Raw genomic sequence first — 112,897 nt, 5'->3', positions numbered from 1 at the left:
GACGCAGGAACGGGTCCGGATAGATTAGATAGCGCGCCAGCTTCTGCACATTGGCGGCATCGGTCAGGCTGAGGCCCATATGGCGGGTCTGCACCTGGCTGCGCGTCCAGGCAAGCATGGCCTGGCGGGCAAAGCTCTCCGGGTGGTCGAGGCGGGCGATGGCCTCGTCCAGCTCAGTGCGGCCGGCGCCGACAACGGTCCAGAAGGTCAGCGATATCTTCTTGTTGGCCGGCACGCGCACCTGCCGGCGCAGCGAGGCGACGGGATCGAGCGTGAAGCCTGAATGGCCGCCAAGCCTGGCGCCCGGGTCGAAGGCCGCCGCGTCGACAATGGTTCGGCCGCGGCCGATGAAGGCGCGCCTGTCGGTCTCGGCTTCGGCATCGCGCGCCGATCCGGACGGATCGGTGACGAAATGCACCATGGCGATATCGGGCTCGCTGGTCTCGCGCTTGCGCCGCGTGGCGAAGATCGCCGCGTTGTTCGACGCGATTTCGGTTTCGACGAACATCTTCGAGAAGGCGGGATGCGCGTTGTCGGACGCTTCCAGGCCGAGCACCAGTTCGGCAAAGGAGGTCACTTCGATGTGACGGTCGGATGGGCCATCATTGTAGAGCGTGACCCGACGGCCCTCGCCATTGCCTTCCGAAATGACGATACATTCGACCTCGGAGCGCAACGTGCCCACCGATTTGACGAAGCTCGCCTTGTCGTCGGAGAACAAGGTCTGCGCCTTTTCATCAGCCGCATGCTTCGGCTCAGCCGTCGCCGACCACCAGTCGCCGGTGCCGGCGTCTCGCAGGAAGATGTAGGAGCCGAGCCGGTCCTCGGTCGGATCCGGCTGCCAGCGGGTGACGGAGAGCTCGCCCCAGCGGCTGTAGCCCGAGCCGGTCGCGGTGACCATCACCGAATAGCGACCGTTCGACATGACGCTGGTCGATCGCAGCGACTGCAGCGGGTTGAGCACGATGCGGGTGTCGGGGCTGTCGACTTCGGTCTCGTCCTTGGCACGTTCGTCGGCCTCGGTCCTGACGGTCGCGGTCGGGATGTCGCGGGGTGCCCTCTCCTGCAGCAAAAGTTCGGCCGATTCGATGACCGGATCGCTGTGGAAGCGGTCGCGCATGCGGCCTTCGAAGATGGCGTCGGCAACCGCCACGATCGACATGCCCGAATGGTGCGCCATGTAGTTCTGCACGACGACATGGTCAGTGCCTTCCGGCACCCGCTGCGGCGTGAAGTCGACGGCGTCATAGTAACCGTGGCGGCCCAGTGCGCCGATCTCTCTGAGCCGGGCGAGGTTCTGCACAGCTTCGCGCGGGTTGAACTGGGCCGCCAATATGGTGGCGTAAGGCGCGATCACGGTGTTCTGGCCAAGGCCGCGCTTCAGCCCGAGCCCAGGCACGCCGAAATTGGTGTACTGGTAGGTCAATTCACGGTCGCGGGCGTTGTATGCCGCTTCCGAAATGCCCCACGGCACGTTCTTCTGGCGGCCATACTGGATCTGGCGCTTGATGATCAGCTTGCTGGTCTGGTTGAGGATCGAGCCCTGCGGCTCCTTCATCACCAGCGGCGGCATCAGATATTCGAACATCGATCCGGACCAGGACATCAGCGCGCCCTTAAAACCGATCTCGACGATCGGCCGGCCCAGCCGGAACCAGTGCTCGGTCGGCAGGTCACCCTTGGCGATGGCGAACAGGCTGGTCAGCCGCGCCTCGGACGCCAGAAGGTCGTAGCAGCTTTCATCGAGCTGATGTTCCTCGACCCGGTAGCCGATCGACAGCAGCTTGCGCTCCGGCCGCATCAGGAAGGAAAAATCCATCTCGAAGGCGAAGCGGCGCGTGCGCTCGCGCAAGGTGAGCAGCTTGGCGCGCAACGCCTCGACGGCATTGTCGTCGCTGTGCGCGTCATGCACATGCGCCTCGCAGGTGGCTTCGAGCCTTGCCGCCCAGTCGACAATCACGTCGCTCTGGGCCGATACCGCCTCGGTGTGGATGGCGGTGGCAAGCTTGCGGATCTCGCCGGCCAGAACGGCCAGATTGATGGTGCGGATCGACGCCATTTCGGGCTGCGCCTTGATGGTGTCGACCGCACGCCGCATGCCGTCGAGGCGGTCGGCGAGGCGCTGGCGCAGGGGGCGCAGCTGGCGGCGGTCATCGGGCAGCTCATCAAGGCTTTCGCTGAGGATAGTGACGGTGTCGAGAATGCCTTCGAAATCGCCCTGGAGGTGGACAGAGGGCGCCTCCGCCCATTCGGCGCAAGCTGCCGCCACCGCCACCAGATGGCCGGCGAGATTGCCGCTGTCGACAGCCGAGATGTAGAGGGGATAGAGCGGCTTCAGCGTCGTCGTGTCATACCAGTTGAAGAGGTGACCGCGATCACGCGGCATGCCCTCGATCGTCGACATGGTGGCGTCGATGCGGGTGATGGCATCGGACAGGCTGATCCAGCCGAAATCGCGGGCAGAGACGACGGACAGCAGGTAGACGCCGATATTGGTCGGCGAGGTGCGTGGGGCGACGACCGGCGCTGGGCTTTCCTGGAAATTGTCCGGCGGCAGATTGTGATGCTCTGATGTCACGAAGCTTTCGAAATAGTGCCATGTGCGCCGCGCCACGGTGCGCAACGTATGGATATCAGCTTGCGATATGCGCAAGCGATCCTCGGTTTCAGCCGAACGGCTGATCCAGCTGGCGATGGCGGGCGAGCCAATCCAGAACAGGGCGAAGAAGAAGGCAACGAAGGCGCCGGTCGAATCGGCCAGCACTGGTATGGCGAGGCCGACGAAGCCGATGATCACGGCGCCATACATCATGCCGTAATAGGAACCGACATCGTTGTCGCCCGCTTTGTGCGCCTGCGAGGCGGTGCGCCATTCCAAAAGGTTCTGGCGGCTGACGAACAGCCGGTAGAGCGTGCGGACGATGGCGTCGCCCATCATCCAGGCGTTGTGTGCCATTAGGACGATCTTCAGCGCCACCATGGCGGTGCCGAAGGCAACGTCGCGCGCCAGGGCTGAGAAATGGCCGCGCGGCGTCTGGTCGCCGCTCTTGGGCAGGATGGCGTTCACGATGTCGAATGTCGGCGCCATGAACAGGCTGAGGATCAGCAGAGCCTGCCATTGCGCGGCCTGCGTGAAGGGCAGCAGCGTCCAGCCGGCGATCGCCGCCATCACCCAGAAGATCGGAGTCAGCGAGCGGCGCAGATTGTCGACCATCTTCCAGCGCGACAGGGCCGGCACGCCGGAGCGCGGATCGAGCATGAAGCCGAGCAGCTGCCAGTCGCCGCGCGCCCAGCGATGGTGGCGCGAGGCGTCGACCGAGTAGCGCGTCGGATAATCCTCGACCAGTTCGACGTCGGTGACCAGCGCCGAGCGCGCCAGCGCGCCCTCCAGCAGATCGTGGCTGAGGATGGTGTTTTCCTCGATGCGGCCCTGAAGCGCGGCCTCGAAGGCGTCGACGTGATAGAGGCCCTTGCCGGTGAAGGACCCATCGCCGAAGACGTCCTGATAGAGATCGGACACGGCAAAGACGTAAGGGTCAAGGCCGCGATTGGCCGAGAAGACCCGCTGGAAAAACGACGCATCGTCGCCGCTGGTCAACGACGCGGTGATGCGCGGCTGCAGGATCGCATAGCCGGCGGTGACGACGCGCCTGGTGGCATCGAAATGCGGACGGTTGAGCGGGTGGCAAAGCTTGCCGACGAGGGTCGCGACCGCGTCACGGGTGGTGCGCGTGTCGGCATCGAGCGTCATCACATGGACGACGTTCTCCGGCAGCGGCACGTCGAGCGGCAGGAATGTGGTGTCGCTGTCGCCGTGCAGCAGAAGGTCGAGTTCATGCAGCTTGCCGCGCTTGCGCTCCCAGCCCATCCACGACCCCTGCGCCGCATTGAACAGTCGGCGCCGGTGCAGGATGTAGAAACGCGGCGCGCCTTCGGAGGGATAGCGGGCGTTGAGGCGAGCGATCTCGGCGCGGGCGAATTCGAGGATTTCGGTATCCGCCGCGTCGATCTCGGTCTTGCTGTCGGGCCAGTCCGACAGCAGCGCGAAATGGATTTCATCGGCCGTGTTGGCGAGATGATGCACCTCGATGTTGCGGATGTTCTCCTCGACGTCGTCGCGCGAGCCGATCAGCGACGGCACCACCACCAGCGTGCGAGCCTCGGGCGGTACGCCGTGCCTGTAATCGTAGCCGACGAGGCGTGTCGGCTTCAGGAACAGCGATACGACCGTGTTGAAGAAAGCGAGCGCACCCTCGCTGGCCGGCACGGCAAACAGCGCCAACATCAGGACAATCGAGGGCACCGACAGGCCGAGATTGGCCAGTGCATTGCCGGAGAGGACGAGAAGCAGGGCCGTCAGCGCAAACACCGGCACAACGATGCCAAGCCATCCGGTCTTGCGAAAGGTGCGTTTGACCGTCTGGCTGATGGTCGGCCGATAGCCGATCGCCTTCTCCAGCTCGAGCCGACGTGGGCCGACGAGAAAGAAGCCGACATCGGTATGGGCGGATCCAGCCGGAGCGGCATCGCCGGCCCCATCGCCCGACATGGTTTCGCCGGCGGCGTGGCCGGCCAGCTCGATGGCCTTTTCGGCCACACGATATTCCGACAGGTTCGAGCGACGCGCCAGTTCCTCGATCGCGGTCCGGTACTGGTCACGCGAGAAGAAGTCGAGCGCGGCGAAATCGGTGCGCTCGCGCAGCACGGTATCGATGCGGCTGACACCTTCGAACCACACGGTCCAGTCGACGTCGTTGATGAGGCGCAGGCCGCGGATGATGTTGCCCGTCGTCACATTGCCGCTGGACAGCGTGTGATGTTCGGAAATGATGATTTCCTCGGCATCGGAGCCGGTCTTTTCGAGCTCGCCTTCCAGCCATTCCAGGGCTTTGCCGGCATTCTGCGATCCATCGCGCAAGCGGTAGAGCAGCTGGGTGGCAAAGGTGGTGTCCTGCGCGTGGGCGCTGAAATTGGACAGGATCGCCTGCCGGTCGGCGCTGTCGTCGGTGGCCAGGACCTTGTCCGCCACATCGTTGGCGATCTGGCGCATCTGACGGGTGCGATTGACCCTGACCGCCAGCCGGCGGAGATTTTCGATCAGGACGAAGCGCAACAGCGAAGGCAGCGCCCAGAGTTCGCCGATCTTCAACGGCTCGACCGACTGGAAGCCTTGGACGATGGCCTTGAACATCGTCGCCGAGACGGAACTGTCCGAATGCGCCACATAGGTCCAGGCCAGCGCCAGCGCGCGCGGCACGTTGCCGCCATCGGGCAGTTTCAGGCTGGGCAGTTGGCGGTAGAAGCGGCGCGGAAGGTCGCGCTTGACCTGGAAAATGGTCTCTTCGACCAGATAATTGTTGTCGAGCAGCCATTGTGCCGCTGGCGTGATCGTCTCGCCCCTCGCCTGCGCCGCATTGGTCGACCGGTAGACTTCCAGGATCTTCTTGGCACTGTCGCGGACACGCGCCTGAAAATCGAAGGGTGTCAGGCCGAACAAATCGGTGAGATCGCCTTTTGCCAGGCTGTCCCCAAGCAGCCGAAGGCGCTCTTCGGGGAGGAAATTGGAACGGATCGGCTCTTCCGTAATGGCTGGGAAGCTCGCGCTTGTCTTCTCGATTTGGGCTGGGTTCGTCTGAATATTCATTGAAAATTCCGTAAGCGGCCAGTCCGCGGCGTCACCGCCACGGCAATGGCCCTAAAACCGATTCAAATGCAATTGGTTGCATAAACCCCCATTGCCGAAAGTTTGTTTGCGCACCACGACAGGGCGTCATCTCTCAGCGAAAAACAACGACGAGCGCCCCTCCTCCCGTCGGGATCGATCGACGGGGAGGATTCGGGCTTTTTCGTGATGCCCGCCATCAGCTTACGCTATAATTCGCCCGCATCGCGATCATGTTTGGAAACAAGCGTTAATCGTTGCCGGAGATGCCGCCGATCCGGATCATGAACAGCGTTGCCTCATGGATGGGCTGGACAAGCAGGCTGGCGTCGTCCGGATCAGCTACCAACGTGTCCAGCGCTCCGAGGCGAACCGGTTCGGCGGCGGGCACGATGACTTCGCCGTCCAGGCACAGGATCACGGTTGTGCCGGCTTCAGTCCGGATTTCCACAGGGGTCGAAATCGACAGGCGTTCGACCGAATGCGTCATCCGGCTTCGGCGGGTCATGACATTGAGATCGGTGATCGGCCCACCGATCAGCGTGGCCGAGGTCTGCACGTCGGCCGGGAAGGAAAACAGGGCGGTTGCCCTGTTTATGGATGTCGGCGGGTAGCCGGCAATCTCGAGGACGATGCCCTCGCCTTCGAGCACGGCAAGGGTGCGATCGATACCGGCAAATTGCGAGAACGGGCCGCTCAATTCGACGCGCGCCATCGAGACGCGCCAGTCGAAGTCGTCGAGCCCCGCACTTGCGGGCGAGACGGCGATCTCCGTCGTCACCCCGCCGCCGTTCTTCCACGGCATAGACCGGTAGTCGGCTGCCCGCAGGATGCGCATCGGTTCAGCCAATCAGCCGAGAATGCCGGGCAGGTTGAGCTGGTGTTCCCTGGCGCATTCGACGGCGATCTCGTAGCCGGCATCGGCGTGGCGCATGACACCGGTCGCCGGGTCGTTCCACAAAACCCGCTCCAGGCGCCTTGCTGCGTCCGGCGTACCGTCGGCGACGATGACCATGCCGGCGTGCTGCGAGAAGCCCATGCCGACGCCGCCGCCATGGTGCAGCGACACCCAGGTGGCGCCAGACGCCGTGTTGAGCAGCGCGTTGAGCAGCGGCCAGTCGGACACGGCGTCCGAACCGTCCTTCATGGATTCCGTTTCGCGGTTCGGCGAGGCGACCGAGCCGGAGTCGAGGTGATCGCGACCGATGACGACAGGGGCCTTCAACTCACCCTTGGCCACCATCTCGTTGAAGGCGAGCCCGAGCCGATGCCGGTCGCCAAGACCGACCCAGCAGATGCGCGCCGGCAACCCTTGAAAGGCGATGCGCTCGCGCGCCATGTCGAGCCAGTTGTGCAGATGGGTGTTGCCAGGCGTCAGTTCGCGCACCTTGGCGTCGGTCTTGTAGATATCCTCCGGATCGCCCGACAGAGCCGCCCAGCGGAACGGGCCGATGCCGCGGCAGAACAGCGGACGGATATAGGCCGGCACGAAACCGGGGAAGGCGAAGGCGTTCTCGAAGCCCTCCTCCTTGGCCACCTGGCGGATGTTGTTGCCGTAGTCGAGCGTCGGCACGCCGGCGTTCCAGAACGCCACCATCGCCTCGACATGTTCGCGCATCGAGGCGCGGGCAGCCTTTTCGACTGCCTTGGGGTCGGACGTCCGTTTCTCGCGCCATTCGGCCAGAGTCCAGCCTTTGGGTAGATAGCCGTTCAGCGGATCATGCGCCGAGGTCTGGTCGGTGACCATGTCCGGGCGCACGCCGCGCCGCACCAGTTCGGGCACGATATCGGCTGTGTTGCCGACCAGGCCGACCGACTTCGCCTCGCCGGCCTTGGTCCAGCGCTCGATCTTCTCCAGCGCCTCGTCAAGCGTGTCGGCGCGCTCGTCGACATAGCGGGTGCGCAGCCTGAAATCGATGCGGTCGGGATCGCATTCGATGGCCAGGCAGCAGGCGCCGGCCATGACGGCGGCGAGCGGCTGGGCGCCGCCCATGCCGCCGAGCCCGCCGGTCAGGATCCATTTTCCCCGGAGATTGCCGCCATAGTGCTGGCGGCCAGCCTCGACGAAGGTCTCGTAGGTGCCCTGCACGATGCCTTGCGTGCCGATGTAAATCCACGAGCCGGCCGTCATCTGGCCGTACATCATCAAGCCTTTCTTATCGAGCTCGTTGAACTTCTCCCAGGTCGCCCAGTGCGGCACCAGGTTGGAATTGGCGATCAGCACGCGCGGCGCGTCCGGATGGGTGCGGAACACACCGACCGGCTTGCCCGACTGCACCAGCAAAGTCTCGTCATCGGCCAGCGCCCTCAAGGAGGCGACGATACGGTCAAAGTCGTTCCAGGTCCGCGCCGCCCGGCCGATGCCGCCATAGACGACCAGTTCGTTGGGGTTTTCGGCAACGTCGGGATCGAGATTGTTCATCAGCATGCGCAACGGCGCTTCCGTCAGCCATGAGCGGGCGCTGATTTCCGTGCCCCGCGGGCTGCGGACTTCACGGATGTTGTGGCGAGGATTGTTCACGGGGTCACTCCATAAAAGGATCGAATGTCAGCCGAGCGCCCAGGATGTCGCGGCCTCGAGAATCTTCTTCAGCTTCGCGGCCATGGGTGCAGCGAACGCGGCATCGTAGGGCACCGGCCAGTTGTCCGGCTCACCCTTGCCCTCGGGTTCGCGCAGGTAGCCGCGATCGGCGAGTTCCATCTGCAGCGCGTGAAAGCCGCCTTGCGGGTTGCCGAAGTAGCGCGTGATCCAGCCACCCTTGAAACGGCCGTTGATGACGTAGCTGTCGCCGGTTTCGGCCATGATCTGGCCGACCAAGGCCTGCAGCGTCGGATCGGCGGTCTGGCCGTCATTGGTGCCGAGATTGAACACCGGCAGCGTGCCATAGAACAGACGCGGCAGCACCGAACGGATCGAGTGGCAATCATAGATGACGACCCTCTCATGCAGGCCGCGCAGCCTAGTGGCTTGGTATCCCAACATTTCATGGTAGGGCACGAAGTAGGACTGATGGCGCTGGCTGATTTCCGCCGGCGTCGGTTCCGCGCCCGGCAGGTAGAGCGGATCGCCGTCGAAAGTCTCTGTCGGACAAAGCGTCGTCGTCGTCTGCCCCGGATAGAGCGAGGCGCCGGACGGATCGCGGTTGACGTCGATGACGGTGCGCGAGATCGACGTATGCACAACCGTCGCGCCAAGGCCGGCAGCGAAATCGTAAAGCTTGTCGATCCACCAGTCGCAATCGCGGCGGCCGAGCCAGGGCGAGATCAGCCGGTTGTCGATGCCAGCGAGATCGATGCCGGTATGCGGGATCGACACCAGCAGAGGTGCCGTGCCTTCCGTTACTGTAAGCCAGTCGGTCATGTCTTAGGCTCCCGAGATCGACGGCAGTGGCACCGCGCCGGCTGCCTTGATGGTCGCACCACTGCGCACCATGGCGATGGCCTTTTCCATATCCGGGTGGAAATGCCGGTCATTGTCGAGATGCGGCACCTCGGCCCGGACCAGCTTGCGCACGGCCTCGAGTGCCGCGCTCGACGCCAGCGGTGCATGGAAGTCGCAGCCTTGCGCAGCGGCGAGCAATTCGATGCCGATGACCGCAGTGGCATTCTCGACCATGCCGATCAGCCGGCGCGCACCGTGCGCCGCCATGGAAACGTGGTCTTCCTGGTTGGCCGAGGTTGGAATCGAATCGACGCTGGCCGGATAGGCTTTCTGCTTGTTTTCGGAGACGAGCGCTGCTGCCGTCACCTGCGGGATCATGAAGCCGGAGTTCAATCCGGGCTTCGGCGTCAGGAAGGCCGGCATGCCGGACAGCGCGGGATCGACAAGCATGGCGATGCGGCGCTCCGACAAAGAACCGATTTCGCAGACGGCGAGCGCGATCATGTCGGCGGCGAAGGCCACCGGCTCGGCATGAAAATTGCCGCCGGACAGTGCGGTGTCATCCTCGGCGAAGATCAGCGGATTGTCGGTGACGCCGTTGGCCTCGGTGCCGAGCGTGTCGGCGGCTTGGCGCAGCACGGTGAGTACCGCGCCCATGACCTGCGGCTGGCAGCGCAAGCAGTACGGATCCTGCACGCGTTCGTCGCCAATCCGGTGCGATTCACGGATGGCGCTGCCGGCCATCAGATTGCGCAGCGCGTCCGCCGTCTCGATCTGGCCGCCATGCTTTCTCAGCGCATGGATGCGCGGATCGAAGGGTGCGTCCGAGCCTTTTGCCGCGTCGGTCGACAGAGCGCCGGCGACCAGCGCCGACTGGTAAAGCACTTCGGCCTCGAACAAAGCGGCCAGCGCGTAGGCCGTCGAAAACTGCGTGCCGTTGAGCAGTGCCAGGCCTTCCTTGGCGCCCAATGTGACCGGCTCCAGCCCGTGCGAGACAAAGGCGACCTTGGCCGGTACGCGGCCATGCGGGGTAAAGCATTCGCCAACGCCGATCATCACCGCTGTCATGTGCGACAACGGCGCCAGATCGCCGGAGGCGCCGACGGAGCCTTGCGCCGGCACAACCGGGATAACGTCGTTGGCCAGCATCGCTTCGAGCAGTTCGATGGTCTGCGGCCGCACGCCGGACGCGCCCTGCGCCAGGCTGGCGAGCTTCAGCGCCATCATCAGCCGGCAAACGGCTGATGGCATCGGCTTGCCGATGCCGGCGGCGTGCGACAGCACGATGTTGCGCTGCAAGGTCTCGAGATCTTCGGCCGGGATGCGAACGCTGGCCAGTTTGCCGAAGCCGGTGTTGATGCCATAGACCGGCTCACCCTTGGCGACGATCCTGGCGACGGCCTCGGCGCTCGCCTTGATTTTCGGCCGGCAGGCATCGTCCAGCCTCAGTGCGGCGCCACGATAGATGGCGCGCCAGTCGGCCAGCGTCGCATTGCCGGGCTTCAGGGTCAGTTCGGTCATTGTCCTCTCCAGATGCGGGCATGCAGCGGGTTGAAGCCCATGCGGTAGACGAGTTCGGCGGGGCGCTCGATGTCCCAGATCGCCAGGTCGGCGGATTTTCCGACCTCGAGCGTGCCGGTTTCACCCAGCAAACCAAGCGCGCGGGCGGCCTCGCGGGTGACGCCGGCAAGGCATTCATCGACCGTCAGGCCGAACAGGGTCGCCGCCATGTTCATGGTCAGAAGTAGCGAGGTCAGCGGCGAGGTGCCGGGGTTATTGTCGGTAGCGACAGCCATCTTGACGCCGTGCTGACGGAACAGGCTGATCGGCGGCTTTTTTGTCTCGCGAATGAAATAGTAGGCGCCGGGCAGGATCGTCGCCACGGTTCCCGCCTTTGCCATCGCCGCCGCACCCGCCTCATCGGTGTATTCGAGATGATCGGCCGACAGCGCGCCATAGCGAGCGGCAAGTTCGGCGCCATGCAGGTTGGACAGCTGGTCGGCATGGAGCTTGACCGGCAAGCCGGCCGCCTTGGCCGCGTCGAAGACGCGCGCCATCTGCTCCGGCGAAAAGGCAATGCCCTCGCAGAACCCGTCGACGGCATCGGCCAGCCCCTCAGCGGCAACCACCGGGAGAATTTCTTTGGCGACCAGATCGATAAAAGCGTCCTTGTCGCCCTTGGCTTCCGGCGGCAATGCATGGGCGCCGAGGAAGGTGGTGCGGATCGTCACCGGCCGCCGTTCACCCAGTTGGCGGGCCGCACGCAGCGATTTTTTCTCGTTTTCGAGGTCGAGGCCGTAGCCTGACTTTACCTCCACCGTGGTTACGCCTTCGGCGATCAGTGCATCGAGACGCGGCAGCGATTGGGTGATTAGCTCGCTCTCGCTGGCGGCGCGCAAGGATTTGACCGAGGAGACAATGCCGCCGCCGGCCCTGGCAACCTCTTCATAGGTGGCGCCGGCCAGCCGCATCTCGAACTCGTTGGCGCGGTTGCCGGCATGGACCAAATGCGTATGGCAGTCGATCAGGCCAGGCGTGATCCAGCGGCCCTTGCAATCGATTGTCTCGACGCCCTCGGCAAGCGTCGCGGGCATCTCGGATTCGGGGCCGGCATAGACGATGCGACCATCACGCGCAGCGACCACGCCGCGTTCGACGATGCCTAGTCCGTCAGAACCTTCGGCCATCGTCGCCAGGCGCGCATTGCGCCACAGACGAAGATCCCCTGCCCGGCTTTTGCTCTCTGCAGCCATCATCTTTTCCGTTTCAATTGGTGGCGATTATGTATATACATATTGAAACGCCCTGCAAGTGCCATCATCGCATGAGAGACAGAGAACTGGAGAGAAAAGTGGCAGCGATCTTTGCGGAACAGGCACTCCTTCCCAATGGTTGGCACAACAATGTGCGGATCACCTTTGCCAATGGACGCATCATAACCGTCGAGCCTGGAGCTACCGCGCTGGCCGGCGACGAACGTCACGCGATCCTGTTGCCCGGCATGCCCAACCTGCACTGCCACGCCTTCCAGCGCGGCATGGCCGGCCTTGCCGAGCTTCGCGGCCCCTCCGCCGACAGTTTCTGGAGCTGGCGCGAGGTGATGTACCGCTTCGCGCTGTCGATGACGCCCGATCAGGTCGAGGCGGTTGCAGCACAACTCTATATCGAGATGCTGGAGGCCGGCTTTTCACGCGTCGGCGAATTCCACTATCTGCATCACGACCGCGACGGAAAACCCTACGCCAACCCAGCCGAGATGGCCGAGCGCATTTCGGCCGCGGCCAGCGAGACGGGTATCGGCCTGACGCTGCTGCCGGTGTTTTATGCGCACTCATCTTTCGGCGGTGCCGCGCCAAACGAGGGCCAGCGACGATTCATCAACGATGTGAACCGGTTCTCGCGGCTTGTTGAGAAAAGCCGGGAATGCGTTCGCAGTTTGAATCAAGCGGTTGTCGGCGTTGCCCCGCACAGTTTGCGCGCGGCGACACCGGAAGAACTGATTGAGGTGGCCGAGATAATGCCGGATGGGCCGATCCACATCCACATTGCCGAGCAGGTGAAAGAAGTCGAGGATTGCCTTGCCTGGTCGGGCGCGCGGCCGGTCGAATTTCTGCTTGGCCATGCCAAGGTCGACAGGCGCTGGTGCCTGATCCACGCCACCCATATGACCGATGCGGAAACCGTCGCCATGGCAAAGAGCGGCGCCATCGCCGGTCTCTGCCCGATCACCGAGGCCAATCTCGGTGACGGCACTTTTGCAGCGCCGCTGTTCAGAGACCATGGCGGCCGCTTTGGCGTCGGCTCCGATTCAAACGTGCTGATCGGCCTGCCCGACGAGTTGCGCCAGCTCGAATATTCGCAGCGCCTCGCCCACCGCGCCCGCAATGTGCTGGCGGTCGCAGGCGGCTCGACCGGCCGGGCGCTGTTCGACGCCGCACTCGACGGTGGCAGCGTCGCCCTTGGCGCCGGCGCCTCCGCGATCGCCGCCGGCGCATCCGCCGATCTCGTCTCGCTCGACGCCGGCCATCCCTCGCTGGCCGGCAAGAGCGGCGACGCGATCCTCGACGCCTGGATTTTCGCCAATGGCAGCAAGGTCGACTGCGTTTGGGTGCATGGCCATAAACAGGTTAGCGCCGGCAGGCATGTGAAGCGCGAGGACATCGCCGAGCGGTTTCGCAGCGTGATGACGGCGCTTTCGGCATGAGCATGGCCGACACAGTGGTAGCGGAAGGTGGCGGCTCGCTGCACCAGCGCATCCTGACCGACATTAGCGAACGCATCATGTCCGGTGCCTGGGCACCCGGCCATCGCATTCCGTTCGAGCACGAACTGAGCACGCAATACAATTGCTCGCGCATGACGGTGAACAAGGCGCTGTCGCAGCTTGCCAAGGCTGGGCTGATCGAGCGGCGCCGCCGTTCCGGCAGCTTTGTGCGCCGGCCGCAGTCGCAAGCGGCGGTGCTAGAAATCCACGATATCCGGATCGAGGTCGAAGCGCTCGGCCTGCTTTACCGCTACGAGCGCATGGCGCGGCACAAAAGGCGCAGCAATACCGAGGATCGCGCCTTGCTGGAACTCGCCACTGCTGGCCCGGTGCTGGCGCTGGAGTGCCGGCATTTCGCCGGCGAGCGGCCGTTCGCGCATGAACAGCGGCTGATCAACCTGACCGCCGTGCCCGAGGCAGCAGACGAGGAATTCGTGGCCATAGCACCAGGACCATGGCTAATTGGCCGCGTGCCGTGGAGCGAAGCCGAGCACCGCATTCGCGCTGTCGCCGCCGACAGACATATCGCGGCCGCGCTCGATATCGCAGCCGGCGCGCCGTGCCTGGTGGTCGAGCGTCGGACATGGAGCGCCGATCACCCGGTCACCCATGTGCGCTTTACCTACGCGGCCGAGAGCCACACGCTGGTGGCAAGATTCAGGCCGTCGCAGGGGTAGTTGCCTTCTTCACCCTCCCCCTTGTGGGGAGGGTCGGCGAGCCGGCATTGCGGAGCAATGGTGGCGAGACGGGGTGGGGGTGCGGCGCCGACCCCCACCCGGACCTACGGTCCGACCTCCCCACAAGGGGGAGGTAGAAGGCCGCAGCCTCAAATCGCGGCCGTAATAATAATCTCGACCAGATATTCCGGGCCGGCGAGCTTTGCTTCGCCGGTGGCGCGGGCCGGCGTGTTGCCTTGCGGCACCCACTTGTCCCATTCCGCGTTCATCTCGGCAAAGGTGCTCATGTCGGCCAGCCAGATGATCGCCTGCAGGATCTTGGTCTTGTCCGAGCCGGCCTTGGCCAGCAGCTCATCGACAGCCGCCAGAATATCCCGGGTCTGCGAAGCGACGTTGCCGGTCGGCTGACCGACCTGACCGGCCAGATAGACGGTATCTCCGTGAATGACGATCTGACTCATGCGCGGGCCAACATCGATGCGACGAATGCTCATTGGATGGTTCCTTCTGTGGCGGTTGCGCCTCTTTAGAGTTGCGGCCGGCTTCGGGCAAGGTCGCCAAGTCGAATCCCCTTGGGCCAAGGGCATATGATATCCTCACACGGCAAGTTGACCCGCCAGCCGCAATTCCGCCGGATTGGCTTGTTGACTAATGTAATAACATCACATATCCAATCGGCCGCTGCCCGCAGCCGGATTTCGCCCCACGGATCGCAGAATGACAAATACCTGCCTGACATTCCGCGACCTGACGCTTGGCTACGGCAGCCATCCGGCAATCCATCATCTCGACGGCACCATCCGCAAGGGCTCGCTGACGGCTGTCGTCGGAGCCAACGGCTCCGGCAAATCGACGCTGATGAAAGGTATTGTCGGCGTCCTGAAGCCGATGGCCGGCGAGGTTATCCGCACACCCGGCGTTCGCGCTGCCTATCTGCCGCAGCAATCGGAACTCGACCGCTCTTTTCCGGCGCGGGTGGTGGATCTGGTTTCGCTCGGCCTGTGGCCACGGCGCGGCCTGCTTGGCCGCTACACCAAGGAAGATCGCGAAGACGTCAGCAAGGCGTTGATGGCGGTCGGCCTCGGCGGCTTCGAGAAGCGGCCGATAGACACGCTGTCGGGCGGCCAGTTGCAGCGCACGCTGTTTGCGCGTGTCCTGCTGCAGGACGCCGACCTCATCCTGCTCGACGAACCCTTCAATGCCGTCGACGCCAAGACAGTCGGCGACCTGATCGCATTGATCAAGCACTGGCATGGCGAGGAACGCACCATCATGGTGGTCGTCCACGACCTGGACCTGGTGCGTCAGAATTTCCCCGAAACATTGTTGCTGGCGCGCCAGCCGATTGCCTGGGGCGAGACCAGGGAAACGCTGAAGCCTGAAAATCTGCTGCGGGCCCGCCGCTTCCACGAAGCCTGGGAAGAGAATGCGCCCTGGTGCGAGCCAGACGAGCACCCTCATGATCATGGCCATGATCACGACCACCATGACCATCAACATGGCGTCGGACCGAGGGCTGCCTGATGGATACGCTTTACGGTCTTGTCATCGCGCCCTTCGCTGATTTCGGCTTCATGCAGCGGGCGTTGATCGGTTCGCTGATGCTGTCGCTCGGCGCCTGCCCGATCGGCGTTTTCCTGATGCTGCGGCGAATGAGCCTATCGGGCGACGCCATGGCGCACGCCATCCTGCCGGGTGCCGCCGCCGGCTTCCTGTTTTATGGGCTGGAAATCCTGCCGATGACCATCGGCGGCCTGATCGCCGGCGTCATCGTCGCGCTCGGCGCCGGCGCCGTCTCGCGCTTCACCATCCAGCGCGAGGACGCCTCGATGGCCGCCTTCTATCTGATTTCGCTCGCCATCGGCGTGCTGATGGTGTCGATCCGCGGCTCCAGCGTCGATCTCATGCATGTGCTGTTCGGCACCGTGCTGGCTCTCAACGATGAAGCGCTGACGCTGATCGGCGGCATCGTCGCGGTGACGCTCGTCAGCCTCGCCATCTTCTGGCGGGCGCTGGTTGCCGAATGCCTCGATCCGTTGTTCCTGCGTTCGGTCAGCCGGCTCGGCAGCCCGGTGCATTTCATCTTCCTCGGCCTTGTCGTGCTCAATCTCGTCGGCGGCTTCCAGGCGCTCGGTACCTTGCTGTCGGTCGGGCTGATGATGCTGCCGGCCGCCGCCGCCCGCTTCTGGACGGTGCGCGTCGAGCCGATGTGCGTGCTGGCGGTGCTGATCGGCTTTGCCTCCTGCGTCGCCGGGCTGCTTTTGTCCTATCACGCGTCGCTGCCGTCCGGCCCGGCCATCATCCTGTCGGCCGGCGTCGTTTATTTCGCCTCGATCCTGTTTGGCACGCGCGGCATTCTGCGCGCGCGCATCATCCACCACCGTCACAGAACGGCCTGATCCCCCGCCCCTAAAAGGAGACCCGCCTATGCTGAAATCGATCCATGCCGCCCTGGCGATGAGCGTTATAACATTAACCGCCTTTGGCGCATCGTCGGCCTTCGCGGCACCGCTGAAAGTGGTCGCCAGCTTCACTGTCATTGCCGATTTCGCCAAAAATGTCGGCGGCGACCGCATCGACGTCACCACCATCGTGGGGCCGGATGGCGACGCCCATGTCTACGAGCCGAGCCCGGCCGATGCTGTGGCCATGGCCAAGGCCGACATCGTGCTGGTCAACGGCCTGCATTTCGAAGGGTTTCTGCAGCGGCTGGTCGATGCCAGCGCCACCAAGGCGTCTATCATCACCTTGACCAAAGGCGTGACGCCGATCGATTTCAAACCTGAATTCGCCGACGCCGATGCGGCCGAAGGTGCCGGTACCGGTGGCGGCAAGACGGTCACCGATCCGCACGCCTTCCAGTCGATCGCCAATGCCAGGATCTATGTGAAGAACATCGCCGAAGCCTTCTGCGCGGCCGATTCCGATGGCTGCGTCAGCTATCAGACCAATGCCGCCGCCTACACCAAGAAGCTCGACGCGGTCGAAGGTGAAGTGAAAGCGGCGATCGCCTCGATCCCGGAAGAAAAGCGCGTCGTCATCACCTCGCATGACGCCTTCGGCTATTTCGAGCATGCCTACGGCCTGACTTTCCTGGCACCGCAAGGCATCTCTACCGATTCCGAACCGTCCGCCGCCGACGTCGCCAAGCTGGTTACCCAGGTGAAACAGGACAAGGCCGCGGCGATCTTCGTCGAGAACATCACCAACCCGCGCCTGATCGAGCAGATCGCCAGCGAAACCGGCATCAAGGTCGGCGGCACGCTCTATTCGGACGCGCTGTCGCAGCCCGACGGTCCGGCCGCGACCTATATCGACATGATGCACAATAACATCCGTCAGATCAAAGGCGCCATTCTCGGCAGCTGATTGGCCGGTGCCTACGATCCGGCCGGGCGGAGATAGCCCGGCCGGATTTTCCGCCGAAAATGTATATCTGCGCTATAGTCGGCTCACGCGGATCGACCCCAGTTCGAAAGCCGGCTCTCCATGACAGACTTCACGCCGTTCCAGTCGCTACTCGGAGGGGCCCTGATTGGCCTGTCGGCGGTGCTGCTGATGGCTTTTCATGGCCGCATCGCCGGGATGACCGGCATCCTGACCGGAATCCTCCCGCCGCTTGCATCTGACTGGCAATGGCGGGCCGCCTTTCTCGCTGGTGCCGTGGCCGCGCCGCTTCTGTTTATCGCCATCGGTGGGCAGATCGCCTTCAGCGTGCCGGTGCCAATGCTGGCACTTGTCGTCGGCGGGTTCCTGGTCGGCCTCGGCGTGCATTTCGGTGCCGGCTGCCCGAGCGGGCACGGCATTTGCGGCATAGCGCGTCTGTCGCCACGCTCGATCGTTGCGGTCGCGATCTTCATGGTCACTGCCTTCGCCACCGTCTTCATCATCCGCCACGTGATCGGAGGCTGAGTCGATGAACAAGCTCGTCTCTGCATTCCTGATCGGCGGGGTTTTCGGCCTTGGCATCGCCATTTCCGGCATGATCAATCCGGCCAAGGTGCTGAACTTCTTCGATGTGGCCGGAACCTGGGACCCGAGCCTGATCTTCGTCATGGCCGGCGGCCTTGCCGTCGCCTTCGTCGGCTATCGCCTCGTATTCGATCGGCGCAAGACGCCGGTGTTCGAGACCGCCTTCGCACTGCCGACAAAACAGGTCATCGACACGGAGCTGGTTGGCGGCGCCGCTGTCTTCGGCATCGGCTGGGGCATTGCCGGCTTCTGTCCCGGCGGAGCCATCCCTGCCCTTGGCCTTGGCTATTTGGCGACAGCGATCTTCGTTGCGGCAGTGATTGCCGGCATCGTCGTGGCGCGTTTCGCCAGGGCGCGGCTCGCTCAACCGGCTTCGGCATAGGATTCGAGTTGCCGACCACGTCAGGGAATGGCAAGACTCTCGCCAAATCAGATTGCGAGGACATCGTCATGGAATATCGTGAGATCAGCGAGGACTATTCGGTTTCGGGCCAGATCCAGCCGGAAGACGTCGCCGCCATCAAGGAAGCCGGCTTCAAGAGCGTCATCTGCAACCGGCCTGATGACGAGCAGCCCGGCCAGCCTTCGGCCGACACCGTCAAGGCAGCGGTCGAAGCCGCAGGCCTTGCCTTCCGCTACATCCCCGTCATCAGCGGCCAGATTACTGCCGAGAATGTCGAGGATCAGGCCGAAGCACTCGACGAACTCGACGGCCCGGTCTTCGCCTATTGCCGTTCTGGCGCCCGCTGCACCAATCTTTATGGGCTGATCCAGCAATCGAGGGGTTAGATCGGCCCAAGATTCAAATCGGCAGCGCGCCGGTTTCCTTGAGCGTCTCCAGCACGATCGCCGTCTTCACGTGCTGCACGGATTCGTGCGGCAGGAGAACGCCGTTGACGAATTCCGACAGTGATTTCAAGTCGGGCGTCACCACTTTCAGGATGTAGTCCATCTCGCCGGTCAGCGCGTGCGCTTCCTGCACCTCGGGCAGCCGCGCCACCAGTTCGCCGAAGCGCCGCGCATTGTCGCGGTTATGAGTGGCGAGCGTGACCGAGATGACGTTGACCAGGGAAAAACCGAGCTTGTCGCGGTCGAGAACGGCGCGATAGCCCTTGATAAAGCCGTCCTCCTCCAGCCGCTGGCGGCGACGCGAACATTGCGACGCCGACAGGTTCACGCGCTCTGACAGATCGTTGTTGGTCAGCCGCGCGTCACTCTGCAAGAGCGCCATTATCTTGCGGTCAAACTGATCAACGCGCGTCCCATCCATGGTTTTATCTCTCATTATGCACGCTTCACGCATGATGTGATCATTTCAAGCGTTTGAATGCAAGCACCATGCACCGGCTCCGCGCTATGATGGCGTCAGATGGCCTTTTCAGGCCAAGCCAGCTTTTGGAGGAATATCATGGGCCCCTTCCCGCACGACGCCCCGCCCGCCACGATCAGCAAGGACAACCCGGCCGGCACCGACGGTTTCGAGTTTGTCGAGTTCGCGCATGCGGAGCCGGAAAAACTGGCCGAACTGTTCGCCCGCATGGGCTATATCGCTGTGGCGAAGCACCGCACGAAAGACATCACCATCTGGCGCCAGGGCGACATCAACTATGTCGTCAATGCCGAGCCCGGCTCGCATGCGATGAAGTTCGTCGACAAGCACGGTCCCTGCGCCGCCTCGATGGCTTGGCGGGTGGTCGATGCCAAGCATGCCTTCGATCATGCCGTTGCCAAGGGCGCCACGCCTTACGAAGGCGCCGACAAGGCGCTCGACGTGCCGGCGATCGTCGGCATTGGCGGCTCGCTGCTCTATTTCATCGAGACCTATGGCAAGAAGGGTTCGGCCTATGATGCCGAGTTCGAGTGGCTGAGTGCGCGCGACCCGCGGCCGGAAGGCGTCGGCTTCTATTATCTCGATCACCTGACCCACAATGTCTATCGCGGCCAGATGGACAAATGGTGGGATTTCTACCGCAATCTGTTCGGCTTCAAGCAGATCCATTTCTTCGACATCGACGGCAAGATCACCGGCCTGGTCAGCCGCGCCATCACCTCGCCCTGCGGCAAGATCCGCATTCCGCTGAACGAGTCCAAGGACGAGACCAGCCAGATCGCCGAGTATCTGAAGAAGTACAATGGTGAAGGCATCCAGCACATCGCCGTCGGCACCGACGAGATCTACGCCGCTACCGACAAACTCGCCGACAACGGGCTGAAATTCATGCCCGACCCGCCGGAAACCTACTACGACATGTCGTACGATCGCGTGAACGGCCATGACGAACCGATCGAGCGGATGAAGAAGCACGGCATCCTGATCGACGGCGAAGGCGTCGTCGACGGCGGCATGACCAAGATCCTGCTGCAGATCTTTTCGAAGACCGTGATCGGCCCGATCTTCTTCGAGTTCATCCAGCGCAAGGGCGACGAAGGTTTTGGCGAGGGCAATTTCCGCGCGCTGTTCGAATCGATCGAGCAGGACCAGATCAAGCGTGGGGTGATCAAGGTGCAGGCTGCGGAGTAGACACCGCCATATATTCGCAGGCGTCTATTTGGCGAGGCCCACTGCCTTGCGCAGAATATCGTTGATCCGGCTCTGCCAACCGGGACCGCCGGCGCGAAACTGGGCGACCACATCGCTGTCCAGCCGGAGCGTCACCTGTTTCTTCGGATTATCGAGCGCCGGCCGCCCGCGCGAACGACGAATGCTCTCGGCGAGATCCGGAAACACTTCGGCGAAGGGGCTGGCATTTCTGAAATCCTCTTCGCTCCATTCGGGATTATCTGAAACAGCATCCCAGTCTTCCTTGCGGTAACCGTGCCCCGGTTCGAACTCTGTCTGCGGCTTACGCTTTGTCATTAAACAACCTCCTTTCAACGGGACTGGCCGGGCGCATTGAAATTATCGAAATGCCCTCCGAGCCAAGCTGGGCAAAGATCACGGCAACAACACCATCAATCATCCGGCCAATTGCCATGAAACGACCGGTTTTGGCCGTTCGGATCGTCGAGCCCAGGAAAAATTCGTCATCCAGTGCGGCAAAGTCCAAGCCGTGTTTTTCGATATTGGCCAATCGCTTTGGTTCGTCCCAGACGATCTTCATCTGAATTTATGCACCTACAATAATTGAGTCAAGAATTTTCGTAACTACAATAATTAATTGCCGTCCCCAATCGCAAGTCGCTCGACTTCCGCCTTTCTCAGCTTCGCATCATAATCGAGCAGGAACTCGTCCAACTGCGGCGGCTTGACCGAGGCGCCGGACAGCATCGCGTGCACCTGGCCGCGATGATGGATGTCGTGCAGGAAGAGGTGGGCGAGGATATCGCCGATGCGTTCCGGGATCATGCCGTCCTCGCGCCGGTCGGTGATGACGCGGCGATCGAGATCGTCGGCCGAGAGCCGATCGCAAAAGGCGATCAACCGCCGGTCGGCTACGACCTGGGCGGCAAACAACGCCCCCGGCTCGTCGAACGACACGAAGTCGTCATGGGCGGCAGCGCCGAGACCACCCTTCCTCGAGAAAATCGAGATAGAGAAGATCGACTGCCAGTATGTGGTTGAGCGTTGCCTTGATCGACGGAAAGAAGCTGGTGCGTTCGGCTTCGAACTCACCCGGCTGAAGCGACAGCACCGCCCGATAGAGCCGATCGTTCGACCAGAGATTGTTGCCGGCCATGCGGCGCAGGTGATCCAGCAGGTTCATGACGTCATCCGGTTGACCGCACCAGATACAAGCCCGCCCCCATAACGGCAAATCCGGCGAGAACGATCAGCAAAAGCCGGTTCATGTGTCGCCGCATGGCTTGCGTTTCCGGATCTCGCGCGACTTTCATGTTGGTGATGGTGTGGAACATCATCGCCTTGCGCGGAAAGCCGCTGCGGTTGGTCAGGTCAGGCGAGCGCGCCTCGATGCGGTAGCTCAGCCGGATCGCCTGGATGAAGACCGCCAGTATGGCGAGTGCCCAGACACCGGCCAGCAGATAGAATGTGTCCCCCATCATGCCCTTACCTCTCGTATTTCTCGACCTTCTGCTCGATGGCGCCGAAAATCGAATGCCCAGCTTTGTCCTTCATCTCGATGCGCACCGTGTCGCCGAAGCGCAGGAACGGCGTTTTGGGCTCGCCTGACACAATGGTCTCGATCATGCGCAGTTCGGCGATGCAGGAATAGCCGGCGCCACCGGCCGAGACAGGTTTGCCCGGCCCGCCGTCGAGCTTGTTGGAGACGGTACCGGAACCGATGATCGTGCCGGCGGCCAACGGCCTTGTCTTGGCGGCGTGAACGATCAGCGCCGGAAAGTCGAAGGTCATGTCGATACCAGCATTGGCCCGGCCGAACGGCTTGCCGTTGAGATCAGCGAGCAGCGGCAGGCTGACCTTGCCGCCGTCCCAGGCATTGCCCAGTTCGTCCGGCGTGACCGCGACAGGCGAAAACGCTGAGGACGGCTTTGACTGGAAGAAGCCGAATCCCTTCGCCAGCTCCGGCCCGGTCAGCGCGCGCAGCGTGACGTCGTTGACCAGCATGACGAGCCGGATCGCGGCGCGCGCTTCATCGAGGCTTGCACCCATCGGCACGTCATCGACAATGACAGCCACCTCCGCCTCCATGTCGATGCCGAAGGCTTCGTCGACCATGCGAATCGGGTCGCGTGGCGGAATGAAGGCGTCCGAGCCGCCCTGGTAGATCAGCGGATCGGTCCAGAAACTCGCCGGCATCTCGGCGCCGCGCGCTTTGCGCACCAGTTCGACATGGTTCACATAGGCCGAGCCGTCAGCCCATTGATAGGCGCGCGGCAGCGGCGAATGGGCGTCATGCTCGTGGAAGCGCTCCGCCGGCACCGCATTGTTCTCCAGCGATTCCGCTATTGTCGCGAGGTGCGGAGCGATGCGCCGCCAGTCGTCGAGCGCCGCCTGCAGCGTGCGCACCAGGAACGAGGCGTCGGTGAAGCGTGTCAGGTCGCGCGAGACGACGACGAGTTTGCCGTCGCGCGTCCCGTCCTTCAATGTGGCAAACTTCATACGGTTTCCTCTCCTTGTGCAGCTTTTCTGCCGCTTAATTCTACAACAAGGCCGTCGCGGGCGATCGTCAAGTCGCCGGCCCATGTTTTCCTGACGGCGGCGATCCAGTCCGCCTCGACAATCCCGGGATCGTCGGCCGGAATGAGGTGATTGAGCACCAGCCTCTTGACGCCGGCATCGCTGGCGATGCTGCCGGCCTCTTCGGCAAAGCTGTGGCTGGCGAGCAGATGCTCTTTCAGCCGCGCACCATTGCCGGTCTTGGCCACCAGCCGCTCGATGCCTTCCTCCAGCATGGCTTCGTGGACGAGGATATCGGCGCCTTTGGCGAAATCAGCCAATGGCGGAAAGAAGGCCGTATCGGCGGAGAACACCACGCTCTTCCCGCCATGCTCGAAACGCAGGGCAAAGCACTCGGTCACCGGCGGATGGTCGACGCGCAGCGCCGTCACCTTCAAGCCGCGCTGCTCGACCACCTGGCCTTCGCCGAATTCGACGATCGAAACCAGCTCGCGAATATCCGGCCTGCCCTCGTCAACAATGCGGATCTCGATGTCGAACTCCATCGCCTGACAGAAACGCCGCCAGTAGTGGCCGGTGCCCCGCGGACCGAACACGCTGACCTGGTTTGCCAGACCCGCCGTCCAGGCGGTGTGGATCAGCGGGCCCAGTTCCAGCACATGGTCGGAATGCAGATGCGTGATGAAGATCAGGTCGAGCGCCTTCAGGCTGATGCCGGCATCGACCAGACCCCGCGTCACGCCAAGTCCGCAGTCGACGACGATGCCGCGGCCGCCGATCTCAAGCAGCGACGAACTCGGCCACGGTCCGCCCGGCCGCAGTGCCGGGCCACCCTTCGAACCCAAAATCACCAGCCGGTCCGGCATTGGCTCGGTGCTCAAGACCAGTCGCCCTCCAGCGTGCCGTTGAAGCGCTTCTTCAGGTCGGCCCAGCAGTCGATGTAATTGTCTTGCCGGGTTTCGAGTTCGGCGCCGTAGCGGGTCAGCATCTGCGGAAAGCGGGTCTCGAACATGAAGGCCATGGTGTTGTCGAGCCTGACCGGTTTCAGCTCGACTTTCGAGGCCTTTTCGAAGCCAGGCGCATCCGGCCCATGGGCCAGCATCAGATTGTGCAGGCTGATGCCGCCGGGCACAAAACCCTCTTCCTTGGCATCGTACTGGCCGTGGATCAGGCCCATGAACTCGCTCATGATGTTACGGTGGTACCAGGGCGGCCGGAACGTATCTTCGGCCACCAGCCAGCGCGGCGGGAAGATGACGAAGTCGATGTTGGCCGTGCCCTCCTCGCCGCTCGGTGCCGTCAGCACCGTGAAGATCGACGGATCGGGATGGTCGAACAGCAGCGCTCCGACTGGCGAAAAGGTCGCCAGATCATATTTGTAGGGCGCGTAGTTGCCGTGCCAGGCAACGACATCCAGCGGCGAATGGCCGATCTCGGTGACATGGAAATTTCCGCACCATTTCACCGTCAGCCGGCACGGTGTTTCCTTTTCCTCGAACCAGGCGCAAGGCGTCTTGAAATCGCGCGGGTTGGCCAGGCAGTTGGCGCCGATCGGGCCACGGTCAGGCAGCGTAAGCTTGGCGCCGTAGTTCTCGCAGACATAGCCGCGCACTTCCTTGTCGACCAACTCGACCTTGAAGACCAGACCGCGCGGCAGCACGGCGATCTCGCCGGGCCTCAATTCGATGACGCCCATCTCGGTGACGAAGCGCAAAGCGCCGACCTGTGGCACGATCAGCAATTCGCCGTCGGCGTTGAAGAAATGATCGTCACCCATCGAGCGGTTGGCCACATAGACATGTGCCGCCATGCCCGTCTGGCCGAGCACGTCGCCGGCGGTGGTGATGCTGCGCATGCCGGCGATGAAATCGGTCGGTTCCTTCGGCATCGGCACCGGATTCCAGCGATACTGGCCGAGCGCCAGCTCATGATCGCCGACATTGGGCGCAGTCTTCCACAAGGGATAGCTCACAGCCTTGAAGCGGCCGGTATGCTTGACGCTCGGTCGGATGCGGTAGAGCCAGGAGCGCTCATTGGTGCCGCGCGGGGCGGTGAAGGGCGAGCCCGAAAGCTGCTCGGCATAGAGGCCGTAGGCCGGCCGCTGCGGCGAATTCCGCCCCTGCGGCAGCGATCCCGGCAAGGTTTCGGTTTCGAAGTCGTTGCCGAAACCCGGCATGTAGGAAAAGGCCATTGCTTCCTCCCGGAATGGATATCAATTGACCGAACTGGTTTCATTTGTAACGATCGAAAATGTAACCATCAATGGCGGCTTTGAAAAATGGCGATCAAGAGCGAAGCGTCCGACGCGCCTGAAATTCTCAATCTGGAAAATTTCCTGCCCTACCGGCTTTACAGGCTTGCCGACGCCGTCAGCCGCGAATTTTCGCGAATATACAAGGACAGCCATGGCCTGACGCGGCCGGAATGGCGCACCCTTTCGGGGCTGGGGCAGCATGGCACGATGACGGCGTCTGCGATCGGCGCGCAATCGGCCATGCACAAGACCAAGGTTTCGCGCGCCGTGGCTGAACTCGAACGGCGGCGCTGGCTCGTGCGGACACCTGATGAGAAAGACCGCCGGGTCGAACATCTGAACCTGACCAAAGCCGGGCTTGCCGCCTATCGCGAGATGGTGCCGCTGGCGAAGGCGTTCGAGCAGGAGTTGCTGGCGAGGTTTGGTGAGGAAGAGCGGGCGGCGATCGTCAGCGGGGTCGCGGCGCTGGAGGGGCGTTGTGTGCCCGGTAGTGATCCTTCACACCCCCCTCTGTCCTGCCGGACATCTCCCCCGCAAGGGGGGAGATTGGCAGCTTCGGCGTCCCCGCGATCTCAGCAACGCTGATGATCGGCGAAAGCAATGGTGACATCCGATCTCCCCCCTTGCGGGGGAGATGGCCGGCAGGCCAGAGGGGGGTGCTGTCCCACGGCATCCACGGAAAGGCGCCAACCAACGCCTACCAGTCCATCACCACCTTGCCCGAGCTGCCGCTGCGCATGGCATCGAAACCGATCTGAAAATCGTCGATGCCGATGCGGTGCGTGATAAGCCCGGAAACATCGAGCGGCCCCTGCACCAGCGCAATCATTTTGTACCAGGTCTCGAACATCTCGCGGCCGTAGATGCCCTTGAGATGCAGCATCTTGAAGATGACCTTGTTCCAGTCGATCTCGAAGCCGGTCGGCGCGATGCCCAGAATAGCGATCTTGCCGCCATTGTTCATGGTGTCGATCATGTCGCGGAAGGCGGGCGCGGCGCCCGACATTTCGAGGCCGACGTCGAAACCCTCGGTCATGCCGAGCGCCGGCATGACGTCGCGCAGCTTTTCCTTCGAGGCGTCGACGACATGCTGGACGCCGAGCTTTTTCGCCAGTGCCAGCCGCACCGGGTTGATGTCGGTGATGACAACTTTTCGCGCGCCGACGCATTGCGCGACGAGCGCGCCCATGATGCCGATCGGCCCGGCGCCGGTGACAAGCACATCCTCGCCGACCAGATCGAAGGACAATGCGGTGTGGACGGCATTGCCCAGGGGATCGAAGATGGCGGCGATCTCGTCCGGCACATCATCGGGGATCGGCACCACATTGTGCTGCGGGATTGCCAGATACTCGCCGAAAGCGCCCGGACGGTTGACCCCGACGCCGAGCGTGTTGCGGCACAGGTGCCCTCGCCCCGCACGGCAGTTGCGGCAATGGCCGCAGACGATGTGGCCTTCGCCCGACACGCGCTGGCCGACCTTATATTCGGTGACCGCCGCGCCGAAATCGGCAACGGTGCCGACGAATTCATGGCCGGTCACCATCGGCACCGGCACCGTCTTCTGTGCCCACTGATCCCAATTGTAGATATGCACATCGGTGCCGCAGATCGCCGTCTTCTTGATCTTGATCAGCACGTCGTTGGGGCCGATTTCCGGCACCGGCACCTCTTCCATCCAGATGCCCGGTTCGGCCTTGGCCTTCACCAGCGCCTTCATCATGTTCGACATATCTAGCTCCTTACCCTCCCCCTTGTGGGGAGGGTGGCCCGAAGGGCCGGGTGGGGGTCCAAAAGTTCGTCGGTGGAGATCTGTGCGCACCCCACCCCGTCTCCCGACCACTTGCCTTGCAAGCGGTCGCTCGTCGACCCTCCCCACAAGGGGGAGGGTAAAGCCTCATCCAATCACCCCGAGTTCGCGCCCGACGGCGGCAAACGCTTCCACCGCGCGGTCGATGTCGGCGCTGGAATGCGCCGCCGACATCTGCGTGCGGATGCGCGCCTGGCCTTTCGGCACCACCGGGAAGGAAAAGCCGATGACATAGATGCCGCGCTTCAGCATGCGCGCCGCCATCTCCTGTGCCAGCGTCGCATCGCCCAGCATCACCGGAATGATCGGATGGTCGGCGCCGGCCAATGTGAAACCGAGTTTGCCCATCTGCGACCGGAACCGCGCCGCATTGGCATAGAGGCGCTCACGCAAGGCGTCGCCATTGCGGATCAGTTCGAACACCTTGATCGAAGCGCCGGCGATCGCCGGCATCAGCGTGTTGGAAAAGAGATAGGGCCGCGAGCGCTGGCGCAGCCAGTCGACCACCTGGCTTTTGCCCGATGTGTATCCGCCGGACGCGCCGCCGAGCGCCTTGCCGAGCGTGCCGGTGATGATGTCGACCCTGCCCTCGACGCCGCAATGTTCGGCCGAGCCGCGGCCGTTCTGGCCGACGAAGCCGACCGCATGACTGTCGTCGACCATCACCATGGCGTCGTATTTCTCGGCAAGGTCGCAGACACCCCTGAGGTTGGCGATGATGCCATCCATCGAAAACACACCGTCGGTGGCGATCAGCCGGAAGCGGCAATCCTTGGCTTCCTTTAGGCGCGCTTCGAGGTCGGCCATGTCGTTGTTGGCGTAGCGAAAACGCTTTGCCTTCGACAGCCGCACGCCGTCGATGATCGAGGCGTGGTTCAGCGCGTCGGATATGATCGCATCGTCTTCGCCGAGCAGCGTCTCGAACAGGCCGCCATTGGCGTCGAAACAGGAGCCGTAAAGAATGGTGTCTTCCAGGCCGAGGAAGGATGAAATCGTCGCCTCGAGCTGCTTGTGCTCCTCCTGCGTGCCGCAGATGAAGCGCACCGATGCCATGCCGTAGCCATAGCGGTCGAGCGCCTGGCTGGCCGCCGCACGCAGGTCGGCGCTATCGGCGAGGCCGAGATAGTTGTTGGCGCAGAAATTAAGCACCTTCTGCCCACCGACCTCGATCTGCGCCGACTGGGTCGAAGAGATCACTCGCTCGGATTTGTAGAGGCCTGCCGATTTGAGCCCCGCGAGTTCGCTGTCGATGTGGGAGAGGAATGCTGCGGTCATGATCGAGCCTCGTTTGACGTGGGCCGACTGTCGTCTCGTCCGCGCGAAAAATCCATCGCAAAAACGACCGGATCGGTGGCAAGCGGCTCGACGTGACCCCGATGTTGATTGCCTCGCGGCCACGGAAGCGACGCCGCGACAAATCGCGTGGCCGATGACCGCTCAAATGCCGGTACAGCGCTAAACGGGCCGATAACCATTTCGCGATCTTTCCACGTCTCCCCCTTGCCGGCCGGCTGTCGATTTCCAGACCTGTTAACATTTGCAGGCCAATGGTCCTCGCAGCAAGAATCCGTTGGCGAGAGGGCCGCCCCCGAAAATGTCGCAGCAGCCGGTGCAAACCGTTTCAGGCAAGCTCATATTGCTGATCAAGGCTGGCTATTGGCTGGCCCTGCTGATCATTGCGGCCATGGTGATAGCCTCTTTCATCCTGCTGCAGCAGATGATGGCCACCCAACAGCACAACCACACCTTGCTCGACATTGTCAGCACGCAAAAGACGTTGTCGCAGCGCATCGTCTTCCTTGCCAGCGCAACGAGTGCTGGTTCGCGCGACAAGCAGCCGGCGCTGGTCAGCGCGCTCAAGCAGGCAACGGCTGAGTTCGAGACGAACTACGATCTGCTGCTCGAGCAGACGGGAGCCGATCCGCAATCGCCGGCCAAGCTCGACCCGAAGTCGATCGAGAGCGTCCTTTTCGCCAAGCCCTTTCACCTCGACTATTTCTCCGTCGGGCTGATCGCCAATGGCGACCGCCTGATCTCGGCCTATGAATCCCAGTTCACCGGCAATGGCGGCTACAAGGGCGGCGACGAACGCGTCAATCTCGATGCTTCTGTCGCCAACGCCACCTTGTCGGGCTACGCCGCGCTTGGCCAGCGCATCACTGCTGACGCCGACGAGCGCTCCGAGAAGCTGCTCGCCCTCCACCGCACGCTGTTCTACGCCACCCTCGGCGTCATCGTACTGGTAGCGCTCTTCATCTTCAGGCCGATGTCGAATGCTATCCTGCGCAAGACGCATGAGCTGATCGACGCGCGCAATTCCATGGCCTTCATCGCGGTGCATGACGGCCTCACCGGCCTGCACAACCGCACGTTCCTGACCGATCATTTCGACACGCTGATCAAGGGCACGCATCGGCGTCGCGAGCGCCTTGCCGTCGTCCAGCTCGACCTCGACCGATTCAAGCAGATCAACGATACGCTCGGCCACGCCGCCGGCGACTATGTGCTGGTCGTCACGGCGCAGCGCATGCGCGACTCCTGCCGGGCGTCGGATCTGTGCGTGCGCCTGGGCGGCGACGAGTTCGTCATGATCCTCGGCGGCGCAGGCGGCACCGAAGACATCAACATGCTGGCGCGGCGCATCCTGGCGCACATCAACGAGCCGATCGTCTTCCAGGGCACGACCATTCTCCCCGGAGCCAGCGCCGGCATCGCCGTCTACCCGATCGACGCCGACAATGCCCAGGACCTGCTGGTGCACGCCGATCTGGCGCTGTACTCCGCCAAGAAGCTGGGCGGCGGCAACTTCTCCTTCTTCTCCGAGGAGTTGCGCCGCGAGCTCGACTATCGCAAGCAGCTCGAGCACGACATCAAGGTCGCCATCGCCGAGCAGGCGTTCCAGGTCTATTTCCAGCCGCAGGTCTCGCTGAGCAACGGCACGATCAGCGGCATCGAGGCGCTGGTGCGCTGGAACCATGCCGAGCGCGGCATGATCCCACCCGGCGAATTCATTCCGGTCGCCGAGAAATGCGGCTTCATGCCCGAGATCGGCCGCATCGTCATCACCAAGGCGATCAACGAGGCCGCCGAATGGAACCGCGCCGGCATTGCCTTCGGGCGGCTTGCCGTCAATGTTTCCGGCACCGAACTGCGCGAGCACGATTTCGATGCGTTCTTGTTCGAGACGCTGGAAAAGGCCGGGCTGCCGCCACAGAAACTGTCGCTGGAAATCGTTGAATCCGTCATTCTCGATGACGAGAAGACGGGCATAGCCGCCAAGCTGCGCCACATCAGGGCAGCCGGGGTGCATCTCGAACTCGATGATTTCGGCACCGGCTATGCTTCGCTCAGCCATGTCAACCCGAACGAGATCGACCGGCTGAAGATCGACCGTCGCTTCGTCCAGAACATCCATGAGAATGGCGACAACTCGAAGATCGTGCGCGCCATCACCGAGCTGGCGCGCGGCCTCGGTATCTCGATCGTTGCCGAGGGCGCCGAAACCGAGGCCGAACTCGAATCGCTGATGGCGATCGGTTGCGACCAGGTGCAGGGCTATTCCATCGCCTTCCCGATGCCGCAGGACAAGGCGCTGGAATGGCTGACCGCCCGCATGCCGAAGAAGGCCAAGCTGACGGTGCTGCAAGGAAGCCTGGCGTAGGTGCTGCCAGGCCGCCTTGACAAGCCGTCGTGGACATGGCCGCCTACCGTGAATTGCAACCGGATATAGCGTAGGTGATGGCACCGTTTCGGTTTGTCCTGGCGGCACTGTTGATTTTCGCGGGCCCCGCCCATGGGCCGATCGCACCATCTATCTTACCTTCGACGATGGCCCGCTGAGCGGCACAAGCAACATCCTCGATGTGCTGGAAGCCGAGCAGGTTCCAGCAACCATGTTCATGGTCGGCATGCATGCGCAGGCGAGCGCCGGCAACCGGACGCTCGTCCAACGCGCCAAGCAGCTTGCGCTGGTGACGCTCGGCAACCACAGCTACAGCCACGCCAACAACCGCTACCAGCACTACTACGCCGACACCGAAGGCGTCGTCGCCGACATGATGCGGGCAAACGTTGTGCTTGGGCTCAAACCCGTGGTGCATGCGCGGCTGCCGGGGCGCGACGTGTTCAGACTGCCCTCAATGTCGAAGAACGACACCTCGCTTGGCCTCGCCCAGGAGGGGCGTGAAGAGCCCGACTACGAGTTTGTCGCGGCCTCAGGCTTCTATCTCTACGGCTGGGACCACGAATGGGTACACAAGGACAGCGGCGAACCGGTGCAGAGCGTCGACCATCTGGTCAGCGAGATCGATCACCTGTTCGGCTATGGCCGCTTCGTCAAGCCCGGCAAACTGATCCTGCTGATGCATGACGAGATGTTCCAGGACCGCTTCGACGGCAAGACGAAGCTGACCAACCTGATCACCGCGCTGAAGCTGCGCCATTACACCTTTGGGGCAATCCAGGGCTACGACGACTGAGCCGGCCGTCATGATTTGACTTTGCGAGCCGGTTTGCGGAAACGAGGCGGGATATCGTTCCTGTCACCGGGAAAAGTCGTCAGCAATTGCCCGAAGCTCGGCGCTTCGACATTGGCCCGCAACGCCGCCAGCACCTGCGCGAACTCCGCCAGCCGCTCGTCGGACAACCCCATCCGCAGCCGTTTGTCGAAGGACAACGCGGCCTTGCGCAATGTCTCGAACATTGCTTCCCCGGCCGCAGTCAATTCGACCAGATGAACCCGGCGGTTGACGGGGTCGCGGCGGCGCGTCAGCAGGCCCTGTGCCTCCATCGCGTTGAGATGGTGGGTCAGCGTCGCCCCCTGGATGCCGATCATGCCGGCGAGTTCGCGCTGATTGGCAAGCTTGCTCGACTTGACCGACAGCAGTGTGAGCCAGACCGGCAACGTACCGCCTGCCTCGACCAGGGCAGCGTCAAAGGCCTGGGCAACCAGCTTGGCGGTTCGACCGAGATTCATGCCAACTGGCGGGCGTTCGAAGGGCGTCATTGCAAGACACTAGAACAAGGGAACGGTTGATGGAACTGGCTCCGATTTATACATTGACACCTAACCGTTAGATATCTAACCATGTGAGGATGGCGGGTGCGAGAGGAGATCCGATCATGCAGTATGTCTACATCGTCGTTATCGGCCTTCACGTCATGGCCGGTGTTTTCTGGGCAGGCACCACGATCACGCTGGCGCGCGACCCCGACATCCGGGCCGAACGCTTCATCCAGCCGCAGATGGGCTCGGCTGGCATGGTTTTCCTGACCGGAGCGCTGCTCTGGTATTTCTTCCACGGCGCCTATTTCGGCTCGACGGAAATGGTGCTGGCGCTTGGCATCCTGGCCGCTTTCGCCGCCGCCGGTGTGCTCGGCGCCATGGTCAGGGCGCCCAGCAGACGACTTGCCGGTGCGAATGCGGAAACCGAAACGCAACTGCGCGCCAGAATGGCGACGGGCGAGCGCATTGCCGCCTGGTTGCTGGTCGTCACGGTGCTGTGCATGGCAGTCGCCAGGATGGTCTGAGACGCAGCACAACCTCACAGAATCGTACGTTGTCTGGCGACGAGCCAATGACGTGCGGGCGCGCGGCCAGACCGAAGTACACGGGCTCTCGTACGCAGGTCGGACCGCGCGCCACCTATCCTCGCGATACCTAATTTCAGATCCGCAAGCCGAATCTGATGCCGTCATAGATGGCGGCATGGATGTTACGCGAGGCGACCGCATCGCCGATGCGGAACATCACGAAGCGTGCTTCTGGATTGCGCTTGGGAAAGATGTCGCCACCACTCACCAGACGCTCATAGTCGACCGCGCCGCCATTCTTCGATAGCGGCTTCAAGGACAAATAGAGATCATCGAGCGGCAAGGTGCCGTGCTCGACCACCACCTGGTCGACCCTGCGCTCGCCGCGCCAGCCATCGGCGAAATCCGAGGCCAGTTCGGCGACCAGCTGGTTGCCCTCGCGCCGCACCGAACGCAGCCGTGTGTTGATGGTGATGGTGACGCCCTTTTCCTGGAACGCGCGCATGTATGGCACGTGGTTCAAGCCGCCCATTTCCGGAGCAAAGAAGCGCTCCGGCGAGATAAGTTCGAGTTTCGAGCCGGCATTGGCGATCAGTTCGGCCGCACCCATGCCCTGATGGCCGCCATTGTCGTCATAGAGCAGCACGTTTTCGGCCGGCTTGACGCTGCCGGCCATGATGTCCCAGCTCGAGGTGACCAGATTGTCGCCCGCCGTCAGCGGCGGGTTCTGCGGCAGACCGCCGGTGGCGACCACCACCACGTCGGGTGACAGCGCCAGAACATCGTCCTTCTCGGCCCAGGTGTCGTAGCGGATCTCGACACCGAGCCGATCGAGTTCGGCCAGCCGCCAGTCGATGATGCCGATCAATTCCTTGCGGCGCGGGTTCTGCGTGGCCAGCCGCACCTGGCCGCCGGCCTGGCTCGACGCTTCAAGCACCGTCACCTTGTGGCCTCTCTCGGCTGCAACCCGCGCCATCTCCAGCCCGCCGGCGCCGGCGCCGACCACGACAATTTTCTGCTTCGGCCCTTCGGTCTTGACGATGATGTGCGGAATATCAGCCTCGCGGCCGGTCGCCGCGTTGTGGATGCACAGCGCTTCGCCGCCCTCATAGATGCGATCGAGACAATAGGTTGCGCCCACACATGGGCGTATCTCGTGCTCGCGGCCCTCCATCACCTTTTTCATGATGTGCGGATCGGCGATGTGGGCGCGGGTCATGCCGACCATGTCGAGCTTGCCGGTGGCGATTGCGTGGCGCGCGGTGGCGACGTCGGAAATGCGCGCCGCATGGAAGGTTGGGAACTTTGTCGCCGCCCTCACCTCGCCGGCGAAATCGAGATGCGGCGAAGAACGCATGCCCGTCACCGGGATAACCTTGGTCAACGCCGCGTCGGTCTCGATCGAGCCGCGGATGATGTTGAGGAAATCGACCTTGCCGGAATTGGCCAGCCGCCTGGCGATCTCGATGCCCTCCGCCTTCGACAGGCCTTTTTCGAAATCTTCGTCGGCGACCATGCGGATGCCGACGACGAATGTGTCGCCGACCGCCGCCCGCACGGCATCGAGCACCATGTTGGTGAAGCGCAAGCGGTTGTCGAGCGAACCGCCGAACTCGTCGTCGCGATGGTTGGTGGCTGGCGACCAGAAGCCGTCGATCAGATGGCCGTAGGCCTCGAACTCGATGCCGTCGAGACCGGCGGCCTGGCAGCGCTGGGCGGCTGACGCATAGTCGGCAATGATGCGTTCGATGTCCCAGTCCTCGATGGTCTTGGGAAAAGCGCGATGCGCTGGCTCGCGCACCGGCGAGGCCGAGAGCACCGGCAGCCAGTCAGCCTTGTTCCAGCCGGTGCGGCGGCCGAGATGAGTGATCTGGATCATCACCTTGCAGTCGTGCTCGTGGCAGGCATCGGCGAGCTCGGCCAGCCACGGCACGATCCTGTCGTCATAGACGTGCAGATTGCCAAAGGCGGCCGGACTATCGCGCGAAACGATCGCCGAGCCGGCGGTCATGGTCAGCGCCATGCCGCCCTTGGCCTTCTCGGCATGGTAGAGCCGGTAGCGCTCTTTCGGCATGCCATCCTCGGAATAGGCCGGTTCATGGCTGGTCGACATGACCCGGTTCTTCAGCGTCAAATGTTTGAGCTGGTAAGGCTGGAGAAGCGGGTCGTTGCTGGTCATCGTCTTCCTGCGGTTTCAAATTGTGGTAATGAGCGGCGAAATTCGTTTTCAAGCATGTCGTCCCCACACGCACTTCCGGGCGACATGAGATAAGGATCCGCCATGATCGACACCAAAACCCTCACCCAACTCGGCGCGCACGTCGAGACGCCACAGAGCCCCGAAGCAGCGGTCCTGGAAACCGTGCCGTTTGCGCGCGGCGATGGGCCGCCGGCGATCGTGCGCTTCACCTGCCCGGAATTCACCTCGCTGTGCCCGGTCACCGGCCAGCCGGATTTCGCCCATATCGTCATGGACTACGCACCCGATACGCTGCTGGTGGAATCGAAATCGCTCAAGCTGTTCATGACCTCATTTCGCAACCACGGCGCCTTCCATGAAGAGTGCACCGTCATGATCGGCCGCCGTATTGTGGCGGCAACCAAGCCGCTGTGGTTGCGCATAGGCGGCTATTGGTATCCGCGCGGCGGCATTCCGATCGACGTGTTCTGGCAGACCGGCGCGCCGCCCGAAGGCGCATGGCTGCCGGACACCGGGGTGGCGCCCTATCGCGGGCGGGGTTAGTCTCCCGCTCATTCGCACTGATACTGGCTGAGTGCCCATTCGCCGGTCACCGACAGCAGGTCCGATATCTTCCAGTCGCCGTCGACCCTCTTGAATTTCCATTCCAGCCGGTGCGGATTGCCAGCGATAACGAAAGCGACGATGACCTTGGCCTGGTCGCCGTTGATCGCCTCGAGCGTCTTCAGGCTCTTGTCGATCTCGGCCTTGTCATAGTCCGCATTGTCCAGCGCCATGTTGGGGTCGAGGCACTCGCCCTGCCCGGACTTGCGCAAGGCGTCGCTCTTGTCGAGCACGGTTTTCGCCGGATCGATGAAATGGCCGCGCTCTGACGGATCGATCTCCAGTCCGACCTGATCGTAAAACGGCCGCACCACCGCCGTCGGCGAGCCCGGCAGGATCGGTGCGGCTGGCGCGGCTTCGGCTGGCGACCATCCAACCGGCGGCGTTGCCGGCTCCACAGCTCCGCCCGGCGCATTTGCAGGCGGCGCCCCGCTGTCGCCCGGCGCAGCGTCAGCCGGGGCGTTCGCCGGCGGCGCACCCAACAAACCTTGCGCGGCGGCGCCGCTCAGACCCACCGCCAGCAGGCACACACTCGATAGTGCCAGGAACGGACGATGGGCCATCGCATCACTCCGGTGTCTGGCCGGCCATGCATTCCAGCGCGCTGAGCTTCCAGTCGCTGGTCTTGGACGCAATGTCCGATATCTTCCATTTGCCGTCGATCTTCGTAAGCGACCAGACCATTTCCCGTTTGGAATCGTCGCCTTCCGAGAAAAGGCTGAAGGACGCCGTAACCTCCGCGTTGTCGCCATCCCGTTTCTCAGACAGTTTCAGCGTTTTCGAGACGGTCTTCTGATCGAAATCCTGGGCGTCGAGACCAGGATCGAAGTCGATGCACGCAACCTGGTCCGGGTTCTTTTTCGTTGCCTGGTCGTTCAGATCGAACAGTTTCGTCACCGGCTCGGTGAACCGATCCCGATATTGTTCGTCGGCCTCGAACTTGACCGCCGGCACATAGAAGAACTTCACGGCGTCGGACGCCGGTCCGGCGACGGCGGCAGTCGGCAAGACTATCGAAAGGGCGGCAACGAGCACTGTCAGTCTCATGCAGAATCTCCGGCTTTTGATGGCTTGAGCCTATCAACACCACGCATCCTGCATATCGGCTTTTTTGCGGCTCATGAAGTCCTGCAGCGCCAGCCCAAGGCGCGCCACCTGACGTTCTGGAAGTTCGCAAAAGCACTTCTGCGGTTAGCTGCCGACGATACCAGCCAGCTACAATTGCCATAAACATCACGGATCCTCATCCTCCGAAAGCCGCGACCGGCCCTTTGAGCCGGGAGCGCTCAGGTTTGACACCAAGCCCTGGCATCTGCGGGACGCGTATATGCCCGTTTTCGATAATGACGGGATTTACGGGGTCGATATGCCCTTCGATGTATTCCTGCGCGATCCAGGCGCCCTCGAAACGTCTCGGCTCGACGGTAGCTGCGAGATGCACGCATGCCGCGGCGATGACGTCCCCGCCCCAAGCATCGTCGCAGCTGTGCGGAAGAGATCGTATCGCACACAGGTCGCGGACCGTGACCATGTTGGTGAGGCCGCCAAGGCGGGTGACCTTCAATCCGAATCCGTCCGCGATACCTGAAGAAACTGCCCGTAGGACGGCATTCAAATCCTCGGCACTCTCATCGAGGTAGACCGGATGGGTAACGCGTCCCTTGAGGCTCGCGACTTCCTCCATGGTGTTGCAAGGTTGTTCGAACACAAACGGGATTGTCTGGCAAAGCCGGTCGATGTGCAGCGCCGCCGCGGCGGTGAGGCCACGATTGGCGTCGACGGCTATCCGGGCCGTGAAGCCAACCGCTTCCCATACCTTGTGCACGGTGGCGACGTCTTGCTCGAGATCCCGTCCGCCTATCTTGATCTGAAGCCGTGGGTAACCGGCCTTGACCTTGTCGACGGCAATGCGCGCCGTCTCGTCCGGTGCACCGACAATGGTCGAGTAGTAGGACGGCACACGATCGGTGAGCGCACCGCCCAGAAGTGTCGAAACCGGAACGCCCAGCCGCTGGCCGGCGAGGTCGAGGAGAGCTATATCCAGGGCCGCCTTGGCATAGTTGTGACCGTTCAACCGCTCGTCCATTCTTTTCGCCAGGCGGCGCATAGACGTAGTGTCCTCGCCGACGAGTCCAGGCGCTATTTCGGCAATTGCCGCTCTCGCACCCAGAGCATGTTGGGGCTGATAAACAGGGCCGACCGGGCAAGTCTCACCCCAGCCTGACAGCCCGTCCTCGGTGGTCACTTCAACGAGCGTGCTGTCCAGATCCTGCACGGTATCGCTGGCCATCCGGTAGGCACCGCCTTTGACAGGCAGATGCACCTGATAGACTTTGATCGACTCGATACGCATACAGACCTTAGCCCCCTTCGAGCCATGCGATTCTGGCCATCTTGCCATTCCAGTGCATGACGGCGCTCTCGGTCACAAACTTGGGCCGACTGCCGTGCTCAAGCCCGCACATTGTGCTTGCGCTTCATGAAGGCCTTGGCGGTCTCGACCGCCACCGCCGCGTCGCGGCAATAGGCATCGGCGCCGACGGCCTTGCCGAATTCCTCGTTCAGCGGCGCGCCGCCGACCAGCACGACATAGTCGTCGCGGATGCCCTTTTCCTTCATCGTGTCGATGACGACCTTCATGTAGGGCATGGTCGTGGTCAGCAGTGCCGACATGCCGATGATGTCGGGCTGGTGCTGCTCGATCGCATCGAGATATTTCTCGACCGCATTGTTGATGCCGAGGTCGATGACGTCGAAGCCAGCACCCTCCATCATCATGCCAACGAGGTTCTTGCCAATGTCGTGGATGTCGCCCTTGACGGTGCCGATGACCATCTTGCCCTGCTTGGGCGCGCCGGTGGCGGCGAGCAGCGGGCGCAAGATGAACATGCCGGCCTTCATCGCATTGGCCGAAAGCAGCACTTCGGGAACGAACAGGATGCCGTCGCGAAAGTCCTCGCCGACGATGCGCATGCCTTCGACCAGTGCCTCGGTCAGCACCTTGTAGGGCACCCAGCCGCGCTCGAGCAGAATGTTGGTACCTTCCTCGATCTCTTCCTTCAGCCCGTCATAGAGATCGTCGTGCATCTGCTGCACCAGCTCGTCGTCGGAAAGTTCGGAAAGGATGATCTCGTCGTCGGCCATTTTGCCTGCGCCAATTGCTTGTCAGTGGTTTACGGGCCGCCAGCACCTTTGTCAGAGGTGCCGGCGGCGGTTGCTTGCAAGTCTCGGGAATTAAATCAGGCGTCCAGCCAAACGCTCTGGAAGTCCATTTCGTAGGTCTGGTGCATCCCGTAGTTCTTCACCTTCTTGCTCATGTGGCAGTAAAGCTTCTGCCAGAACGGCTGGATGATGACGCCGGAATCCTGGAGGATCTGCTCGACGTCCTTCATCACCTCCTTGCGCTTGGCGGGATCGGCCAGCGAAAGCGCCTGCTTGAGCTTGGCGTCGAAATCCGGGTTGGCATAGGCCGTTTCGTTCCAGGCCTCGCCCGAGCGATAGCCGAGCGCCAGCACCTGGACGCCAAGCGGGCGCATGTACCAGATCGTCATGGAATAGGGATACTTCGTCCAGTCGTTCCAGAAGGTCGAACCCGGCAGCACCGTGCGCTTGACCTTGATGCCGGCATCGCGCAGCTGGCCGGCGATCGCATCGCCGGTGTTCTTCTGCCATTCGTCCTCGACGGTGATCAGCTCGTGCTCGAAGTCGGCTTGCCCGGCATCCGCCATCAGCTTCTTGGCGGCCGCGGCATCGCGTGTCTTCTTGGGCAGCGGATAATATTCGGGATGGATCGGGGCGACGTGGTGGTTCTCGCCGACCGTGCCGAGCCCGGCGTAGCCGAGTTGCATGACGGCATTGTTGTCAACGGCCATCTGCAGCGCATTGCGCACCCGCTGGTCGTCATAGGGCTTGTGGGTGATGTTGGTTCGGGCAACCAGCGTCGTCGCCGTCGCCACCTCCGATTTCACCAGATCCATCTTGTCAAGGGCGTCGATGAAGTCGGCCGGCGTTTCGAAATCGAGATCGATCTCGCCGGACTCGAAGGCATTCAGCGTGGCGTTGAAGTCGGTGCCGTAGTCGATGAACTCGACACCGTCGAGCGGCGTTTCACCACCCCACCACTTGCCGTTCTCGCGACGCTTGACGACCGCCTTCGTACCCACCGCATAGGACACCAGTTCGAAAGGTCCGGTGCCGATCGGCTTCTTGATCGGGTCGGCGCCATCCTTGTCGAAGTCGCGATGCACAACCAGCGCCGGATAGTCGGTGAATCCCGGTATGATCGCGATGTCGGGTTCGGACAGCTTCAGCTTGACCGTGTGGTCGTCGACCCTGGTGATGGCGCCATCCTTGGCCTTGCCGGTCGTTGTGTCGATCAGCGCACCGACGCGTGCTGCCATGGAATTGCCGGAAGCACCTTTTTCGCACCAGCGGTTCAGATTGGAGACCACGTCATCGGCATTGAAGGCATCGCCATTGTTCCAGGTGATGCCTTTGCGCAGATGCAGTGTGTATTCGGTGGCGTCGTCATTGACGTCCCAGCTTTCGAGCAGGACCGGCTCGAAAGTGAACTGGTGCGTGTAGCGGACGAGCGGCTCCAGCCAACAACGGGTGACGTTTGCCATCTCGGTCCAGTCATAGGTGCGCGGATCCTTCTGCGCCTTGACCGACATGGCGACACGCAGCGTTCCACCCTTTTTCGGTTCATCGGCCAGGGCTTTGGTCGGCGCGGCGAGGCCGATCATGCTGTAGGCGAAAGCCGTCGATGCACCGAATACGCTGGCCAGCGCCAGGAATTCGCGCCGGTCCATATGGCCCGCACGCGTCTCATTCGCCATTGCCTCGATAGCGCCCGGCACGCGGTCGCCATTGCTTCTGAAGAGTGTCATATTTTCCTCCCTTGGTGGTTCCATCAGGTCTTCGCCTGTCACATCAACTAACGCTGTCCGGCAGTTTTTCCTCACGCCGCGCAATGAAATCCGTCAGCCCCTCCGCGATGCCCTCATCGAGCTTCGGCTCCTGATAATCCGCCAGCATGTTGCGCGCTTTCTCGCGACCGCGCGTGTCGTGGTCCTTTGCACCCTCCGCCTTCCACTGTTCGTACGAATTGAAGTCCATGATGCTGGGTATGAAGAAGGCCGACTCGAAATGTTCGAGCGTGTGCTTGGTGCCGAGGAAATGGCCCTGAGGGCCGACCTCGCGGATTGCCGCCATGGCCTCCTTAAAATCGTCGAACGGGAGCCCGCCCGCATATTTGTACCAGCCGACAAGCTGTTCGCAGTCCGTTGCGAATTTTGAATAGCCGCAGCTCAGACCGGCCTCGAGCCATCCGGCGGAATGCCAGATGTAGTTGGCGCCGGAGAGGATGGCGGCATGCATCAGCATGTTCGCCTCGTAGCCCGCCTGGGCGTCGTTCAGCTTCGACCCGACATGGAAGCCCGAGGTGCGCCACGGCAGGCGGTATTTCCGCGCCAGTGCTCCCATCAGATACATCATCTGGGCTGCCTCCGGCGTGCCGCCCATGGGAGCACCGGTCTTCATGTCGACCGTAACCATGAACTGTCCGTAGAGCTGCGGCGAACCCGGACGCAGCAGCTGGGTGAACGCGACGCCTGCCAGCGCTTCCGCATTGACCTGCGCGACCGCTCCCACGGCAGAGGCCGAAGTCGAGGCGCCGCAGAGCGCGAAGGGCGCCAGGATCAGTGGCTGGTTGTGGCGCGCATAGACCTTCATCGCGTCCAGCATGGTGGCATCCCATACCAGCGGCGAATTGCAGTTGGTGATCGACACCAGCACCGGGTTGTCGCGGACATAGTCTTCACCAAACACGATGCCTGCCATCGCCATCGTGTCTTCGGCTCGTTCCTTGGACGTCACGATGCCCATGAAAGGCTTGTCCGAGTGCTTCAGCGCCGAATGGATGATGTGGAGGTGACGCTTCGGCACCGCAATTTCCATCGGCTCGCAGATGACCGAGCTCGACGAGTGCAGTGCTGGCGCCATGTAGGCGAGCTTATGGAAATTCTGAAGGTCGGCGAGCGTGCCATAGCGCCTGACGTTGTCGAGGTCGCGCACGTAAGGCGCCCCGTACATCGGCACGAAGATGGAGTTGTTTCCGCCCACGCGCACCGAACGGTGCGGATTCCTAGCATTGAGCGTAAACTCCGACGGGACCTTCGATACGAGCTCCATCAGGAGCGCGCGGTCGATCCGGACACGCGTCTCGGAGACATCGGCGCCCGCCGCCTTCCAGAGCGCAATGGCCTCGTCGTCGCGGAATTCGCATCCCACCTCTTCGAGGATGCTGAGTGATTCCTGGTGGATCAGCTCCACCGCCTCATCCGGGACCATCTGATACACCGGGATCTTGCGGACCAGGGTCGGAAACGACGCCATGGGAATTCCCCGCAGTGTCTTGCGCCCTACGCGGCCACCCGCTCGACGGTTGGCAGGTTCGGTCACTTCAACGGCCGGTGCATTCATGGCAACTTATCCTCCAACTGACCGTCAACTTAGCGAGACGAAATGTAGCTGTGACGCTGGAAAATCCTGATCTCTTGTATAAACTCTCCTTATGCGAAGCCTGCGCCATCTCCTGCCCTCCGCCGGCAGCCTGATCGTCTTCGAGGCGGCCGGGCGGCTGTCGAGCTTCACCGCTGCCGGGCGCGAGCTCGGCATGACGCAGGCCGCCGTCTCCTATGCGGTGCGCGGGCTGGAAGAACAGCTCGGCGCCAAGCTGTTCCAGCGCCGCCACCGCCAGGTCATCCTGACAGAGGCCGGCGAGCGCTTCCACGCCGACGTCTCACTCGGGCTGTCGCATATCCGCAAGTCGGCGGAAGATCTGCGCCTGCAGGCGACCGGCGGCCATGTCACGCTGGCCGCCTCGACCGCCTTCGGCTCGTTCTGGATGATGCCGCGCCTGCAGCAATTCCGCGACGAACTGCCGGGCGTTGATCTGCGCATCCAGACCGCCGACCGCGATCTCGACATCATCGCCGAAGGCATCCCGCTCGGCGTGCGCGGCGGCGTGCCGCGCGACTGGCCGGATTATCATTCGCTGTCGCTTGCCGACGAGGAGATCTTCCCGGTGGCGGGCCCCAGTTATCTGGCGAAGTTTGGGTTGCCGGAGACCGTCGCTGAACTTGCCATGCACCGGCTGATCCATCTCGAGGAGCCCTACCGCGAGGCGCCGAACTGGGACGAATGGTTCGCGGCGGCCGGAACCAGCCTCCGCAATGCCGAGCGCGGGTTGCGCATCAATGACTATGCCTTGGTGATTCAGGCGGTCATGGAGGGACAAGGCATCTCGCTCGGCTGGCGGCATCTCGTCGAGCGCCTCGTGGCATCAGGACTGTTGGTGCCGGTGACGGATCATGTGCTGAGGACCGGCATCGGATTCTACGTCATCTGGCCAAAGAACCGCGAGCTCAGCGACAATGCGCGGAAGGTGAGGGATTGGCTGGTGGCGCAGGCGTAATCCATGCCGCGAACTGATTCACCGCTTTCGTGACTATGCCTCTCCCGCACGACCCGAATCCGCCTATAGTGGTCGCATGCCCATCCGCCAGCTTTCAGAAACGATGATCAACCAGATCGCCGCCGGCGAAGTCATCGAGCGTCCGGCAAGCGTGGTCAAGGAACTGGTCGAGAATGCGCTGGATGCCGGTGCCGGCAGGGTGGAGATCGTCACCGCCGGTGGCGGGCTGAACCTGATCCGCGTCACCGATGACGGCTCCGGCATCCCCGAACAGGAACTGGCGCTGGCGATCGCGCGTCACTGCACCTCCAAGCTCACCGAGGATATCAACGACATCCGCTCCCTCGGCTTCCGCGGTGAAGCGCTGCCGTCGATCGGCTCGGTGTCGCGGCTGTCGATCCGTTCGCGTACGGCCGCCGGCGACAGTGCCGCCGAGATCGGCATCGAGGGTGGCCGCGTCTTGCCCGTCAGACCGGCGGCGGCCAATCGCGGCACGACGGTAGAGGTGCGCGACCTGTTCTTCGCAACGCCGGCCCGGCTGAAATTCATGAAAGGCGAACGCGCCGAAAGCTCCGCGACCAGTGACGTGATCAAGCGCATTGCCATCGCCTTCCCCACCGTGCGCTTCACGCTGGCCGGCTCGGACCGCTCGACGCTGGAACTGCCGGCGACCGACGACAGCGCGGCGGGCAGCCTGCGTCGCATCGCCCAGGTGATGGGCGCCGAATTTCCCGACAATTCCATTGCCATCGAGGCGATGCGCGAAGGCGTGCATCTGACCGGCCACGTCTCGATCCCCTCCGTCACCCGCGCCAATGCGCTGCAGCAATATGCCTATGTCAATGGCCGGCCGGTGCGCGACAAGCTGATCGCCGGCGCCATTCGCGGTGCCTATGCCGACGTCCTGCCGCGCGACCGCCATGCGGTCACGGTGCTGTTCCTGTCGCTCGATCCGGCCATCGTCGACGTCAATGTCCACCCGGCCAAGGCCGATGTGCGCTTCCGCGATCCCGGACTGGTGCGCGGGCTGATCGTCGGTTCCATCCGCCAGGCGCTGGCCGATTCCGGTATCCGCGCTGCCACCACGGGCGCTGCGGGCATGATGGCGGCGTTCCGGCCAGGTGCGGCATCCTATGGTCACGGCGGCCCGGCAAACGGCCACCGCAGCTACGACGCGGCCTACCGCGCGTCAGGTACGTCCAACTTCGATCCGGTCCGCTCGTCGCAGCGGCCGCTCGACATGGGATTTGAAAACACGGGGTTTGCCAAGGGCGGCTTCGGCGAAAACGAACAGGCAGCATTCGACGCCGGTGCGCAGCATAGCGCAGACGCGCGCGCCGGCCAGAGCGAGGCGGCCGAGACGCTGCTTGGCGCAGTGCTGGGTGCGGCGCGTGCGCAGGTGCATGAGAACTACATCGTCGCGCAAACCAGGGATTCGCTCGTCATCGTCGACCAGCATGCGGCGCATGAGCGTCTGGTCTACGAGGCGCTGAAGAATGCGCTGCATTCGCGCCCCGTGCCCTCGCAGATGCTGCTTTTACCGGAGATCATCGATCTGCCCGAGGAGGATGCCGAGCGGCTGGCGCTGCATTCGGAAACGCTGGCCCGCTTCGGCCTCGGCATCGAGCGCTTCGGCCCCGGTGCTGTCGCCGTGCGTGAGACGCCGTCGATGCTGGGCGAAACGAATGTCCAGCAGTTGGTGCGTGACCTCGCCGACGAGATCGCCGACAATGATACGGTCGACACGCTGAAAGAGCGGCTGGACAAGATCGCCGCGACCATGGCTTGCCACGGTTCGGTGCGCTCCGGCCGCCTGCTCAAGGCCGAGGAGATGAATGCATTGTTGCGGCAGATGGAGGCGACGCCCGGCTCCGGCACCTGCAACCACGGCCGCCCGACCTACATCGAGCTCAAGCTGGCGGATATCGAAAGGCTGTTCGGGCGGCGTTGAGGTCTTGCTATCGACGTCCCGCTTCATTTCCTCTGGCGGTACTTTTTGGTCTTGCGGTCAAAGGCATAGTCCATCGTATATCCGGCGCCGCCACCTCGAAAATTCACCGAAATGATGTCCTTGCCTCGCTCGGCCCACTTCTGGACGTTCGCATAGATGGACGTCATCAGCATGCCGGCGTTGCAGCCATCATCATCGAAGGCGATCTCCTGAACGACCTTCCTGCTGCTCTTTTTGATGACCTGCATTTTCGCCATGCAAGTGCCTGAGTCGGTGTTCGTATAAACACCGGCAAACCTGTCGGCGGCTGTTTCGGCCCAGAAGGGAATCTCGACGGTCCCGTCGATCTTTGGGTCGCCAGTATCGTCCAGACTCGCGACCTTCCTGAGCGTGACGGGATACGTGTCTGCCCCCTTGCTCCAGGTGCCTGTCGCGCCGCTTTCAGCCATGTCGAGGGAAAACGGGCATTCGGTGGTGTCGACGGGGACCTTTGATCCAACCACCAATATCCGGTCGAACTCCTTGTCGTTCGAGATCTCGCAGAGCGCGAGCCTGGTGCCGTTGAGCTTGCCGAACACCGCTATAGGGCTTTGTTTCGCGTCGTAGGAGTAACTTCCCTCAACGGTTATGCCGCTGCCGAAGCCGTCATATGTCTGAAGCGAGACATGAACGGGCTGGGAGCCGATGGACCCTTCGTAATTCTCTACGTGATACCAACCCGCGACGGCCTTCCCGCTCAGCAGCAGCGCACAAAAAATTGCGAATATGAACCCTCTTCCCATCCCGACCCCGCTGTGTTCCACAAAAGCGGCTCACCATAGCCGCCCGCCTGGCGCATGTCTGCATCACAGCGGGCACGGCTCGGGATTTGAGTCCGGAGACGGCTCCTGCCTTTTGTTTTACCTCTTCAAATTCACCACGATGACGCCGCCGAGCGCTAGCGCGCCGCCAAGGATGCCGAGCAGCGTCGGCACTTCGCCCAGCCAGAAGAAGCCGATGAGCGCCGACACCGGCGAGACCAGATACAGGAAATTCGAGGCGCGCGCCGCGGGCAGACGCGACAGCGCGGTCGCCCAGGCGGCATAGGCGATCAGGCTGGGCACGATGCCAAGAAAGATCACAGCGCCGAGGCCGGCGGCGTTGGCAACCGCTGCCTGCGCAAAGCCGCTCGGCAGGAACGGCGCCAGGCAGAGCGCGCCGAGCACCATGTTCGAAGCCGAAATGGTCAACGGATGGTGGCGGGCAAACAGCGGCTTCTGGACGATGGTGTTGACGGCCGAGCACAAGGCCGAACCAAGCACCAACAGAGCACCGGTGTTAAAAGACAGGCCCTGCCCGTCGGCCATGGCGATGACGCCGATGCCGGCGAAGGAAATCACCGTGCCGGCCCAGGCCATGCCCGAAAAACGTTCGCCGAGCAGCGCCATTGCCATGATGGCGGTGAAGATCGGGCTGACATTGATAATGAAGCCGGCGGCACCGGCCGAGACGGTCAGTTCGCCGAAATTGAGCATTACGGTGTAGAGCGCGACGAAGATAGCGCCGCCAAAGACGAGGCGCCACACTTCGTCCAGCCTGGGCAGCGCCGGGCGCTTGACGGCGAGGAAGATCGCCGCCGGGACCGCGGCGATGGCAAAGCGCAACGCGCCCAGTTCCAGCGGCCCGAAGGCGGCGAGGCCGGCGCGGATCGCCGGAAAGGCAGAGGCCCAGCCAACCACCGTCAGCGCCACCGCGATGGCTGCCGTCATGTCCATCCGCTGTGTCGAATTCAACGTGCCCGTCATTGCGTTCATCTCACTGCCCTCGTGTTCTTCGGTCCTGAAAGGCAGAAAACGCCTTTTCGGGCCGGTTGACAAACGACCAGATCGAGGATCAGCTGTGACTATGGATCACAGCTCAGACCCAATGGTGCCGCTCGAAACGCTGCGCGCCTTCGACGCCGCGGCGCGAACAGGCAGCTTTTCGGCGGCCGCCGAAAAGCTCAACATCACCCACGGCGCCGTCAGCCGGCAGATCGCCAAGCTCGAAGACTGGCTGGGACTGAAAGTCTTCGATCGCGGCGCGCGCGGCGTCTCGTTGACGATCGAGGGCAACAGGCTGCATCTGCGCACGGCGGAAGCCTTCGCGCTGATATCCACCCATTCCGACCGCTGGGTCGAGCCGCGCGGCACGGCGGTGGTGCGGCTGACCTCGATCCCCTCGGTCAGCGGACTGTGGCTGATGCCGCGCATGGCGGCACTGGAAAACGATCCCTCCAAGCTGCGCATCGTGCTCGACGTCGATATCCGCCAGGCCGACCTTGCCGATGAAGGCATTGATCTGTCGATCCGCTGCGGACGCGGCGGCATTCCGGGCCGTATCTCGGTGCAACTTTTCGAGGAACATGTCTTCCCCGTCGCGTCGCCCGAGCTTGCCCGCGAGATCGGGCGCGGCGACCCTGCCCGGCTGCTCAAATTTCCGCTGATCAACGATTCCGACGCGTCGGCCTGGCGCGCCTGGTTTGCCGAGCAAGGCATGGATTACCGCCCGCGCCCGCAGGATCGCCGCTTCGAGGACTACAATCTGGTGCTCGACGCCGCCGCCTATGGGCTCGGCATCGCGCTGGCGCGCCCGCCGCTGACCGGGCATCAATTGAAGTCGGGCCGCATCACTCCCGTCGACGAGCGCACCGCGCTCAATCCGGTGTCCTACTGGCTCGACCGGCCGATGGGACGGCCGCGTGCTGCAGCGGCAGAACTGGCGCGCCGTATCGCGGTGCAGGCAGGGCTGGCGCCGGAAAAGATGGAAGCCTTCATCGAGGCCGAGGGTTAGCGAACCACCAGCAACACAAAACCGATAATCGCCGCGGCCAGAAACCCGGCCGCGAGCGACATCAATCCGACGCTCATCTGTCTGTTTTCAGGCCGGGCCGCATCGCCTGACCGAGAAGCCAACTGCCCTTGCTCTCTCGCCGAACTGGCGATGGAAGCGCGTCGCGGCGGGAAAACCATGGGCGCGAGAAACGTCAGCCATGGCAGTGCTGCCGGCCTTGCAGTTGCACCCTCATCGGCCCTTGCCAGCGGTATCGCCAAGGCGCGTTGGGCAGTGTCGCCGTCCGCCGGTCTCCTTGCCGCAGTCGCCGCCTGCGCGGCATCGCCGGCTGTTTCGCCGTCCGGTTCCGCCACTGCCAGATAAGCCTGCATTATCTCGGCCGAGGCTGTCTGCTGCGCTTTTGCGGCTATTGCCGTCAACAACATCGGCAAGATCGGCGTCTCTGCCGGGCGAACAAGCGCGCCGGACGGAGCCGGCGGCGCCACCAGCGCCTTCACCAATGCCGTTTTGACCGGATCGGCCTTTGCCGACGGCACGGCCTGGGGCGTCATCGCTTCCCTAAGCAAGGCGGCAAGGCGAGCGGAGGAAATGTCCATTGTGCCCCGACAAGAGCGTTTTTCTGCCCAACAATAGGGGTTCAGCATTGTCTCAGGCTTGTCACGTGCTTGACCTCGCCGGGAATTTATGGCGATGAAATCCCCATGAACCTCGGCGTCCCTGCATGATGAACCGTTTCGAAGGCCCTGGCGGCAAGGAAGCCCGTATCCGCTATCTCGATGGCGACTTCCAGGTTACCAGCCCCGGCGCATTCGTGCGCTGCGCGGTAACAGGCGAAAGCATTCCGCTCGATGAGCTGAAATACTGGAGCGTCGCCAGGCAAGAGCCCTACATCAACGCCACCGCATCGTTGCGCCGCGAAATCGAGATGCACCCGGAGCTGCGTAAGCGCGGCTAGAGCGGGATGGGATTTGTAAGAGTCGTGGGATTCCCAAATCACCTTTGTTCTGATTCAACCTTCATACTGGAGGAGGCCAGTATGGATGGCAGGATATTCGATGGACCTTCGCGAGCGGGTTGTCGCCGCGGTTAAGACGGAAGGGCTCTCGCGGCGCGCCGCGGCGGCTCGATTTGGCGTCAGCTATAGCGCGGCCATTGCGTGGCTTAAGCGTGTTGAAGAGACTGGCAGTGCCGCGCCTCGCCAGGTGGGCGGCTACAAACCGAAGAAACTCTCGGGAGCGTGGCGCGACTGGCTGATCGAGCGCTGTCACGACGGGGACTTCACCTTGCGCGGCCTTGTGGCCGAGCTTGGTGAGCGTGGTCTGAAGGTCGACTACCGTTCGGTATGGGAGTTCGTGCATGCCGAGAAGCTCACTCACAAAAAAAGACGCTGATCGCCGCCGAACAGGATCGTCCCGATGTCGCGCGACGGCGGCTGCAGTGGACGAAGTATCGGGGCCGGATCGATCCCACGCGACTGGTCTTCATTGACGAGACCTGGACCAAGACCAACATGTCGCCGCTCAGGGGCTGGGCGCCGGTGGGCCAGCGCATCAAGGCCAAAGTGCCGCACGGCCACTGGAAGACCATGACCTTCCTGGCCGCGCTGCGCCACGATCGCGTCGATGCGCCTTGGCTGATCGATGGGCCGATCAACGGCGAGAGGTTCCTCCTCTATGTCGAGAAGGTTCTCGCGCCGACCCTCCAGCCGGGGGATATAGTCATCATGGACAATCTCGGCTCGCACAAAGGCAAGGCGGTGCGCCGCGCCATACGCGCCGCCGGCGCAAGGCTCTTCTTCCTGCCGAAATACTCGCCCGACCTCAATCCGATCGAGCAGCTCTTTTCAAAGCTCAAGCACTGGCTGAGAAAGGCCGCAAGCCGAACCGTCGAAGCCGTCTGCGACGCGATCGGCCAAACCCTCAATCGCGTCACACCGGCAGAGTGCTCACACTACTTCGAAAACTCCGGCTATGACCGAAACTAATCTCATCCCGCTCTAGAGCAGTTCCCCGTTTCACGGAGCGGCGAACCGCTCTAGCTCTTTGTCTGACGCAATTCCCAAGGGAAAGCGCTATGCGCTTTTCCCGGGAAAACCGTTTCACACTTTTCCTGGAATTGCTTTAGCCCTTCAGCTTGCGCTGGCGCCAGGCATCGAGCGTTTCGTTTATGATGCGCTCGGGAACATTGTCGAGCTCGAAGACCGTATCGATCTCCAGCACCTCGAGCCGGTCGAGAAAGTCTTGCGTCGCGCCATGGCGCAGCCGGGCGGCGTCCTTGGCGGTGGTGATGAGGCCAACGCCTTCGGCGCGTGCGGTCGCCGCCAGTTCGGCAAGCTCGTCCTCGGCATAGAAATGATGGTCCGGAAACGGCCGCGTCAATGCCAGCTCGCCGCCGGCCTCGCGCACTGTGTCGAAGAATTTATCGGGATGGCCGATACCGGCGAAGGCGAGGAACCGCTTGCCGGCAAGCCCTGCCTTACCGTTTGGCTTCGTATGGGCCTCGAAGATCGGCCGGCCGGCGCGCGCCGCCTGGCGAACCACGGCGTCGGCTGCGGTGCCCTCGCCCATCTTCAACAGCCCGCTGGTGAAAACCAGTTGGTCGACGACCTTGGCCCGGAGCGGACCGCCCGGAATGACGCGGCCATTGCCGATCCCGTAGCGCGCATCGACGACGACCAGCGCGTAGTCGATGTGGATGCGGGCGCTCTGGAACCCATCGTCCATGATCAGGAAATCGCAGCCATGCCGTTCCAGCAGCAGCCGGGCGCCGGCGGCGCGGTTCGGCGTCACCGCCACCGGCGCGTGTTCGGCGAGCAGCAGCGGTTCGTCGCCGACATGCCTGGCGCTGTCGTGATCGATATCGACGACATGCGGCTCGGCGAAGGAGCCGCCATGGCCGCGCGACAGGAAGCCAGGTTTCAGATGCATGCGCCTGGCCTGTTCGGCGAGCGCGATGGCCACGGGGGTCTTGCCGGTGCCGCCGACGGTGAAATTGCCGATGCACAGAACCGGTGCCTCGATCTTCTCGCGCTTGGCCCGCCGCATGCCGCGGCCGGCGGCGGCCGCGTAGATGGCCGACAGCGGCGACAGTGCCAGGACCCGCCAGTCCGGCTCTTCCCACCAGAATGGTGGTGCTTCGGAAGCCACGTTAGCGCCCGTTCGCGCCCTTCAGGCGCGACTTGACGACCAGCGGCTGGATGTAAGGCTCAAGCGATTTCAGCGTGCGCGCCAGCGCACCGCGCATCTCGTCGACGGTCGCCACTCCCGCCGCCATCATCTCGTGACGCGCCACTTCATTGGTCAGCAGGAAATTGACGGCGCCGGCCAGCATGTCGCGATCACGCACCAACTTGGCGCCACCGCTGTCGAGCAGGCGCTGGTAGGCCTCGCGAAAATTCTGCACATTGCGTCCGGCGAGAACCGCCGTGTCGAGCATGGCCGGCTCCAGCGGGTTCTGGCCACCCTCGGAGGTCAGCGAGCGGCCGACGAAGGCGATTTCCGTCAGCCTGAGATAGAGCCCCATCTCGCCGATCGTATCGCCAAGCAATATGTCGGTGTCGGCGGTGATCCTGTCACCCTTGCTGCGCCGCGCGACCTTCAGGCCCATGCCGGAAATCTGTGCCGCAAGCGCCTCGGCGCGATCGGGATGGCGCGGAACGACGATCGTCAGAAGACCATGGTGACGCTTGTGCAGTGTCGCGTGGACTTCGGCGGCGACCACCTCTTCGCCGTCATGGGTCGAGATCGCCGCCCAGGTGGGGCGCGCGCCGATCTGCCGCCGCAGCGTCGCCAGCACCCGTTCGTCGACAGGCGGCGGCGAGGTATCGACCTTGAGGTTGCCCGACACCGTCACCGGCCGCGCGCCGAGAGCCAGAAACCGCTCGCCATCGACATCCGATTGCGCCACGACATGAGCCAGGTTCTCGAACAACGCCTCGGCGATGTTGGCCCGTTTCTTCCACGACTTGAACGAGCGGTCGGACAGCCTGCCATTGACCAGCACCTGCGGCACGCGGCGTGCGCCAAGCTCGAGGATAGTCATCGGCCAGATCTCTGATTCGGCGATGATCGCCAGATCCGGCTGCCAGTGATCGAGGAACCGGCTGACCGCCGGCTTGAGGTCGAGCGGTACATACTGGTGGATGATGCGGTCACCGAGCCGCTCGTCGGCGACCTGCGCCGAAGTGACGGTGCCGGTCGTCAGCACGATGTTGACGCCATAGTCGAGAATGCTTTCGACCAGCGGAACGACGGCTATTGTCTCACCGACGCTCGCGGCATGGATCCAGATCACCGGCCCGTCGGGGCGCGCGCGGCCGGCGACGCCATAGCGCTCGCGGCGGCGGTTGCGGTCTTCCTTGCCCTGCGAGGTGCGCCAGGCGACATAGGGTCCGACCAGCGGATAGGCGGCGGCACCGGCAAAACGGTATGCCGACAGCATGGTTCGCGCCCAGAAACCGCTCATCGCGGAGCATCCACGAGACGGTAGGCCTCGGCGGTCGCGGCATTGAGCGCGACCGTCACTTCCTGGCGCTTGCGCTCCATTTCGGCTTCATCGGCGCCGGCCGCCACGAAGATCGGCGTGCCGATGACGATCGACGAGCGGCCGAACGGCAGGTTGATGGTGGTCTTGTCCCAGCTCTTCTCCAGCACCTTGCGGCGGCTGGTGGTGATGGCGACAGGCAGCAGTGGCCGACCGGAGAGCCGCGCCAGGAGAACGATACCAAGCCCTGCGTCTCGCGGCGTACCGTGCGGAATGTCTGCTATCATGGCGACGTTCTTGCCGGCGCTGAGCGACTTTTTCAGGGCGATAAGTGCTTTTGCCCCGCCCTTGTCGAGATGCCTGGCATTTTCACGCCCACCCGAACCGCGCACCGCCTCGATGCCGAATTTCTCCAGCATCAACGCATTGAGCTCGGCATCGGCGCTGCGTGAGACCATGGCGACCAGCGGCTTGCGCCTGGGATAGTAGGCTGGCGTCAGCAGATGCTGGCCGTGCCACAGGGCGATGATGCCCGGCTCGAACTCGGTATAGGCCCCGCCCGAAAACCGCGCCGATCCTTCGACGACGCGATTGGTGAGGCGCACGAACCGGACAAACTGGGCAAACAGGCTGGCGATGGCGTTCTTGACGAATCGCGACTGCGCCAGCGGATGGCGAATCTTGCGCCAGAAGGCCTTGGTCGTGCGGCTGCGTCCCCTGCCCGTTGGCGCGGCCTCGCTTGCTGGCCCTTTCGCCAGATCATGCTCCATCGAAGTCAACCGGCAGCCTTGTTGTCGGGGTCCAGCAGCCGGTGCAGATGAACGACGAAATAACGCATGTGGGCATTGTCCACGCTGGCTTGCGCCTTGGCTTTCCACGCCGTGTGCGCGGATTGATAGTCCGGATAGATGCCGACGATGTCGAGCCCGTCGAGATCGCGGAAATCGGTGCCGCCAAGCTTCTTCAGTTCGCCACCGAACACCAGATGCAAAAGCTGTTTCTTTCCGTCTTCCGCGGCCATGTCGGTCCTTCACATATCGTGAGTTTGTGACAGGTCTAGACCAAAGCCGCCGACTTTGGAACCTTTAGAGCGAGATGAATTCATCTCGCTCGGGAAAACGCTTTCACGCATCCAGCCCGGCGATGACGCCGGCGAGCACGGCCAGTAATTCACCGCTGCCGGCGGCAAGCGCGCCATGACGGGTCACCTCGCCGGCATAGAGCGGGGCGCGGCCATGCTGGTCGAGCAACTGACCGCCGGCCTCGCGCAAGATGAGATCGGCCGCGGCAATGTCCCAGTCATGCGCGTTCGGTTTGACGAAAGTGGCATCCAGCGCGCCATTGGCAATCATGGCCAGCCGATAGGCGAGCGAAGGGCTGTAGGGCGCCCGCTTCAGCCGCGCCTGCCACTCGGCCGGCATCAGGTCGGTCAACTGCTTCAGCCCGGAAATCTCGGCCGTATCCGACAGCTTGCGCACCGCAATGCGCTTGCCGTTGCGGAAGGCGCCCTGGCCGGGCAGTGCCCAATAGGTCTCTTCCATCGCCGGGCATTCCAGCACGCCGGCCAGCGTGCGGCCATGCTCGACGACGGCAACGCTGACGCACCAGGTGCGCTGGCCTTCCAGGAAACCGCGCGTGCCGTCGATCGGGTCGACGACGAAGGTGCGGCGTGCCGAAAGCCGAACCGGATCGTCGACCGTCTCTTCTGACAGCCAGCCATAGTCTGGCCGCGCCGCCAGCAGCGTTTCGCGCAGATAGGCGTCGGCGGCATGGTCGGCCTCGCTGACCGGCGATGTGCCGCCCTTCATCCAGACTTGCGGGCTGTTGCCGAAATAGCGCATGGCGATGATCCCCGCCTCGCGGGCGGCATCGCGCAGCAGCGACAAGTCTTCGGTGGCCCCGGCTGTGGTCAGGTCATGGTCCGGCAAGGGTCATGCCTTCGATCAGGAGCGTCGGGGCCGCGGTGCCGAAATTGCGGTCGAGGTCATTAGCCGGCACCATGTTGAGGAACATGGTCTTCAGGTTCGAGGCGATGGTGACCTCGGCGACCGGATAGGCAAGCTCGCCATTCTCGATCCAGAAGCCGGAGGCGCCACGGCTGTATTCGCCGGTGATCATGTCGACACCCTGGCCGAACACCTCGGTGACGTAGAATCCGGTCTTGAGCGATTTGATCAGCTCTTCCGGCGAGCGTTCGCCCGGCTCGACGGCGAGATTGGTCGAGGATGGCGTCACGGAAGAGCCCCCGCGCGCGCCGCGCCCATTGGTGGTCAGACCAAGCTCGCGCGCGGCCGATGTCGACAGGAACCAGTGGTTGAGCACGCCCTTTTCGACCATCAACAACTTTTCGCCCTCGACGCCTTCGCCGTCGAACGGACGCGAGGCCTGGCCACGCAGCCTGAGCGGCTCGTCGGTGACGGTGATGGCGGACGCGGCCACCTGCTTGCCCATCATGTCGCGCAGGAAGGACGTCTTGCGGGCGACCGAGGCACCGTTGATGGCGCCGGCAAGATGGCCGGCGATGCCGCGCGCGACGCGCGGGTCGAACACCACGTCGACCGGCCCGGTCGCCGCCTTGCGCGCGCCAATGCGGCGCACGGCGCGTTCACCGGCCTTGCGGCCGATTTCTTCGGGCGCATCGAGATCGGCAAAATGCTGGCGCGAGGAGAATTCATAGTCGCGCTCCATGCCGGTGCCCTCGCCGGCGATGACGCTGGCCGAGCGCGAGAAGCGCGAGCCGACATAGTGGCCGAGGAAACCGTGCGAGGTGGCCAGCACCAGGCCGCCAAGGCCGGCACCGGCGCTGGCGCCGGCCGAATTGGTCACGCCCTTGACGGCAAGGGCCGCTGCTTCCGCCGCAAGGGCTGCTTCCTTCAACTGGTCGGCCGACACTTCGGTGGCGTCGAACAGGTCGAGATCGCGCGTCTGTTTGGCGAGCAATGCCGGGTCGGCCAGCCCTTGATAGGGATCCTGGGGCGACACTTTCGCCATCGCCACGGCGCGCTCGGCCAGTGTTTTCGGGTCGGACGCTGCCGTCGCCGAGACACTCGCCACCCGACCGCCGACGAAAACGCGCAGCGCGACATCCTCGCTCTCGGACGATTCGGTACCCTCGACCTTGCCGAGACGGACCGACACCCCGGTCGAGCGGCCGCGCACGGCCACCGCGTCGGCAGCATCGGCGCCGGCCTTCTTGGCAGCCTCGACCAGAGCCGCGACACGGTCGGTCAATTTTGCTGCGTCTGATATATCGGTCATGCCTGAAATCCTGCTGGTGCGGCCGGCGTCTGGCCGTTGCCCACCCATCTATTGTTCCGGTCCGGCTTGTGCAATGGCATAGGCTTCAATCAAGATGCAGGGTTGACGGTTCAAATCGCGAAACCTGTGACGCAAATCAGTCCACAGTCTGCTCGAAACATTTCGATGACGCCGTTCCATCTCGCCTTCCCGGTCCGTGATCTCGATGAAACCCGCGTTTTCTATGGCCAAGTGCTGGGCTGCGCGATCGGCCGTTCGTCAACGACCTGGGTCGACTTCGACCTGTTCGGCCACCAGATGTCGGCGCATCTGCGGCCGCGGGCCGCACAGGCTCCCAGTGACGGCAAGGTCGACGGCATCACCGTGCCGATCCCGCATTTCGGCGCCGTGCTCTTGATGGACGATTGGCAGCGCCTGGCGACGCGGCTGGAGGCGCGCGACGACATCGACTGGCTGGAACGGCCGATGGTCCGCTTCAAGGGCGAGCCCGGCGAGCAGGCGACGCTGTTCATCCGCGACCCCTCGGGCAATGCTTTGGAATTCAAGGGCTTTCGCTCACTGGAGCAGATTTTCGCGCATTGAGCAGGCCGGCAGCGAGCCTCGAAGGGCAGATCAGGACGCCGCGACAGGCGTCCAGATCACATCGTCGATCTTTTGCGCGCCGGTCGCCAGCATCACCAGCCGGTCGAAGCCCAGCGCGATGCCGCTGGCCGGCGGCATGACGGCAAGGGCGGCGAGAAAATCCTCGTCCAGCGGATAGCGTTCGCCATAGATGCGTTGTTTCTCGTCCATCTCGATGACGAAGCGCCGGCGCTGCTCCTCGGCGTCGGTGAGTTCGCCAAAACCGTTGGCGAGCTCGACGCCGCAGCAATAAAGCTCGAAGCGCTCGGCGACGCGCGGGTCGCTCGGGCTCGGCCGCGCCAGTGCCGCTTCGGCCACCGGATATTCGCACAGGATGGTCGCCCGCCCTTGCCCAAGGAACGGTTCGATTTTTTCCACCATCACCCGGCTGAACAGGTCGGCCCAGCTGTCGTCGGGCGCGGTGCGCAGGCCGGCCCGGTTCAAAGCGGCGTACAGCGCGTCGCGGTCGGTGCTGCCGTCTGGGGCGACCGTGGCCAGCAGGTCGATGCCGGCATGGAGGGTGAAGGCGTCCGCCACCGTCAGCCGTTCCGGCTCGGCAAACGGATCGCAGTCGCGGCCCCGGAAGGAAAAACGCGTCGCCCCTGCCCTCGTCGCGGCCAGCGCCAGAAAGGCGGCGCAATCCAGCATCAGGCTCTCATAGGCCTCGCCCACCCGATACCATTCGAGCATGGTGAATTCGGGATGGTGCAAGGGGCCGCGCTCGCGGTTGCGGTAGACCGGACCGAAGCTGAAAATCCTGACTTCACCGGCGGCGAGCAGCTTCTTGCAGGCGAATTCCGGCGAGGTGTGGAGATAGAGCGGCGACCGCGCGCCATCCGGCCCGATCGCTTCCGTGGCGAAAGCCGCCAGATGCGCCTCATTGCCGGGCGAGACCTGCAGGGCTGCCGTTTCCACCTCGACGAAATCATGGGCGGCGAACCAGTCGCGCAGGCCGGCGGCGATGCCGTTGCGCAGCATCAGCCGCGGGCGGCGGTCGGCATGGACATGCGGTGTCCACCAGGGCGAAGCTTCGGTCATCGGGCTCGGATCATGGTGGAATGGGGCTGGCGGCGGCGGCCAAGATGCGGTAGGCCCCCATCCAGCGCCGCACTAGCCGGCAAACGCCAGTCAACTCTTCTTGCAGGATTTAAAACCGTGGTGAAAGTCATCGCCAGTTCGCTCCGCAAAGGCAATGTCGTCGACAAGGGCGGCAAGCTTTATGTGATCCTCTTTGCCGAAAACATCCACCCAGGCAAGGGCACGCCGGTGACGCAGCTCGACATGCGCCGCATCGGCGACGGGGTGAAGGTTTCGGAGCGCTACCGCACCACCGAACAGGTGGAGCGCGCCTATGTGGAAGAGCGCGAGCACACGTTCCTCTATCGCGACGGCGAAGGCTTTCATTTCATGAACCCGGAAAGCTACGACCAGGTGGCGGTGTCGGAAGCCGTCGTCGGCGACATGGCGCCTTACCTGCTGGAAGGCATGGCCGTGCAGGTGTCACAGTTCAATAACATTGCCATTTCCCTGGTGCTGCCGCAGCGCGCCACCTTCGAAGTGGTGGAAACCGAGCCGACGACCAAGGGACAGACGGCCTCGTCCTCCTACAAGCCGGCCGTGCTGTCCAACGGCGTGCGCACGCTGGTGCCGCCGCACATCGCGCCGGGCACCCGCGTGGTGGTGATGACGGCTGATGGCGCGTATGTGGAGCGGGCGAAGGACTGAGGGGGTTCTTCCCGCCCAAAGGAGGCCTGTAAGCAAAGCCTTCCCATGGACAGGCGGGCAGCTTCGAGACACCGTTTATTGCTTGAAACAGTGCTCGTTATTGCTTGAAACAGTGCTCGCGATGCCATTGCAAGAAATGAGGATGCGGGCGTTCGAGCTGTCGGCGAGGCGGAAGCGCGCGGCGCGTCTTGTTTATGAAGCCCTGCACGCTGTCGAAGTCATTGACCTGTCTGGAGATCAGGATTTCCAAATCGTCCGATAGGCTGATCAATCCACGGTCGAACATCCAATGCGCAGTGCCGGACAGTGCGATCCCATTGTTGACGACATCAGGCCCGTTCGCTTCAACCGGTCGAATATGTGCGGCAGAAACCTCGGCCCGGCCACCGCCATTTATCAGCTTGAGTCCGGTGATCGCGCAGCGCTCGTCATAGGCGCGTAAGACGATGCGACGAAAAATGCGGTCCCGCACGATTCGCGATCCGATGTAACTTACCCGATCACGACTCTGCTCTTCGAATGGCGCCTGCTCATCCTGAAAGCCGGCAAATGTGCCGACCTCATCAACGCGCGGCAGCAACAACTCATTCGTGTCCAGGCCCAGATCGATGATGCGGTTGAAGTCACTTGAGCTAAGTGGGCGGACGGCAGATTGGGCACGGCCGGAAATCCGCCCCTCATCGTTGAGCAACCCTCGCTCGACGAGACCATCAGATCCGCTAAATGGAACAGGATTGACGAAATCGAGGTAGGTTCCGGCCTCAATCAGAGCGAGGTACATGTCTGGTATCACAGGATCAGGAATGATCTGCTGGACTTTCGCTACAGCATAGTAGCCCCGGGTATCGTTTACCTTGCTGGGCTCATAGTAAATGATCCACTTGCCGACACATGCTTCAACGCGGCGCAGATACGGGCGAGGAAACTGGTATTGCTCTGCGGGGCGGTCGTTGTATCGCGAATCCGAGCGGTGAATGAAGACCCCGAATCCCATGATCTCGTGCAATGCCTTCTTGGGAACAACCGCCTCGGATGTAACACCAAAATCCGAACTTGGGGATTTTAGTCCAGGCCTGCCTCACTTTTCCCGCGGTATTGGTTCTCGCAAGTTCGCGCTGGAAGTCCATCCTCCAACGAAGTGAAGCTATATTTTTTCACTCAGCATGTCGCAAAGGGCCTGCGCAGGCCGTCCTTTGACGGAAAAAGGAGAGCATCATGCGAAAACTTATCGTCACCGAATTCATCAGCGTCGATGGCATTGCTGAGGTTGAGAAGCTGCCCAGCGTGACCTGGAACGACGAGATGAACAGGTTCAAGGAGGACGAACTTGCCGATAGCGGCGCCATGCTTTTGGAGCGCACGACCTATGAGATCTTTGCCGGCTCCTGGCCCACGGAAACCGGAGATTTTGCCGACCGGTTCAACACGCTGCCGAAATATGTCGCCTCGACCAGCCTGAAGGCGCTCGACTGGAAGCCGGCCGAATTGCTGAAGGGACCCCTGCCGGAAGCGGTCAGGGTCCTGAAGCAAGGCAGCGGCGGCAACATCTATGTGCATGGCAGCCTCAGCGTCGCACAGGAATTGCTGCGCCATGGCCTTGTCGACCGCGTAAGGCTGCTCAGCTATCCAGGCGCTGTCGGCCAGGGCAAGCCGCTGTTCTCAGCCGGCGAGCCGGTCTCACTCGAACTGATTTCCGCCAAGCCATTCAGCAACGGTGTGGTGGCGCTGGAGTATGCGCCGGTGGCGACGAAGTCGTAGTTGGCTTCCATGCGTGGTGGTGATGACGGCTGATGGCGTCTGTGTGGAGCGGGCTAAGGACTGAGGCCTCCGAACCTGCAGGCGTACCCCTCGCCGCTTGACCAATCCGTTTCGGACTGACCGGAGGTGGCGAAATCGCCTCATTGCCGGCTGAAGCGTTTTCAATTGCCGTTCTTCGCCAAAGCTCCTCAACTCGCCGCTTGAGATCGAACCTCCGCGGGGAAGCATGCGAACGACGGCCAGAGTGCGCAGGGTGCGCGACGGCAGACTGGAATTCTCCAGGGAATGGTTGCAACTGCGCAACCCGTATGCCCCGATCGAGGTGCTGACCGCGGAGCAGATCGAGACGATACACGACGCTTCGATGTCGGTGCTCGAGGATGTCGGCATGCGCATCCAGGACGAGGAAACGCGAAAACTCTTCGCCAGCGCCGGCTTTGCCGTCGACCACGCCACCGAACGCGTCGTCTTCGATCGCGAGGGCCTGCTGGCGCTGGTCGCCAAGGCGCCGCCGGTCGTCACCGTGCGTGGCCGCGATCCGGCCAAGAAGCTGTTCATGGGCCAGGGCCAGGTCGCCTTCACGGCGGTCAGCGGTCCGCCCTTCGTGTCCGATCTCGACCACGGACGCCGCGCCGGCACGTTTCGCGACCAGGAAAACTTCCTGAAGATGACGCATATGACCGACGTGCTGCAGATCGAGGGCGGCACCAGCGTCGAGGCCCAGGACCTGCCGGCCGACACACGCTATCTCGATTTCTACCTCGCCTGCTGCAAGCTTTCGGACAAGCCGTGGAAGCCGCTGACCATCGGCCGTCACCGCGCCCGCGACGCCATCGAGATGGCCAAGATCTGGTATGGCGAGGACGAAGACAGCCTCGCCGCCAATCCGGTGTTCTTCGTCAACACCAACACCAACACGCCGCTGGTGCTCGACGGCGAGATCGCGCAAGGCGTCATCGAATATGCGCGGCTCGGACAAGTCGTCTGCGTGACGCCCTTCGGCCTGGCCGGCGCGATGGCGCCGGCCACCGTCGCCGGCGCGCTGGTGATGCAGAATGCCGAGACGCTGGCCTGTTGCGCGCTGACCCAGATCATCCGCCCCGGTTGCCCCTACATCTATGGCGGCTTCATCTGCAATGCCGACATGAAGACCGGATCGCCGGCCTTCGGCACGCCCGAATTCACGCTCGGCGCACAGGCCACCGGCCAGATGGCGCGCCGCTACGGCTTGCCGTGGCGCTCGTCCAACGTCAACGCGTCGAACGCGCCGGACGCGCAGGCGGCTTACGAATCCATGATGTCGCTGTGGGGCGCGCTGACCGGCCACGCAAGCGTCTTCAACCATGGTGCCGGCTGGCTGGAGGGCGGCTTGGTCGGCTCCTACGAGAAGTTCATCCTCGACATCGAGATGGTGCGCATGATGTGCGCCTGGATGAAGCCGCTCACCGTCAACGCCGATACGATCGGCCTCGACTCGATCAAGGAGGTCGGCCCCGGCGGCCACTTCTTCGGCACCGCGCACACGCTGGCGCGCTACGAGAACGCCTTCTACAAGCCGCTGGTTTCCGACTGGTCGAACTTCGAAAACTGGCAGGACAAGGGCAGCCCCGACGCTGCCCGCCGCGCCAACGGCATCTGGAAGCAGATGGTCAACGAGTATGAGGCGCCCGCCATCGACCCGGCCGTGATCGAAGAGCTCGAGGACTATGTCGCGCGGCGCAAGATCGAACTCGACGCCCTGCGCTAGCACCCTGTGAAAACAGCAAAAGTGGATTTCTGACGGAATGGATACACATGCCCGCGTGGTGGTGATCGGCGGTGGGATAACCGGCTGCGCCATCCTCTATCACCTGGCCAAAAAGGGCTGGAAGGATGTGGTGCTGCTGGAGCGTTCGGAACTGACATCCGGCTCGACCTGGCACGCCGCAGGCAATCTGTTCTCGCTGACCAGGCCGTCAAACGCGCAGCGGCTGCAGGTCTACACGATCAATCTCTATCCGGAGATCGAACGCGAGAGCGGACAGGCTGTCGGCTACCATCCGACCGGCGGCATGCATCTGGCGGCATCGAACGACGAGGTCACGACGCTGGCGATTGCCCGGGCCCGCGCCCGCCGCAACGGCGTCGAGGCGGAATGGATCACCTTTGAAGAGGCCAAGGACCGAGCGCCGGTCCTCGACACCAAAAACCTCAAAGCGGTGCTGTGGGAGCCGATCAAGGGCCATGTCGATCCCTCCTCGGCGACCAATGCCTTTGCCGCTGCGGCGCGCAAGCTCGGCGCGAAGATCCACCGTCACACACCGGTGACCGCGACGACGCCGCGCGCCGATGGCGGCTGGGACGTCGAAACGCCTGATGGCACCATCCACGCCGAATTCGTCGTCAACGCTGCCGGCCTGTGGGCGCGCGAAGTCGGCGCACTGGCCGGCATCAAGCTGCCGCTGCTGCCGGTCGAACATCACTATCTGGTGACCGAAGCGATCCCCGAAATCGAAGCGATGGACCATGAGTTGCCGACCATCGGCGAGAGCGAAGCCGGCTATTATTCACGCCAGGAGGGCAAGGGCATCCTGCTCGGCGCCTATGAAAGCACCTGCCATCACTGGGCCTTCGACGGCACACCGCTCGACTTCGGCCACGAGCTGCTGCCCAACGATCTGGCCCGCATGGATCGCAATTTCGAGGTGGCGATGGACCGCATGCCGTGCCTCGGCGAGGCCGGCATCAAGCGCGTCATCAACGGACCGATGATCTTCTCGCCCGACCTTGGGCCACTGCTCGGACCGCATCCGGAACTGAAGAACTATTTCTGCGCCTGCGGCGTGATGAGCGGCCTGAACCAGGGCGCCGGCATCGGCAAGGTGATCTCGGAATGGATCGTCGACGGCGAGCCGGAGATGGATGTGAATTTCTGGGACGTCGCCCGCTTCGGCCGCTGGGCCGGCAAGCGCTTCACCTTCGAGCGGACCAAATATTACTACGAGAACCGGCAGGAGCGCCCCTACCCGCATCTCGAATGCGCCGCCGGCCGGCCGTTGCGGACATTTCCCGCCTACGCCGCACAGAAGGCCAGGGGCGCCGTCTTCGGCTTCAACAATGGCTGGGAGCAGCCGCTGTGGTTTGCGCGGCCTAGCGACGAGCAGCGCGACATCTTCGGCTATAGCAGGCAGAACTGGTGGAAGACCGTCGGCGAGGAATGCAAGGCGGTGCGACGCGCCGCCGGCCTGTTCGAGATATCGACCTTCGCCAAATACCGCATCTCGGGCGATGCCGCCTGCGGCTGGCTGCGGTGGCTGCTGGCGGGACGGATTCCAAAACGACCCGGCGCAGTCGCGCTGTCGCCGATGCTGTCGGAAAAAGGCCGGCTGATCGGCGACCTGACCGTGTCGAAGCTCGACGACGGCAGCTATCTCCTGCTTGGCGCCGGTACGATGCAGGGTCAGCATATGCGCTGGTTCGACGCGCACAAGACGCCGGGCATTTCGGTCGAGAACCTGTCCGACGGCTGGAGCGGGCTGATGCTCGCCGGGCCGAACGCGCGGCAGATTCTGGCCGGGATAACGCATAGCGATGTGTCGAACGATGCGTTTCCGTTCCTGTCGGTCAGGCGCGTGGAGCTCGAGGCGGCGACCGATGCGATCGTGCTCAGGGTCTCGTTTTCAGGCGAGCTCGGCTACGAGATCTACACACCCGCAATGTACCAGGCCGGCCTCTATGATGCGCTGTTGCGCGCCGGCGCCGGCCTTGGCCTGGTGCCGGCCGGCAGCCGGGCACTGGCCAGCCTGCGCGTCGAAAAAGCCTTCAAGAGCTGGGGGCTCGATCTGGCGCCGGACTACACGGTCATGGAGACCGGCATGGAGCGTTTCGTCGACTGGAAACGCTCCGGCTTCATCGGCGAGGAAGCCGCACGCAGACATCGTTCGCAGGGCGCCGCCGAGCGCTTCGTCACCTTGTCCGTCGATGCCGGCGACGCCGATTGCACCGGCGGCGAGCCGGTGTTCCGCGACGATGTCTATGTCGGCTACGTCACCTCGGGCGCCTATGGCTACACAACAAATGAAAGCCTGGCACTCGGCTATCTCAAATCGCAAATTGTCGATAGCGGCGCCGGCTTCGAGGTCGAGATCAACGGCAAACGCCGTGCCGCGTCGGTTTCGGACGGCCCGCGCTACGATCCGCAAGGCCTGCGCATGCGGGCGTGACGCTGCGGTTGGGCCTCCAATCTTCCACCGCCTCTTGAAAACCCCTATAGGTGCCGCGCTGGAGCACTGGGTTCCAGCGCGCGGAGGAGTTAGCGAAGATGGCAAGGCGGTTACCTCCCTTTGCCGCGTTGCGAGCCTTCGAGGCGGCGGCCCGGGCCGGCAGCCTGGCCGACGCCGCCGAAGAATTGCTGATTTCGAGTTCCGCCGTCAGTCACCAGATCAAGTCACTGGAGACCTTTGTCAGCGCCAGGCTTTTCCTGCGCGAGCAGACCGGCCTGAAGCTCACCGAGATCGGCGAGAAATATCTCGAAGGGCTGGGCGACGCGCTGGACCGCATCGAGGCGAGCACGCTGTCGGTGATGCAGGACACCAAGAATGGCGGGCTGACCATCCATCTGTTCCAGTCGCTGGCGCAGATGTGGCTGATCCCGCAGCTGGACGATTTCCTGTCGTCCAACCCCGAGATCATCGTCAAGCTGATCACCAAGCCGGACGAGATCGAATTCTCCGGCTCCAGCATCGACATCGACATTCGCTATGCCATGACGGCGCCGGCGGAACACATGTGCGAGAAGCTGATCGACGAGGTTGTCGCGCCGGTCGTCTCGCCCGACTATCTGCGCCACAACGGGCCTATCGAGACGCCGGAGGATTTGCTCGGGCGGCGGCTGATCGGCTGCGAATACGTGCCGCATGAATGGGATTTCTGGTTCGAGAGAATGGGCATTGCGGGCTCGAACCAGGTACCGAAACTGATGTTCGATTCCCGCTCCCACGCCTTGCTTGCCGCAAGCGAAGGCATGGGCGTGGCGATGAACCGCCGCCCCTATGGCGATCTCCTGCTGAAGCGCGGCTCGCTGATCGCCCCCTTTGCCGAGGACGTGCCAACCGGCGGCGCCTATTACTTCATCGCACCGAAGCGCTCGGCCGGTCTCGCCCGAGTCAAGCATTTCAAGGCCTGGCTGCTGTCGCTCAGCACCAGCCTTCGCAGCGACTGACGGGCTTTCGCCACCGGTCCGAAATCAATTCATCCGCAGCGAAATTTTATTCGATTGAGACGCTTTGGACGCGCCCCTAGGGTCGCCATGAAAAGCGGGGCGATCTTGCGAAACGGCGGTCAGATACTCATCAGCGCTCTGTTGCAAAACAGCTGCAAGGCCGTCTTCGGCGTGCCGGGCGAAAGCTATCTGACGGCACTTGATGCGCTGTGGCAGCGCGCCAATCTGATCCGCTACATCACCTGTCGCCACGAGGGCGGTGCCTGCTTCATGGCGACTGCCTACGCCGACGCCACCGGCGAGCCGGGCGTCTGTTTCGTCACCCGTGGTCCGGGCGCGATGAACGCCGCGATCGGCCTGCATGCGGCCTATCAGGGCTCGACGCCGCTCATCCTTCTGGTCGGACAGATTTCGACCGCGCACCGCGACCGCGAAGCCTTCCAGGAACTCGACTATCGCCGCGTCTTTGGTCCGATGTGCAAATGGGTGGCGGAAATCGATCATCCGTCGCGCATCCCCGAATACGTCAACCGGGCCTGGCGAACCGCGATTTCCGGCCGCCCCGGCCCCGTCGTTCTGGTCCTGCCGGAAGACATGCTCAAGGCCGAATGCGACACGCCGGACCTGAAACCGGCGATGGCGACGCCAGTCGCGCCGCTGGCCGCTGACATGGCCGCGGTCGAAACCATGCTGGCACGCGCCACGCGGCCGCTGCTGTTGCTTGGCGGCGCCAACTGGACGAGGGCCGGCCACGACGCCATCATCCAGGCCGCGGAAAACCTCGGTCTTCCCGTCGCTGTCGGCTTCCGCCGCCAGGGCCTGTTTCCCCACGATCATCCAAACTACATCGGCAATCTTGGTTTCGGTGGCGCGCCGATGCCCAACGACTATTGCCGCGAAGCCGACCTCATCCTTGCCGTCGGCTCCCGGCTGGGCGACGGCACGACGCTGAAATTCTCGCTGATCCCATCGCCTGTTCCGCACTGCCCGCTGGTGCACGTGCATCCCGGCGCCGAGGAGCTTGGCCGGCTCTACCAAGCTGACCTTCTGGTGCAGGCCGACCCGAATGCTTTTGCAGTTGCCCTGGCGGCCATCGCGGCACCCGGCGGCAATCCGGGGCGCGCCGCGATCCGTGCCTCGGCAAGGCAGCGCTACCTGGCCATGCTCGACCTTGCCGTACAGCCCGGTCCCGTCGACATGGGCGCGGTCATGCGGTTCCTGAGCCAGCGGCTGCCGGCCGATGCCTTCGTGACCACAGGTGCCGGCAATGCCTCCGACTGGCCAAACATCCACTTCCGCTATCGCCGGTTTCGTGGCGCGCTGGCGCCGGTGTGCGGCGCCATGGGCTTTGGCGTGCCGGCAGCGGTTGCCGCCAAGGTCGCCGATCCCGACGCGCCGGCCATCTATATCGGGGGTGACGGCGACTTCCTGATGAATGGCCAGGAGTTCGCCACCGCGATCCAGTACGGTCTCGACCCGATCTTCATCGTCGTCGACAACCGTTCCTACGGCACCATCCGCATGCACCAGGAACGCGCCTTTCCGGGCCGCAATTCCGGCACCGGACTTACCAATCCGGAGTTCGCAACCGTGGCGATCGGCTATGGCGGCCATGGTGAAACGGTGGAAGCGACCGACGATTTCGCGCCGGCGTTCGAACGCGCGCTGGCCAGCGGCAAGGCGGCGGTCATCCACGTCAAGGTCGGCGCCGATCACCTTGGCCCGAACATGACGGTGTCCGCCTTGAACAGCCGGCGCACCGTCAGGCAGCGCCTGTCGAATTGAATGTGGGAGGTTTTAACGTGACCAGCTTTTCCGAGTTTGCCGGCAGCCTGACATACGACGCCATTCCCGAAGAGATGCGCGCCGTGCTGAGGCGCAGTTTTGCCGACACGCTTGGCGTGGCGGCGGTGGGCTCGACGACGGAGATCTCGTCGATCACCAAGACAATCGCTGATCGGCTGTGGCGTTCGTCGCCCGAAATCGCGGCCCGGATGATCTTCGACGGGCGTCCGGTCAGCCCGGCAGGCGCGGCCTTTGCCGGCGCCTTCACCATCGATTCCATCGATGGGCACGACACCACCAGCCCCTGCAAGGGCCATGCAGGTTCGGCGGTTTTTCCGGCCCTGCTCGCCGTTGCGGATTCGCTCAGGGCCTCGGGCGCCGCACTCTCCGGCGAAGAGCTGATGGTTGCGCTGGCCGTCGCCTATGAGGTTTCCTACCGCGCTGGGCTGACCCTGCACGGCACCGTGCCCGATTATCACACCTCAGGGGCGTGGACCGCGGTCGGTGTGGCGGCCGGAGTGTCCCGCCTGCTTCGGCTCAGCCAGGAGCAGACGCGCCATGCCGCGGGCATTGCCGAATACCACGGTCCGCGCAGCCAGATGATGCGCTGCATCGATTTCCCGACCATGCTGCGCGACGGCGTCGGCTGGGGCGCGCCATCCGGGGTCATGGCAGCCTATATGGCCGAACTCGGCTTCACCGGGGCACCGGCGATCACAGCCGAAGGCGAAGCCGCCGCACCCTGGTGGAGCGATCTCGGACAAGCCTGGCGCGTCGTCGAGGATACGTCGTACAAACCGTATCCGGTATGCCGCTGGGCCCACCCATCGATCGATGCCGCACGCGACCTGATGCGTGACAACAAGCTTTCCAGCGGGGATGTCGCGCGGGTGCGCATCCAGACCTTCCACTATGCGGTGCGGCTTGCCGGCCACAATCCGAAGACGCTGGACGAGATGACCTATTCGATCGCGTTCCCGGTCGCAACGATGATCGTGCGCGGCAAAATCGGACCGCAGGAGTTGCTGCCGCAAGTTCTGCAGGACGAAGAGATCCGTCGTATTTCCAACGCCACCGAATTGGTCGAGACCGAGCACTACACTCGCATCAGCATCGGCAAGCGCTGGGCCGACGTGACGCTTTATCTGAAGGACGGACGCGAAATCATGTCGGAGCCGCGCACGCCGAAAGGCGATCGCGACAACCCGATGAGCGACGACGAGTTTCACCAGAAATATGCGACTTTTACCGATGGGCTGATCGGCAAGGACCGGGCCGACGAAATGGAAGCGATGGCGCTGTCCTTCGATGCCCTGGACAGCAAAGGACTTGGCCGGCTGATCGATCTGACCGTCGCGCCGCTCGATCGCTGAAGCCTGCCAAGGCACGGACAATCGCTATCGCAACGCCCGGCGGAATTATTCTCAGCCGGCGCTGAATCCTTTTCGATCCCATCGTGCCGGCCAATGTCTACGATGAACCAACAAGGCCGCTGCAATCAACAGCGCATCAGGGACTGAAACCAATGGGAGAACGCAATGACAATGCTCAAGAACAATGGCGGCCGCATTCCTGATTTCGTCGCGGCGATGGCCGAGAGCGCCAAGGCAGGCGCGGTCGACCGGCGCGAGTTCCTGGCGATCGCCAGCGCATTCGGCGCAACGACCGCAGCCGCCTACGCAATGCTCGGCCTCGCCGCGCCGACGGTCGCGCGGGCCGAGGAGCCGCGAAAGGGCGGCGTGCTGAAAGTCGCGACCAGCGTCAAGGAACAGAAGGATCCGCGGACCTATGACTGGTCGGAAATGGCCAACGTCACCCGGCAGACGCTGGAACCGCTGGTCAAATACACCAACGAATTCACCTTCAAGCCGATCCTGCTCGAAAGCTGGGAAATCAACGACGACGCCACCGAATACACGCTCAAGGTTCGCCAGGGCGTCAAATGGAACAATGGCGACGATTTCAACGCCGACGACGTGGTCTTCAACCTGACGCGCTGGTGCGACAAGTCGGCCGAGGGCAATTCGATGGCGGCACGCATGGGCGCTCTCATCGATGCCAAGACCGGCAAGCTGCTTGCCGGCGCCATCATCAAGGTCGACGACTACACGATCAAGCTGAAGCTGCCGGACTCCGACATTTCGATCATCGCCGGCTTCTCCGATTATCCGGCGCTGGTCGTGCACCGCGACTACGAGAAGATGGGCAGCAACTTCGTGAAGAATCCGATCGGCACCGGACCGTTCGAACTGGTGTCCTACGATGTCGGCTCGAAAGTCGTGCTGAAGCGCCGCGTCAACGGCAAATGGTGGGGCGGCGAGGCGCATCTCGACGGCATCGAGTTCATCGACTACGGCACCGAGGCCAACGCGATGATCAGCGCCTTCGAATCCGGCGAGGTCAACACCAACTACGAGACGACGGCGGACTATGTGTCCATCCTCGACAAGATGGGCCTGGTCAAGCACGAGGTGGTGACGGCCAACACCATCGTGGCGCGCACCAACGTCAACAACAAGCCGTACGACGACCAGAAGGTGCGCCAGGCGATCCAGCTTGCCGTCGACAATGCGACCGTGCTGAAGCTTGGCTATGGCGACGCCGGCACGCTCGGCGAAAACCATCACGTCTGCGCCATCCATCCCGAATATGCCGAACTGCCGAAAGTGTCGCGCGACATCGCCAAGGCCAAGGCATTGATGACCGAGGCAGGCCAGATGGAGTTCGAGCACGAACTGATCGGGCTCGACCAGGACTGGCACAAGAACACCGCCGATTCGATCGCAGCCCAGCTCCGCGAGGCCGGCTTCAAGGTCAAGCGCACGGTCCTGCCGGGGTCGACCTTCTGGAACGACTGGACGAAATACCCGTTCTCGATGACCAACTGGAACATGCGCCCGCTCGGCGTGCAGGTTATCGCACTCGCCTATCGCACCGGCGAGTCGTGGAATGAGTCCGCCTATTCCAACAAGGAGCTGGACGAGAAGATCGCCAAGGCGCTGACCGTCGCCGACGTCGACAAGCGGCGCGAACTGATGGCCGACATCGAGAAGATCCTGCAGAGCTCGGGTATCATCATCCAGCCCTACTGGCGCAAGATCTACAATCACTCGACGAAGTCGGTGAAAAATTACGGCATCCACCCGACCTTCGAACAGAATTTCGAGAATGTCTGGTTGGACGAAAGCGCCTGAACGAAGATCATGCGATGGTCGGGAGGCGACACGGGATCGTCTTCCGACCTGATTTTCCAAGTCATCTCAAGTGATTTGCAGGTATCGAACGACAGCTCAGCTGGCGATCTGCTTGCCGCTTTTGCGCTTGCCGCCCCGTGCCTCCAGCACCTTCTCCACCTGCCGTTTCAGCTCGTCCTTGATGTCGACCGTCTCGTTCATCAGGGCGTCGATCTTCAGGAAATCGAGGACGCGGTATTTCGACACGGCAGGGCGGACCAGGATGTCGGGGCGGCATTGTTTCAGCTTGTTGGCGATGATCGACTGCATCATCAGTTGGGTGGCGCCGAACATCAGGTCGACGGAGGTCGGCTGCTTGCGGTCGGCCTCTTCGGGCGCGCCGACCACGTCGACGCCGATGATGATGTCGGCGTCGTTCTCGATCAGGTCGAACGGCACAGGGTTGTAGATACCGCCGTCGATCAGCAGCCTTCCGTCGCGCATCACAGGGCGGAACACGGCTGGAATGGCCGCTGACGCTGCCAGCGCCGAATGCAGGTCACCGTCGTCGAACACGGCCAGCTTGTGGCCGAAATAGTCCGTCGCCGTCACCTTCAGCGGGATCTTCAACTCAGCAAAGGTTTCGGGAATGGCCTCGGGCAGAAAGGCTTTCAGGATGCGCTCGACATTGAACTGGCTGACGCGGATGCCGCCCTGCATGGCTTCGGCGATCGTGCCCGGCCGTGCCCGCCACATGCGGCTCGCCACTTCGGCGCGGCGGCCGAGGATCGAGCGGGCATAGTCGTGGATGTCCTTGCCGGTCATGCCGGCGGCCATGCCGGCGCCCATGATGGCGCCGATCGACGAGCCGGCTATGGCCACCGGCCTGATGCCCAGCTCGTCCAGCGCCTCGATGACATGGATATGCGCCAGCCCGCGCGCACCGCCGCCGCCAAAGGCGATGCCGAAGGTCGGGCTCATCCCTTGCCGGCTCCGGCCAGTTTCGGCCCGATGACCATGATCGTCGGCTCAGTCGACAGCAGCTTTTTGGCCGCCGCCTTGACCTGATCGAGCGTCACCGCGTTGATGTAGCCGGCGCGGCGCTGCATGTAGTCGATGCCGAGATCGTCGAGCTGCAGTTCGACCAGCGTCGCGGCAATCGCGCTCGACGAATCCAGATTGTTGATGGCGTAGGCGCCGATCATGTATTTCTTGGTCGCCGCCAGCTCGGCCTCGGTCGGGCCTTCCTCAGCCAGCTGCTTGACGACGTCGCGGATGATGGCCAGCGTCTCGGCCGCGCGGTCCGAGCGGGTGCCGGTGCTGACGATCAGCGCGTTGGCGTGGTCCTGGTTGATCAGCGAGGAGTTGACGCTGTAGGCCAGCCCGCGCTTTTCGCGCACTTCCTGGAACAGGCGCGAGGTGAAGGTGCCGCCGCCGAGGATCTCGTTCATCAGCACGGCCGGAAAGAAATCCGCCGCCTTGCGCTTCACGCCGGGATAGGCGAGCTGCAGCGAGGTCTGCGGCAGGTCGTAGTCGACCTCGACATGCTGGGCCAGCTTCGGATCGATATCGGCCACGGGGGCGAGCGCCTGGCTTTGCGGCAGGTCGCCGAACACCATGTCGAGCTTCTTCTTCAGCGTCTCGGGGTCGATGGCGCCGACCACGGCGACATGCAGGCCGCCGCGCGCGAACACTGCTCTGTGCAAGGCTTTCAGGTCGTCCGGCGTGATGGTGGCGATACTTTCCTTGGTGCCCTGGTCGGAGCGGGAATAAGGATGGTCGCCATAAAGTGCCCGCGCCCATTTGTTCTGCGCGACCGTGTCGGGATCGTTCTCGCCGGCGATGATGCCGGACAGGATCTGGGCGCGGATGCGGTCGATCGGCAGCTGGTCGAAGCGCGGCTCGTTGACCGCGAGCCGCAACAGCTCGAACGCTTCGTCGCGCTGCTCGGCCAGCATGCGCATCGAACCATAGATGCCGTCGCGGCTCTCGTCGAAGCTCATCTCGGCGCCGGCATCATCAAGCTTGATCTGGAAGTCTTCACTGTCGAGCGGGCCGGCGCCTTCGTCGAACAGGCCGGTCATCAGGTTGGCCAGGCCTTCCTTGCCGACTGGATCCTGCGTCGAGCCGCCGCCGAAGACGAAGCGGATAGCGACGATCGGCACGGAATAGTCCTCCACCAGCCAGGCAGTGATGCCTTTTGGCGAGGTGACGGACTGGATGTCCATGGCGCGCGCGGTGAGTGCCGGCAGGATCAGGAAGACGATGGAGAGGAAAACGGTTGCGAATGCACGCCATGCGGCAATCGTCGGCAGCGACCAATCGCGGAAGCCGGCGCTCCCCCTCACCCAGCCTCCGCTTCGCTCGGCTGACCTCTCCCCGTCGGGGAGAGGAGCTTGCCAGCGCTGGCGCCAGCCTCTTCTCCCCAGCGGGGAGAAGGTGGCCGCGAAGCGGCCGGATGAGGGGGCGGCCTCGCTCATGGGGATCGAATTCATCATCAATTCCCCGCCTGTTGCTGCGGCAAGAGATAGCCGGTCGTCGACCGGGCGAGCACCAGGTAGCGCGCGGCGACGGCCTTGACCTCGTCGGCGGTAACCTTGCGGATGCGGTCCGTCCATTGCTGGACGTCCTGCACATTGCCGCCGGTGGCCAGCGTCGAGCCGTAGATGTTGGCCATGGAATCCTGCTTGTCGCGGGCAAAGATCATCGACCTCACATAGCGGTCCTTGGCCTTTTCCAGCTCCGATGGCGTCACTCCATCCCTCACGATGCGTGCCACCTCGGCATCGACGGCCGCTTCGACGTCGGAAATCTTGGCATCGCCGCGCGGCGCGCCGTAGACGGTGAAATTGGTGTCGTCGAGCATGGTGCCCTGAAAATAGGCGCCCGCATTGGAAGCAATGCCTTGGTGGACGACGAGCGCCTGGTAGAGCCGGCTGCGGTTGCCGCCGCCTAGGATTTCCGCCAAAAGGTCGAGCGCTTCGGCCTCGCCCGGCTTGCCCGTATGATAGGACGGCACCACCCATTGCGTGGAAAAGCTCGGCACGCTGACGCGGGCATCGGAGAGCGTCACCGTGCGTTTGGTGTTCTGCTCCGGCTCGACCGGGCGGATGCGCGGCGGCAGATCGGGGCCGCGCGCCACCTTGCCATAGGTCTTTTCGGCGAGTGCCCGCACCGTGTCCGGCTCGACATCGCCGGCGACGATCAGCACGGCGTTGTTGGGCCGGTAGTATTTGTCATAGAAGGCGGTGGCGTCGGTGCGGTTCAGCTGCTGCATCTCCTGCATCCAGCCGATAACCGGAATGCGATAGGGCTGGTTCTGCCACAGCGTGGCGTCCACCTCCTCGTCCAGAACCGCCTCTGGATTGTTGTCGATGCGCGAGCGGCGCTCCTCGAGGATGACATCGCGCTCGGTCTTGATAACCTCGTCGGTGAGGATGAGGTTGCGCATGCGGTCGGCCTCGAAGCTCATCATCAGCTCGAGCGCCGATGGCGCCACCGTCTCGTGGAAAGCGGTGTAATCGTAAGATGTGAATGCGTTGTTGGAGCCGCCGATATCGGAGATGGCGCGGTCGAACTCGCCGGCAGCATGATGGCTCGTCGCCTTGAACATCAGATGCTCGAAGAAATGGGCGATACCGGATTTGCCGGGCGGCTCGTCGGCGCTGCCGATCTTGTACCATACCATATGGGTGACGATCGGCGCCCGGTGGTCGGGAATGACGACGACCTCCATGCCGTTGTCGAGCAGGAAATTCGTGACCTTGAACGCGTCCGGCGCGCTCTCGGCCAGCGCCGGGCTGGTGACAGTGAAAGCCAGCGACGTCGCCAGCAGCGTTGCGCGCAGCCATTCAGCCTTGGATGTCATCAATGGCTCCGGTTTTCTTGGCATGACGATAGGCAGGGTGTTGGCGACAAGCAAAGTGAATTGTTGGTCATGTTGCCGGCAAAGGCGGCGGCAAAGAGGCCGGCCGTGAATGCCTGGCTATGGATGGAGCGCGTATCAGGCCGCCTCGATGAAGCGGATGACGGTCTCGCCGTAGTTGCGTTCGTCCAGCACGGCAAAGCCGGGGCCCGGCTCGAACGGCGCCACCGCGGCCTCCTCGACCACGCACAGCGCGCCGGGGCGGAGCCAGCCGCCGGCCTTCGCCGACTGCAGGGCGCGCTCGCCAAGGCCCTTGCCATAGGGCGGGTCGGCGAAGACAAGGCCGAACGGCGACAGCGTGCCGGCCTCACCTAGGCCGGTAGCGTCGCGGCGAAAGATCTTGGTGCGGCCGGTCAGGCCGAAGGCCTCGACATTGTCGCGGATCAGGCCACGGCCTTCGGCCGATTCCTCGATGAAGACGCCGTAGGAGGCACCGCGCGACAGCGCTTCGAGCCCGAGAGCGCCGGTGCCGGCGAACAGGTCGAGCACGCGCGCGCCGTCTAATTGCTCCGCGAAGCGATGCGCCAGCACGTTGAAGACCGCCTCGCGGGTGCGATCGGTCGTCGGACGGATGGCGCTCGAGCGAGGCGTCGCCAAGGGACGCCCGCGAAACTCACCGCCGACGATCCTCATCTTGGTCCGGGCCTCATCTCGTTCTGGGGCCCTTGGGACCGCCGCGCGGCCGCTCGCCGCCGCCCGGGCGCTCGCCACGCGGCTTGTCGAAGGGTTTTGCACCGGCGGGTTTGCCATAAGACGGCTTGAACGACGCCTTGCGCGCCTTGGCGTCAGCCGCCTTGGCGGCGTCGGCCTCAGCCCTGCCCTTGCCGATCGGCCGCGCCCCCGGCGCCATCCAGACATTGGCCTTGCGCTGGCCGGGCGGTTCGATCGGCCGCTGCTCGCGCTCGGATTTCTTGCCGCCGGGCTTGCCGCCAAAACCGCCACGAGGCTTGTCGCCGAAGCCGCCGCGGGGTTTGTCGCCAAAATTGCCGCGTGGCTTGTCGCCAAAGCTGCGTTCGGGCCGCGGACCGCGCTCGCCAAAGCTCTTCTCTGACCCTGCGCTTCTGTCGGGGCTTGTCGACAGCTTGCCCAGCGCCTCGTCGCGGCTGCCTTCGCGGCGCTTGCGGTTCTTGATCAAGCCGCCCTCGCCGATCGGACGGCGCTCGCCGTCGCGGGTGAATTTCGGCCTTTCCGGCTCCGGCTCGCGGATTTCGGCGCGCCGCACCGGCTTGTTGGAAAACGGCTTGGTGACATCGGCGTCGAAATTGGCGCCGGATTCCTCGACCAGGCGCTCGCCAAGCTGGTCGCGCAGCACCCTGCCCTTGATTTCCAGCACTTGGCCCTCGGCAAGGTCATCGAGCTGGAACGGGCCGTAGGAAATGCGGATCAGCCGCGTCACGTCGAGGCCGAGCGAACCCAGGATGTTCCTGACTTCGCGGTTCTTGCCCTCGCGCAGGCCGATCGTCAGCCAGGCATTGGTGCCTTGCTCACGGTCGAGCGTCGCTTCGATGGCGCCATAAAAGACGCCGTCGACGGCAATGCCTTCACGCAGGCCGGCAAGCGCGCTCTCCTCGACCTTGCCGTGGACGCGCACGCGGTAGCGACGCAGCCAGCCGGTGGCCGGCAGTTCAAGCACGCGCGACAGGCCGCCATCATTGGTGAGCAGCAGCAGGCCTTCGGTGTTGATGTCGAGCCGGCCGATGGTCATCAGCCGCGGCAATTCAGCCGGCAGCACGTCGAAGACGGTCTTGCGGCCCTCGGGGTCGCGGTTGGTGGTGACGACGCCGGCCGGCTTGTGGAACAGGAACAGCCGGGTGCGCTCGATCGGCGGGATTTCCATGCCGTCGAGATGGATGATGTCATCAGGCATGACGTTGAAGGCCGGCGAGGTCAGGGCGCGGCCATTGACCTTGACGCGGCCGGCGGCGATCAGCTCCTCGGCATCGCGGCGCGAGGCGAGGCCGGCGCGGGCCAGCCGCTTGGCGATACGCTCGCCTGCCTCTTCCGCAGCTTCGGCCGGACGCGGGCGTGGCTTGAAGCTGCCGCCTGACGCGCCTTGCGGCCGATCGCCAAAGTCGCGCTTGGGACGGTCGAAGCGCTTTTCGCCGCCCGCTGCCGGCGTAGCCGGCCGGTCGCCACGGGGCGCATAAGGTTTGCGCGGCCCTTCACGCTTTTCATAGGGCTTGCGCTCACCTTCAGCGGCCACCGGGCGGTCGCCACGGGGAGCATAGGGTTTGCGCGGCCCTTCGCGCTTTTCATAAGGCTTGCGTTCGCCTTCGGCCGCCATCGGACGGTCGCCACGCGGCGCATAGGGTTTGCGCGGTCCTTCGCGCTTCTCATAGGGCTTGCGCTCGCCATCGGCGGCCATCGGGCGGTCGCCGCGCGGTGCGTAGGGCTTGCGCGGTCCTTCGCGCTTCTCATAGGGCTTGCGCTCGCCCTCGGTCGCCATCGGCCTGTCGCCGCGCGGTGCGTAGGGCTTGCGTGGGCCCTCACGCTTCTCAAAGGGCTTGCCTTCGGGACGCGGGCCTTTGCTGAATGGCTTGTCACCGCCCTTGAAGTCGCGCTTCGGCCGCTCGCCGTCAGCAGCCATCGGCCGATCGCCACGCGGTGCGTAAGGTTTCTTGGCGCCAAACGACGGCTTGCCGCCTTTGCCGGCGGCGCCATCACGGCTGCGCGGTCCCGCTGCCTTCGGGCCGCTTCTAGCCGGCCCCTTCTTGGGCCGGAATTTCTTGTCGTTGTCGTCCATGTGGCCTTTATCCGTTTGCGCTGCTACAGCGTGGCGCATCCTTTCGGGCGCGCAACGAACGCTGTAGCACTTTTGATGTGGCGCATGATCATTTCCGAAAACCGAGTCCCGATTTTCGAGGTCATGCGCTCAATAACAGGATCACCGTCAGGTGGCGAGGAGATAATCGGAATGGAAATCGCGTGAAGCGGCCCGATTTCATGGCGCTGGCGCTGAAGGAGGCTGAAGCTGCCGCCTTGCGAGGCGAAGTGCCGGTCGGCGCCGTCATCGCCAACGGCGATGGCGTTGTCGCCAGCGCCGGCAACCGCACACGCGAACTTGCCGACCCGACGGCGCATGCCGAGATGCTGGTCATCCGCGAAGCCTGCCGCAAGCTGTCGGCCGAGCGGCTCACCGGCCACGATCTCTATGTGACGTTGGAGCCTTGCGCCATGTGCGCCGGCGCCATTTCCTTCGCCCGGCTGCGCCGGCTCTATTTCGGCGCTGCCGACGACAAGGGCGGTGCGGTGGTCAATGGCGTGCGCTTCTTCGCCTCGCCGACCTGCCACCATACGCCCGACATCTATCCGGGCATGGGCGAGACCGAAGCGGCCCTGCTGCTCAAAGAATTTTTCCGGGAGCGGCGCGGCTGAACCGGGCGCCCTTCGGCAAGAAACAACAAAGAGGCGGTTTTTTACAGGGACGGCATCCAGTCGAACCAGCCGCTGCCCTTCTTGCCTTCCGCCTCTTTCTTGAGACGGCGTTCCTTCTTGTACTCGTCCTCGCCAAGCTGATCTTGCGGCGCCGTGCCGGCTGCGACACGATACTGCACCGGCGGTTCGCTCAGATATTTGCGGGTGTTCGGGTCGCCCTGCTTGCTATCGGCCAGGCGGCGCTGGATTTCCGCGGCGCGGCCCTTGTCGGAATCGGCGGGCGTCCACGCCGGCGGGTGGCTCGAGCCTGAATCCGCCATTGCCTTCTTCACCGAGGCCGGATCGGTCTGCACGTCGTCGACGATCTCCGACTGGTAGGCCGGATCGTTCTGATGGGCGGTGGCGTCGGCGCGCAGGCGCGCGCGGCGCTGCTCGGGCGATTCGGGCCATTCGGCGCTCGCCGTCTCGATGCTGTCCTGCGGCGCCGGCAGCGCTTCCTTCTGGCCTGGCGCGGGCTTCACCAGTGTCGGGCGCGGCTTGTAGTCGATCTGTTCCTTGCGCTTCGGCGCGAATGAAAAGGCGCCCGAAATATCGCCGGCCAGCTGTTCGCCGGCGGTCTTGTCGGTGCCATAGGTCGGAGACCCCATGCAGCCGGACAAAGCGAGGCCCGATGCGACAAGCGGCGCCAGCAGCGCCAGGCGCGCGTTATATCTCTCGGTCATGCCAAAAAGTCCCACTATAGACAGCCTCTCGATTGCCACCGGCCTTATGACCAGTCCCCATCGTCCAAGCACTTGCGACGGAAATCCGGCGACAATTTGTCTTCCGGAGTTTCGCGTGTTTACCTCAACCACTCGTTAAGGGCAACGCGCGGGCGGTTTTCGCCCGCCCGGCGTGGCATTTGTGCACCGATGGAAGCTTTCCGCCAGCGGATTAAAGCCGGCCAAGCGCCTTCAATTCGTGCAGCACCGCCGCATCGCGCGCCGAAACATCCGGGAATTCCGGATCCTGGCCGACATCGGCGGTGTAGCGCCAGGACCGTGCGCATTTCACCAGGCCCCGATCCTCGGCCTTTTCGACCACCACGGCGACACCCTTGACGTCGTCAAGCGTGAAGGCACCCGCAGGCGCTTCGCCATGAGCGATCACCAGATCGCTGGTGATCGCCATCTCGGCCATGTCGACATCGGCTATCGCCGCTTCGAGCGCTGCATCGTTAATGGTGACAACCGGCACCGCTTCCAGCGACGAGCCAATCACCTTCTGGACTCGCGCAATCTCCAGCGCGCCGGTGACGACACGCCGCACCTGCCGCACCTGGCGCCACTTTTCCGCCAGCGCCTCGTTCCTCCAGTCCGCCGGGATTTGCGGGAACTGGTCGAGATGCACCGAGACGGCGTCGGGATGACGATCGAGCCAGGCCTCTTCCATGGTGAAGGGCAGCATCGGCGCCAGCCATTTCACCAGGCAATTGAAGAGATGGCGTACCACCTGCACCGAAGCCTTGCGTTTCACGCTCGACGGCGCGTCGCAGTAGAGCCCGTCCTTGCGGATGTCGAAATAGAAGGCCGACAGTTCGACCACCATGAAATCGAGCAGCATGCGGGTGATGCGCTTGAATTCGAAGGCGTCGTAGCCCGAGCGCACGATTTCATCGAGCTCTGCGAGCCGGTGCAGCATCAGCCGCTCCAGCTCCGGCATCTTTTCCAGCGGCACCTCTTCGCCATCGTCATGGGCGAGCGTGCCCAGCATCCAACGGATGGTGTTGCGCAGCTTGCGGTAGGCGTCGATGTTGGTCTGCAGCACGTTCTTGCCGAGCCGCTGATCCTCCCAATAGTCGGTCGTCACCACCCAAAGCCGCAGGATGTCGGCGCCCGACTGCTTGATGACGTCCTGCGGCACAACGGTGTTGCCGAGCGACTTCGACATCTTGCGGCCATCCTCATCCATGGTGAAGCCATGGGTGACGACGGTATCGTAAGGCGCCCTGCCCCTGGTGCCGCAGCTTTCCAGCAGCGAGGAGTGGAACCAGCCGCGATGCTGGTCGGAGCCTTCGAGATAGACGTCAGCCGGCCATTTCAGGTCAGGACGATCCTCCAGCGTGAAGGCGTGCGTCGAGCCCGAATCGAACCAGACGTCAAGGATGTCCATCACCTGCTTCCATTTGGACGCATCGTGATTGCCAAGGAAACGCTCCTTGGCCCCAGTGGCGAACCAGGCGTCGGCACCCTCCTGTTCGAAGGCATCCATGATGCGCTGGTTGACAGCCTCGTCCTTCAGCACATTGCCGTCGGCATCGGCGAAGACGGCAATCGGCACGCCCCAGGCGCGCTGGCGCGACAGCACCCAGTCCGGGCGCTCCTCGATCATGGCGCGGATGCGGTTCTGGCCCGCCGCGGGCACGAAACGGGTGTCGTCGATCGCCTTCAATGCGCGGCTGCGCAGCGTCGAGCTGTCGCCGAGGTCCTTGTCCATATAGACGAACCATTGCGGCGTGTTGCGGAAGATGATCGGTTTTTTGGATCGCCATGAATGGGGATAGCTGTGCTTCAGCCGGCCCCGCGCAAACAGCGCGTCGCGCTTGATCAGTTCGTCGATGACGGCCTGGTTGGCGTTGCCCTTCTTGCCGTTGTCATCGATGACACGCGCGGCTCCACCCTCGCGGTCCGGACCGAAACCCGGGGCATCCTTGGTGAAGAAGCCGCCATCGTCGACGGTGAACGGGATGGCGCTGTCGATGCCGCGTGCGCGCAGGTCCACCGCCGCATCCATCCAGGCGTCGAAGTCCTCGCGGCCATGGCCGGGAGCTGTGTGAACGAAGCCGGTGCCGGCATCGTCGGTGACATGGTCGCCGGCGAGCATCGGAACGGCAAATTCATAGCCACCGCCAAAGCTCTTGAACGGATGCGAAAGCGTAAGGCTTCCAAGCTCTTGCGCCGAAACGCTGCGGAGACGATTCAAGGTGACCTTGGCCTTGGCCGAGGCGTCTTCGGCCAGTGCGTCGGCAAAGATCAGCTTTTCGCCTGGCTGCGGGCCGAACGCGTTGTCGGCCGCCGTGACCTCGTAGAGGCCGTAATTGATGCGCGGCGAATAGTTGACGGCGCGGTTGCCGGGGATGGTCCATGGCGTCGTCGTCCAGATGACGACGTGGGCCTGCAGCAGATCGAGCGCTCCCTCGGTCAGTTTGGTCTCGCCATCGTCGATGGGGTGGACCAGGCTGGCGACCGGAAACTTCGCCCAGATCGTGTCGCTTTCATAATCCTGGTACTCGACCTCGGCCTCGGCCAGTGCCGTGCGCTCGACCACGCTCCACATCACCGGCTTGGAGCCGCGATAGAGCTGGCCCGACATGGCGAATTTCAACAGCTCGCCGGCAATGCGCGCCTCGGCATGGAAAGCCATCGTCGTATAGGGATTCTTGAAGTCGCCGATGACGCCGAGCCGCTGGAACTCAGCCCCCTGCACCGTGATCCAATGTGCGGCGAACTCACGGCATTCCTTGCGGAATTCGTTGACCGGCACCTCGTCCTTGTTCTTGCCCTTGGCGCGGTACTGCTCCTCGATCTTCCATTCGATCGGCAGGCCATGGCAGTCCCAGCCGGGCACATAGTTCGAGTCATAGCCGCGCATCTGGAACGAGCGGGTGATGACGTCCTTGAGGATCTTGTTCAGCGCATGACCGATATGGATGTTGCCATTGGCGTAGGGCGGGCCGTCATGCAGCACGTATTTCGTGCGGCCGGCAGCGCTCTCGCGCAGCTTGCGGTAGAGGTCCATGTCCTGCCAGCGCTTGACCAGCAGCGGCTCCTTTTCGGGCAAGCCGGCGCGCATCGGAAAATCCGTCTGCGGCAGATAAAGCGTCTTGGAATAATCGATCGTTTCAGCGGTATCGGTCATTGGTCTGCCATGTGCATTGCCCGTTGGCAAAAGAGCCAGGGCGTTGAACTTTACTTTTTGCGCATGTCGTTTTCCCAAAACCGGGGCCACTTTTGGGCGACATGCCTGATGATCTGGAAAAAGCGCGAGAGGCCGCGCGCAAAATTCCCGGCGGCTCCGGCGACCCTCAGGCCGCCCGGAACACCGGGCCGGTAATTCGTATCGTCAGCGCGTGAAGGCGCGAAAAGCTCGTCATTGGTGGGCTTTTAGCGGAGATGGGCGCAGGAATAAAGCGTCTCTCGTTCGATTCACTTACATCGTGAAATCGAAGCGATAGGTAGTCGACACGCCGATCATGAACTGATTGCGGTCGCCGCGTTCCTTGACCAGGCTGGAATCGGCCGCCGGTCCCATCAGGCGGGAATATTCGCCAAACAGGCTGGCGGTCATCGGCTCGGTCACCTTCCAGGTTATGGCGCCGCCAAGGCCGGTCGATTTCAGCCCGCCACCGGGATGATATTCGCTCAAGCCCGAAGCCACGGCTTCCTGCGCGTTGACGCCGTAGTAAGCGTCGAAATAGTTGGCCGAGGCGAAGGAGACACGTGGTCCGCCCGAAATCCGCACGGTTGGCGTCACGTCGTAGAACGCGTCGGCTGCAATGTCGGCGACAAAGCCATTGTGAGCGCGAATGCCGTGGCGCAGCTCGGCGCGGGTGCGCAGCCAATCCGTCGGGTAGAATTCGAAGAAGCCGCCGACTTCCCCGCCCCAGCGCACCGGATCGAGGCCCTTCAGCTCATCGGCGTTGCCATCGTCACGGGAAAACAGGAATTTGCCGGTCAGGCCGGCGCGAATACCGCCGTCGTCGACCAGCGCCAGTGAGATGTTGTCGTTGCGCGAGGTGAAACGGGCCGCCGGTCCCGCCTTGCCCAGCGAGATGATCGGCGAAGCGCTGAGCAGGTACTTCTTGCCGCCCTCGAAATTCGGCGCCACCATGCCAGTGGCGCCAACGGTCAGATACCAGTCGCCGGACAACCAGCTGCCCTCGCCCGCATTGGCAGCGCCCGCCCCACCCAGCATCGCGGCGGCCAACACCAGAGAGATTCTTCCGACCGGACTCATGGCCACTCCACTAACACAACGCACACGGTTACCGACGACAGCTTTGACGGTCGTTTGGTAAAATTTGATTTAAACCCGAGACATCCGCTCGCGGTTTGCTGCGATGCCGCTGCCGGTCATCGACTGGACGTTGGCCGGCGCCGGGACTAACTTCCATCCGGCAGTATCCCGCAGCCCTTGATGGAGACCGCGACAATGACCCTGCACGGCGACGCCTTGAAGATCGCGATCGAACAGACACGGACAAAATGGGGGTGGTTTGTCGCGCTCGGCGTGCTGCTGCTCATCTTCGGCGGCATTGCTTTCGCCAATCTGTTCATCGCCACGGTGGCTTCCGTCTATGTCGTGGGATGGCTGATGCTGATGGCCGGCATCATCGAGATCGTGCATGCGTTCGGCGTCAAGACCTGGAGCCGCTTCTTCTACTGGTTGCTCAGCGGACTGCTCTACGCCGTTGCCGGCTTTTTCGCCTTCTACAATCCGCTGCTCGCTTCAGCGGTGCTGACGTTCCTGCTGGCGATCGCCCTGGTCGCGTCAGGGTGCTCCGGGCCTGGGTCGGCTACAGCCACCGGCCGCAACGCGGCTGGGGCTGGGTCGTCGCAGCCGGTGTCATCAGCGCCCTTGCCGGCCTGATCATCGCGATGGGCTGGCCGGTCAACAGCCTGTGGGTGCTCGGACTGTTCCTGGCGATCGACCTGATCTTCCAGGGTTGGACCTTCATCGCCGTCGGCCTGGCGCTGAAGAAGTGATTCTTGCCTGGGCATGATCTGATCCGAAAACCGGTTCCCACTTTTCGGGATCATGCTTTAACAGGCTGTTGAAGAAGTCCATCTGCGAGCGATGAAGTCTGCTTCATCGCCGTTGTGAAAGCAGATTTGGCCTACGATGGAGCCGTCCGGTTGGATTTCAGCCCAACCGTCTCCCTGAGCCTCGTCCATTTCGTCATTGCCTTGCCAGGAGAAGGCGACATGGTTGCCGTCGCCTCCGCCGAATATCTCTCCGGTGACGCAGCCGAAGGCGAATTCGCCGGAACCGTTGGCTTCAAAGAGAATGTGAGCGGGCTCGGCCATGTCGGGATAGTCCTCGACATAGTCGGGCATCTCAACGATCCGCCAGCGTCCCACGAGGCTCATGCTGGCGCCGCCAGCAGCTTGGGCAGGCGGATCAGGTTGTAGGCCGCCAGGCCCAAGGTGAAAGCCGCGCCCACACGGGCGCATCCTCGCAGCTTGACCTTGGCCATGCCGGCGGATGACTTGATCCAGCCGAACACCTCTTCGATCCGCTTGCGGCAGCGCTGGCTGGCTTCATAGCCCAGATGGCGCTTCGTGCGGCCATCGATTGCCGTTACGCGGGGCTTGCCCGTCTTGCTGAGATGGCCATCGACGGCAATATGCGGCGTAACCTTGCGCTCGCGCAGGTCCTTGATGAACTGACGCACGTCGTAGGCTTTGTCGGCGCCCAGCGTGATGCGCCGTCGCGATTGCCTGCGGTCCAACATGGCGAGCGTGGCCTCCCGCTCGGCCGTGCCCGTAGCCTGGGTGATGCCGCCGTCGACCGCCAGCCCATGGCGGTTCTCCATCAGCGCATGTCCCATATAGCAGAGCTTCGCCGGCCGGCCGTCGCCCTTCTTGTAGAGCCGCGCCTGCGGATCGCTCGTGCTCTGGTGCGTGTCGTTAGAGCGCTTCTCCTTATGAAAGCCGCGCTCGGCGTTGCGGCCAGCACCGTCCGGATCATTGTCGCCGCCATCCTTGCGCCGGAAGCTCTTGATCGAAGCCCAGGCGTCGATCAGCGTCCCATCCACCGAGAAGTGGTCCGAGGACAAAAGCCGCTTCACCTTCGGCTGTGCAAGAACCGCGCGCAGGAACTTCGCCGCGATCTCGCCTTCGAGCAGACGCTCCCTGTTCTTGGTGAAGCTCGAATGGTCCCAGGCCGGATCATCAATGCCAAGACCTACAAACCAGCGGAACAGAAGATCGAACTCCATCCGCTCCATCAACTGGCGCTCAGAGCGGATGCCGTAGAAGGCCTGTAACAGCATCGCACGCAGTAATCGCTCCGGCGCTATCGACGGGCGGCCGAGCCCAGGCGGATAAATCACCGCGAAATCGCCGTCCATCTCCGCTAGCGCCGCGTTGACGATTTCCCGGATCGTGCGAAGCGGATGATCACCCCGAACGCGCTCCTCAAGATCGACATACGAAAACAGCGACCCTGTCCGCTCGTCCAATCCGCGCATCCACGAATCCCCAATCGATCAAGGATCAGTGAATCACGCTCCCAACAACTGCGCTAGCACTTCTTCAACAGCTAAGGCTTGTTGAGATTCAGGATTCCCCCTGAGCTTGGATTGTGATTCAAGCTTTGGATGGAACGATTTGTGCTGACGGACGCCCAATGGGCGAAGATGGAACCGCATTGCCTGGGCAAACCAACCGATCCCGGACGAAGTGGGGGTGACAATCGCCGCTTCATCGAAGCCTTGCTTTGGATCGTGCGGACAGGAAGTCCGTGGCGCGACCTTCCAGCCTTCTTCGGGAGCTGGAACACCGTTTTCAAACGCTACCGCGATTGGGTCAAAGCCGATGTTTTCATTCGGCTTTTCGAGGCTTGTTCGGACCAGCCGGACATGGAGTACGCCATGGTTGATGCTACCATCGTCAAGGTCCACCGCCATGGACAGGGCGCAAAAGGGGGACTCAAAGCCAGGCCATAGGCCGCTCCAAGGGCGGCATGACCACCAAAATTCTGGCGCTCACTGATGCGCTTGGCAATCTTGTGCGCTTTGTTCTTTTGCCCGGCCAGCGGTTCGATACGGTGGGCGTCGCACCGCTCATCGATGGCGTCTGTTTTGGTGGCTTGATTGCCGACAAAGCGTTCGACAGCAACAGCATCATTGCCGACCTGAATGAGCGCGGCGCCAGGATCGTTATCTCACAGCACTCACGTCGTACTTTTCCCCTGCCACTCGACAAGGAACTCTACAAATGGCGCCACCTGATCGAGAACTTCTTCTGCAAACTCAAGGAATTCAAGCGTATCGCCATGCGAGCCGATAAAACCGATCAGAGCTTCGCTGCCTTCATCAATCTCGCAGCCGCCGTCATAAACTCACGCTGAATCTCAACAAGCCTTAAAACGCCATGGCCGCATCGAGATCGGAGAGCGGCTTGACGCCGGCAAGCAGCGCGCGCGCCTCGGCTTCATCGCGCTTCATCTGCGCGACCAGCGCATCGAGCCCTTCGAATTTCACCTCCGGGCGCAGGAAACCGAAGAAGGAAACCTGGCAGACCTCGCCATAGAGGTCGCCGGAGAAATCGAAGACGAAGGTTTCCAGCAGCGGCGCACCATTGTCGTCGACCGTCGGGCGACGGCCGAAGCTGGCGACACCGTCGTGAAGCGTGCCGTCGGCGCGACGAAAGCGGACGGCATAGATGCCCTCTTTCAGGGCAGCTTCCGCGGAAAGCCTCATATTCGCGGTTGGAAAGCCAAGCGTGCGGCCGAGCTGCTGTCCGCCGACCACCTCGCTTTCGACGGTGAAGCGATAGCCGAGCAGTCCGGCGGCCTCGGCCACCTCGCCCTCGCTCAGCAACCCGCGGATGCGGCTGGACGACACCACCTCGGCGCCCTCGTCACGGAAGGCGTCGACAAGCGTGACGCCGAAGCCGTGACGCTCGCCGGCCGCCATCAGGTAGGCCGGACCGCCTTGACGATCCTTGCCGAAATGGAAATCGAACCCGGTCACGGCGTGGGTAATGCCAAGGTTCCTCTCCAGCACATCGGTCACGAATGCTTCCGCCGACAGCGAGGCGAAGTCGCGCGTGAACGGCTGCTCGACGAGCGCGGCAAAGCCCAGCCGCGACAGGAGCCGCGCCTTCATCGGCGGCGGCGTCAGCACGAACAACGGGATATCAGGCCTGAAGATCTTGCGCGGATGCGGTTCGAATGTCAGCACCAGGGCCGGCACACCACGCCGCCCGGCTTCAGCCAATGCCCGCTCGAGCACCGCCTGATGACCGCGATGGACGCCATCGAAATTGCCGATCGCCACCACGCCGCCGCGCAGGTCGGCGGGCAGCGGCGCGGTTGCCGGAATGTGCTGGAAGCCTGCCATCGTCACCTACCGCAGTCTGGGAATGACGGCCACCGGACGATACCCATGTTTTTCCAGGAAGGTCGCCAACCTTGCCGGATCCGGTTGCAGTGCATCGCCATAGTCGCGGGCATGGATACCGCCGGAGACATAGAGAACATCGAAGCCATTGTCGGCGGCGCCCTTCACATCGGTCATCATGCCGTCGCCGATGGCCAGCACCTGACCGCGATCGACCGGCCGGCCAAGAATCTCGGCAACCTCCTTCATCGCGATGTTATAGATCGGCACGTAAGGTTTTCCGGCGATCAACGTGCGGCCACCGAGTTGGGCATAATCGCGTGCCAGCGCGCCTGCACACCAGATGATGCGTTCGCCACGCTCGACCACGATGTCGGGGTTTGCACAGATGAAGGGCAGGTTCCTGGCGCGCAACCGCCGCAGAAGCTCGGTGTAATCCTCTGGCTTCTCGACCTCGTCATCGAACAGGCCGGTGCAGACGACGCCGGATGCCTCGAACTCCTCGACAAGCTCGACGTCGAGACCGTCATAAAGGGTGAGGTCACGGTCGGCGCCAATATGAAAAATCTTGCGTGGGCCCTCGGCGATCAGGTCGCGGGTCACATCGCCTGACGTGACCACCCGGTCGTACGCTGACGATGGAACACCGATCGCGTTCATCTGCGCCACGACATCGGCACTGCGGCGTGGCGAATTGGTGATCAGGACGACGGGGATTTTCGCCTCTCGAGCCCTTGCCAGCGCCGAGGCCGCAACCGGAAAATGCCTCTCGCCATTATGCACCACACCCCAGACATCGCACAGGATTGCCGAATAGGCCTTCGACAGGTCTTCGAGCGAGCCGATGATTTCAGGCGAATCCGCCATGCCATTTCCTTCAGTCATGATCGTTGCGACCGCCGCGACCGACGGTTCCCCGCAGCCGCTTCGGATTAGCCGAACCGCCCCGACCTGTCACCAGCTTTCGCCTGACGCCTGCGCAGCGTCAGTTGATCGGCACCTCCCGATGCGAGATGCCCACCGGCCGGCGAGGATGATGAACGAGGGGGGCAATTGGTTAGCGGTTGGTGAAGCGCTCACCCGGCAGTCGAACGATTTCCCAAACGCGGCCTTCAGCGTTTTGTGGAAAGCTGGCGTCGATCGAGAATCCGCCGGCGGGGGCCGCTGCAAGACATGCATGAACTTTGGCGTCAGTTCTGCCGCGACAAACGCGGCAACTATGCTCTTATGACGGTCGTTGCGATGGTTCCGCTGATGGGCGCTCTGGCAATGGCGGTCGATTACACCGAGATGAGCCGCGAAAAACAGGCGGTGTCGAATGCGCTCGATGCCGCCAACTTCGCCACGGCGCGACGGCTGACGGAAGGCGCGACCGACGACCAGTTGAGAGCCTATGCGCTCGACTTCTTCAACGCCAACCTCAACAAGATCGATCCCGCCAACACGACGCTTAGCGTCACCTTGCCAAGCAACACCACCGGCGGAGGCTTGCTCAAGATGAGCGCCCGGCTTGACTACAAGCCCTATTTCTATCCTGTCTTCGGCCAGCTCGTCGGCAAATCCGAAACCGACGCAAACCAGAAAATCAGCTTCAACGTCACTTCGGAAGTGCGGCTGAAGAACACTCTGGAAGTCGCCCTGGTGCTCGACAATTCCGGATCGATGACCAAGACCGGAACAGGCTCGGGGCAAACGCGCATCGACCTTCTCAAGACCGCTGCCAAACAGCTGGTCGACACGCTGGCCAAGCAGGCGGTAATGATCAAGCAGGTCGACAGGCCGGTGCAGTTCGGCCTCGTGCCGTTTGCCGCCTCGGTCAATGTCGGACCCGGCAACGGCAATGCGTCCTGGATGGACACCGAAGGCCTGTCGCCGGTATCGAACGAGAATTTCGACTGGTCGACGCTGAACACGGCCGACAAATACGCCCAGCAGACCAACGGCATCTGGTACAAGCGCGGTTCGGGATGGGGTGCCGACGAGGGCCAGATGCTGACCCGGTTTTCGCTCTACCGCGATATGAAGGTCGTCACCAACCATGAGCGTGTCAAAGGCAGCAAGCGTGTTGTTTGCGACGAATACAACTCGAACAGCACCTGCAGCGACAGCCACGATGAATATGACTATATCGACACCTATGGCCCATTCGCCAGTTGGCAGGGCTGCGTCGAGGCCCGGCCCTATCCCTACAATGTCAACGACGCCGCGCCGTCCGGCGGCTCGGCCAACACCGGCATCGGGGTTGGCGATCCGGCAACGATGTTCGTGCCGATGTTCGCCCCGGACGAGCCCGGCAATCATTGGAGGCTCACCCAGGATCCCGACGAGGCCGAGCCGACGACCTATGGCGCGGTGAACAGCTGGTGGAATGACGACCTGACGAGCAGCACCGGCCAATCCCGGCTGCGCAACATGGCCAAATACTTCCAGCCGCGGCCGATCAATGCGCCGGCGCTGCCGGCCGGCAATGGGCCGAACTACAGCTGCTCCACCAACCCGATCACGCCGCTGACCGACGTCAGCGTCACCGATGGGCTCACCGCGATCAAGGCGGCGATCGACCTGATGCAGCCGGATGGCGGCACCAATGTTCCAGAGGGTATGGCCTGGGGCTGGCGGGTGGTTTCGAGCGGCGAGCCGTTCACCCAAGGGCGCCCGGAAACCGAGAGGGGCAACGACAAGGTCGTGATCGTGCTGACCGACGGCGCCAACACCTACTATACGCCGTCCTCGCTGGGTTATTCCGATCCTGCCGACTCGAAGTCGACCTATGCGTCCTTTGGCTATCTCCAGCCCGGCTACAACGGCACCTCGGTCGGTCGCCTGTTTTTGGGCACGTCGAGCGCCATCGGCCAATTCGACTATTCGAACGGCAATTATACCAACGCACTCAACGAGCAGATGGCGACGCTTTGCAACAACGCCAAGGCAGCCAACATCATGGTGATGACGGTGGCGCTCGACCTGTCCACGACCAAGACGGCCGACAAACTGGCGATCGACGCGCTGAAAGCCTGCTCGTCGAACTCGCGCTTCCGCAAGGATCCGACGGACGCGAGCAAGCCGGCGAAGCTGTTCTGGAACGCCACCGGTGCCACCTTGTCGAACGACTTCAAGGAAATCGGCAACGAATTGTCGAACCTGCGCGTCGTCGGTTGATCCGAAGGCACTAAAGCGCGTCGCGTTTGGACGGATTCAGGCGACGCGCTTTAGGTTTTTGTTTTATGCATGTCGTTCTCCCAAAACCGGGGCCACTTTTGGGCGACATGCATTGGCAGCCCTCTGGCGCAACGGCTGGCGCCGCCATGCTCTTGCACGCGCCTGCCGGCACAGGCACATATTGGCCGCCTGCTGGATCGTGCATCCATTCGCGGTGCGCTGGGGAACGAACAGATGCCCGAAACCGCCAATCATCTCGCCTTCGCGCTGGTCTGCCTCGGCATGGTGCTGACGCCTGGCCCCAACATGATCTATCTGATCTCGCGTTCCCTGTCGCAAGGGCCGAAGGCCGGGTTGATCTCACTTGGCGGCGTGGCACTCGGCTTCCTCTTCTATGTGCTGGCTGCGGCCTTCGGCATCACCGCGCTGCTGCTCGCCGTGCCCTACGCCTATGACGCGCTGCGCTTTGCCGGCGTGCTCTATCTCCTGTGGCTGGCCTGGCAGGCGGTGAAGCCGGGCGGGCGTTCGCCATTCCAGGTGCGCGAACTGCCGAGGGATCGGCCGCGCAAGCTCTTCGCGATGGGCCTGATGACCAATCTGCTCAATCCGAAGGTGGCAGTGCTCTATCTGTCGCTGCTGCCGCAGTTCATCAGCCTGGGCAAGGGCCATGTCCTGTCGCAGCTTCTGGTGCTGGGCGCCACGCAGATCACGATCAGCCTCAGCGTCAATGCCATCATCGCGGTGACGGCCGGTTCGATCGCCACCTTCCTTGCCGGACGGCCACTATGGCTGGTCATCCAGCGCTGGATGATGGGGACCGTACTGGCGGCACTGGCGCTGAAGATGGCGACCGACGCGCAACGCTGAGAGCGCTTTCGTTACATTGGCCGCCTTATCTGCTGCGCCCGCTCCGGTTCGACCACCTTGCGGTAGAGATGCCAGGTGGCATGGCCGAGCACCGGCATGACCACGGCGAGCCCGGCAAACAGCGGGATCGAACCGATGACCAGAAGCACGGCGACCAGCAATCCCCACAGCGCCATCTGCAGCGGGTTGGCCATCACCGCCCGCGCCGAGGTCTCGATGGCCGAAACGGCGCCGACGTCCCGGTCGAGCAGCAGCGGGAAGGCAATCACGGTGGTGGCCAGCACGACCGCGGCGAAGACAAAGCCTGCCGCATTGCCGGCGAGGATCAGCGTCCAGCCCTTGCCGGTCGTCAGCACCTCGCGCACGAAGCTGCCGATCGATGCCGGAGGCTGGTCGCCGAACAGGCCGGTGTAGATCGACTGCGCGGTGTACAGCCACAACAGGAACAGCGCGACCAGCATGATGCCGATCACCGCGATCGACGGAACCGCCGGCGAGCGGCGCACGTCGAGCGCATGCCGCCAGGAGGTATTCATGCCGAGTTCGCGCCGGCGGCTGATCTCATAGAGACCGATCGCGGCAAACGGCCCAACCAGCGCGAAACCCGACATCAGGGGGTAGATGAGCTGGATGGCGTTGGCGCCAGACGTCCACCGCGTCAGGATCAGGCCAACGATGGGATAGATCAGGCACAGGAACACGTAGTGCGAGGGTTTTGCCCAGAAATCCTCGAAGCCGAGGCGTAGCGCATCCCAAAGGTCCGATGTGGTGATGCGGCGCACCGTGGGCTGCACATGCATTCCACGTGCATCCGCCATGACATGAAAGCCGGCCATAACCTTCCTCCCGTGTGTCGGGGCGGTCACCGCCAGGATGGCCGCCAGAGCTGCCACTTCAAGAACGAAAGGCACGATAGCAGAGTTGGTGGCGATTGTCGCCGCGTCAATGGCTTGGAATAACTCCCCGTTGGGCTCGCCCCCTTGCCCGTCGCCTCTCATCTGGTCGCGCCTTGGGCAGGCTTCTTTTTTGGCCAACCATCGTGTCGCATTTTAGCATTATGCATTTTAGCATTTACTGAAATTGCTCGTAGAGACCCCTGGCGTATCACCTGAGCTTTGCAGGTTTTGGCGAGGGACGATGTTCGCATTGAAAGGCTTCTGGTCTTCGGAGCGGGGCAACATTGCCATGACGACCGCCATAGCGATGCTGCCGATGATAATTGGTGTGGCCGGCGCCATTGATCTGTTCGGCACGAGCCGTGATGCCGCGCAACTCCAGAACTCGCTGGACGCGGCGGGACTCGCCGTCGGCACGAAATTTTCTCCCGACATGGCGGCTGGCGATGTTCAGCAACTTGGGCTGCAATTCTTTGCCGCAAATTTGAGCGCGGCCGACCCGCAGGAATATTCGGGCAGCGTCTCGGCTTTCTCGGCAACGGCCAGTGGCAGTCCAAGCGCCTACTTTGTCTCGCTGTCGTCGAGCATAAGCCACCAAAGTTTCATCGCCGACTCGGCCCCCTGGCCGGCCTACCGCTCGACCTTGGTCAAGATAAAACCTGGCGCTCAAGCCTGCGTGCTGGCGCTCGATCCGCATGCCTCCGCCGCCGTGAACCTGCAGGGCTCGACCAATGTCTCGATGGATAGTTGTGTGATCGCGTCGAACTCGGACGCGTCCGATTCTGTCAATAGAGGCGGCTCTGCACTGGTTTCGGCGGGCTGTGTCTCAACCGTCGGCGGCACCAGCGGGCTGTTGCCGCCCGGCGCCAGTCTCGCCTGCGGAACGCCGCACGAACATCGGTACGCGTCTTTTGATCCACTGGCCGACGTCATTCCTCCCCCTTACACATTGTGTTTGCCGGTCCCGAACGGCAAAACCTACACGCTGTCGCCCGGCACTTATTGCGACAAGACATTGTCGGGGGACATCACGCTTGATCCGGGCGTCTACATCATGCGCGGCACCACCATAAAGCCAGGGGGAAACGGCAGCCTGACTGGCCAGGGCGTGACCATATTCCTCATGGAAAGCGCTCAGATATACATAAATGCCAATGAGAAGGTGAACCTTTCCCCGCCCGCCAGCGGCCCTTACGCTGGTATCACCATTTTTCAGGATCACGGCAATACGTCTGCCCTGACGTTGAATGGCGGCGCAAATTCCGTGCTCAGCGGTTTCATCTACGCGCCGGACGCGCCCATTTCCTACGCCGGCAACTCTGATATGAGCGCCCAGGGCGACTGTCTCAGGCTTGTCGGAAATACGGTACAGATGACCGGAAACTCGTCCGTCACGTCGGACTGCGCGGCTGCGCTTGGAAATCGCGCAATGTATGCTGACCGGATGATCACTCTCGTGAAATGAGAGACGGCTCCCAACGTTTGACCTGACGTCCGGAGGCGCCGGCGGTAGCGTTGAGAAGAATGGCGGTCGCGTTCAACAACGCCGGAGTGCGGCAACCGCACTCCGGCAGATAAGTGCCTTTCACAAAGGCACATCTAGTTGAAAATGAGCATCGCTACGGTTGCGCCGGTGCAGCGAAGCGATCGATCACTTCGGCCAGAGGGACGTGGCCAAGGCAGGCACCGGAACCGGCGGGCTGTTCGCCATCCTCGACAGCCAGGGCATATCGCACGACCGGATCGGCTTCGATGCGGCGACGCAAGCCGGCCAGCTTGGGATAGGCAGCACCCTCGATCGCCTGATGGAACTCCGCCCAGCGGGCCACACCAATCAGCGTGGTATCCGCCAGCGTCAGCCGATCGCCGACCAGAAAGTCCGTGTCGGCGATCATGGCCTCGAGCCGATCATGGCGTTCGGCAACGGCCTTGCGGCCGAAGTCGCGCAAGGTCGCCTTCAGCGCCGGTTCATCCGCTGCCATTTCCAATGCCACCCAGAGCGGGCTGAAAGCGGCTGTGAAACCGGTGTTCACGAAGGCCATCAACTGGTGCATGCGGTCGGCTTCCTGCGAGCGCGGATCGAAGCTGATGCGACGTTGCGTGTCGCGGGCCTCGAGCCACGCGGCAATGGCCATGGTCTCGGTGAGCACGGTGCCTTCGTCGGTGATCAAAACCGGCGTTTCCTGACGGCCATTGATGCTGGCGTAGGCGTCGTTCTTCATCTCGGTGAGCATATCGACACGGCACAGGCGATAGGGTTGTCCGACGCGTTCAAAGGCAGCGACGAGCCCCATCGAGCTTCCCGCCGGGAAGCCGTAAAGGAGGATAGGTTCCATTTGTTTTCTTCCATGGTTCAAGGGATCACGCCGCGCAGCGAAACTTGACCCTAAACGCTGGTCGCCCCATGTAAATTACGCACAATTCTGTAACCAGGGACCGCCCATGAAAGACGTCGTCTCACGCTGCCCGATCGAAGAGACCATGCGCGTGCTCAGCGGCCGCTGGCCCACACTGCTGCTCTATTATCTGAAGGACGGGACCAAGCGGTTCAACGAACTCAGGCGCGACAACCCGACGGTGTCGCACCGCATTCTGGCGCTGGAACTGCGCAAGCTGGAGGACGCCGGTATCGTGCGGCGAACGGCGCGCCCGGGCTATCCGCTGCGGGTCGACTACGATCTTACCGCGCCGGGCCGCAGGCTTGTACCGCTCATCGACGCGCTGGGCTCGTGGTGGGAACGGACCGAAGACGACCGGACTAGCCAAGTCTCACCGATGCCGGAAACCTATTCCCGCACGGCGGCAGGCTAATTCTGGTCGATTGAGACAACGTGATCGTTGGCCAGCCGTCCAAACATCCTGAAGTCGTGGTAGGCGCCCTTGAACCGCGCTTTCTGCCGTAGCGTCCCCTCGTAGCGGAACCCGGCTTTCTCCAGCACACGGTCCGATCCGGTATTGCCTGGCAGCGTCCACGCCTCGATGCGATTGAGTCCGAAAAACCGATGGCCGCAAAGAGCGACGGCAGCAGCAGCCTCGGTCATCAGACCTTTGCCCCAAAAATCCGGATGCAGTTCGTAGCCGATCTCGCCGCACTTCGATTTGTTGACGAACCAGTTGTACCGAATCGCACCGGCCATGGTCTTCGAAGCGCGATCCTCGATGATCCAGGCACACCCTTTGCCGGTGGGAAAGGCCTTGCACATCCATCTCATTGCCCGATCCGCCACCGCCTTGGACGGCGCATCCTGCCAGTTCGAGAACCGGGTGACATCGGGGATCGACAGGATGTCCCGGAAGGCGTCGGCATCTTCGGCGGTCGGGGCGCGCAGCAGCAGGCGGGTGGTGGAGAGCGTCGGGAAGGTACGGGCAGGTTTTGGCATCGGATTCTCCCGTCATAGGGGCCGTCTGGACTATGTTGCCCGAACGGGGGCACTTCAACACTTCAACATTATGCGATGCATTTTGCGAAAACCAACGCATGGGTTCTCACGCAATTTTCACCGCTTGCCCGTCAAAAGCCATGATCGCGACTATTCAGACAGGAATGGCCATTGATCATTCCCATTCCATCGAACCGCGTCCGATGCCGAGCAGGCGCATGGTGCTGACCGGCCTCGTCGCGCTGGCCGGTCTCGCCGCCTGTAGCACCGTTTCTCTGCCAACAGGCGAAGGCGCCGGGGTCTCCTCATCCGCCACCAGCACGCTGGTCAGCATCCGCGCCTCGGCCGGGCTGGCGCCGCTGGTCCCCGACCGGCAGCTCGAACAGGCCGCCCTGCAACAGGCCGGCTACATGGCGCAACGCCGTCGCATGAGCCACACCACCGGCTGGGGCAAGGATTTCGCCTCGCGCGTCAAAGGTAATGGTATTGCGGGTGCGGCCGCCGAGAACATCGCCGAGGGCCGCTTCGACCTGGAGAAGCTGTTCGACATCTGGGTGCATTCATCAGGCCATCGCCGCAACATGCTCGACCCGCGCTTCACCCGCTTCGGCCTTGCCTATGTGCGCGACGGCAGCGACAGAAATCTGCGTTACTGGAGCCTCGTGCTCGGGAAATAAGAGGCGTGCCGGTTGCGTGCGCCACCACCAACACGACCTGATGAGAGCTAGTCCATATGCGCGGCTGGTGCGCCACCGGCAGGCGCCTGCTTCGGCTTGCGCAGCAGGAAAACGAACGGGATGGCAAGCAGCGTCATCACCATGAGTATTTTGAAGTCATTGACGTAGGAGATCATCATCGCCTGGAGATTGACCATACGATCCACCTGCGAAAGCGCCATTGGATCGCCGCTTGCGGCTGCCGGTGAGACCGCCCAAAGATTGGGGTTGAACGGGTTGATGAAGGCCGAAAGCTCGGTGTGATTGATCTGCGTGTTGCGCACCATCAGGACCGTCACGACCGACACGCCGATGGACGAGCCGAGATTACGCACCAGGCTGAACAAGGCCGTGGCATCGGTGCGGAAGCGCACGTCAAGCGTGGCGAAGGCGACGGTCGACAGCGGCACGAACACCATTCCCATGCCCAGGCCCTGGATGACGCCGGAGCTGATGATCAGCCAGTTGTCCATCTGAGGCGTGAAGCTGGACATGGTGTAGAGCGACTGCGCGGTCAGCAGGAAGCCGATGACGACGAGGATCCTGGCGTCGACCTTGCTCATGATCCGGCCGACGACGAGCATCGAAATCATCGTACCGACACCGCGTGGCCCCATGACGACGCCGATGGTGACGGTCGGATAGCCGAAGATGGTCGACAGCATCGGCGGCAGCAGCGACATGCTCGCCAGGATGAGCACACCCATGACGAAGATGAACGCCAGCCCGGTGACGAAATTGCGGTCGAGGAAGATCTTGGGATCGATGAAGGGATGTTCGGCCGTCATCGTGTGAATGATGAACACCCAGAAGCCGGTAAGGGAAAGACCAAGCTCAATCCAGATCTCGACCGAGGAAAACCAGTCGACCTCACCGCCGCGGTCAAGCAGCAGCTGAAGCGCGCCGACGCCGAGCGATATCATGGCGAAGCCGAAGAAATCGAAGCCGCGCACGCGCCGGGCAACGGCCGGCAAATAGGCGGCCATGCCGAGAAAGGCGACGATGCCGACCGGCAGGTTGATGAAGAACACCCAGCGCCAGTTGAAATTCTCGGTCAGCCAGCCACCGAGCGTCGGGCCCAGAATCGGCCCCAGCATGATGCCGGCACCCCAGATGGCCATCGCCTGGCCATGGCGTTCCCTGGGATTGATGTCGAGCAGGAAGGTTTGCGACAGGGGCACGATCGCGGCGCCGAACACGCCCTGCATCAGCCGGAAGAACACCATGGTCTCCAGGCTCCAGGCGATGCCGCACAGCATCGAGAACACGGTGAAGCCGACCACCGCCGTCAGGAACAGTTCCTTGCGGCCGAAGCGGTCGGCCAGCCAGCCGGTGACCGGTGTCATGATGGCGGCGGCAACGATGTAGGAGGTCAGCACCCAGTTGATGTTGTCGGGCGAGGCGCCGAGATCGCCCGTCATTGTCGGCAGCGCGACGTTGGCGATCGTCGTGTCGAGCGCCTGCATGATCGTCGCCAGCATGAGCGCGACCGTGATCAGGCCGCGATGCGGCACTTCTTTGAAGGGTTCGGGCGTGCTCATGGCGTGGAACTTCCAGCAGGTAACAAAAACGTGTACAATGGGTTTCCGGGCGGCAAAGCCTTCCGTTGAGAGGCCGTCATCGCGGTGGGACGCGATTATCGATGTGGGGGTTACATCGACTGAAAGTCTCTGATGAGCGGATGCCTGCCGCCCGGAAACATGAGGACCGACGGGTCTGCGTCGAAGATTTCAGATTTCGGTCAAGCCGCGACGCGGCTTCGCCCAAACGCTGATCCTTCCAGCTCCTCCCATCAGACCAATCCTGCTATTCACCTCCACCCGCTGGTCCCCGCGGGATTCTGTTGACTTTTACTGCGCGGCCTCGCCAGCCGTGGCGTGACCGAAGATCGACGGCAGGCCACGCGCCACGCCGGTGTCGACGGTAACGGTGGCGCTCATGCCGGTGCGCAGCGCCATCTTGGCGTCGGCATCGGTCAGTTCGAGACGCACCGGAATGCGCTGAGTGACCTTGACCCAGTTGCCAGTGGCGTTCTGGGCCGGCAGCAGCGAGAACTCTGCTCCGGTGCCGGCGCCGATCGCCTTGACCGTCGCCTCGAAGGTGCGGCCCGGATAGGTGTCGACCACGATCTCGGCCTTCTGGCCGGACTTCATGTGTGTGAGCTGCGTTTCCTTGAAATTGGCGTCGATCCAGGTGTCGCCGGTCTCGACCAGCGAAAACAGCGGCGTGCCGGAACCGACATACTGACCGACCTTGAACGACGAAGCCTGGCTGACGACGCCGTCTGCCGGCGCCTTGACCGTGGTTTGCGCCAGATCGTAGGCCGCCTTGTCGCGCGCGGCCAGCGCGGCCATCACGGTCGGGTGCTTGTCGGTCTCGATATCGGGATTGCCGCCAAGGGCTGCCTTGGCGCTGATGATGCCTTGCTCGGCAACGGCCAGCTGCTGCTTGGCCTTGTCGAGATCGTTCTTGGCCTCGTCCAGAGACGACTTGGCGTTGATGCCCTTCTGGGCAAGGTCGGCGGCGCGGTCAAACTGCGACTGGGCGAAAGCGACCTGGCTGGCATCGGACTTTTGCTGAGCCATCGACTGGCCATAAGCCGCGCGCAGCTGCTCGACATTGAGACGCGCGCCCGCCACCGCCGCGTCGGCCTGGGCCAGCGCGATCCGATATGGCTCGGGGTCGATGGCAAACAGTTCGTCACCCTGTTTGACCAACTGGTTGTCGGCAATGTCGACCTGAACGATGCGGCCGGCCGTGTCGGACGCGATCGACACCTTGGCCTGCTGCAGATTGGCGTTCTCCGTCTCCTGGTAGCGGCCGCCGGTGACCCAGACGTAACCGCCGCCGACAGCCAGTGCCGCGGGCAGCGCGACCATCAGCAGGAAGCGGCCTAGCCGGCGCTTTTTCTTCACCGGCGCCGGGGCTGGCTGCACCTGGGGAGCGACCACCACCGGGGCCGCGGCCGGCTTCTCCGGCGCTTCCATTTCCAGCTCGGTCACTTTCTCGTCTATCTTGGCTACCGCGTTCATGCTGCTGCGCCCTCTGTATTCTTTACTTTTTCAATGGACGGCGTCTCATCGTCGGTCAGGTTCCGGACCATCGCCTCGAGCCCCTCGATGAGGACACGACGGGCTTCCGGCTTCACGCCGACAAGCGATTCCTCATAGACTTCCCCGGCAATGCTCTTGATCACGGCGTAGGCTTCGCTCGCCTTGGGCGTCAGGAAGATCATGCGGACGCGGCGATCGGTGGCGTCAGGACGGCGCTCGATCCAGCCGCCCTCCTCCATGCGATCGACCAGGCGTGAAACGCTGATCGGCTCGATTTCGAGAAGTTCGGCCAGCCGCGCCTGCGCGACACCGTCTTCCTTGGCAACACGGACCAGAAGCCGCCATTGCGCCGAAGAAAGCCCCAAGCCGCTGGCCCTAGCCTCGAAGCGCTTGCGCATCAAGCGCTGCACGTCGTGGATCAAGAAGCCCAATCTGTCGATACCATCGGAAACCATGAGCGGGATATATAATAAGCGTGCTTACTATTCAAGATGCCGCGTTGCACCAGGAGCCGGCAAACGTGCATGACAGCCGTGCCGAACCAATCATGGTTAGCGATTTGCGAACGCATGATGACCGCAGCCGCCTCTACTCTGGTCGTGTCTGACATATTGATGTACAGCCGCTGATCAGGATCGGGGGATCAACCGAAATGCCGACGCTTTATGCTCTCAAGCCGGCTTTCCAGGGCCTGCTGCGGCCGCTGGTCAATCGGCTGGCGGCAATCGGCGTGACCGCAAACAGCATAACCATCCTGGCGGCGCTGATGTCGGTCGCGGCCGGGACAGCCATCGCGATCTTGCATGAATGGCGCTGGCTGCTGTTGCTCATTCCCGCGGTGATGTTCGTGCGCATGGCGCTGAACGCCGTGGATGGCATGCTGGCGCGGGAACATGGCCAAGCCTCGACGCTCGGCATGTATCTGAACGAGTTTTGCGACGTCGTTTCGGACCTCGCGCTGATTCTCCCTTTTGCCGTCTTTCCGGAATTTGGCGCATGGGGCGTCGTCGCCTTCGCGATATCAGCCGTGCTGACCGAGTTCGCCGGCGTGCTCGGCATCGCCGCCAAGATCGGACGCAACTATGCCGGGCCATTCGGCAAGAGCTACAGGGCGCTGGCGCTCGGTGTGGTCGCCGTGCTGTGCGCCGCCGGGCTCTGGCCGGCATCCATCGCGCCGTTTGTGTTTCCGGCCATGGCAACGCTTTCGCTGCTGACCGCCATAAACCGGATACGCGCCGGCCTTATTGGCAGCGCCAGCTGAGCATCGAGGCTCGCCATGCCGCCAGAGGGGAAGACCACGATGCACGAACCGATCGCCGCCGCGGCCACGCAAAGCCTTGAGCGGCAAGCGCAGGAGCGGGTCTTCCGCAGCCATGACGGGACGGAGATCTTCTACCGCTTCTGGCCGGCAGCTTCCACTGACGCCAAGGGCGCGGTGGTGCTCTTCCACCGCGGCCATGAGCATGGCGGCCGCATGGCCCATCTCGTCGATGAATTGCAGATGCCGGACCACGCATTCTACGCCTGGGATGCCCGCGGCAATGGCCGCTCGTCCGGTGAGCGCGGCTATGCCCCTTCCTTCTCGGCCCTGGTGCGCGACATCGACTGCTTCATGCGCGAGATCGCCGGCAGGGATGGCTTCGCCACGCAGGATATCGCGCTGATCGCACAGTCCTTCGGCGCCGTGCTCACTGCTGCTTGGGTACACGACTATGCGCCGAAGCTGCGCGCCATGGTGCTGGCCTCACCCGCCTTTTCGGTGAAACTCTACGTGCCCTTCGCTAGGGAAGGCATCGCGTTCTGGCAGAAGATCAAGGGCCGCTTCTTCGTCAATTCCTACGTCAAGGCGAAATTCCTGACCCATGATCCCGTGCGCATCGCCTCCTTCGAGAGCGATCCGCTGATCACACGGCCGATCGCCTCCAACATCCTGGTCGAACTCTACCAGCACGCGGCGCGCATCGTTGCGGACGCCCGCGCCATCACCGTGCCGACGCAGCTTCTGCTCTCGGGCAGCGACTGGGTGGTGCGCCACGGCCCGCAGCACGCATTCTTCGTCAATCTCGGCAGCCGCGCCAAGGAACGCCATGTGTTGCCGGGTTTCTTCCACGACACGCTGGGCGAGCGCGACCGCGCGCAGGCCCTCGACCTGATCCGGCCATTCCTGGCGAAGCAGTTCGCAGCACCAGATGTGCCGGTCGACCTGAAGCAGGCGGACATCGCCGGCTACACGCGCGACGAGGCCGACAGGCTTGCCTCGCCGCTCGCGCTCTTGTCACCCAAAGGCCTCTATTGGGCATTCAGCCGCGCCTCGATCCGCATGGGCGCTTGGGTCTCCCGGGGTATGAAGACCGGCATCGCCACCGGCTTCGATTCCGGCTCGACGCTGGACTACGTCTACGAGAACGACGCGCGCGGTCTTACACCTGTTGGCCGCGTCGTCGACCGTGTCTTCCTGGAGGCCATCGGCTGGCGCGGCATCCGCCAGCGCAAATTGCACCTCGAAGAACTCATCGGCTCTTGCCTGGCGACGCTGAAGGCCACCGGGCGGCCAGCGCACATTCTCGACATCGCCGCCGGCCACGGCCGCTATGTTCTCGACGCCATCGTGAAGAGCCCCGACCAGCCGGCGAGCGTGCGCCTGCAGGATTATTCCGACCTCAACGTCGAGCTTGGCCGCAAGCTGATCACGGAGCGGCAATTGCCGGCTGATGTCTCGTTCCAGCGCGCCGACGCGTTCGATGCCGACATGCTCGCCGGCGCCGATCCGGCGCCTGACCTCGCCATCGTTTCCGGCCTCTACGAACTGTTCTCGGACAATGCGATGATCGCCCGCTCGCTCGGTGGATTGGCCCGCGCCATGCAGCCGGGCAGCCTGTTGCTCTACACCAACCAGCCCTGGCACCCGCAGCTCGAGATGATCGCCCGCAGCCTGACCTCGCATCGCGGCGGCGAAGCCTGGGTGATGCGCCGGCGCACGCAAGGCGAGATGGACCAGCTCGTCGAAGCCGCCGGTTTCGACAAGCTCGAGCAGCGCATCGACCAATGGGGCATCTTCACCGTCTCGGTCGCGCGGCGCCGCTGAGCAGCATGGTCTCATCGCTTGCATCCACCGCGCGCACTGAGCCTTATGGACGGGTGGTCGTCAGGGCAGCCCTCTGGCTGGCCTTCCTGGCGCCGTTCTTCTACCTCAGCTACGGCTTCGCCAACTGGCTGGCGTCGCGGCGCGACGATGTCGGCAGCATCGTGTTCTCCTGGGAACACAGCATTCCGTTCGTCGCCTGGACCATCGTGCCCTATTGGTCGATCAACCTGTTCTACGGCCTGTCGCTGCTGCTCAACAACGACAGGCAAGGGGTCGACCGCCTGGCCGGGCGTTATCTCACCGCGCAGATCGTCGCCGTTGCCTGCTTCATCCTGTTCCCGCTGACCGCGACCTTCGTGCGGCCGGCAACGACCGGCCTGCCCGGCTTCCTTTTTGCCGTGCTTGGCGGTTTCGACAAGCCGTTCAACCAGGCGCCCTCGCTGCACATCGCCCTGCTGGTGATCATCTGGGATCATTGGCGCCACCGGCTCAGCGGGTTTCTCCTGCCGCTCTGGCATGGCTGGTGCTTTCTGATCGGCGCCTCGGTGCTGACGACATGGCAGCATCACTTCATCGACATTCCGACCGGCGCGCTGCTCGGGTTCTTTGCGCTGTGGCTGTTTCCGCGCAACGGCGAGCTGCCGTTTTCAGGCGCGAGGCTGACCAGCGATGCGAAAGCGCGGCGGCTGGCGCTGTTCTATACGCTGGGTGCTGCGCTTGCGTTGGCGGGTGCCGCGCTCGGCTCTTTCTTTTGTGCTGTCGCGCTCTTCCTGCTTTGGCCGGCGCTGGCGCTGGCCATCGTCGCCTTCGCCTATGCCAGGGCAGGCGCAAAAGTGTTCCAGAAATCCGCCGATGGCAGCATCACGCTTGCAAGCCGTATCCTGCTCTTGCCTTACCGTCTCGGCGCCAGGGCAAACATATGGGCCTGGACGCGCAATCTTGCTCCTCAGGTGGCGATTGCCGACGGCGTCTTTCTCGGACGCTTTCCCACAGCACGCGAGGCCAACAGCTTCGGCACGGTCATCGACTTCGGCGCCGAACTTGAAAAGCCGGCGGCAGCAGATTGCCGCTGGATCAGCTTTCCGATGATCGACCTGTTGCCGCCGCCAGCGGCGATGCAGCAGCAGGCAGCCAGCGCGCTGGAGAATGCGCGCCGCGACGGCACCGTGCTGGTGTGCTGCGCGCTCGGCTTTCAACGCAGTGCCGGCGTCGTCGCCGAATGGCTGGTGGCGACCGGCAGAGCCAGGACGCCGACGCTCGCCCGCGAGATGCTGATGGCCGTTGGCCGTCCGGTTCATCTTGCCGGGACCACGGAGCGGGCGGCGTCATGACCGGCAATGCCTACCAGGACCGCACCGACCGCTTCGCCGGCATGCTGATGCGGCAGGCCGCATGGCCGGCCGCACTCGTGGTGGCCGCAAATATCCTTGCACCCCTGGCTGCTTCGGCGCGCGGCGGCTTCGAGACATTGCCTGCGGCCGTCGCCCTGTCGATCACCGCCGCGAGCGCTGTTGCCGTGCTGGCGCTGTCAGCGCTACTGGCATTCGACGCCCTGCTGTTCAGGGTGATGGCTGGCCATGACGACGAGGCTTCCGGTGGTGCCGCGGTGGATGACATGCTGGCGCGCATGCGGCTGAAACCAGCCCCGTCCACGACGCGTTCGCTCGAAGACCGCATGGCCGGCACAAGCCGCTTGCTGTTCAAGCAGCGCGCCGCCCTGGCCCTGTTTGCCACGGCACTTCTGGCGGCAGGGTTCTGGGCGCCGCGATGAACAAGCTTTCGCTCAATACCTTCACCTTGCTGCAGACGGTAACCTCCGTCGGCCTCTCGGCGCTGGCCCGGATGGTGACCGGCGTGCGTCCGATCTGGAACGGCAGCCTGCCCTCCGACCGGCAGCGCATCTATTTCGCCAATCACACCAGCCATGGCGACTTCATCCTGCTATCGGCGTGCCTCAGCGAAAGGGAGCGCGCGATCACCCATGCGGTCGCCGCCGGCGAGTATTGGGGAAAGTCACGGCTGCGCCGCTTCATCGCGCAGGACATGCTGTCGTCCGTGCTGATCAACCGGCAATGGACGAAACCTGAGGAAAACCCGATCGAGATCATGCTGTCGGTTCTCGATCAGGGCCACTCGCTGATCCTGTTTCCCGAGGGCACCCGCAACATGACCGAGGAGCCGCTGCTGGCCTTCCGATCGGGCCTCTACAATCTGTCGATGGCGCGGCCACAGGTCGAGCTGATCCCGTGCTGGATCGAGAACATGTCGCGTGTCCTGCCCAAAGGCCAGTTCCTGCCGGTGCCGCTGCTGTGCCGTGTCGTCTTCGGCGCCCCGGTGGCTGTTGGGCCGGGCGAGGAGCGCCGTGCCTTTCTGGAACGCGCCCACGCCACGCTTCTGGCGCTCAACCCGCGTCCCGAGAGAGACGATTGATGCGCCACGAAATCTCCATCCTGATCATCGGCCTGCTGGCGGTTTTGACCACCGCCAGCATCGTCGCCGCCATACTTTCGGCGCGAGCGCCGAAGCCGCTGAGTTCGACGCTGGTCAATCTTACCCAGCGCATCAACGCCTGGTGGGTGATGGTAGCGCTGATGACGGTCGCCTTCTTCTTCGGCCGCTACGGCATGACCATCCTGTTTGCGCTGATCTCCTTCGCGGCGCTGCGCGAATTCGTGACGCTGACGCACACCCGCCGCAGCGACCATTGGGTGCTGCTCGGCATGTTCGGCATCATCATACCGTTTCAATACTGGCTGGTGTGGACCGCCTGGTACGGGCTCTTCGTCATCTTCATTCCGGTCTACTGCTTCCTGTTGATGCCGGCCATCACGGCGCTGCATGGCGACACCGAACGCTTCCTCGAGCGGATCGCCGCGCAGCAATGGGCGGTGATGATCTCGGTCTATTGCGTCAGCCATGTCCCTGCCTTGCTGACGCTTGAGGTGCCAGGCTTCGAAGGCCGCACCCTGTTGCTGATCGCCTTCCTGATCATCGTCGTGCAAGGCAGCGACGTGCTGCAATACATCTTCGGCAAGCTCTTTGGAAAACACCGGTTTTCGCCGAACGTCTCGCCGTCGAAAACCTGGGAAGGCCTGATCGGCGGACTGGTGTCGGCGAGCCTGCTCGGCGCGCTGTTGTCGTTCGTGACGCCCTTCTCGCCGCTGCAGGCAGCAGCCGTGGCCTTCGTCGCCTGCTCGATGGGATTTCTCGGCGGGCTGGTCGCCTCTGCCATTAAGCGCGACCAGGGCGTCAAGGACTGGGGCCATCTGATCGAAGGCCATGGCGGCATGATGGACCGCACCGACAGCCTTGTCTTCGCCGCGCCGGTGTTCTTTCACCTCGTGCGCTATTTCTGGACGGTCTGAGAGCCCGTTTGGAAACTCTACTCCGGCGGCCATCTGATGGCGTTTTCTGCGCTTCCGTTGCTCACGGACCCAAATGTCCGCTCCGCTACGGTTCTCGAAACCACCACCATATGACTCGCCGGAGCGAATTTCGAAACAGGCTCTGGGCTGGCGGCCCGCCGCGATCAGAGCCGGTTGCGGATGAGCATGGTGACGACGAAGAACGCGCCGACTGAGCTGGTGATGATGCCGATCGGCAGTTCTTGCGGCGGCAGCAGCGTTCGCGCCAGAAGATCGCTGGCCAGCAAAAGCACCGCGCCGAAGACGGCACAGCTGGCAACAAGGCGCAGATGCAAGGGACCCGCCAGCGGCCGCGACAGATGCGGAATCATCAGCCCGACGAAGCCTATGACGCCGGCGACCGAAACAAGAATAGCCGTCGAGAAGGCGGCGACGAGAAAGGTCGTCCGGCGCATGCGTGCCACCGGCACGCCAAGGCTTTCGGCTGCATTTTCGCCGGCCAGGAAAGCGTCGAGCCGGCGGTGGTTCCACAGCGCGTAGGCCAGGATAGTGCCCGCACCCAGAGCGCCGAGCCAGATATTATCCCAGCGCGCCAGGCCAAGGCCGCCCATCGTCCAGAACAGCACCGAATGAGCCGCGCGCTGGTCGCCGGCAAAGACCAGGTAGTTGGTCAGGGCGGTGAACATGAACGAGACGGCAAGGCCGGCAAGGATCAGCCGCTCCGGGCCTTGCCCCCTCACCCGCGCGACCAGCAGCAGGACGACACCGGCAGCCAGTATGCCGCCGGTGAAGGCCGCGACCGGCAAGGTCCAGATGCCAAAACTGTCGCCGGAGACGGTGATGACGGAAACGGCGCCAGCGGCGGCTCCCGACGACAGGCCGAACAGGAACGGATCGGCAAGATCGTTGCGGGTCACCGTCTGCAGCAGCGCTCCGACGACGCCCAGACCGGCGCCGACGCAGATGGCCAGGATGGTGCGCGGCAGCCGCAGATCGACGACGATCTTGCCGACCGGCCCGGCCACGTCGTGCCCACTGAAGCCGATTGCGCGACCAAGCGCGGCAACGACGTCGGTCAACGGGATCAGCGTCGAGCCATAGGCGATCGACAGCAGAGCGAGAGCGGCGATCGCCGCCGCTCCCACCATCATGGCCAGTGCGAATGCCTTGTGCCGCAAGCTCAAAACGCTTCCGGGTGCATGGCCTTGGCGATCTTGTCGATCGCTTCGATGTTGGCCGGGCCGGGAGTCAGCTCGGCATAGCGAAGGGCGACGAAGCGCTCGTTCTTGACCGCGTCCGTCTCCTTCATGGCCGGATGCGCCTTCAGGAACTCGAGCAGCTTCTTGTAGCCGCCGCCGTCCTGGTAATCGAGCAGGATGAGGAATTGCGGATTGCGTGACGCCACCGTTTCCCAGTCCGTGTTGCCCCAGCTGGTGTCCATATCGGCCATGATGTTGTCGCCGCCGGCGGCTGATATCATGGCGCTGGGGATGGCGAACTTGCCCGCAGTGAACGGCTTGTCCTCGCCGGAATCATAGAGGAACACCCGCGTACCCTTACGGTCGCCGACCTTGGCGGTGATGTCCGCAAGCTGCGTCTTCCAGCCGGAGACGAGCTTCTCCGCCTCAACCTCCTTGCCAAAGATCTTGCCCAGTTTCTCGACATCGCCATAGAGCAGGTCCATCGAGGCGATAGGACGGTTCTTGTCGAGATGGACGCAGCTTTCCGTCAGCACCAGCGTCTTGATGCCGTGCGGGGCGAGCGTATCGGGCGTCACTTCGCCGCCAGGCTTCATGCCGTAGTACCAGCCGGCGAAGAAGAAATCAGGCTCGACCGCAACGAGGTTTTCGAGCGTCGGATATTTGGGCGCCAGTTCCGGAATCGAGCCCTGCTCGGCCTTGAATTCGGGACCGACCTTGTACCATCCGGTGATGCCGGTCAGGCCGACGATCGACGGCTGCAGTTTCAGCGCGAAAGCCATCTCGGCCATGTTGAGATCCTGGATGACCGCGCGCTTCGGCGGCGCGTCGAAGGTCAGCGGCTTGCCGCAGCTGTCGACGGTGACCGGAAAGGCCAGGGCGGTCGAGGCCAGCAGCGAGAAGGCAAGCGAAAAGGCAAGGCGTTTCACGGGTTTTGCTCCTTTGTGGATGGGATTGGGTCGAATACGGAACGGCTTCAATCAGGATGGCGGCGAGGCACGGTTCGGAACCTCGAACACCGTCAGTTCGCGGTCTTCGGTCGGATGGCGCAGGCGCAACACGTCGATGCCGAAAATCTCGCGGATCAGCTGTTGGGTCAGCGCTTCGCGCGGTGCGGCAAGCGCCTGCAGACGGGCATGGTTCATCACCGCCACCCGGGTGGCGAAAGGTGCCACCAGCGCCAGATCGTGCAGCACCGCGATCACCGTCATCTCGAAGCTGGCCACGAGTTCGAGCAGTTCGCCGCGGGCGCGCGGGTCGAGATGGTTGGTCGGCTCGTCGAGGAACAGGATCTTGGGCTGCTGGGCGATGGCGCGCGCCAGTTGGGCGCGTTGGCGCTCGCCGCCCGACAGCGAGCCGATGGTGCGGCCAAGCAGCGGCAGCAGGCCGGTCCGGCGCAGCGCGTCGACGACAATATCGCGTTCCTCGCTCCTGCGCCTCAGCCCGGCGTGCGGGACCCGGCCAAGCTCGACATAGTCGATCACCGCCAGCCGCGGATCGGGCTGGTCGGTCTGGCCGACCACGGCGATATGCAGTGCACGCTCGGCGGCCGAAATCCTGTCCAGACGACGCCCGGCGAGCTTCACCTCGCCTAAGCTCGGCCGCAGCATGCCCGACAGCATGCGCAGCAGCGTCGTCTTGCCGGCGCCGTTGGGACCAATGATGGCAAGGCGGTCGCCAGCGGCCACCGACAAGCTGACCGCTTGAACCAGATCCCGCCCATTGGCCATGGCACAGAGGTCACGTGCTTCGAGAAGCGCTACGGTCATCGGCTGCTGCCCGCCGGATCGCCGGGGATGCGGGCCAGCGTCTTGCCGGCCAATCCCGCCGGATGCTGACCGGAACTGCACCAGCCATCGGCGAGCGAGGCGTAGAGTTTGGCGAATCGCACGAGGTCGCCAACATCGGCGCGTGCGTCGATGGAGCCGAAGAGATAGGCAGTCTTGCCTTGCGCCTGGAAGGCGACCGTCAGCGGCCGTGAGCAACCTGCCATGCAGGCCACGCCTTCGACCGCGAAGCCCCGCGCCACCGCCGGCTCATGCTGGGCCGAGAGCCGGGAGTGCAAATCGGCACAAAGGTCTTCCCCGGACCTGACGCCAGTCACATGGTCACGGCAAAGCGTGCACACGATGATGCGATGGATGGGATCGATGGAGCCGTCCAACTTTCCGTCACTTTCCAAAACTGGCGACGGAAGGAAGCTGGCGAACCGGCCGACAAGACCGAGATTCGCGTTTCCTCCCGGCACACCCCGTCCGGTCAACTCATGCTGATGGCAGGTCTCCTGGCTCGCGGGTCGTTGCGCCATCCTGCCTTCCCAGCCTTGCCGGCCAGTGGCATTCACGGATTTTGCTCGCCGCTTACAGTTGCGGGGGCAGCCACGGCCTCGACCCCTGGGGATCTCACCGTGTTCCCTTTTCACCCCTCGCCTTTCGACTCGGGGACCATCACCGCCCCAGCGTAGATTTCCATCGATCGCATCACAACGACTTTTTGCGATACGTCCTTTCGAATTTCGCCGCCCTCACGCTCGTCCTAGAGACTTCATTCGTCGACGTGATCGGCAGCGACAAAGCTCAGCGTCGCGGTATAGCCAATCTCATCAGCCGCAGGATCGTCCCCGAGCACCACGGAGCGATCGACCGCAAGCACGTTGAGGCCGTCATTGCGCAGTTCGATCTCGACCTCACCATGGGCGTCGGTCTTTACGGATTTGAGGCTGGGCGCATTCACATAGTCGATCATCACCTCGACATCGGGCAACGGCGCGCCTTCGAACAGAACTTTCACCTTGAACGTGTCACCTGCTTTGAGTTCCTTCGGGTTGCTCAACGGGACGATCTGGAGGGTCTGCTTCGGGAGAACAGGCAGCGGCCCTTCGGCGTGGATGAGGCTGATGTTGTTCTTGATGTAGTGACCGCTCGACTTCGCACCGGGAACCTCGTGCCTGGGCCTGTTGACCCATTTGCCGTCTGCGCCCTGCGACCAGAAACCATTGTCGAACACCAGCCCGATCACGGCCGGCTCCGATGCTGCCGACAGGATGGCGTGGTTGCCCATCGGCTTGATTTCGACGGCGACTGGTTTGCCGTCTTGCCCGAGCGCGACGACCTCCGTCACCTTGGCAGGATCATAGGGATCGTCGCCGGCGCCATGGCCATAGATCACAGCAAGGTCGCCCCAGCGCTCGGCAATCCATGCGCCGTGTGCAAAAGCGGCGGTGGAGGTGGCCAGCAGTGCGGCGACGAGAGCGAACGGTCTTGCGAGAGAGGGGATCATGTTGTGCCTCATTTTGATATGTAATAACATTACCCTTGAAGAGATATTTCGCTGCGCTGTCAATCCCTCTTGTCGAGGCCAAGCCTGAGGCGCCGGAAAATATTGATTTCCCTCTCGCAGTGGTCTGGATTTTGTGCTCTGCGCAATTTCGATCAAACTGGCCGCGCGCGGAGACGGCAAGATGATCCGGCCAATGCGAAAAAGAGCCGTATGAACCCGACCGAAAAAGCGCTGTGGTTCGTCGAGAGCCATCTGCCGGAGGCGATCTCGCTCGACGATGTCGCCCAAAGCAGCGGCGTGTCGCGTTTTCATGTGACGCGGGCTTTCGGGGCTGCCACCGGCCGCTCGGTGATGGGCTACATGCGCTCACGCCGGCTGACCAAGGCGGCCCGCAAGCTGGCCAGCGGCGCGCCCGACATCCTCATCGTCGCGCTCGACGCCGGCTACAACTCGCATGAGGCGTTCACCCGTGCCTTCCGCGATCAGTTCGGCACGACGCCGGAACTGGTGCGCGCGCAAGGCACACTCGACAAGCTCGACCTCGTGGAGCCGATCCTGATGGACCAGTCCTTTCTTGCCAATCTCGAGGCGCCGCGTTTCGAGACCAGCCGGCCGTTTCTGATCGCTGGTCTCGGCGAACGCTACAGTTGCGAAACCAGCGCCGCCATCCCGATGCAGTGGCAGCGCTTTGGCCCCTATATCGGCAGCATTCCGGGCGAGACCGGCAACGTCGCCTATGGCGTCTGCGTCAACGGCGACGATGCCGGCAATTTCGACTACATCGCCGGCGTCGAAGTGTCTGATTTTTCCGACCTGCCCAGGGAATTCAGCCGGGTGCGGGTGCCGGCGCAGAAATATGCGGTCTTTGCCCACCGCGAACACATCTCGACCATCCGCCGTACGGTCAACACCATCTGGAACAAATGGCTGCCGGCCTCCGGCCACGAGATATCGGATGCGCCGGAATTCGAACGCTATGGCCCCGAATTCGACCCGCGCAGCGGCAATGGCGGGCTGGAGATCTGGATACCGGTGAAGGCGTAGCCGATCACGCCATCGGCAGTGCCGACCAGCGATCGGCGATCCTGCCGCCGGAAAACACCGCGATCGATCCGAACTGCTGCAGCACGGCCTCGCTCTGCGTCGGCCGCAGAAATGCATAGTCGCCTGGCCTTGCGGTCGCATCGGCCGGCAGGCTCATGAATTGCTGGTTGGAGGACAGGCCGAGCAGGCCGTTCGTCTGCATGCCTTCGGGAAAGACCGGTTCGGCCATCCATTTGCCGCCATAGAGGTAGCAACCCTTGCGCGGGAACCGGCCGAGCGCCTGCAGCGCGCGGGTGACGGCCGGCGGACCGGGCAACATCGACTCGACCACTTTCAGCATCGGCGTCGCGATAAAGGCCGCCGGCTGGAAACCGTCGAGGCCTGATGTATCGAAGTCGCTGGGCAGCACGAAGGCCGAGCCCATCGACACCTCGTTGGCGACGCCGCCATGATGGAGCAGCGCGGTCTTGCTGCCGCCGATGTTCAGGATGCGGCGCTGGTCGGCGCCGAGACAAGCGACGAACGCCGTGGCCTGCGCCGACGCCTTTGCCAAGGCTTTCGCCGGCCCGCCGAACAGACCCGGAATGAGCGGTGCATGCGCCTCGTAGGCCATGACGCCTTCGCAATGCAGCCGTTTATGGGGCTGGAGCGCATTCAATGCCCTCGACAGGGCTTCGGGATCAGCAAAGCCGCCGCGATGCAGCCCGACATCGATCTCGAAAGCGATGCGCAGCTCTGTGTCGAGATCGTCAGCGAGCGCGCCATATTCCGCCAGTCTCTCCTCGCTGTCGATCAGCCAGCAGACACGCGACCAGTCGACATCACCCTTCACCAGCGCCGCCCTTGCCGCATCGACGGGCATCGGCTTGCCATAGAGCAGATCGGCATCGGGAAACGCCTTCAGCACTGCCTCGCTGATCGGCGGATGGAAGGTCATGACGTGATTGGTGCCAAGCGCCTTGCCGATATGCGCAAGCAGCGGCAGGCAGGCGAGCGATTTGTCGACCAGCCGCACGGCAAGGCAGGGATCGAGTCTCTCCTTTACCAGGGCAATGTTGCTGTCCAGCCGGTCGCGATCGAGCAGCAGGCAGGGTTGAAAAATCCCGGCTTCTTTCAGCGCATCCGATAGGGTGGAAAAATAGGCGCTCATTTCTCGATGCCAAAAGGACTGGGTTCTATGCCGAACAGGCCGGCCATGTAGGGCGAGACGAAGCGGTTTTCCGGATCGATGTCGCGGCGCACCGCCATGGCATCGTCCCAGCGCGGGTAGAGCATTTTCAAATCCGCCGCTTTCAGGCTGTGCATCTTGCCCCAATGCGGCCTGCCGCCATATCTGCGGAAGATCGGCTCGGCCGCCCGCATGAACGGCAGCGGATCGTTCGCCGCGTCATGGTGGATGGCGATCGAGCAGGTCTGCCTCTTAAAGAATGGCGACAGCCAGAATTCGTCTGACGCGACCGAGCGCACCTCCATCGGGAAATAGACCTCGGGAAAACGCTTCTCCGTCAGCTCGATGATCTCGGCCAGCGCCTTCGGCCCCTCCTCGAAAGGCAGATGATATTCCATCTCGTTGAACTTGGTCTGCCGGTCGCTGGCATAGACGTTGAGCCAGTCCTGCACATAGTCCTCGGCTGGAAATTTGGCGACCGCCGAGCGGATCAGACGGCCGCGCAGCGACGGTAGCCAGGCAAGCGTGCTGCGCAGCCGGCGCAGCGTCCTCAACCCGGCCTCATCCGCTTCCGGTGGTCGCGCGGTGGGCGCGGCGTCGCTGAGATCGCTGGCGATGAACTGCGCGTAGCCGGAAAACGGAATGTAGTAGAATTCGGCCGAGCGATGCGCGGCCATCATCGTCTCGAAATCGCGCAGCATCTCAGTGATCGGCAGCACCCATTTGCGGCGGCGCAACCGGTAGGTCGCGATGTTGTTGAGCGTCACTTCACTGAGCACGCCGAAGGCGCCAAGCGCGACACCGATGGCGTGGATCATGTCCTGATCCCCTGCCCGCTTGAAGTCGCGGACCTTGCCAAGTCCGTCGACGATCTGCACCGTCTCCAGCTGCGTGTGATAGGCGCCGAGTGTCGGTCCCGAGCCATGGGTCGCCGTGCCCAGCGCGCCGCCGATCGCCTGGCGGTCGATGTCGCCCATGTTGGGCAGGCCCTGGCCGATGCCTTGCAGGATGTGCATCAGCGGGCCGAGCCGGGTCCCTGCCCGCACGCGAGCCTGATTTTTTTCGGCGTCGTGCGAGACCAGCCCTTCCAGTTTCTCCAGGGACAGGATCGTGCCCTGCGATTTTACCAGCGGGGTGAAGGAATGACCGGCGCCGGCGATGCGGACCGGGCCGGGTGCGGTACGCACCAACTCACCAAGTTCCCCGATATCGGCGGGGCTGGCGATCAGCTTCGGCTCGGCGCTAACAAAGCCCGACCAGTTGCTCCAGCTGTTCGACATGCGGCTCACGCAACGGCGCGGCGACGCCGCGTCACGAGGATGAACAGACCGAGCAATGCCACGCTGGCCACGGCGCTGGCGGCGGCGAATTCCGGCACCGGCCGGAAATCCTTGCCGTCGATGAGCAGCGACGCCGCGATCGGCCCGATCGCCAGGCCGAAAAGCTGGGCTGCCGGCACCAAGAGCACGGCGGTGCGTGTCTCGTCGGCGGTGATCGCCAGCCGGATCTGGTAGGGCACGATGAACAAGAGGATGAAGCCCATGACCAGAGCGGCAATCCAGAATGTGGTGAGGCCAGGCCCACTGGCGAGGATCAGGGAGCTGACAAGCGCCACGACACCGATGACGGCGATGGCAAGGCGATA

At 63.3% G+C, this 112,897-nt stretch carries 102 protein-coding genes, 3 pseudogenes and 1 riboswitch (2 of these 106 cut by a window edge); of the genes and pseudogenes, 43 read left to right on the top strand and 62 right to left on the bottom strand.

The genetic code is table 11. The annotated features are described in order from the left end of the window. From ACFOJ9_RS12540 to hutI, 6 genes are all read right to left on the bottom strand, one after another. A protein-coding gene (locus tag ACFOJ9_RS12540; RefSeq protein ID WP_378979163.1) for a GH36-type glycosyl hydrolase domain-containing protein crosses the window boundary here: on the bottom strand, positions 1–5,644 show its 5' portion. It extends 2,957 nt beyond the left edge of the window; 5,644 of the gene's 8,601 nt are visible here — the first part of the coding sequence; the start codon lies at positions 5,642–5,644; the stop codon falls past the left edge of the window. A 268-nt stretch (positions 5,645–5,912) separates the two neighbouring features. Further along, positions 5,913–6,500 (bottom strand): HutD/Ves family protein, encoded by a 588-nt coding sequence (locus ACFOJ9_RS12535; RefSeq protein ID WP_378979162.1) that lies wholly within the window; start codon positions 6,498–6,500, stop codon positions 5,913–5,915. 12 nt (positions 6,501–6,512) lie between these two features. Further along, a complete protein-coding gene (gene hutU, locus ACFOJ9_RS12530) occupies positions 6,513–8,183 on the bottom strand; it encodes a urocanate hydratase (RefSeq protein WP_378979161.1) in 1,671 nt (556 codons plus the stop codon). 27 nt (positions 8,184–8,210) lie between these two features. Continuing rightward, the gene (gene hutG, locus ACFOJ9_RS12525; RefSeq protein ID WP_378979160.1) at positions 8,211–9,023 is read right to left on the bottom strand and encodes an N-formylglutamate deformylase; all 813 of its coding nucleotides are present in this window, start codon (positions 9,021–9,023) and stop codon (positions 8,211–8,213) included. Between the two features lie 3 nt (positions 9,024–9,026). Further along, positions 9,027–10,565 carry a histidine ammonia-lyase gene (hutH, locus tag ACFOJ9_RS12520; protein ID WP_378979159.1) on the bottom strand — a complete coding sequence of 513 codons (1,539 nt, stop codon included), beginning with the start codon at positions 10,563–10,565 and terminating at the stop codon, positions 9,027–9,029. Further along, positions 10,562–11,797: an imidazolonepropionase gene (gene hutI, locus ACFOJ9_RS12515; protein WP_378979158.1), complete on the bottom strand. Its 1,236-nt coding sequence runs from the start codon at positions 11,795–11,797 to the stop codon at positions 10,562–10,564. The genes hutH and hutI overlap by 4 nt, the downstream gene beginning before the upstream one ends. 98 nt (positions 11,798–11,895) lie before the next feature. On the opposite strand from hutI, the gene ACFOJ9_RS12510 reads away from it, so the two are divergent. Both ACFOJ9_RS12510 and hutC read left to right on the top strand, forming a co-directional pair. After that, positions 11,896–13,248, top strand: a complete 1,353-nt coding sequence (locus ACFOJ9_RS12510; protein ID WP_378979157.1) for a formimidoylglutamate deiminase — start codon at positions 11,896–11,898, stop codon at positions 13,246–13,248. Continuing rightward, positions 13,245–13,985 carry a histidine utilization repressor gene (hutC, locus tag ACFOJ9_RS12505; protein WP_378979156.1) on the top strand — a complete coding sequence of 247 codons (741 nt, stop codon included), beginning with the start codon at positions 13,245–13,247 and terminating at the stop codon, positions 13,983–13,985. Before ACFOJ9_RS12510 ends, hutC begins: the two co-directional genes overlap by 4 nt. 149 nt (positions 13,986–14,134) lie before the next feature. Here hutC and ACFOJ9_RS12500 read toward each other — a convergent pair whose 3' ends face one another. Then, positions 14,135–14,479, bottom strand: a complete 345-nt coding sequence (locus ACFOJ9_RS12500) for a RidA family protein (RefSeq protein ID WP_378979155.1) — start codon at positions 14,477–14,479, stop codon at positions 14,135–14,137. Between the two features lie 223 nt (positions 14,480–14,702). Here ACFOJ9_RS12500 and aztA point away from each other — a divergent pair, with 223 nt between their 5' ends. From aztA to ACFOJ9_RS12470, 6 genes are all read left to right on the top strand, one after another. After that, entirely contained in the window at positions 14,703–15,509 is an 807-nt protein-coding gene (gene aztA, locus ACFOJ9_RS12495; RefSeq protein ID WP_378979154.1) for a zinc ABC transporter ATP-binding protein AztA, read from the top strand. After that, positions 15,509–16,384 (top strand): zinc ABC transporter permease AztB, encoded by an 876-nt coding sequence (gene aztB, locus ACFOJ9_RS12490; protein WP_378979153.1) that lies wholly within the window; start codon positions 15,509–15,511, stop codon positions 16,382–16,384. The genes aztA and aztB overlap by 1 nt, the downstream gene beginning before the upstream one ends. Before the next feature lie 28 nt (positions 16,385–16,412). Then, positions 16,413–17,354 (top strand): zinc ABC transporter substrate-binding protein AztC, encoded by a 942-nt coding sequence (gene aztC / locus ACFOJ9_RS12485; RefSeq protein ID WP_378979152.1) that lies wholly within the window; start codon positions 16,413–16,415, stop codon positions 17,352–17,354. Positions 17,355–17,474: 120 nt separating this feature from the next. Next, positions 17,475–17,897 carry a YeeE/YedE family protein gene (locus ACFOJ9_RS12480; protein WP_378979151.1) on the top strand — a complete coding sequence of 141 codons (423 nt, stop codon included), beginning with the start codon at positions 17,475–17,477 and terminating at the stop codon, positions 17,895–17,897. A gap of 4 nt (positions 17,898–17,901) precedes the next feature. Then, on the top strand, positions 17,902–18,339 hold the full coding sequence (locus tag ACFOJ9_RS12475; RefSeq protein WP_378979150.1) for a DUF6691 family protein: 438 nt from the start codon (positions 17,902–17,904) through the stop codon (positions 18,337–18,339). A 68-nt stretch (positions 18,340–18,407) separates the two neighbouring features. After that, positions 18,408–18,746, top strand: a complete 339-nt coding sequence (locus ACFOJ9_RS12470) for a TIGR01244 family sulfur transferase (protein ID WP_378979149.1) — start codon at positions 18,408–18,410, stop codon at positions 18,744–18,746. Positions 18,747–18,759: 13 nt separating this feature from the next. On the opposite strand, the gene ACFOJ9_RS12465 is transcribed toward ACFOJ9_RS12470, so the two are convergent. Beyond that, positions 18,760–19,227 (bottom strand): Lrp/AsnC family transcriptional regulator, encoded by a 468-nt coding sequence (locus ACFOJ9_RS12465; RefSeq protein WP_378987739.1) that lies wholly within the window; start codon positions 19,225–19,227, stop codon positions 18,760–18,762. Between the two features lie 138 nt (positions 19,228–19,365). Between ACFOJ9_RS12465 and hppD the strand changes: the two genes are divergently transcribed. Then, positions 19,366–20,478, top strand: coding sequence for a 4-hydroxyphenylpyruvate dioxygenase (gene hppD, locus ACFOJ9_RS12460; RefSeq protein WP_378979148.1), 1,113 nt, complete (start codon positions 19,366–19,368; stop codon positions 20,476–20,478). 24 nt (positions 20,479–20,502) lie between these two features. Here hppD and ACFOJ9_RS12455 read toward each other — a convergent pair whose 3' ends face one another. The 7 genes and pseudogenes from ACFOJ9_RS12455 to hmgA form a co-directional block, all read right to left on the bottom strand. Next, positions 20,503–20,814 (bottom strand): BrnA antitoxin family protein, encoded by a 312-nt coding sequence (locus ACFOJ9_RS12455; protein WP_378979147.1) that lies wholly within the window; start codon positions 20,812–20,814, stop codon positions 20,503–20,505. After that, positions 20,801–21,058 carry a BrnT family toxin gene (locus ACFOJ9_RS12450; protein ID WP_378979146.1) on the bottom strand — a complete coding sequence of 86 codons (258 nt, stop codon included), beginning with the start codon at positions 21,056–21,058 and terminating at the stop codon, positions 20,801–20,803. The genes ACFOJ9_RS12455 and ACFOJ9_RS12450 overlap by 14 nt, the downstream gene beginning before the upstream one ends. A gap of 53 nt (positions 21,059–21,111) precedes the next feature. Continuing rightward, a pseudogene (locus tag ACFOJ9_RS12445) lies at positions 21,112–21,661 on the bottom strand (DinB family protein). Positions 21,662–21,665: 4 nt separating this feature from the next. Beyond that, a complete protein-coding gene (locus ACFOJ9_RS12440; RefSeq protein WP_378979145.1) occupies positions 21,666–21,959 on the bottom strand; it encodes a hypothetical protein in 294 nt (97 codons plus the stop codon). Positions 21,960–21,963: 4 nt separating this feature from the next. Next, positions 21,964–22,977: a fumarylacetoacetate hydrolase family protein gene (locus ACFOJ9_RS12435; RefSeq protein WP_378979144.1), complete on the bottom strand. Its 1,014-nt coding sequence runs from the start codon at positions 22,975–22,977 to the stop codon at positions 21,964–21,966. Continuing rightward, positions 22,974–23,861, bottom strand: a complete 888-nt coding sequence (locus ACFOJ9_RS12430) for an MBL fold metallo-hydrolase (protein WP_378987736.1) — start codon at positions 23,859–23,861, stop codon at positions 22,974–22,976. The genes ACFOJ9_RS12435 and ACFOJ9_RS12430 overlap by 4 nt, the downstream gene beginning before the upstream one ends. A gap of 11 nt (positions 23,862–23,872) precedes the next feature. After that, positions 23,873–25,186 (bottom strand): homogentisate 1,2-dioxygenase, encoded by a 1,314-nt coding sequence (gene hmgA / locus ACFOJ9_RS12425; RefSeq protein ID WP_378979143.1) that lies wholly within the window; start codon positions 25,184–25,186, stop codon positions 23,873–23,875. Positions 25,187–25,273: 87 nt separating this feature from the next. Between hmgA and ACFOJ9_RS12420 the strand changes: the two are divergent. Continuing rightward, positions 25,274–25,723, top strand: a pseudogene (locus ACFOJ9_RS12420) (MarR family winged helix-turn-helix transcriptional regulator); the annotation flags it as partial. A gap of 223 nt (positions 25,724–25,946) precedes the next feature. Here ACFOJ9_RS12420 and tdh read toward each other — a convergent pair. Continuing rightward, a complete protein-coding gene (gene tdh, locus ACFOJ9_RS12415; protein ID WP_378979142.1) occupies positions 25,947–26,981 on the bottom strand; it encodes an L-threonine 3-dehydrogenase in 1,035 nt (344 codons plus the stop codon). A gap of 165 nt (positions 26,982–27,146) precedes the next feature. Continuing rightward, on the bottom strand, positions 27,147–28,334 hold the full coding sequence (locus tag ACFOJ9_RS12410) for a glycine C-acetyltransferase (RefSeq protein ID WP_378979141.1): 1,188 nt from the start codon (positions 28,332–28,334) through the stop codon (positions 27,147–27,149). 319 nt (positions 28,335–28,653) lie between these two features. On the opposite strand from ACFOJ9_RS12410, the gene ACFOJ9_RS12405 reads away from it, so the two are divergent. Together ACFOJ9_RS12405 and ACFOJ9_RS12400 are read left to right on the top strand one after the other, a co-directional pair. Next, positions 28,654–30,720: a putative bifunctional diguanylate cyclase/phosphodiesterase gene (locus ACFOJ9_RS12405; RefSeq protein WP_378979140.1), complete on the top strand. Its 2,067-nt coding sequence runs from the start codon at positions 28,654–28,656 to the stop codon at positions 30,718–30,720. A 52-nt stretch (positions 30,721–30,772) separates the two neighbouring features. Next, complete coding sequence (locus ACFOJ9_RS12400; protein WP_378987733.1) at positions 30,773–31,537, top strand: polysaccharide deacetylase family protein; 765 nt, start codon at positions 30,773–30,775, stop codon at positions 31,535–31,537. A gap of 8 nt (positions 31,538–31,545) precedes the next feature. Here ACFOJ9_RS12400 and ACFOJ9_RS12395 read toward each other — a convergent pair whose 3' ends face one another. Next, positions 31,546–32,034: a MarR family winged helix-turn-helix transcriptional regulator gene (locus ACFOJ9_RS12395; protein WP_378979139.1), complete on the bottom strand. Its 489-nt coding sequence runs from the start codon at positions 32,032–32,034 to the stop codon at positions 31,546–31,548. 146 nt (positions 32,035–32,180) lie between these two features. On the opposite strand from ACFOJ9_RS12395, the gene ACFOJ9_RS12390 reads away from it, so the two are divergent. Next, on the top strand, positions 32,181–32,588 hold the full coding sequence (locus tag ACFOJ9_RS12390) for a hypothetical protein (RefSeq protein WP_378979138.1): 408 nt from the start codon (positions 32,181–32,183) through the stop codon (positions 32,586–32,588). Between the two features lie 136 nt (positions 32,589–32,724). Here the strand turns inward: ACFOJ9_RS12390 and ACFOJ9_RS12385 are convergent, their stop codons facing one another. Next, on the bottom strand, positions 32,725–34,770 hold the full coding sequence (locus ACFOJ9_RS12385; protein WP_378979137.1) for an oxidoreductase: 2,046 nt from the start codon (positions 34,768–34,770) through the stop codon (positions 32,725–32,727). A gap of 102 nt (positions 34,771–34,872) precedes the next feature. Between ACFOJ9_RS12385 and queF the strand changes: the two genes are divergently transcribed. Continuing rightward, complete coding sequence (gene queF, locus ACFOJ9_RS12380; protein ID WP_378979136.1) at positions 34,873–35,334, top strand: preQ(1) synthase; 462 nt, start codon at positions 34,873–34,875, stop codon at positions 35,332–35,334. A gap of 8 nt (positions 35,335–35,342) precedes the next feature. On the opposite strand, the gene ACFOJ9_RS12375 is transcribed toward queF, so the two are convergent. The 6 genes from ACFOJ9_RS12375 to ACFOJ9_RS12350 all read right to left on the bottom strand — a co-directional run bounded on the left by ACFOJ9_RS12375 (position 35,343) and on the right by ACFOJ9_RS12350 (position 41,877). Further along, complete coding sequence (locus ACFOJ9_RS12375; RefSeq protein WP_378979135.1) at positions 35,343–35,957, bottom strand: hypothetical protein; 615 nt, start codon at positions 35,955–35,957, stop codon at positions 35,343–35,345. A 4-nt stretch (positions 35,958–35,961) separates the two neighbouring features. After that, positions 35,962–36,441 (bottom strand): DUF3828 domain-containing protein, encoded by a 480-nt coding sequence (locus tag ACFOJ9_RS12370; protein WP_378979134.1) that lies wholly within the window; start codon positions 36,439–36,441, stop codon positions 35,962–35,964. Between the two features lie 196 nt (positions 36,442–36,637). Beyond that, positions 36,638–37,747 carry a mandelate racemase/muconate lactonizing enzyme family protein gene (locus ACFOJ9_RS12365; protein WP_378979133.1) on the bottom strand — a complete coding sequence of 370 codons (1,110 nt, stop codon included), beginning with the start codon at positions 37,745–37,747 and terminating at the stop codon, positions 36,638–36,640. A gap of 98 nt (positions 37,748–37,845) precedes the next feature. Continuing rightward, positions 37,846–38,538, bottom strand: a complete 693-nt coding sequence (locus ACFOJ9_RS12360) for a corrinoid protein (protein WP_378979132.1) — start codon at positions 38,536–38,538, stop codon at positions 37,846–37,848. Positions 38,539–38,633: 95 nt separating this feature from the next. Further along, positions 38,634–40,283: an ABC transporter substrate-binding protein gene (locus ACFOJ9_RS12355; RefSeq protein WP_378979131.1), complete on the bottom strand. Its 1,650-nt coding sequence runs from the start codon at positions 40,281–40,283 to the stop codon at positions 38,634–38,636. A 43-nt stretch (positions 40,284–40,326) separates the two neighbouring features. Then, on the bottom strand, positions 40,327–41,877 hold the full coding sequence (locus ACFOJ9_RS12350) for a trimethylamine methyltransferase family protein (protein WP_378979130.1): 1,551 nt from the start codon (positions 41,875–41,877) through the stop codon (positions 40,327–40,329). 91 nt (positions 41,878–41,968) lie between these two features. Between ACFOJ9_RS12350 and ACFOJ9_RS12345 the strand changes: the two genes are divergently transcribed. Then, a complete protein-coding gene (locus ACFOJ9_RS12345; RefSeq protein ID WP_378979129.1) occupies positions 41,969–42,871 on the top strand; it encodes a LysR substrate-binding domain-containing protein in 903 nt (300 codons plus the stop codon). Positions 42,872–42,947: 76 nt separating this feature from the next. After that, positions 42,948–44,822, top strand: coding sequence for a DNA mismatch repair endonuclease MutL (gene mutL / locus ACFOJ9_RS12340; protein WP_378979128.1), 1,875 nt, complete (start codon positions 42,948–42,950; stop codon positions 44,820–44,822). A 23-nt stretch (positions 44,823–44,845) separates the two neighbouring features. Here the strand turns inward: mutL and ACFOJ9_RS12335 are convergent, their stop codons facing one another. Beyond that, positions 44,846–45,625: a hypothetical protein gene (locus ACFOJ9_RS12335; RefSeq protein WP_378979127.1), complete on the bottom strand. Its 780-nt coding sequence runs from the start codon at positions 45,623–45,625 to the stop codon at positions 44,846–44,848. A 96-nt stretch (positions 45,626–45,721) separates the two neighbouring features. Beyond that, positions 45,722–46,615, bottom strand: a complete 894-nt coding sequence (locus tag ACFOJ9_RS12330) for a DMT family transporter (RefSeq protein ID WP_378979126.1) — start codon at positions 46,613–46,615, stop codon at positions 45,722–45,724. Positions 46,616–46,706: 91 nt separating this feature from the next. Here ACFOJ9_RS12330 and ACFOJ9_RS12325 point away from each other — a divergent pair, with 91 nt between their 5' ends. After that, on the top strand, positions 46,707–47,633 hold the full coding sequence (locus ACFOJ9_RS12325) for a LysR family transcriptional regulator (protein WP_378979125.1): 927 nt from the start codon (positions 46,707–46,709) through the stop codon (positions 47,631–47,633). On the opposite strand, the gene ACFOJ9_RS12320 is transcribed toward ACFOJ9_RS12325, so the two are convergent. Next, the gene (locus tag ACFOJ9_RS12320) at positions 47,630–48,184 is read right to left on the bottom strand and encodes a hypothetical protein (protein ID WP_378979124.1); all 555 of its coding nucleotides are present in this window, start codon (positions 48,182–48,184) and stop codon (positions 47,630–47,632) included. The two genes, ACFOJ9_RS12325 and ACFOJ9_RS12320, sit on opposite strands and share 4 nt — an antisense overlap. A 170-nt stretch (positions 48,185–48,354) precedes the next feature. Between ACFOJ9_RS12320 and ACFOJ9_RS12315 the strand changes: the two genes are divergently transcribed. After that, positions 48,355–48,588, top strand: a complete 234-nt coding sequence (locus ACFOJ9_RS12315) for a DUF2093 domain-containing protein (protein WP_136620990.1) — start codon at positions 48,355–48,357, stop codon at positions 48,586–48,588. 85 nt (positions 48,589–48,673) lie between these two features. Next, a protein-coding gene (locus ACFOJ9_RS12310) for an IS630 family transposase (RefSeq protein WP_378977816.1) occupies positions 48,674–49,617 on the top strand; the annotation gives its coding sequence in 2 pieces (ribosomal slippage) (positions 48,674–49,006 and positions 49,009–49,617; 942 coding nt in all). A 136-nt stretch (positions 49,618–49,753) separates the two neighbouring features. On the opposite strand, the gene lpxK is transcribed toward ACFOJ9_RS12310, so the two are convergent. The 6 genes from lpxK to ACFOJ9_RS12280 all read right to left on the bottom strand — a co-directional run bounded on the left by lpxK (position 49,754) and on the right by ACFOJ9_RS12280 (position 55,373). Next, complete coding sequence (gene lpxK / locus ACFOJ9_RS12305) at positions 49,754–50,779, bottom strand: tetraacyldisaccharide 4'-kinase (RefSeq protein ID WP_378979123.1); 1,026 nt, start codon at positions 50,777–50,779, stop codon at positions 49,754–49,756. A gap of 1 nt (position 50,780) precedes the next feature. Further along, positions 50,781–52,097 carry a lipid IV(A) 3-deoxy-D-manno-octulosonic acid transferase gene (waaA, locus tag ACFOJ9_RS12300; RefSeq protein ID WP_378979122.1) on the bottom strand — a complete coding sequence of 439 codons (1,317 nt, stop codon included), beginning with the start codon at positions 52,095–52,097 and terminating at the stop codon, positions 50,781–50,783. Further along, complete coding sequence (locus ACFOJ9_RS12295; RefSeq protein ID WP_378979121.1) at positions 52,094–52,885, bottom strand: lysophospholipid acyltransferase family protein; 792 nt, start codon at positions 52,883–52,885, stop codon at positions 52,094–52,096. The genes waaA and ACFOJ9_RS12295 overlap by 4 nt, the downstream gene beginning before the upstream one ends. Before the next feature lie 5 nt (positions 52,886–52,890). Next, the gene (locus tag ACFOJ9_RS12290) at positions 52,891–53,136 is read right to left on the bottom strand and encodes a DUF4170 domain-containing protein (protein ID WP_056593794.1); all 246 of its coding nucleotides are present in this window, start codon (positions 53,134–53,136) and stop codon (positions 52,891–52,893) included. Between the two features lie 103 nt (positions 53,137–53,239). Then, positions 53,240–54,043: a 3'(2'),5'-bisphosphate nucleotidase CysQ gene (locus ACFOJ9_RS12285; protein WP_378979120.1), complete on the bottom strand. Its 804-nt coding sequence runs from the start codon at positions 54,041–54,043 to the stop codon at positions 53,240–53,242. Then, the gene (locus ACFOJ9_RS12280; RefSeq protein ID WP_378979119.1) at positions 54,030–55,373 is read right to left on the bottom strand and encodes a TldD/PmbA family protein; all 1,344 of its coding nucleotides are present in this window, start codon (positions 55,371–55,373) and stop codon (positions 54,030–54,032) included. The genes ACFOJ9_RS12285 and ACFOJ9_RS12280 overlap by 14 nt, the downstream gene beginning before the upstream one ends. Before the next feature lie 165 nt (positions 55,374–55,538). Between ACFOJ9_RS12280 and ACFOJ9_RS12275 the strand changes: the two genes are divergently transcribed. After that, positions 55,539–55,955, top strand: coding sequence for a VOC family protein (locus ACFOJ9_RS12275; protein WP_378979118.1), 417 nt, complete (start codon positions 55,539–55,541; stop codon positions 55,953–55,955). A gap of 30 nt (positions 55,956–55,985) precedes the next feature. On the opposite strand, the gene epmA is transcribed toward ACFOJ9_RS12275, so the two are convergent. Next, positions 55,986–57,032 carry an EF-P lysine aminoacylase EpmA gene (epmA, locus tag ACFOJ9_RS12270; protein ID WP_378979117.1) on the bottom strand — a complete coding sequence of 349 codons (1,047 nt, stop codon included), beginning with the start codon at positions 57,030–57,032 and terminating at the stop codon, positions 55,986–55,988. Between the two features lie 117 nt (positions 57,033–57,149). Here epmA and efp point away from each other — a divergent pair, with 117 nt between their 5' ends. Then, positions 57,150–57,719, top strand: coding sequence for an elongation factor P (gene efp / locus ACFOJ9_RS12265; RefSeq protein WP_378979116.1), 570 nt, complete (start codon positions 57,150–57,152; stop codon positions 57,717–57,719). 97 nt (positions 57,720–57,816) lie between these two features. Here the strand turns inward: efp and ACFOJ9_RS12260 are convergent, their stop codons facing one another. Then, the gene (locus ACFOJ9_RS12260) at positions 57,817–58,713 is read right to left on the bottom strand and encodes an HNH endonuclease (protein WP_378987730.1); all 897 of its coding nucleotides are present in this window, start codon (positions 58,711–58,713) and stop codon (positions 57,817–57,819) included. Positions 58,714–58,934: 221 nt separating this feature from the next. Here ACFOJ9_RS12260 and ACFOJ9_RS12255 point away from each other — a divergent pair, with 221 nt between their 5' ends. The 7 genes from ACFOJ9_RS12255 to ACFOJ9_RS12225 all read left to right on the top strand — a co-directional run bounded on the left by ACFOJ9_RS12255 (position 58,935) and on the right by ACFOJ9_RS12225 (position 69,656). Continuing rightward, on the top strand, positions 58,935–59,477 hold the full coding sequence (locus ACFOJ9_RS12255; RefSeq protein ID WP_378979115.1) for a dihydrofolate reductase family protein: 543 nt from the start codon (positions 58,935–58,937) through the stop codon (positions 59,475–59,477). 226 nt (positions 59,478–59,703) lie between these two features. Next, positions 59,704–61,224 (top strand): trimethylamine methyltransferase family protein, encoded by a 1,521-nt coding sequence (locus ACFOJ9_RS12250; RefSeq protein ID WP_378979114.1) that lies wholly within the window; start codon positions 59,704–59,706, stop codon positions 61,222–61,224. A gap of 37 nt (positions 61,225–61,261) precedes the next feature. Next, complete coding sequence (locus tag ACFOJ9_RS12245; protein WP_378979113.1) at positions 61,262–63,679, top strand: GcvT family protein; 2,418 nt, start codon at positions 61,262–61,264, stop codon at positions 63,677–63,679. Positions 63,680–63,777: 98 nt separating this feature from the next. Beyond that, entirely contained in the window at positions 63,778–64,677 is a 900-nt protein-coding gene (locus ACFOJ9_RS12240) for a LysR substrate-binding domain-containing protein (RefSeq protein WP_378979112.1), read from the top strand. Positions 64,678–64,764: 87 nt separating this feature from the next. Continuing rightward, the gene (locus tag ACFOJ9_RS12235; protein ID WP_378979111.1) at positions 64,765–66,462 is read left to right on the top strand and encodes a thiamine pyrophosphate-dependent enzyme; all 1,698 of its coding nucleotides are present in this window, start codon (positions 64,765–64,767) and stop codon (positions 66,460–66,462) included. A 17-nt stretch (positions 66,463–66,479) separates the two neighbouring features. Continuing rightward, a complete protein-coding gene (locus tag ACFOJ9_RS12230; protein ID WP_378979110.1) occupies positions 66,480–67,835 on the top strand; it encodes an MmgE/PrpD family protein in 1,356 nt (451 codons plus the stop codon). Between the two features lie 165 nt (positions 67,836–68,000). After that, complete coding sequence (locus ACFOJ9_RS12225) at positions 68,001–69,656, top strand: ABC transporter substrate-binding protein (protein ID WP_378979109.1); 1,656 nt, start codon at positions 68,001–68,003, stop codon at positions 69,654–69,656. Between the two features lie 96 nt (positions 69,657–69,752). Here ACFOJ9_RS12225 and ACFOJ9_RS12220 read toward each other — a convergent pair whose 3' ends face one another. From ACFOJ9_RS12220 to ACFOJ9_RS12200, 5 genes are all read right to left on the bottom strand, one after another. Next, positions 69,753–70,616, bottom strand: coding sequence for a patatin-like phospholipase family protein (locus tag ACFOJ9_RS12220; protein ID WP_378979108.1), 864 nt, complete (start codon positions 70,614–70,616; stop codon positions 69,753–69,755). Further along, positions 70,613–71,983 (bottom strand): M16 family metallopeptidase, encoded by a 1,371-nt coding sequence (locus ACFOJ9_RS12215; RefSeq protein WP_378979107.1) that lies wholly within the window; start codon positions 71,981–71,983, stop codon positions 70,613–70,615. Before ACFOJ9_RS12215 ends, ACFOJ9_RS12220 begins: the two co-directional genes overlap by 4 nt. A gap of 149 nt (positions 71,984–72,132) precedes the next feature. Next, complete coding sequence (locus tag ACFOJ9_RS12210; protein WP_378979106.1) at positions 72,133–73,503, bottom strand: M16 family metallopeptidase; 1,371 nt, start codon at positions 73,501–73,503, stop codon at positions 72,133–72,135. A gap of 135 nt (positions 73,504–73,638) precedes the next feature. Further along, a complete protein-coding gene (gene rsmD, locus ACFOJ9_RS12205) occupies positions 73,639–74,193 on the bottom strand; it encodes a 16S rRNA (guanine(966)-N(2))-methyltransferase RsmD (protein WP_109663119.1) in 555 nt (184 codons plus the stop codon). 13 nt (positions 74,194–74,206) lie between these two features. Then, complete coding sequence (locus ACFOJ9_RS12200) at positions 74,207–76,303, bottom strand: pseudouridine synthase (RefSeq protein ID WP_378979105.1); 2,097 nt, start codon at positions 76,301–76,303, stop codon at positions 74,207–74,209. A 182-nt stretch (positions 76,304–76,485) separates the two neighbouring features. Here ACFOJ9_RS12200 and ACFOJ9_RS12195 point away from each other — a divergent pair, with 182 nt between their 5' ends. Then, entirely contained in the window at positions 76,486–76,935 is a 450-nt protein-coding gene (locus ACFOJ9_RS12195; RefSeq protein ID WP_136620977.1) for a nucleoside deaminase, read from the top strand. A gap of 41 nt (positions 76,936–76,976) precedes the next feature. Here the strand turns inward: ACFOJ9_RS12195 and ACFOJ9_RS12190 are convergent, their stop codons facing one another. The 3 genes from ACFOJ9_RS12190 to ACFOJ9_RS12180 all read right to left on the bottom strand — a co-directional run bounded on the left by ACFOJ9_RS12190 (position 76,977) and on the right by ACFOJ9_RS12180 (position 81,930). Continuing rightward, positions 76,977–77,657: a hypothetical protein gene (locus ACFOJ9_RS12190; protein WP_378979104.1), complete on the bottom strand. Its 681-nt coding sequence runs from the start codon at positions 77,655–77,657 to the stop codon at positions 76,977–76,979. 211 nt (positions 77,658–77,868) lie between these two features. Further along, a complete protein-coding gene (gene ileS, locus ACFOJ9_RS12185) occupies positions 77,869–80,832 on the bottom strand; it encodes an isoleucine--tRNA ligase (RefSeq protein WP_378979103.1) in 2,964 nt (987 codons plus the stop codon). 291 nt (positions 80,833–81,123) lie between these two features. After that, positions 81,124–81,930 (bottom strand): MipA/OmpV family protein, encoded by an 807-nt coding sequence (locus ACFOJ9_RS12180; protein ID WP_378979102.1) that lies wholly within the window; start codon positions 81,928–81,930, stop codon positions 81,124–81,126. Between the two features lie 195 nt (positions 81,931–82,125). Here ACFOJ9_RS12180 and ACFOJ9_RS12175 point away from each other — a divergent pair. Continuing rightward, positions 82,126–82,679: pseudogene (locus tag ACFOJ9_RS12175) on the top strand (HdeD family acid-resistance protein). Between the two features lie 57 nt (positions 82,680–82,736). Here the strand turns inward: ACFOJ9_RS12175 and ACFOJ9_RS12170 are convergent. Both ACFOJ9_RS12170 and ACFOJ9_RS12165 read right to left on the bottom strand, forming a co-directional pair. Beyond that, complete coding sequence (locus tag ACFOJ9_RS12170) at positions 82,737–83,063, bottom strand: hypothetical protein (RefSeq protein WP_378979101.1); 327 nt, start codon at positions 83,061–83,063, stop codon at positions 82,737–82,739. Beyond that, positions 83,060–84,166, bottom strand: coding sequence for an IS5 family transposase (locus ACFOJ9_RS12165; RefSeq protein ID WP_378979100.1), 1,107 nt, complete (start codon positions 84,164–84,166; stop codon positions 83,060–83,062). Before ACFOJ9_RS12165 ends, ACFOJ9_RS12170 begins: the two co-directional genes overlap by 4 nt. A 129-nt stretch (positions 84,167–84,295) precedes the next feature. Between ACFOJ9_RS12165 and ACFOJ9_RS12160 the strand changes: the two genes are divergently transcribed. Next, a protein-coding gene (locus tag ACFOJ9_RS12160; protein ID WP_378979099.1) for an IS5 family transposase occupies positions 84,296–85,047 on the top strand; the annotation gives its coding sequence in 2 pieces (ribosomal slippage) (positions 84,296–84,626 and positions 84,626–85,047; 753 coding nt in all). Between the two features lie 13 nt (positions 85,048–85,060). Here ACFOJ9_RS12160 and ACFOJ9_RS12155 read toward each other — a convergent pair. Continuing rightward, positions 85,061–86,041 carry a bifunctional riboflavin kinase/FAD synthetase gene (locus ACFOJ9_RS12155; RefSeq protein ID WP_378979098.1) on the bottom strand — a complete coding sequence of 327 codons (981 nt, stop codon included), beginning with the start codon at positions 86,039–86,041 and terminating at the stop codon, positions 85,061–85,063. Between the two features lie 6 nt (positions 86,042–86,047). After that, positions 86,048–86,908: a TIGR01459 family HAD-type hydrolase gene (locus ACFOJ9_RS12150; protein ID WP_378979097.1), complete on the bottom strand. Its 861-nt coding sequence runs from the start codon at positions 86,906–86,908 to the stop codon at positions 86,048–86,050. A 306-nt stretch (positions 86,909–87,214) separates the two neighbouring features. Here ACFOJ9_RS12150 and ACFOJ9_RS12145 point away from each other — a divergent pair, with 306 nt between their 5' ends. Both ACFOJ9_RS12145 and ACFOJ9_RS12140 read left to right on the top strand, forming a co-directional pair. Continuing rightward, the gene (locus ACFOJ9_RS12145; protein WP_378979096.1) at positions 87,215–89,200 is read left to right on the top strand and encodes a TadE/TadG family type IV pilus assembly protein; all 1,986 of its coding nucleotides are present in this window, start codon (positions 87,215–87,217) and stop codon (positions 89,198–89,200) included. A 234-nt stretch (positions 89,201–89,434) separates the two neighbouring features. After that, on the top strand, positions 89,435–90,067 hold the full coding sequence (locus tag ACFOJ9_RS12140) for a LysE family translocator (RefSeq protein ID WP_352633279.1): 633 nt from the start codon (positions 89,435–89,437) through the stop codon (positions 90,065–90,067). Between the two features lie 11 nt (positions 90,068–90,078). On the opposite strand, the gene ACFOJ9_RS12135 is transcribed toward ACFOJ9_RS12140, so the two are convergent. Next, positions 90,079–90,903 (bottom strand): DUF2189 domain-containing protein, encoded by an 825-nt coding sequence (locus ACFOJ9_RS12135; protein ID WP_378979095.1) that lies wholly within the window; start codon positions 90,901–90,903, stop codon positions 90,079–90,081. Positions 90,904–91,204: 301 nt separating this feature from the next. Here ACFOJ9_RS12135 and ACFOJ9_RS12130 point away from each other — a divergent pair, with 301 nt between their 5' ends. Next, positions 91,205–92,428 carry a TadE/TadG family type IV pilus assembly protein gene (locus ACFOJ9_RS12130; protein WP_378979094.1) on the top strand — a complete coding sequence of 408 codons (1,224 nt, stop codon included), beginning with the start codon at positions 91,205–91,207 and terminating at the stop codon, positions 92,426–92,428. A gap of 154 nt (positions 92,429–92,582) precedes the next feature. On the opposite strand, the gene ACFOJ9_RS12125 is transcribed toward ACFOJ9_RS12130, so the two are convergent. Next, a complete protein-coding gene (locus ACFOJ9_RS12125) occupies positions 92,583–93,299 on the bottom strand; it encodes a glutathione S-transferase family protein (RefSeq protein WP_378979093.1) in 717 nt (238 codons plus the stop codon). Positions 93,300–93,405: 106 nt separating this feature from the next. Between ACFOJ9_RS12125 and ACFOJ9_RS12120 the strand changes: the two genes are divergently transcribed. After that, positions 93,406–93,774 (top strand): winged helix-turn-helix transcriptional regulator, encoded by a 369-nt coding sequence (locus ACFOJ9_RS12120; protein ID WP_378979092.1) that lies wholly within the window; start codon positions 93,406–93,408, stop codon positions 93,772–93,774. Here ACFOJ9_RS12120 and ACFOJ9_RS12115 read toward each other — a convergent pair. Continuing rightward, a complete protein-coding gene (locus ACFOJ9_RS12115) occupies positions 93,771–94,343 on the bottom strand; it encodes a GNAT family N-acetyltransferase (RefSeq protein WP_378979091.1) in 573 nt (190 codons plus the stop codon). The genes ACFOJ9_RS12120 and ACFOJ9_RS12115 overlap by 4 nt on opposite strands. 203 nt (positions 94,344–94,546) lie before the next feature. On the opposite strand from ACFOJ9_RS12115, the gene ACFOJ9_RS12110 reads away from it, so the two are divergent. After that, on the top strand, positions 94,547–95,020 hold the full coding sequence (locus ACFOJ9_RS12110) for a CAP domain-containing protein (protein ID WP_378979090.1): 474 nt from the start codon (positions 94,547–94,549) through the stop codon (positions 95,018–95,020). 47 nt (positions 95,021–95,067) lie between these two features. Here ACFOJ9_RS12110 and ACFOJ9_RS12105 read toward each other — a convergent pair whose 3' ends face one another. The 3 genes from ACFOJ9_RS12105 to ACFOJ9_RS12095 form a co-directional block, all read right to left on the bottom strand. Continuing rightward, positions 95,068–96,600 (bottom strand): DHA2 family efflux MFS transporter permease subunit, encoded by a 1,533-nt coding sequence (locus ACFOJ9_RS12105; RefSeq protein ID WP_378979089.1) that lies wholly within the window; start codon positions 96,598–96,600, stop codon positions 95,068–95,070. 309 nt (positions 96,601–96,909) lie between these two features. Continuing rightward, positions 96,910–98,091: an HlyD family secretion protein gene (locus ACFOJ9_RS12100; protein ID WP_378979088.1), complete on the bottom strand. Its 1,182-nt coding sequence runs from the start codon at positions 98,089–98,091 to the stop codon at positions 96,910–96,912. Then, positions 98,088–98,567 carry a MarR family winged helix-turn-helix transcriptional regulator gene (locus ACFOJ9_RS12095; RefSeq protein WP_378979087.1) on the bottom strand — a complete coding sequence of 160 codons (480 nt, stop codon included), beginning with the start codon at positions 98,565–98,567 and terminating at the stop codon, positions 98,088–98,090. Before ACFOJ9_RS12095 ends, ACFOJ9_RS12100 begins: the two co-directional genes overlap by 4 nt. 197 nt (positions 98,568–98,764) lie before the next feature. Between ACFOJ9_RS12095 and ACFOJ9_RS12090 the strand changes: the two genes are divergently transcribed. Genes ACFOJ9_RS12090 through ACFOJ9_RS12065 form a run of 6 tightly spaced genes read left to right on the top strand, consistent with a single transcriptional unit; the run spans position 98,765 to position 104,562 of the window. Continuing rightward, positions 98,765–99,373, top strand: coding sequence for a CDP-alcohol phosphatidyltransferase family protein (locus ACFOJ9_RS12090; RefSeq protein ID WP_378979086.1), 609 nt, complete (start codon positions 98,765–98,767; stop codon positions 99,371–99,373). A 39-nt stretch (positions 99,374–99,412) separates the two neighbouring features. Then, positions 99,413–101,197 carry a bifunctional alpha/beta hydrolase/class I SAM-dependent methyltransferase gene (locus ACFOJ9_RS12085; protein ID WP_378979085.1) on the top strand — a complete coding sequence of 595 codons (1,785 nt, stop codon included), beginning with the start codon at positions 99,413–99,415 and terminating at the stop codon, positions 101,195–101,197. Between the two features lie 5 nt (positions 101,198–101,202). Then, on the top strand, positions 101,203–102,528 hold the full coding sequence (locus tag ACFOJ9_RS12080; RefSeq protein WP_378979084.1) for a phosphatase PAP2/dual specificity phosphatase family protein: 1,326 nt from the start codon (positions 101,203–101,205) through the stop codon (positions 102,526–102,528). Then, entirely contained in the window at positions 102,525–102,968 is a 444-nt protein-coding gene (locus ACFOJ9_RS12075) for a hypothetical protein (RefSeq protein WP_378979083.1), read from the top strand. Before ACFOJ9_RS12080 ends, ACFOJ9_RS12075 begins: the two co-directional genes overlap by 4 nt. After that, on the top strand, positions 102,965–103,627 hold the full coding sequence (locus tag ACFOJ9_RS12070) for a lysophospholipid acyltransferase family protein (protein ID WP_378979082.1): 663 nt from the start codon (positions 102,965–102,967) through the stop codon (positions 103,625–103,627). The genes ACFOJ9_RS12075 and ACFOJ9_RS12070 overlap by 4 nt, the downstream gene beginning before the upstream one ends. Beyond that, positions 103,627–104,562 (top strand): phosphatidate cytidylyltransferase, encoded by a 936-nt coding sequence (locus ACFOJ9_RS12065; RefSeq protein WP_378979081.1) that lies wholly within the window; start codon positions 103,627–103,629, stop codon positions 104,560–104,562. Before ACFOJ9_RS12070 ends, ACFOJ9_RS12065 begins: the two co-directional genes overlap by 1 nt. Before the next feature lie 164 nt (positions 104,563–104,726). On the opposite strand, the gene ACFOJ9_RS12060 is transcribed toward ACFOJ9_RS12065, so the two are convergent. From ACFOJ9_RS12060 to ACFOJ9_RS12040, 5 genes are all read right to left on the bottom strand, one after another. Then, positions 104,727–105,713, bottom strand: coding sequence for a FecCD family ABC transporter permease (locus ACFOJ9_RS12060; RefSeq protein WP_378987727.1), 987 nt, complete (start codon positions 105,711–105,713; stop codon positions 104,727–104,729). Between the two features lie 29 nt (positions 105,714–105,742). Next, positions 105,743–106,690 carry an ABC transporter substrate-binding protein gene (locus ACFOJ9_RS12055; RefSeq protein ID WP_378979080.1) on the bottom strand — a complete coding sequence of 316 codons (948 nt, stop codon included), beginning with the start codon at positions 106,688–106,690 and terminating at the stop codon, positions 105,743–105,745. A gap of 51 nt (positions 106,691–106,741) precedes the next feature. Beyond that, positions 106,742–107,530: an ABC transporter ATP-binding protein gene (locus ACFOJ9_RS12050; RefSeq protein WP_378979079.1), complete on the bottom strand. Its 789-nt coding sequence runs from the start codon at positions 107,528–107,530 to the stop codon at positions 106,742–106,744. Beyond that, complete coding sequence (locus tag ACFOJ9_RS12045; protein ID WP_378979078.1) at positions 107,527–107,925, bottom strand: DUF1636 family protein; 399 nt, start codon at positions 107,923–107,925, stop codon at positions 107,527–107,529. Before ACFOJ9_RS12045 ends, ACFOJ9_RS12050 begins: the two co-directional genes overlap by 4 nt. 93 nt (positions 107,926–108,018) lie before the next feature. After that, a riboswitch (cobalamin riboswitch) is annotated at positions 108,019–108,225 on the bottom strand. 80 nt (positions 108,226–108,305) lie between these two features. Then, positions 108,306–109,040 (bottom strand): DUF4198 domain-containing protein, encoded by a 735-nt coding sequence (locus ACFOJ9_RS12040; RefSeq protein WP_378979077.1) that lies wholly within the window; start codon positions 109,038–109,040, stop codon positions 108,306–108,308. Positions 109,041–109,250: 210 nt separating this feature from the next. Here ACFOJ9_RS12040 and ACFOJ9_RS12035 point away from each other — a divergent pair, with 210 nt between their 5' ends. After that, a complete protein-coding gene (locus tag ACFOJ9_RS12035) occupies positions 109,251–110,084 on the top strand; it encodes a GyrI-like domain-containing protein (RefSeq protein WP_378979076.1) in 834 nt (277 codons plus the stop codon). A gap of 4 nt (positions 110,085–110,088) precedes the next feature. On the opposite strand, the gene ACFOJ9_RS12030 is transcribed toward ACFOJ9_RS12035, so the two are convergent. The 3 genes in view from ACFOJ9_RS12030 to ACFOJ9_RS12020 are tightly spaced (at most 5 nt apart) and all read right to left on the bottom strand, a layout consistent with a single transcriptional unit that may run on beyond the window. Then, positions 110,089–111,234, bottom strand: coding sequence for a DSD1 family PLP-dependent enzyme (locus tag ACFOJ9_RS12030; protein ID WP_378979075.1), 1,146 nt, complete (start codon positions 111,232–111,234; stop codon positions 110,089–110,091). After that, entirely contained in the window at positions 111,231–112,532 is a 1,302-nt protein-coding gene (locus ACFOJ9_RS12025) for a D-arabinono-1,4-lactone oxidase (protein WP_378979074.1), read from the bottom strand. Before ACFOJ9_RS12025 ends, ACFOJ9_RS12030 begins: the two co-directional genes overlap by 4 nt. 5 nt (positions 112,533–112,537) lie before the next feature. After that, positions 112,538–112,897, bottom strand: the final stretch of a protein-coding gene (locus ACFOJ9_RS12020; RefSeq protein WP_378979073.1) for an MFS transporter. 828 nt of this gene lie beyond the right edge of the window; only the last 360 of its 1,188 coding nucleotides appear in the window; its start codon lies beyond the right edge, outside the window — the gene reads right to left on this strand; its stop codon occupies positions 112,538–112,540.

The sequence above is a fragment of the Mesorhizobium cantuariense genome, assembly GCF_042647205.1.
In the GTDB taxonomy this organism is placed as follows: Bacteria; Pseudomonadota; Alphaproteobacteria; order Rhizobiales; family Rhizobiaceae; genus Mesorhizobium; species Mesorhizobium cantuariense.
The sequence above is the reverse complement of the archived record's forward strand: the minus strand, read 5'-3'. Positions and strand labels throughout refer to the sequence as shown.

What these genes read in the sequence shown, in the direction of transcription:
- ACFOJ9_RS12395 (WP_378979139.1), bottom strand. Translation starts at nt 32,034, where the DNA reads ATGAATCTCGGTCGAACCGCCAAGCTGGTTGCCCAGGCCTTTGACGCT.
- ACFOJ9_RS12435 (WP_378979144.1), bottom strand. Translation starts at nt 22,977, where the DNA reads ATGAAGTTTGCCACATTGAAGGACGGGACGCGCGACGGCAAACTCGTC.
- ACFOJ9_RS12355 (WP_378979131.1), bottom strand. Translation starts at nt 40,283, where the DNA reads ATGACACTCTTCAGAAGCAATGGCGACCGCGTGCCGGGCGCTATCGAG.
- hutC (WP_378979156.1), top strand. Translation starts at nt 13,245, where the DNA reads ATGAGCATGGCCGACACAGTGGTAGCGGAAGGTGGCGGCTCGCTGCAC.
- ACFOJ9_RS12500 (WP_378979155.1), bottom strand. Translation starts at nt 14,479, where the DNA reads ATGAGCATTCGTCGCATCGATGTTGGCCCGCGCATGAGTCAGATCGTC.
- waaA (WP_378979122.1), bottom strand. Translation starts at nt 52,097, where the DNA reads ATGAGCGGTTTCTGGGCGCGAACCATGCTGTCGGCATACCGTTTTGCC.
- ACFOJ9_RS12290 (WP_056593794.1), bottom strand. Translation starts at nt 53,136, where the DNA reads ATGGCCGCGGAAGACGGAAAGAAACAGCTTTTGCATCTGGTGTTCGGT.
- ACFOJ9_RS12120 (WP_378979092.1), top strand. Translation starts at nt 93,406, where the DNA reads ATGAAAGACGTCGTCTCACGCTGCCCGATCGAAGAGACCATGCGCGTG.
- ACFOJ9_RS12130 (WP_378979094.1), top strand. Translation starts at nt 91,205, where the DNA reads ATGTTCGCATTGAAAGGCTTCTGGTCTTCGGAGCGGGGCAACATTGCC.
- ACFOJ9_RS12225 (WP_378979109.1), top strand. Translation starts at nt 68,001, where the DNA reads ATGACAATGCTCAAGAACAATGGCGGCCGCATTCCTGATTTCGTCGCG.
- ACFOJ9_RS12035 (WP_378979076.1), top strand. Translation starts at nt 109,251, where the DNA reads ATGAACCCGACCGAAAAAGCGCTGTGGTTCGTCGAGAGCCATCTGCCG.
- mutL (WP_378979128.1), top strand. Translation starts at nt 42,948, where the DNA reads ATGCCCATCCGCCAGCTTTCAGAAACGATGATCAACCAGATCGCCGCC.
- ACFOJ9_RS12065 (WP_378979081.1), top strand. Translation starts at nt 103,627, where the DNA reads ATGCGCCACGAAATCTCCATCCTGATCATCGGCCTGCTGGCGGTTTTG.
- ACFOJ9_RS12170 (WP_378979101.1), bottom strand. Translation starts at nt 83,063, where the DNA reads ATGAGCCTCGTGGGACGCTGGCGGATCGTTGAGATGCCCGACTATGTC.
- ACFOJ9_RS12235 (WP_378979111.1), top strand. Translation starts at nt 64,765, where the DNA reads ATGAAAAGCGGGGCGATCTTGCGAAACGGCGGTCAGATACTCATCAGC.
- ACFOJ9_RS12255 (WP_378979115.1), top strand. Translation starts at nt 58,935, where the DNA reads ATGCGAAAACTTATCGTCACCGAATTCATCAGCGTCGATGGCATTGCT.
- ACFOJ9_RS12260 (WP_378987730.1), bottom strand. Translation starts at nt 58,713, where the DNA reads ATGGGATTCGGGGTCTTCATTCACCGCTCGGATTCGCGATACAACGAC.
- ACFOJ9_RS12330 (WP_378979126.1), bottom strand. Translation starts at nt 46,615, where the DNA reads ATGAACGCAATGACGGGCACGTTGAATTCGACACAGCGGATGGACATG.
- ACFOJ9_RS12050 (WP_378979079.1), bottom strand. Translation starts at nt 107,530, where the DNA reads ATGACCGTAGCGCTTCTCGAAGCACGTGACCTCTGTGCCATGGCCAAT.
- hmgA (WP_378979143.1), bottom strand. Translation starts at nt 25,186, where the DNA reads ATGGCCTTTTCCTACATGCCGGGTTTCGGCAACGACTTCGAAACCGAA.
- ACFOJ9_RS12250 (WP_378979114.1), top strand. Translation starts at nt 59,704, where the DNA reads ATGCGAACGACGGCCAGAGTGCGCAGGGTGCGCGACGGCAGACTGGAA.
- ACFOJ9_RS12025 (WP_378979074.1), bottom strand. Translation starts at nt 112,532, where the DNA reads ATGTCGAACAGCTGGAGCAACTGGTCGGGCTTTGTTAGCGCCGAGCCG.
- ACFOJ9_RS12105 (WP_378979089.1), bottom strand. Translation starts at nt 96,600, where the DNA reads ATGAGCACGCCCGAACCCTTCAAAGAAGTGCCGCATCGCGGCCTGATC.
- ACFOJ9_RS12125 (WP_378979093.1), bottom strand. Translation starts at nt 93,299, where the DNA reads ATGGAACCTATCCTCCTTTACGGCTTCCCGGCGGGAAGCTCGATGGGG.
- ACFOJ9_RS12135 (WP_378979095.1), bottom strand. Translation starts at nt 90,903, where the DNA reads ATGGCCGGCTTTCATGTCATGGCGGATGCACGTGGAATGCATGTGCAG.
- ACFOJ9_RS12090 (WP_378979086.1), top strand. Translation starts at nt 98,765, where the DNA reads ATGCCGACGCTTTATGCTCTCAAGCCGGCTTTCCAGGGCCTGCTGCGG.
- ACFOJ9_RS12085 (WP_378979085.1), top strand. Translation starts at nt 99,413, where the DNA reads ATGCACGAACCGATCGCCGCCGCGGCCACGCAAAGCCTTGAGCGGCAA.
- ACFOJ9_RS12385 (WP_378979137.1), bottom strand. Translation starts at nt 34,770, where the DNA reads ATGACCAGCAACGACCCGCTTCTCCAGCCTTACCAGCTCAAACATTTG.
- ACFOJ9_RS12200 (WP_378979105.1), bottom strand. Translation starts at nt 76,303, where the DNA reads ATGGACGACAACGACAAGAAATTCCGGCCCAAGAAGGGGCCGGCTAGA.
- ACFOJ9_RS12470 (WP_378979149.1), top strand. Translation starts at nt 18,408, where the DNA reads ATGGAATATCGTGAGATCAGCGAGGACTATTCGGTTTCGGGCCAGATC.
- ileS (WP_378979103.1), bottom strand. Translation starts at nt 80,832, where the DNA reads ATGACCGATACCGCTGAAACGATCGATTATTCCAAGACGCTTTATCTG.
- ACFOJ9_RS12295 (WP_378979121.1), bottom strand. Translation starts at nt 52,885, where the DNA reads ATGGAGCATGATCTGGCGAAAGGGCCAGCAAGCGAGGCCGCGCCAACG.
- ACFOJ9_RS12100 (WP_378979088.1), bottom strand. Translation starts at nt 98,091, where the DNA reads ATGAACGCGGTAGCCAAGATAGACGAGAAAGTGACCGAGCTGGAAATG.
- ACFOJ9_RS12140 (WP_352633279.1), top strand. Translation starts at nt 89,435, where the DNA reads ATGCCCGAAACCGCCAATCATCTCGCCTTCGCGCTGGTCTGCCTCGGC.
- ACFOJ9_RS12220 (WP_378979108.1), bottom strand. Translation starts at nt 70,616, where the DNA reads ATGAGCCCGACCTTCGGCATCGCCTTTGGCGGCGGCGGTGCGCGCGGG.
- hutG (WP_378979160.1), bottom strand. Translation starts at nt 9,023, where the DNA reads ATGACCGACTGGCTTACAGTAACGGAAGGCACGGCACCTCTGCTGGTG.
- ACFOJ9_RS12145 (WP_378979096.1), top strand. Translation starts at nt 87,215, where the DNA reads ATGCATGAACTTTGGCGTCAGTTCTGCCGCGACAAACGCGGCAACTAT.
- ACFOJ9_RS12315 (WP_136620990.1), top strand. Translation starts at nt 48,355, where the DNA reads ATGATGAACCGTTTCGAAGGCCCTGGCGGCAAGGAAGCCCGTATCCGC.
- ACFOJ9_RS12360 (WP_378979132.1), bottom strand. Translation starts at nt 38,538, where the DNA reads ATGGCCGACGACGAGATCATCCTTTCCGAACTTTCCGACGACGAGCTG.
- ACFOJ9_RS12480 (WP_378979151.1), top strand. Translation starts at nt 17,475, where the DNA reads ATGACAGACTTCACGCCGTTCCAGTCGCTACTCGGAGGGGCCCTGATT.
- hppD (WP_378979148.1), top strand. Translation starts at nt 19,366, where the DNA reads ATGGGCCCCTTCCCGCACGACGCCCCGCCCGCCACGATCAGCAAGGAC.
- ACFOJ9_RS12390 (WP_378979138.1), top strand. Translation starts at nt 32,181, where the DNA reads ATGCAGTATGTCTACATCGTCGTTATCGGCCTTCACGTCATGGCCGGT.
- hutI (WP_378979158.1), bottom strand. Translation starts at nt 11,797, where the DNA reads ATGGCTGCAGAGAGCAAAAGCCGGGCAGGGGATCTTCGTCTGTGGCGC.
- ACFOJ9_RS12210 (WP_378979106.1), bottom strand. Translation starts at nt 73,503, where the DNA reads ATGACATCCAAGGCTGAATGGCTGCGCGCAACGCTGCTGGCGACGTCG.
- ACFOJ9_RS12040 (WP_378979077.1), bottom strand. Translation starts at nt 109,040, where the DNA reads ATGATCCCCTCTCTCGCAAGACCGTTCGCTCTCGTCGCCGCACTGCTG.
- ACFOJ9_RS12060 (WP_378987727.1), bottom strand. Translation starts at nt 105,713, where the DNA reads ATGATGGTGGGAGCGGCGGCGATCGCCGCTCTCGCTCTGCTGTCGATC.
- epmA (WP_378979117.1), bottom strand. Translation starts at nt 57,032, where the DNA reads ATGACCGAAGCTTCGCCCTGGTGGACACCGCATGTCCATGCCGACCGC.
- ACFOJ9_RS12535 (WP_378979162.1), bottom strand. Translation starts at nt 6,500, where the DNA reads ATGCGCATCCTGCGGGCAGCCGACTACCGGTCTATGCCGTGGAAGAAC.
- ACFOJ9_RS12280 (WP_378979119.1), bottom strand. Translation starts at nt 55,373, where the DNA reads ATGACCGATATATCAGACGCAGCAAAATTGACCGACCGTGTCGCGGCT.
- ACFOJ9_RS12080 (WP_378979084.1), top strand. Translation starts at nt 101,203, where the DNA reads ATGGTCTCATCGCTTGCATCCACCGCGCGCACTGAGCCTTATGGACGG.
- ACFOJ9_RS12465 (WP_378987739.1), bottom strand. Translation starts at nt 19,227, where the DNA reads ATGGATGGGACGCGCGTTGATCAGTTTGACCGCAAGATAATGGCGCTC.
- ACFOJ9_RS12275 (WP_378979118.1), top strand. Translation starts at nt 55,539, where the DNA reads ATGACGCCGTTCCATCTCGCCTTCCCGGTCCGTGATCTCGATGAAACC.
- ACFOJ9_RS12475 (WP_378979150.1), top strand. Translation starts at nt 17,902, where the DNA reads ATGAACAAGCTCGTCTCTGCATTCCTGATCGGCGGGGTTTTCGGCCTT.
- ACFOJ9_RS12190 (WP_378979104.1), bottom strand. Translation starts at nt 77,657, where the DNA reads ATGACCGAGAGATATAACGCGCGCCTGGCGCTGCTGGCGCCGCTTGTC.
- ACFOJ9_RS12095 (WP_378979087.1), bottom strand. Translation starts at nt 98,567, where the DNA reads ATGGTTTCCGATGGTATCGACAGATTGGGCTTCTTGATCCACGACGTG.
- queF (WP_378979136.1), top strand. Translation starts at nt 34,873, where the DNA reads ATGATCGACACCAAAACCCTCACCCAACTCGGCGCGCACGTCGAGACG.
- ACFOJ9_RS12115 (WP_378979091.1), bottom strand. Translation starts at nt 94,343, where the DNA reads ATGCCAAAACCTGCCCGTACCTTCCCGACGCTCTCCACCACCCGCCTG.
- ACFOJ9_RS12245 (WP_378979113.1), top strand. Translation starts at nt 61,262, where the DNA reads ATGGATACACATGCCCGCGTGGTGGTGATCGGCGGTGGGATAACCGGC.
- ACFOJ9_RS12075 (WP_378979083.1), top strand. Translation starts at nt 102,525, where the DNA reads ATGACCGGCAATGCCTACCAGGACCGCACCGACCGCTTCGCCGGCATG.
- ACFOJ9_RS12365 (WP_378979133.1), bottom strand. Translation starts at nt 37,747, where the DNA reads ATGCGTATCGAGTCGATCAAAGTCTATCAGGTGCATCTGCCTGTCAAA.
- ACFOJ9_RS12405 (WP_378979140.1), top strand. Translation starts at nt 28,654, where the DNA reads ATGTCGCAGCAGCCGGTGCAAACCGTTTCAGGCAAGCTCATATTGCTG.
- ACFOJ9_RS12410 (WP_378979141.1), bottom strand. Translation starts at nt 28,334, where the DNA reads ATGACCGCAGCATTCCTCTCCCACATCGACAGCGAACTCGCGGGGCTC.
- ACFOJ9_RS12155 (WP_378979098.1), bottom strand. Translation starts at nt 86,041, where the DNA reads ATGGCAGGCTTCCAGCACATTCCGGCAACCGCGCCGCTGCCCGCCGAC.
- ACFOJ9_RS12450 (WP_378979146.1), bottom strand. Translation starts at nt 21,058, where the DNA reads ATGAAGATCGTCTGGGACGAACCAAAGCGATTGGCCAATATCGAAAAA.
- hutH (WP_378979159.1), bottom strand. Translation starts at nt 10,565, where the DNA reads ATGACCGAACTGACCCTGAAGCCCGGCAATGCGACGCTGGCCGACTGG.
- ACFOJ9_RS12030 (WP_378979075.1), bottom strand. Translation starts at nt 111,234, where the DNA reads ATGAGCGCCTATTTTTCCACCCTATCGGATGCGCTGAAAGAAGCCGGG.
- ACFOJ9_RS12345 (WP_378979129.1), top strand. Translation starts at nt 41,969, where the DNA reads ATGCGAAGCCTGCGCCATCTCCTGCCCTCCGCCGGCAGCCTGATCGTC.
- ACFOJ9_RS12430 (WP_378987736.1), bottom strand. Translation starts at nt 23,861, where the DNA reads ATGCCGGACCGGCTGGTGATTTTGGGTTCGAAGGGTGGCCCGGCACTG.
- tdh (WP_378979142.1), bottom strand. Translation starts at nt 26,981, where the DNA reads ATGTCGAACATGATGAAGGCGCTGGTGAAGGCCAAGGCCGAACCGGGC.
- ACFOJ9_RS12440 (WP_378979145.1), bottom strand. Translation starts at nt 21,959, where the DNA reads ATGATGGGGGACACATTCTATCTGCTGGCCGGTGTCTGGGCACTCGCC.
- aztB (WP_378979153.1), top strand. Translation starts at nt 15,509, where the DNA reads ATGGATACGCTTTACGGTCTTGTCATCGCGCCCTTCGCTGATTTCGGC.
- ACFOJ9_RS12150 (WP_378979097.1), bottom strand. Translation starts at nt 86,908, where the DNA reads ATGGCGGATTCGCCTGAAATCATCGGCTCGCTCGAAGACCTGTCGAAG.
- ACFOJ9_RS12320 (WP_378979124.1), bottom strand. Translation starts at nt 48,184, where the DNA reads ATGACGCCCCAGGCCGTGCCGTCGGCAAAGGCCGATCCGGTCAAAACG.
- aztA (WP_378979154.1), top strand. Translation starts at nt 14,703, where the DNA reads ATGACAAATACCTGCCTGACATTCCGCGACCTGACGCTTGGCTACGGC.
- ACFOJ9_RS12455 (WP_378979147.1), bottom strand. Translation starts at nt 20,814, where the DNA reads ATGACAAAGCGTAAGCCGCAGACAGAGTTCGAACCGGGGCACGGTTAC.
- ACFOJ9_RS12070 (WP_378979082.1), top strand. Translation starts at nt 102,965, where the DNA reads ATGAACAAGCTTTCGCTCAATACCTTCACCTTGCTGCAGACGGTAACC.
- ACFOJ9_RS12375 (WP_378979135.1), bottom strand. Translation starts at nt 35,957, where the DNA reads ATGGCCCATCGTCCGTTCCTGGCACTATCGAGTGTGTGCCTGCTGGCG.
- ACFOJ9_RS12325 (WP_378979125.1), top strand. Translation starts at nt 46,707, where the DNA reads ATGGATCACAGCTCAGACCCAATGGTGCCGCTCGAAACGCTGCGCGCC.
- ACFOJ9_RS12240 (WP_378979112.1), top strand. Translation starts at nt 63,778, where the DNA reads ATGGCAAGGCGGTTACCTCCCTTTGCCGCGTTGCGAGCCTTCGAGGCG.
- ACFOJ9_RS12165 (WP_378979100.1), bottom strand. Translation starts at nt 84,166, where the DNA reads ATGCGCGGATTGGACGAGCGGACAGGGTCGCTGTTTTCGTATGTCGAT.
- aztC (WP_378979152.1), top strand. Translation starts at nt 16,413, where the DNA reads ATGCTGAAATCGATCCATGCCGCCCTGGCGATGAGCGTTATAACATTA.
- ACFOJ9_RS12350 (WP_378979130.1), bottom strand. Translation starts at nt 41,877, where the DNA reads ATGAATGCACCGGCCGTTGAAGTGACCGAACCTGCCAACCGTCGAGCG.
- ACFOJ9_RS12180 (WP_378979102.1), bottom strand. Translation starts at nt 81,930, where the DNA reads ATGAGTCCGGTCGGAAGAATCTCTCTGGTGTTGGCCGCCGCGATGCTG.
- rsmD (WP_109663119.1), bottom strand. Translation starts at nt 74,193, where the DNA reads ATGAGGATCGTCGGCGGTGAGTTTCGCGGGCGTCCCTTGGCGACGCCT.
- ACFOJ9_RS12370 (WP_378979134.1), bottom strand. Translation starts at nt 36,441, where the DNA reads ATGAGACTGACAGTGCTCGTTGCCGCCCTTTCGATAGTCTTGCCGACT.
- ACFOJ9_RS12110 (WP_378979090.1), top strand. Translation starts at nt 94,547, where the DNA reads ATGCCGAGCAGGCGCATGGTGCTGACCGGCCTCGTCGCGCTGGCCGGT.